At 47.3% G+C, this 115,343-nt stretch carries 92 protein-coding genes, 4 tRNA genes, 5 rRNA genes and 1 pseudogene (2 of these 102 running past the window's edge); 39 read left to right on the forward strand and 63 right to left on the reverse strand.

Annotation, left to right across the window (positions count from 1 at the left end):
- On the reverse strand, positions 1-2,108 hold the 5' portion of the coding sequence (locus tag EWA64_RS07290; RefSeq protein WP_061895822.1) for a bifunctional aspartate kinase/homoserine dehydrogenase II. The gene continues 304 nt to the left of window position 1, outside the view; 2,108 of the gene's 2,412 nt are visible here — the first part of the coding sequence; it begins with the start codon at positions 2,106-2,108; its stop codon lies off the left edge, out of view.
- A gap of 3 nt (positions 2,109-2,111) precedes the next feature.
- Positions 2,112-3,275 carry an O-succinylhomoserine (thiol)-lyase gene (locus EWA64_RS07295; RefSeq protein ID WP_061895821.1) on the reverse strand — a complete coding sequence of 388 codons (1,164 nt, stop codon included), beginning with the start codon at positions 3,273-3,275 and terminating at the stop codon, positions 2,112-2,114.
- 209 nt (positions 3,276-3,484) lie between these two features.
- Between EWA64_RS07295 and metJ the strand changes: the two genes are divergently transcribed.
- Positions 3,485-3,802, forward strand: coding sequence for a met regulon transcriptional regulator MetJ (gene metJ / locus EWA64_RS07300; RefSeq protein ID WP_039422980.1), 318 nt, complete (start codon positions 3,485-3,487; stop codon positions 3,800-3,802).
- Positions 3,803-3,928: 126 nt separating this feature from the next.
- Here metJ and EWA64_RS07305 read toward each other — a convergent pair whose 3' ends face one another.
- From EWA64_RS07305 to rpmE, 3 genes are all read right to left on the reverse strand, one after another.
- Positions 3,929-5,206, reverse strand: a complete 1,278-nt coding sequence (locus EWA64_RS07305; RefSeq protein ID WP_061895820.1) for a malic enzyme-like NAD(P)-binding protein — start codon at positions 5,204-5,206, stop codon at positions 3,929-3,931.
- Between the two features lie 275 nt (positions 5,207-5,481).
- The gene (locus tag EWA64_RS07310) at positions 5,482-8,817 is read right to left on the reverse strand and encodes a Calx-beta domain-containing protein (RefSeq protein ID WP_061895819.1); all 3,336 of its coding nucleotides are present in this window, start codon (positions 8,815-8,817) and stop codon (positions 5,482-5,484) included.
- A 262-nt stretch (positions 8,818-9,079) separates the two neighbouring features.
- Positions 9,080-9,301 carry a 50S ribosomal protein L31 gene (gene rpmE / locus EWA64_RS07315; protein ID WP_061895818.1) on the reverse strand — a complete coding sequence of 74 codons (222 nt, stop codon included), beginning with the start codon at positions 9,299-9,301 and terminating at the stop codon, positions 9,080-9,082.
- 261 nt (positions 9,302-9,562) lie between these two features.
- Here rpmE and priA point away from each other — a divergent pair, with 261 nt between their 5' ends.
- The 17 genes from priA (at position 9,563) to EWA64_RS07400 (ending at position 27,306) form a co-directional block, all read left to right on the forward strand.
- A complete protein-coding gene (priA, locus tag EWA64_RS07320) occupies positions 9,563-11,764 on the forward strand; it encodes a primosomal protein N' (RefSeq protein WP_061895817.1) in 2,202 nt (733 codons plus the stop codon).
- Between the two features lie 201 nt (positions 11,765-11,965).
- A complete protein-coding gene (gene cytR / locus EWA64_RS07325; RefSeq protein WP_061895816.1) occupies positions 11,966-12,973 on the forward strand; it encodes a DNA-binding transcriptional regulator CytR in 1,008 nt (335 codons plus the stop codon).
- A 388-nt stretch (positions 12,974-13,361) separates the two neighbouring features.
- Complete coding sequence (locus EWA64_RS07330) at positions 13,362-13,907, forward strand: SPOR domain-containing protein (RefSeq protein WP_139045733.1); 546 nt, start codon at positions 13,362-13,364, stop codon at positions 13,905-13,907.
- 433 nt (positions 13,908-14,340) lie between these two features.
- On the forward strand, positions 14,341-14,895 hold the full coding sequence (gene hslV, locus EWA64_RS07335; protein WP_061895814.1) for an ATP-dependent protease subunit HslV: 555 nt from the start codon (positions 14,341-14,343) through the stop codon (positions 14,893-14,895).
- Between the two features lie 25 nt (positions 14,896-14,920).
- Positions 14,921-16,252, forward strand: coding sequence for an ATP-dependent protease ATPase subunit HslU (gene hslU, locus EWA64_RS07340; protein ID WP_039422957.1), 1,332 nt, complete (start codon positions 14,921-14,923; stop codon positions 16,250-16,252).
- A gap of 575 nt (positions 16,253-16,827) precedes the next feature.
- Positions 16,828-17,745, forward strand: a complete 918-nt coding sequence (locus EWA64_RS07345) for a 1,4-dihydroxy-2-naphthoate polyprenyltransferase (RefSeq protein WP_039442047.1) — start codon at positions 16,828-16,830, stop codon at positions 17,743-17,745.
- Positions 17,746-17,820: 75 nt separating this feature from the next.
- Entirely contained in the window at positions 17,821-18,324 is a 504-nt protein-coding gene (gene rraA, locus EWA64_RS07350; RefSeq protein WP_061895812.1) for a ribonuclease E activity regulator RraA, read from the forward strand.
- Between the two features lie 226 nt (positions 18,325-18,550).
- Positions 18,551-18,793, forward strand: a complete 243-nt coding sequence (zapB, locus tag EWA64_RS07355) for a cell division protein ZapB (protein WP_061895811.1) — start codon at positions 18,551-18,553, stop codon at positions 18,791-18,793.
- Positions 18,794-19,235: 442 nt separating this feature from the next.
- Positions 19,236-20,243 carry a class II fructose-bisphosphatase gene (gene glpX, locus EWA64_RS07360; protein WP_061895810.1) on the forward strand — a complete coding sequence of 336 codons (1,008 nt, stop codon included), beginning with the start codon at positions 19,236-19,238 and terminating at the stop codon, positions 20,241-20,243.
- A 226-nt stretch (positions 20,244-20,469) separates the two neighbouring features.
- Positions 20,470-21,093 carry a helix-turn-helix transcriptional regulator gene (locus tag EWA64_RS07365; RefSeq protein WP_061895809.1) on the forward strand — a complete coding sequence of 208 codons (624 nt, stop codon included), beginning with the start codon at positions 20,470-20,472 and terminating at the stop codon, positions 21,091-21,093.
- Between the two features lie 147 nt (positions 21,094-21,240).
- Positions 21,241-22,212, forward strand: coding sequence for an LPP20 family lipoprotein (locus EWA64_RS07370; protein WP_039462215.1), 972 nt, complete (start codon positions 21,241-21,243; stop codon positions 22,210-22,212).
- Between the two features lie 41 nt (positions 22,213-22,253).
- On the forward strand, positions 22,254-23,267 hold the full coding sequence (locus EWA64_RS07375) for a hypothetical protein (RefSeq protein ID WP_039462213.1): 1,014 nt from the start codon (positions 22,254-22,256) through the stop codon (positions 23,265-23,267).
- Positions 23,268-23,867 carry an LPP20 family lipoprotein gene (locus EWA64_RS07380; protein ID WP_039462210.1) on the forward strand — a complete coding sequence of 200 codons (600 nt, stop codon included), beginning with the start codon at positions 23,268-23,270 and terminating at the stop codon, positions 23,865-23,867. It abuts the gene before it with no gap.
- 60 nt (positions 23,868-23,927) lie between these two features.
- The gene (locus EWA64_RS07385) at positions 23,928-25,577 is read left to right on the forward strand and encodes a transglycosylase SLT domain-containing protein (RefSeq protein WP_061895808.1); all 1,650 of its coding nucleotides are present in this window, start codon (positions 23,928-23,930) and stop codon (positions 25,575-25,577) included.
- A 100-nt stretch (positions 25,578-25,677) separates the two neighbouring features.
- A complete protein-coding gene (locus EWA64_RS07390; protein ID WP_170320364.1) occupies positions 25,678-25,848 on the forward strand; it encodes a hypothetical protein in 171 nt (56 codons plus the stop codon).
- Between the two features lies 1 nt (position 25,849).
- Positions 25,850-26,614 (forward strand): ETEC_3214 domain-containing protein, encoded by a 765-nt coding sequence (locus tag EWA64_RS07395; RefSeq protein WP_061895807.1) that lies wholly within the window; start codon positions 25,850-25,852, stop codon positions 26,612-26,614.
- A 353-nt stretch (positions 26,615-26,967) separates the two neighbouring features.
- Positions 26,968-27,306, forward strand: coding sequence for a DUF3135 domain-containing protein (locus EWA64_RS07400; protein ID WP_061895806.1), 339 nt, complete (start codon positions 26,968-26,970; stop codon positions 27,304-27,306).
- A gap of 102 nt (positions 27,307-27,408) precedes the next feature.
- Here EWA64_RS07400 and EWA64_RS07405 read toward each other — a convergent pair whose 3' ends face one another.
- On the reverse strand, positions 27,409-27,756 hold the full coding sequence (locus tag EWA64_RS07405; RefSeq protein WP_039422931.1) for a 5-carboxymethyl-2-hydroxymuconate Delta-isomerase: 348 nt from the start codon (positions 27,754-27,756) through the stop codon (positions 27,409-27,411).
- A 301-nt stretch (positions 27,757-28,057) separates the two neighbouring features.
- Between EWA64_RS07405 and tpiA the strand changes: the two genes are divergently transcribed.
- The gene (gene tpiA, locus EWA64_RS07410) at positions 28,058-28,828 is read left to right on the forward strand and encodes a triose-phosphate isomerase (protein WP_061895805.1); all 771 of its coding nucleotides are present in this window, start codon (positions 28,058-28,060) and stop codon (positions 28,826-28,828) included.
- Between the two features lie 103 nt (positions 28,829-28,931).
- Here tpiA and EWA64_RS07415 read toward each other — a convergent pair whose 3' ends face one another.
- Positions 28,932-30,098 (reverse strand): nucleotide sugar dehydrogenase, encoded by a 1,167-nt coding sequence (locus EWA64_RS07415; RefSeq protein WP_061895804.1) that lies wholly within the window; start codon positions 30,096-30,098, stop codon positions 28,932-28,934.
- A 241-nt stretch (positions 30,099-30,339) separates the two neighbouring features.
- On the opposite strand from EWA64_RS07415, the gene galE reads away from it, so the two are divergent.
- The 3 genes from galE (at position 30,340) to EWA64_RS07430 (ending at position 32,458) form a co-directional block, all read left to right on the forward strand.
- Entirely contained in the window at positions 30,340-31,350 is a 1,011-nt protein-coding gene (galE, locus tag EWA64_RS07420) for a UDP-glucose 4-epimerase GalE (RefSeq protein ID WP_061895803.1), read from the forward strand.
- Between the two features lie 374 nt (positions 31,351-31,724).
- On the forward strand, positions 31,725-32,147 hold the full coding sequence (locus EWA64_RS07425) for a nucleotidyltransferase substrate binding protein (RefSeq protein WP_061895802.1): 423 nt from the start codon (positions 31,725-31,727) through the stop codon (positions 32,145-32,147).
- A complete protein-coding gene (locus EWA64_RS07430; protein ID WP_065860347.1) occupies positions 32,135-32,458 on the forward strand; it encodes a nucleotidyltransferase family protein in 324 nt (107 codons plus the stop codon). Before EWA64_RS07425 ends, EWA64_RS07430 begins: the two co-directional genes overlap by 13 nt.
- A 138-nt stretch (positions 32,459-32,596) precedes the next feature.
- Here EWA64_RS07430 and EWA64_RS07435 read toward each other — a convergent pair whose 3' ends face one another.
- The 22 genes from EWA64_RS07435 to EWA64_RS07540 all read right to left on the reverse strand — a co-directional run bounded on the left by EWA64_RS07435 (position 32,597) and on the right by EWA64_RS07540 (position 56,808).
- Positions 32,597-32,920 carry a nucleotidyltransferase family protein gene (locus EWA64_RS07435; protein WP_061895801.1) on the reverse strand — a complete coding sequence of 108 codons (324 nt, stop codon included), beginning with the start codon at positions 32,918-32,920 and terminating at the stop codon, positions 32,597-32,599.
- Positions 32,913-33,335: an HI0074 family nucleotidyltransferase substrate-binding subunit gene (locus EWA64_RS07440; protein ID WP_061895800.1), complete on the reverse strand. Its 423-nt coding sequence runs from the start codon at positions 33,333-33,335 to the stop codon at positions 32,913-32,915. Before EWA64_RS07440 ends, EWA64_RS07435 begins: the two co-directional genes overlap by 8 nt.
- 297 nt (positions 33,336-33,632) lie before the next feature.
- A complete protein-coding gene (locus tag EWA64_RS07445) occupies positions 33,633-34,964 on the reverse strand; it encodes an MBL fold metallo-hydrolase (RefSeq protein WP_061895799.1) in 1,332 nt (443 codons plus the stop codon).
- A 340-nt stretch (positions 34,965-35,304) separates the two neighbouring features.
- Positions 35,305-36,126 (reverse strand): UTP--glucose-1-phosphate uridylyltransferase GalU, encoded by an 822-nt coding sequence (gene galU, locus EWA64_RS07450; protein ID WP_061895798.1) that lies wholly within the window; start codon positions 36,124-36,126, stop codon positions 35,305-35,307.
- 304 nt (positions 36,127-36,430) lie between these two features.
- Complete coding sequence (locus EWA64_RS07455) at positions 36,431-37,435, reverse strand: NAD-dependent epimerase (protein WP_061895797.1); 1,005 nt, start codon at positions 37,433-37,435, stop codon at positions 36,431-36,433.
- A 70-nt stretch (positions 37,436-37,505) separates the two neighbouring features.
- On the reverse strand, positions 37,506-38,672 hold the full coding sequence (locus EWA64_RS07460) for a nucleotide sugar dehydrogenase (protein WP_061895796.1): 1,167 nt from the start codon (positions 38,670-38,672) through the stop codon (positions 37,506-37,508).
- A gap of 257 nt (positions 38,673-38,929) precedes the next feature.
- Positions 38,930-40,882, reverse strand: a complete 1,953-nt coding sequence (locus EWA64_RS07465; protein ID WP_061895795.1) for a polysaccharide biosynthesis protein — start codon at positions 40,880-40,882, stop codon at positions 38,930-38,932.
- Between the two features lie 24 nt (positions 40,883-40,906).
- Positions 40,907-41,461: a sugar transferase gene (locus tag EWA64_RS07470; RefSeq protein ID WP_061895794.1), complete on the reverse strand. Its 555-nt coding sequence runs from the start codon at positions 41,459-41,461 to the stop codon at positions 40,907-40,909.
- Complete coding sequence (locus EWA64_RS07475) at positions 41,454-42,317, reverse strand: NAD-dependent epimerase/dehydratase family protein (protein WP_061895793.1); 864 nt, start codon at positions 42,315-42,317, stop codon at positions 41,454-41,456. Before EWA64_RS07475 ends, EWA64_RS07470 begins: the two co-directional genes overlap by 8 nt.
- Positions 42,314-43,420 carry a glycosyltransferase family 4 protein gene (locus EWA64_RS07480; RefSeq protein WP_061895792.1) on the reverse strand — a complete coding sequence of 369 codons (1,107 nt, stop codon included), beginning with the start codon at positions 43,418-43,420 and terminating at the stop codon, positions 42,314-42,316. Before EWA64_RS07480 ends, EWA64_RS07475 begins: the two co-directional genes overlap by 4 nt.
- Before the next feature lie 13 nt (positions 43,421-43,433).
- Positions 43,434-43,862, reverse strand: a complete 429-nt coding sequence (locus EWA64_RS07485; RefSeq protein ID WP_170320363.1) for an acyltransferase — start codon at positions 43,860-43,862, stop codon at positions 43,434-43,436.
- A gap of 147 nt (positions 43,863-44,009) precedes the next feature.
- Positions 44,010-45,098 carry a glycosyltransferase gene (locus EWA64_RS07490; protein ID WP_369435821.1) on the reverse strand — a complete coding sequence of 363 codons (1,089 nt, stop codon included), beginning with the start codon at positions 45,096-45,098 and terminating at the stop codon, positions 44,010-44,012.
- Positions 45,095-45,604 carry an acyltransferase gene (locus EWA64_RS07495; RefSeq protein ID WP_212590092.1) on the reverse strand — a complete coding sequence of 170 codons (510 nt, stop codon included), beginning with the start codon at positions 45,602-45,604 and terminating at the stop codon, positions 45,095-45,097. The genes EWA64_RS07490 and EWA64_RS07495 overlap by 4 nt, the downstream gene beginning before the upstream one ends.
- A 4-nt stretch (positions 45,605-45,608) precedes the next feature.
- Positions 45,609-46,787 carry a hypothetical protein gene (locus EWA64_RS07500; RefSeq protein ID WP_061895788.1) on the reverse strand — a complete coding sequence of 393 codons (1,179 nt, stop codon included), beginning with the start codon at positions 46,785-46,787 and terminating at the stop codon, positions 45,609-45,611.
- Between the two features lie 122 nt (positions 46,788-46,909).
- Positions 46,910-47,998 carry a glycosyltransferase family 4 protein gene (locus EWA64_RS07505; protein WP_061895787.1) on the reverse strand — a complete coding sequence of 363 codons (1,089 nt, stop codon included), beginning with the start codon at positions 47,996-47,998 and terminating at the stop codon, positions 46,910-46,912.
- Positions 47,995-49,251, reverse strand: coding sequence for an oligosaccharide flippase family protein (locus EWA64_RS07510; protein ID WP_061895786.1), 1,257 nt, complete (start codon positions 49,249-49,251; stop codon positions 47,995-47,997). Before EWA64_RS07510 ends, EWA64_RS07505 begins: the two co-directional genes overlap by 4 nt.
- 66 nt (positions 49,252-49,317) lie before the next feature.
- On the reverse strand, positions 49,318-50,343 hold the full coding sequence (locus EWA64_RS07515; RefSeq protein WP_061895785.1) for an NAD-dependent epimerase/dehydratase family protein: 1,026 nt from the start codon (positions 50,341-50,343) through the stop codon (positions 49,318-49,320).
- A 234-nt stretch (positions 50,344-50,577) separates the two neighbouring features.
- Entirely contained in the window at positions 50,578-51,858 is a 1,281-nt protein-coding gene (gene tviB / locus EWA64_RS07520; RefSeq protein ID WP_061895784.1) for a Vi polysaccharide biosynthesis UDP-N-acetylglucosamine C-6 dehydrogenase TviB, read from the reverse strand.
- A 58-nt stretch (positions 51,859-51,916) separates the two neighbouring features.
- Positions 51,917-54,088 (reverse strand): polysaccharide biosynthesis tyrosine autokinase, encoded by a 2,172-nt coding sequence (locus EWA64_RS07525; protein WP_170320362.1) that lies wholly within the window; start codon positions 54,086-54,088, stop codon positions 51,917-51,919.
- A gap of 295 nt (positions 54,089-54,383) precedes the next feature.
- A complete protein-coding gene (locus tag EWA64_RS07530) occupies positions 54,384-54,824 on the reverse strand; it encodes a low molecular weight protein-tyrosine-phosphatase (RefSeq protein ID WP_061895782.1) in 441 nt (146 codons plus the stop codon).
- A 230-nt stretch (positions 54,825-55,054) separates the two neighbouring features.
- Positions 55,055-55,480 carry a four helix bundle protein gene (locus EWA64_RS07535; protein ID WP_065860346.1) on the reverse strand — a complete coding sequence of 142 codons (426 nt, stop codon included), beginning with the start codon at positions 55,478-55,480 and terminating at the stop codon, positions 55,055-55,057.
- A 191-nt stretch (positions 55,481-55,671) separates the two neighbouring features.
- Positions 55,672-56,808: a polysaccharide export protein gene (locus EWA64_RS07540; protein WP_061895781.1), complete on the reverse strand. Its 1,137-nt coding sequence runs from the start codon at positions 56,806-56,808 to the stop codon at positions 55,672-55,674.
- Between the two features lie 1,269 nt (positions 56,809-58,077).
- Here EWA64_RS07540 and EWA64_RS07545 point away from each other — a divergent pair.
- Both EWA64_RS07545 and EWA64_RS07550 read left to right on the forward strand, forming a co-directional pair.
- On the forward strand, positions 58,078-59,019 hold the full coding sequence (locus EWA64_RS07545) for a hypothetical protein (RefSeq protein ID WP_061895779.1): 942 nt from the start codon (positions 58,078-58,080) through the stop codon (positions 59,017-59,019).
- An 84-nt stretch (positions 59,020-59,103) separates the two neighbouring features.
- Positions 59,104-61,176, forward strand: a complete 2,073-nt coding sequence (locus EWA64_RS07550; RefSeq protein WP_061895778.1) for a YjbH domain-containing protein — start codon at positions 59,104-59,106, stop codon at positions 61,174-61,176.
- Positions 61,177-61,655: 479 nt separating this feature from the next.
- Here the strand turns inward: EWA64_RS07550 and EWA64_RS07555 are convergent, their stop codons facing one another.
- The 3 genes from EWA64_RS07555 to EWA64_RS07565 form a co-directional block, all read right to left on the reverse strand.
- Complete coding sequence (locus tag EWA64_RS07555) at positions 61,656-64,229, reverse strand: S8 family serine peptidase (RefSeq protein ID WP_061895777.1); 2,574 nt, start codon at positions 64,227-64,229, stop codon at positions 61,656-61,658.
- 227 nt (positions 64,230-64,456) lie between these two features.
- Positions 64,457-66,526, reverse strand: coding sequence for a hypothetical protein (locus EWA64_RS07560; RefSeq protein ID WP_061895776.1), 2,070 nt, complete (start codon positions 66,524-66,526; stop codon positions 64,457-64,459).
- A gap of 17 nt (positions 66,527-66,543) precedes the next feature.
- Positions 66,544-69,792: a carboxypeptidase-like regulatory domain-containing protein gene (locus tag EWA64_RS07565; protein WP_061895775.1), complete on the reverse strand. Its 3,249-nt coding sequence runs from the start codon at positions 69,790-69,792 to the stop codon at positions 66,544-66,546.
- Positions 69,793-70,065: 273 nt separating this feature from the next.
- Between EWA64_RS07565 and rfaD the strand changes: the two genes are divergently transcribed.
- The 5 genes from rfaD (at position 70,066) to EWA64_RS07590 (ending at position 75,548) form a co-directional block, all read left to right on the forward strand.
- Entirely contained in the window at positions 70,066-71,007 is a 942-nt protein-coding gene (rfaD, locus tag EWA64_RS07570) for an ADP-glyceromanno-heptose 6-epimerase (protein ID WP_369435822.1), read from the forward strand.
- A gap of 203 nt (positions 71,008-71,210) precedes the next feature.
- The gene (gene lpxM, locus EWA64_RS07575; protein WP_061895774.1) at positions 71,211-72,203 is read left to right on the forward strand and encodes a lauroyl-Kdo(2)-lipid IV(A) myristoyltransferase; all 993 of its coding nucleotides are present in this window, start codon (positions 71,211-71,213) and stop codon (positions 72,201-72,203) included.
- The gene (gene waaF / locus EWA64_RS07580) at positions 72,197-73,255 is read left to right on the forward strand and encodes a lipopolysaccharide heptosyltransferase II (protein WP_061895773.1); all 1,059 of its coding nucleotides are present in this window, start codon (positions 72,197-72,199) and stop codon (positions 73,253-73,255) included. The genes lpxM and waaF overlap by 7 nt, the downstream gene beginning before the upstream one ends.
- On the forward strand, positions 73,249-74,538 hold the full coding sequence (gene waaA / locus EWA64_RS07585; protein WP_061895772.1) for a lipid IV(A) 3-deoxy-D-manno-octulosonic acid transferase: 1,290 nt from the start codon (positions 73,249-73,251) through the stop codon (positions 74,536-74,538). The genes waaF and waaA overlap by 7 nt, the downstream gene beginning before the upstream one ends.
- A complete protein-coding gene (locus EWA64_RS07590; protein ID WP_061895771.1) occupies positions 74,535-75,548 on the forward strand; it encodes a hypothetical protein in 1,014 nt (337 codons plus the stop codon). Before waaA ends, EWA64_RS07590 begins: the two co-directional genes overlap by 4 nt.
- Before the next feature lie 71 nt (positions 75,549-75,619).
- On the opposite strand, the gene pseI is transcribed toward EWA64_RS07590, so the two are convergent.
- From pseI to EWA64_RS07635, 9 genes are read right to left on the reverse strand one after another with little or no spacing between them, the layout of a single operon-like run.
- Positions 75,620-76,672, reverse strand: a complete 1,053-nt coding sequence (gene pseI, locus EWA64_RS07595; protein ID WP_061895770.1) for a pseudaminic acid synthase — start codon at positions 76,670-76,672, stop codon at positions 75,620-75,622.
- 7 nt (positions 76,673-76,679) lie between these two features.
- Positions 76,680-78,188: a UDP-2,4-diacetamido-2,4,6-trideoxy-beta-L-altropyranose hydrolase gene (pseG, locus tag EWA64_RS07600; RefSeq protein WP_061895769.1), complete on the reverse strand. Its 1,509-nt coding sequence runs from the start codon at positions 78,186-78,188 to the stop codon at positions 76,680-76,682.
- A gap of 8 nt (positions 78,189-78,196) precedes the next feature.
- Positions 78,197-78,898: a pseudaminic acid cytidylyltransferase gene (gene pseF / locus EWA64_RS07605; protein WP_061895768.1), complete on the reverse strand. Its 702-nt coding sequence runs from the start codon at positions 78,896-78,898 to the stop codon at positions 78,197-78,199.
- Between the two features lie 3 nt (positions 78,899-78,901).
- Positions 78,902-79,657: an imidazole glycerol phosphate synthase subunit HisF gene (gene hisF / locus EWA64_RS07610; RefSeq protein ID WP_061895767.1), complete on the reverse strand. Its 756-nt coding sequence runs from the start codon at positions 79,655-79,657 to the stop codon at positions 78,902-78,904.
- Positions 79,658-79,659: 2 nt separating this feature from the next.
- Positions 79,660-80,274 (reverse strand): imidazole glycerol phosphate synthase subunit HisH, encoded by a 615-nt coding sequence (gene hisH, locus EWA64_RS07615; protein ID WP_039546224.1) that lies wholly within the window; start codon positions 80,272-80,274, stop codon positions 79,660-79,662.
- A 7-nt stretch (positions 80,275-80,281) separates the two neighbouring features.
- Entirely contained in the window at positions 80,282-81,436 is a 1,155-nt protein-coding gene (locus EWA64_RS07620; RefSeq protein WP_080721529.1) for an N-acetyl sugar amidotransferase, read from the reverse strand.
- 14 nt (positions 81,437-81,450) lie between these two features.
- A complete protein-coding gene (pseC, locus tag EWA64_RS07625; protein WP_170320361.1) occupies positions 81,451-82,623 on the reverse strand; it encodes a UDP-4-amino-4,6-dideoxy-N-acetyl-beta-L-altrosamine transaminase in 1,173 nt (390 codons plus the stop codon).
- On the reverse strand, positions 82,620-83,633 hold the full coding sequence (gene pseB, locus EWA64_RS07630; RefSeq protein ID WP_061895766.1) for a UDP-N-acetylglucosamine 4,6-dehydratase (inverting): 1,014 nt from the start codon (positions 83,631-83,633) through the stop codon (positions 82,620-82,622). The genes pseC and pseB overlap by 4 nt, the downstream gene beginning before the upstream one ends.
- 32 nt (positions 83,634-83,665) lie before the next feature.
- Positions 83,666-85,171: a hypothetical protein gene (locus EWA64_RS07635; protein ID WP_061895765.1), complete on the reverse strand. Its 1,506-nt coding sequence runs from the start codon at positions 85,169-85,171 to the stop codon at positions 83,666-83,668.
- A gap of 599 nt (positions 85,172-85,770) precedes the next feature.
- On the opposite strand from EWA64_RS07635, the gene EWA64_RS07640 reads away from it, so the two are divergent.
- A complete protein-coding gene (locus tag EWA64_RS07640; RefSeq protein WP_369435823.1) occupies positions 85,771-85,956 on the forward strand; it encodes a hypothetical protein in 186 nt (61 codons plus the stop codon).
- 16 nt (positions 85,957-85,972) lie between these two features.
- Positions 85,973-86,230, forward strand: a complete 258-nt coding sequence (locus EWA64_RS07645; RefSeq protein WP_139045730.1) for a hypothetical protein — start codon at positions 85,973-85,975, stop codon at positions 86,228-86,230.
- A 112-nt stretch (positions 86,231-86,342) separates the two neighbouring features.
- On the opposite strand, the gene EWA64_RS07650 is transcribed toward EWA64_RS07645, so the two are convergent.
- The 3 genes from EWA64_RS07650 to EWA64_RS07660 are packed head-to-tail and all read right to left on the reverse strand — an operon-like array spanning position 86,343 to position 89,309.
- A complete protein-coding gene (locus EWA64_RS07650) occupies positions 86,343-88,178 on the reverse strand; it encodes a DUF3413 domain-containing protein (RefSeq protein ID WP_061895764.1) in 1,836 nt (611 codons plus the stop codon).
- A 28-nt stretch (positions 88,179-88,206) separates the two neighbouring features.
- On the reverse strand, positions 88,207-88,917 hold the full coding sequence (locus tag EWA64_RS07655; protein WP_061895763.1) for a 3-deoxy-D-manno-octulosonic acid kinase: 711 nt from the start codon (positions 88,915-88,917) through the stop codon (positions 88,207-88,209).
- Between the two features lie 2 nt (positions 88,918-88,919).
- Entirely contained in the window at positions 88,920-89,309 is a 390-nt protein-coding gene (locus EWA64_RS07660) for a diacylglycerol kinase (protein WP_061895762.1), read from the reverse strand.
- Between the two features lie 105 nt (positions 89,310-89,414).
- Between EWA64_RS07660 and EWA64_RS07665 the strand changes: the two genes are divergently transcribed.
- Positions 89,415-90,482, forward strand: coding sequence for a glycosyltransferase family 9 protein (locus EWA64_RS07665; protein WP_061895761.1), 1,068 nt, complete (start codon positions 89,415-89,417; stop codon positions 90,480-90,482).
- Complete coding sequence (locus EWA64_RS07670) at positions 90,475-91,278, forward strand: glycosyltransferase family 2 protein (RefSeq protein ID WP_061895760.1); 804 nt, start codon at positions 90,475-90,477, stop codon at positions 91,276-91,278. The genes EWA64_RS07665 and EWA64_RS07670 overlap by 8 nt, the downstream gene beginning before the upstream one ends.
- Here EWA64_RS07670 and EWA64_RS07675 read toward each other — a convergent pair.
- Positions 91,247-92,281, reverse strand: coding sequence for a glycosyltransferase family 9 protein (locus EWA64_RS07675; protein ID WP_061895759.1), 1,035 nt, complete (start codon positions 92,279-92,281; stop codon positions 91,247-91,249). The two genes, EWA64_RS07670 and EWA64_RS07675, sit on opposite strands and share 32 nt — an antisense overlap.
- A gap of 87 nt (positions 92,282-92,368) precedes the next feature.
- Here EWA64_RS07675 and coaD point away from each other — a divergent pair, with 87 nt between their 5' ends.
- Positions 92,369-92,863: a pantetheine-phosphate adenylyltransferase gene (gene coaD / locus EWA64_RS07680; protein WP_039462196.1), complete on the forward strand. Its 495-nt coding sequence runs from the start codon at positions 92,369-92,371 to the stop codon at positions 92,861-92,863.
- Between the two features lie 76 nt (positions 92,864-92,939).
- Here the strand turns inward: coaD and EWA64_RS07685 are convergent, their stop codons facing one another.
- The 7 genes from EWA64_RS07685 to EWA64_RS07715 all read right to left on the reverse strand — a co-directional run bounded on the left by EWA64_RS07685 (position 92,940) and on the right by EWA64_RS07715 (position 99,889).
- A complete protein-coding gene (locus EWA64_RS07685; protein ID WP_061895758.1) occupies positions 92,940-94,916 on the reverse strand; it encodes an LTA synthase family protein in 1,977 nt (658 codons plus the stop codon).
- Positions 94,917-95,027: 111 nt separating this feature from the next.
- A complete protein-coding gene (gene mutM, locus EWA64_RS07690) occupies positions 95,028-95,837 on the reverse strand; it encodes a bifunctional DNA-formamidopyrimidine glycosylase/DNA-(apurinic or apyrimidinic site) lyase (protein ID WP_061895757.1) in 810 nt (269 codons plus the stop codon).
- A 151-nt stretch (positions 95,838-95,988) separates the two neighbouring features.
- Entirely contained in the window at positions 95,989-96,468 is a 480-nt protein-coding gene (locus EWA64_RS07695) for a hypothetical protein (protein WP_061895756.1), read from the reverse strand.
- Between the two features lie 220 nt (positions 96,469-96,688).
- The gene (gene rpmG, locus EWA64_RS07700; protein WP_039422766.1) at positions 96,689-96,859 is read right to left on the reverse strand and encodes a 50S ribosomal protein L33; all 171 of its coding nucleotides are present in this window, start codon (positions 96,857-96,859) and stop codon (positions 96,689-96,691) included.
- A 13-nt stretch (positions 96,860-96,872) separates the two neighbouring features.
- Positions 96,873-97,109: a 50S ribosomal protein L28 gene (rpmB, locus tag EWA64_RS07705; protein ID WP_011078894.1), complete on the reverse strand. Its 237-nt coding sequence runs from the start codon at positions 97,107-97,109 to the stop codon at positions 96,873-96,875.
- A gap of 306 nt (positions 97,110-97,415) precedes the next feature.
- The gene (gene radC, locus EWA64_RS07710) at positions 97,416-98,096 is read right to left on the reverse strand and encodes a RadC family protein (protein ID WP_061895755.1); all 681 of its coding nucleotides are present in this window, start codon (positions 98,094-98,096) and stop codon (positions 97,416-97,418) included.
- A gap of 113 nt (positions 98,097-98,209) precedes the next feature.
- Positions 98,210-99,889, reverse strand: coding sequence for a methyl-accepting chemotaxis protein (locus tag EWA64_RS07715; RefSeq protein WP_061895848.1), 1,680 nt, complete (start codon positions 99,887-99,889; stop codon positions 98,210-98,212).
- Positions 99,890-100,126: 237 nt separating this feature from the next.
- On the opposite strand from EWA64_RS07715, the gene coaBC reads away from it, so the two are divergent.
- The 3 genes from coaBC (at position 100,127) to EWA64_RS07730 (ending at position 103,006) form a co-directional block, all read left to right on the forward strand.
- Positions 100,127-101,332: a bifunctional phosphopantothenoylcysteine decarboxylase/phosphopantothenate--cysteine ligase CoaBC gene (coaBC, locus tag EWA64_RS07720; RefSeq protein WP_061895754.1), complete on the forward strand. Its 1,206-nt coding sequence runs from the start codon at positions 100,127-100,129 to the stop codon at positions 101,330-101,332.
- 141 nt (positions 101,333-101,473) lie between these two features.
- Positions 101,474-102,064 carry a nucleoid occlusion factor SlmA gene (gene slmA / locus EWA64_RS07725; protein ID WP_039422755.1) on the forward strand — a complete coding sequence of 197 codons (591 nt, stop codon included), beginning with the start codon at positions 101,474-101,476 and terminating at the stop codon, positions 102,062-102,064.
- Between the two features lie 3 nt (positions 102,065-102,067).
- The gene (locus tag EWA64_RS07730; protein WP_061895753.1) at positions 102,068-103,006 is read left to right on the forward strand and encodes a Kdo(2)-lipid IV(A) acyltransferase; all 939 of its coding nucleotides are present in this window, start codon (positions 102,068-102,070) and stop codon (positions 103,004-103,006) included.
- 219 nt (positions 103,007-103,225) lie between these two features.
- Here EWA64_RS07730 and pyrE read toward each other — a convergent pair whose 3' ends face one another.
- Together pyrE and rph are read right to left on the reverse strand one after the other, a co-directional pair.
- Positions 103,226-103,867, reverse strand: coding sequence for an orotate phosphoribosyltransferase (gene pyrE / locus EWA64_RS07735; protein WP_039438988.1), 642 nt, complete (start codon positions 103,865-103,867; stop codon positions 103,226-103,228).
- Positions 103,868-104,240: 373 nt separating this feature from the next.
- On the reverse strand, positions 104,241-104,957 hold the full coding sequence (gene rph, locus EWA64_RS07740) for a ribonuclease PH (protein WP_039437964.1): 717 nt from the start codon (positions 104,955-104,957) through the stop codon (positions 104,241-104,243).
- Positions 104,958-105,138: 181 nt separating this feature from the next.
- Here rph and EWA64_RS07745 point away from each other — a divergent pair, with 181 nt between their 5' ends.
- Together EWA64_RS07745 and EWA64_RS07750 are read left to right on the forward strand one after the other, a co-directional pair.
- Positions 105,139-106,005: a YicC/YloC family endoribonuclease gene (locus tag EWA64_RS07745; RefSeq protein ID WP_061895752.1), complete on the forward strand. Its 867-nt coding sequence runs from the start codon at positions 105,139-105,141 to the stop codon at positions 106,003-106,005.
- A 293-nt stretch (positions 106,006-106,298) separates the two neighbouring features.
- Positions 106,299-107,323 (forward strand): annotated as a pseudogene (locus EWA64_RS07750) (IS630 family transposase).
- 235 nt (positions 107,324-107,558) lie between these two features.
- Here EWA64_RS07750 and EWA64_RS07755 read toward each other — a convergent pair.
- The 9 genes from EWA64_RS07755 to EWA64_RS07795 form a co-directional block, all read right to left on the reverse strand.
- Positions 107,559-107,635 (reverse strand) — tRNA-Trp (locus tag EWA64_RS07755).
- A 45-nt stretch (positions 107,636-107,680) separates the two neighbouring features.
- Positions 107,681-107,757 (reverse strand) — tRNA-Asp (locus EWA64_RS07760).
- Between the two features lie 58 nt (positions 107,758-107,815).
- Positions 107,816-107,931: ribosomal RNA gene (gene rrf, locus EWA64_RS07765) — 5S ribosomal RNA — on the reverse strand.
- 111 nt (positions 107,932-108,042) lie between these two features.
- Positions 108,043-110,929, reverse strand: a 23S ribosomal RNA gene (locus EWA64_RS07770).
- 300 nt (positions 110,930-111,229) lie between these two features.
- Positions 111,230-111,305 (reverse strand) — tRNA-Ala (locus EWA64_RS07775).
- 8 nt (positions 111,306-111,313) lie between these two features.
- Positions 111,314-111,390 (reverse strand) — tRNA-Ile (locus EWA64_RS07780).
- A 62-nt stretch (positions 111,391-111,452) separates the two neighbouring features.
- Positions 111,453-112,995: ribosomal RNA gene (locus EWA64_RS07785) — 16S ribosomal RNA — on the reverse strand.
- 330 nt (positions 112,996-113,325) lie between these two features.
- Positions 113,326-113,441: ribosomal RNA gene (gene rrf, locus EWA64_RS07790) — 5S ribosomal RNA — on the reverse strand.
- A 111-nt stretch (positions 113,442-113,552) separates the two neighbouring features.
- Positions 113,553-115,343 (reverse strand): 23S ribosomal RNA (locus EWA64_RS07795) (it continues 1,096 nt past the right edge of the window).
- The 16S, 23S and 5S rRNA genes sit together here with 4 tRNA genes alongside, the layout of an rRNA operon.

Here is a 115,343-nt window from a genome sequence, read left to right on the forward strand (position 1 = left end):
TCATCCAGCGTGAGATCGCTCAATTCTGCTGGCACCAAGGATTCCACTTTAACGTTCTCCGGTTCAATCTCCAGCCCCGATTCACGCGCTAAAATCACCAGCTTGCGCATCACATCCGAGCCATCGAGATCGCTGCGCGGATCGGGCTCGGTCAGCCCCTGCTGCCAAGCGAGATCGACCAGTTCCGCAAACGGCACGCTGCCGTCAAACTGCTGGAACAACCAAGAAAGTGTGCCGGAGAAGATCCCTGAGAGCGCAACAATTTCGTCACCGCTCTCACGCAAATCGCGCACGGTATGGTTGATTGGCAACCCAGCGCCCACCGTGGCGTTGTACAGCCAATGGCGACCAATTTTGGCAAACGCATCTTGCACTTGATAGTAATACTCGCTGCTGGCTGAGCCAGCGATCTTGTTGGCCGAAATCAGGTGTAGCCCTTGGTTAGCAATCTCAAGATATTTCGTCGCCAACTCCGCGCTGGCGGTCACATCCAGCACCACCGCTTCGTCATAACCTTGCAAAGCGCCCAAACGCAGTAACCAGCTATCGCCATCGTGCGCGATCGAGTCGTCATCAAAATGGGCGTGCACGCTTGCGGCATCCAAGCCTTGCTCATTGAACAGATACGTTTGGCTATCCACCACGGCTACCAGCTCAAAGTTCATGCCGTGGCGTTTTTCCAGCTCGCTCTTTTGCTGGGCAAACAGCGCTAGCCAACTCGAACCAATATTACCTTTGCCGCACAAGGCAATGGCCACCCGTTTTTGCGCTTGAAAAAGCTGGCTATGAATGCCTTTGACCAGCACAGGCAGATTAACCCGTCGCAGTACAGCCACCAGACTGAGGCCAGAATCCGCCTCGGAGACGAACTCCACTGGCGAGTGTTTCAATTGCTGATAGAAGCCAAAGCAGTGGCTGGCATTTTTCGCTACGCCCGCGCCCACCGCCGCCACCAGCGAAAAGCCTTCTTTAAGTTTAATTTCCGCTTCCACCGCTAACTCTTGCAGGTAGGCCAAAGCGCCACTGGCGATTTCGGCGGTATAGGCCAAACGCAGGCGATGTTGATCTTTTTGCCACTCAAAGGCCAACGGTTCCAGTTGCGCCCGCTTCAAAGCACGTAGCACCTCTTGCTGTACGCGGTCGTCGTCATGGCCTCGGGCAAAAGTGAGCTGCACCAGTAGCACCTCATCAAGCGAGGTGATGATTTTCGCCCCGCGCCCAGAGGCGAGCACGCGTTCAATGCGCGTCGAGCCCGATTCCGCATCGTAGCTACAACGTAAATCGAGCTCAGTGGCACTTTGCGCCACCGGTTGAAGGGTGCGGCTATGCAGCACCGGCGCGGCAAGACGAGCCAGCTCGCTCGCTTCATCCAAACGCAGCAGCGGCAGCAGGCACGCGTCCGACACGATGCGCGGGTCGGCGCTGTACACGCCCGCCACATCACTCCAAATCGTCACGCGTGACACTTCCGCCAACGCGCCAATGATGGTCGCCGAGTAGTCGGAACCATTGCGACCAAGCAGCACGGTATCGCCTGCGCCATTTTGCGCCATAAAACCGGTGATGATCACTCGGCGCTTGGCGTGCTGCGCCAGCACCTCTTTCAGTAGCGGATAGGAACGCGCGCGATCCACCTCCGGCTGAGTGCCGCTTTCGGCGCGCAAAAATGCACGCGCATCTTGTGCCACCGCTGGTAGATTGGTCTGGTTAAGCAGCGCAGCCAGCAAACGCGCTGACCACACTTCACCGTGGCCAAGTACCGCCGCTCTCTGCGTTTGAGAGAGCGGCGCCGCCAACTCCGCCAAGGTACTGAACTCATCATTCAGTTGGGCAAGTAGTTGGCCTTGCGCCTCGCCACTGAGCAGCGATTCAACCAAACCAAGCTGGTAGTGACGTAACGATTGCAGCGCGTCATGGGCCAAACGGCCATCCCGCTCCAACCCATCAAGAAACTCAATCAAGCGGTTAGTGGTTTTGCCCGCCGCAGAGACAACCACCAAATCATTCTCACTGGAATACTCTTTGAGAATATTGGCGACGCGGCGATAACATTCGGGGTCGGCGAGGCTGCTGCCACCAAACTTGTGCAACTGACGTACAACAGACATTTATTACGCTCCCTTCACTTGTTCAAAGGCTTGTTTGAGGTCGGCAATCAAATCGTGCGCATCTTCCAGTCCGACCGACAGACGCAGCAATTGCTGGGAGACCCCCGCCTCAGCCAGCGCCGCTTCGCCCATTGCTCGGTGCGTCATGGACGCGGGATGGCAGATCAAACTCTCCACCCCACCGAGCGACTCGGCCAAAGAGAACAGCTCCAGCGCTTGCACAAACTGCTTCAACTGTTCAAACGAGCCGGCAAATTCAAAACTGAGCATCGAGCCAAACCCCGATTGCTGCTTTTTAGCAATCTCATGCCCCGGATGTTGCGGCAGGCTCGGATGGTAAATCGTCCCCACCAGCGCTTCGCTTTGTAAAAAGGCTAAAATTTGCTGTGAGCTCTCTTCGTGCACGCGCATGCGCGCCCCTAGCGTGCGAATGCCGCGCAGCGTCATGTAGCTGTCAAACGGCGTACCAGTTGCGCCCAAACAGTTGCCCCACCACGCTAGCTCCTCGGCATGTTGCGCAGTTTTGGTCACCACCACACCGCCAATCACATCAGAATGGCCATTAATGTATTTGGTGGTGGAGTGAATCACGAAATCCGCGCCCAGCTCTAACGGCTTTTGATAAACCGGAGTAAGGAAGGTGTTGTCGACCGCCACCAGCGCGCCAACGCGATGCGCCTTTTCACACACGGCCGCAATGTCGACCACGCGCACCAACGGGTTGGAGGGGGTTTCAATCAGCAGCAGTTTGGGCTTGAGCGCCAAGGCTGCCTCCAGCGCCGCTGGGTCGGATTGATCCACAAAGCGCACCTTGAAATCACCTTTGTTAGCGCGGGTATTGAACAAGCGATACGTACCGCCGTAGCAGTCGTGCGGAGCGACAATCAGATCGTTTGGCGACAAAAACGCAGAGACCCACAAGTTAAGCGCCGACGTGCCACAGTTGGTCACCACCGCCCCTTGGCCCGACTCCAACTCATACAGCGCCTGCTCCAGCAAGCCACGGTTGGGGTTGCCCGAACGGGTATAGTCGTACTTAGGCACTTCGCCAAAGGCTGGAAAGCCGTAGTTGGTCGAAAGGTAAATGGGGGGAACGACAGCACGGAACTGACTGTCTGACTCAATACCAGTTCGAACGGCGATGGTAGCGGGCTTGCGAGTGCTCATAGTGTTTCCTTTCTCCAAAGATGCATTCTGATCAGGAATGGGCTACTGTTGTTTCAGCGTCATCCATTCCTTTTATCCGCCACTTTAACCAGCAAAATTTAAGACGTCAACACTTCTAGACGTCCATATGTCTTTGCTTATGGCGGTAAATCCAGCTACAATCTGCGCCTATTATTTTATTAACCAACAATAACGACTAAAGGTGCGCAATGGCCGACTGGAATGGCGACTACATAAGTCCATACGCAGAGCATGGGAAAAAGAGCGAACAGGTAAAAAAGATCACTGTATCTATCCCATTAAAAGTGCTGAAAGTGCTGACCGATGAACGAACTCGTCGTCAAATTAATAACCTGCGCCACGCAACCAATAGTGAACTGCTGTGCGAAGCCTTCCTGCATGCGTACACAGGCCAGCCATTGCCGACCGATGAAGATCTGCGTAAAGACCGACCAGATGACATTCCAACTGAAGCGAAAGCGCTGATGACGGCGATGGGCATCGAGTTCGAAGCCTACGACGACTAAGGATTGGCTGGTCAGTTCGGGGGAAGAGGCTGACTGCCAAGCCAAAAATAGAAATAAAAAGAATAGCAATAAAAACGGGACGCCTTGGCGTCCCGTTTTTCTGACTGGTTAAAAGTCACGTTTGGCTTATTGCGCCATGTAGTTCTCTGGCATCGCGATGCGCGCTACACCAGAATCGACCGCCGCTTGTGCGACTGCTTTCGCTACGCGCGGTAGCAGACGTGGGTCCATCGGTTTTGGAATGATGTAGTGCGGACCGAACTCTAAGCTGTCGACGCCCGCCGCTTTCAACACTTCCGCAGGAACCGGTTCTTTCGCCAATTGACGAATCGCATCCACCGCCGCCAGTTTCATCTCATCGTTGATTTCGCTGGCGCGAACATCCAATGCACCGCGGAAAATAAACGGGAAGCACAACACGTTGTTCACTTGGTTTGGATAGTCACTGCGGCCCGTTCCCATGATCAAATCGTCACGCACTTGGTGTGCCAGTTCTGGCTTGATCTCGGGGTCTGGGTTTGAACAAGCAAACACCACTGGCTTATCAGCCATCAGTTTCAGCGCTTCTGCAGGCATTAGGTTTGGACCTGACACCCCCAAGAAGAGATCCGCGCCAGAAATCACATCTTCCAGCGTGCGTTTGTCGGTGTTATTGGCAAACAGCTGCTTGTATTCGTTGAGATCATCACGACGGGTATGGATCACGCCTTTGCGATCCAGCATGTAGATCTTCTCACGCATCGCGCCGCATTTGATCAACAGTTCCATACACGCCACCGCCGCCGCGCCCGCGCCCAAACACACAATCACACATTCGTTGAGTTTTTTGCCTTGCAGCTCGATCGCATTGAGCATGCCCGCCGCCGTCACAATCGCGGTGCCGTGCTGGTCATCATGGAAAACCGGCACATCACAACGCTCAATCAGGCGTTTCTCGATCTCAAAACAGTCTGGCGCTTTGATGTCTTCAAGGTTGATGCCACCAAAGGTGTCGGCGATGTTGGCAACGGTATCGACAAACTCATCGATGGTGCGGTGTTTTACTTCGATATCGATCGAGTCTAATCCTGCAAAGCGTTTGAACAGTAACGCTTTCCCTTCCATGACTGGCTTAGACGCCAGCGGACCTAGGTTGCCCAGACCAAGAATTGCGGTGCCGTTAGAGATCACTGCCACCATGTTCCCTTTAGCCGTGTACTTGTAGACGTTTTCCGGGTTTTGCGCGATTTCACGCACTGGCTCAGCCACGCCTGGGCTGTAAGCAAGCGCCAAATCTTTGGCCGTTTCGGCTGATTTAGTCAGCGCAATGGCGATTTTTCCCGGAGTTGGGTAGGCATGGTAATCCAGCGCTTGCTGGCGGAGATCTTCTTCAGGAGTCAATGCTTGGCGATTGTCATCGGACATAGGTCGTTATTCTCTTTATATGTTTTGTGGGATAGGGGGAGTGTTCCAAAATGACCTAAAACTCTGCGTTTTTAGATAATTTGGAGATAAATTCTAAATGATATAAGTCAATCTTCCTAGCCAAGAATGCGAAGCATATCTACAAAATGACCAAGAAAGGTTAAGGTAAGACCAGCGAAGGTGCCCCAACCAAGCGCTCCTAATTTAACCACCATGACCAAGAGGCCATGGTGGCCTTTCTTAACCTCGCTCAATGGGCGAGAGTGTTGGTTTTATTAATCATTCTCGTCCCCGCTTCCCCCTGTGGCGCCAGTTGGATCGACTTGTGGGTAGCTAAAAGTAAAGTTCATTTGGGAGTTTGTCACAACAAACTGCACCCCTTGCTTCTTGAGCTTCTCACGACTCTCCTCACTGAGCTGCACGTTGAGCATAGCCTCCAACTCAACCGTACCTTGATTGAAACGCTGATCCAACTCAGCGCGCGTAACCGCCGCGAAATCGAGTGTTCCCTTGGCGACCTTTTGCCCTGCAGGCAAAGTGATTTGTTGTGGAATGGTCAGATAAGGCATGGTGGTTAAATCACTTGCCATGAGCTCCACATCAAACACGAGCTCAAAGTCGAGTGGATCGCTGATGCTAAACTCGATACCTTCTGCCCATTGCTGTGCAATAAAATCACCTTGGCTATTGGGGTCCATTTTGACATTCCTTTGCATCGGAATAGTGATGCTCATTAGATCATCATTGCCAATCACTAGCGTTTGGCTGAATGTATAACTTTTCCCGGGCTGGCAGGCTTGTGCGTCGTAACACCCCGGAAGATCGTAGCGAACCCGACTTCCTTGCGGCAGTTGCGTCGTAAAATCTAATGTGACCCATTCTGAAGACTCAACGCTGTCATCGGCAATCAGATCGAACTGAATCTCAGGGCGACTGCTGTTCGAAAAAACGAGACTAGCTGGCAGATCGAGGTTGAAATCTTCGGATAAGGTGGCGGTTGAGTTCGCCGATAGAGCGATCGCCGCAACAATATCATCGGCAGACTGAGCTTGGGTGTTATAGTAACCAAATCGCCAAAGCACATTGCCACTGCTGTCTTCAAACACTTGATCGGGCGATTGCTCGACATTCAATGAAATGTAGATGTCATCGTCGTCTCGAACTTCTATCTGGCGTGTAATAACAGGCAATTGAACGTCATTCGCTATCGTCAAGCCGATGCTTTGATGTGCTTCATGAGCGCGGTTGTCTGGGACAATCAATACCAGCAATTTTGATGCTTCGCCTGGCATAAATTGGATGTTCAGTGGCTCTGTATTGTCAATGCTCCCCAGCCTCAAACGAGCCATATTCTCACTGCTGATTGTCACATTAACCGCACGATCCGTTGCCGTATCGAGTCGCAGCCTACCTTGTAAAAAACGCCCCTCATTGACCGTATTCTGTGTCAAATAGAGCTCAACACGGCTAGGTTCAGCGACGGCGCTGTCATTATCAGCAATAGTGACGGAGGTCAGTACTTTCTCTTGTGCCGAGGTGACAAAACGAGTTTTGACCATTTCCAGCGTGAAGGTTTCTTGGTTTTCTACATCTAGATCATCAATGATAGGCACATCAAAGCGGAAAACTCTCTGTCCCGATGGAATGAGGACAGAAGTGATGCCTCCCAATGCATTGGGCTGCTGACTATAGCCGCTTTGTATTTGAGGATAGTCAATGAACGCACTCGCGGTATCTTCTGCGGTAGAATAGACGCGATAATACAAATAAACTTGGTTGCCAGACGCCATTTTCCTATCCAAGGTCACTTCAACGACCGCCTTCTGATCGGCTTCACTGGCAGAAAGTACCTGTAGATTTTCAACGACATAACTATCATCATCTCGAATGTAGTAAGTCTTCTCTTGCTTCTGTGTGCCGCTTTCAAAACTGGCACCCTCGGCAATTTCCATACTCAGTTGCAAAGCTTCGTAATACGTCTCGGGCTCTTCGTCACCAAGCACATCCACTTGAATAGTTGCCGTTGGATGCTCAGCACTTAGCGCCAGCACCTCTTGCTTGGCAACAAAATCCTCTCCGTCGGTTGCCCCATATCGGCTGGCAACTTGGTAGCTGAGCTGAACATCGTCCTCGCCAGGATTGATCAGCTCCGCTGTCAGCTCAATACGGCTAGGGGCATCTCCTTCGACCAAGTACTGATAGGCGCTGCTTGGCGATATACGCACGAAGGGCATAGGTTGGCCTTGATTGAACACGAGCGTCGAGCCTGATGCTTGGCATAAATTAACCCCCTTGAGTGTAAGCGGCAAAAGAGTTTGCCCCAGCTCGCTACCTGCATGCGCGGTGGTGGTCAAGGTATGGTTGAGGGTCACCTCTTTCTCTTGCGGGTTAAAGGTGATATCGGTTAATTCGTTGGGGACATCGGAATAGGTAATGCGGCCATCCTGCGCACCTAAATAGTGATCCTCGGCAAAAAAGCGCGCGCTTGAAAAAGAAAAATCGCCTTCTTGGCTCAGCGGTTGCTGACGCTCATTGCGCACCAGAAGATAGCCGCTACAAGTGTCACTGACCTCGGCAAAAGCGAGATTGAACTGAGTTAAATGTCTAGTGGTAAACGTCGCGCTAAGTTCACCGAACGCACCTTGCTCCAGTTCAATAAACTGTTCAAACACCCAGCGACTATCTTGTTCGGAAAGAGACCATACCGGAATTTTGTCGCCCACCTTGAGCGGCTGACCCGTTGTTGGGTTGAGCTGCTCGTTACTCAATGACAGTTGCACCGCCAAGGGTTGTCCAGCGACAATCTTGCTCAACGTCTCATTCTCTGCGGTGATCTTAATATCTATGACCGCTAAAGAACGAAAACGAACCTCACTGCCAACAGGTAACTGTGTCCCTGCTTGCGAATTATACTGCGCCAAATTCGCGGCCGATTCTTTAGCGCTCAGAGGCAATTTCGCACTGTCTGACGGGTAGGCAATTTGCTCAATCTGCACCGTTTCCGCATTCACCGCTTCTCCCTGCTGATTAACCCATTGAGTTTGTGGCGATATTTTGATCACCGTTTGCAACGGCGATTCTGGCTGCGCGTTCACTTCAATCAGGCCGGAGCTTGTAAGTGGCTGTGCCGCAAACTTCAAAGTGGAACTCTGATAAAAAACACCCGCTTGGCTCAGTTGCGGCGAAGTGAGCGAAAGCAACTCGATGCTTTGTTGATTAACACCAAAATCACTGACCACGACAGAAGCACGTTGGCTTAAATACCCCGGTGCGGCCACTTGAATAACGAGAGATAACGGATAGTCCAATAACCCATCGACATCACGATCATGGAACTTACTTTGATCAAGCTGAATGTGCTGTCCGTCAAGCTGTGTCACGAGCTGGCTGGGATCAGATAACACAGCAATCGTCGCGTTTGTTAACTCACCGCCTTGATCATCCAACACTTTAATCGCCAGCGAGGAGCGTTCAGGGTAATCAGGTGCCGTAGGCGGAACAACAACAGGTGCCGAAGGTTCATTCACAGGATTAGACGATGAGCTTCCACCGCCACAGCCAGCTAATAAAATAGTTGACGCTACCATTAACGCCAGCGTTGTCTTTTGCATGCCACTCTCCTAATCCTGAACAAGCCCAACCGCCGCTCTGTTAAAAATAAGTTAACAGGTATAACAGTAATAAATTATTGTTACAAGTTTCATATCGGAAAGGGGATTTATTGACCTCAATGAAAAAATAGTGAGGGTGAATCAAGCGAAAGGAAGGAATGGATCGATAGAAAGGAACACAAGGGGCAACGAGGTTTGCACTCGCCTAACAAGCAAAAAGGCCGCCGAAGCGACCTTTCTCAAACAGTGATCACAGATGTGATTATTTCTTACCGCTTGATAGCGCACCGAAACGCTTGTTGAAGCGATCAACACGGCCGCCTGTATCAACGATACGTTGCTTACCAGTGTAGAATGGGTGGCACTTGTCACATACGTCTAGGTGGATAGCGTCTTTACCTAGAGTAGAGCTAAAAACGAAAGAGTTGCCGCAAGAACAAGTTGCGTTTACTTCTTTGTATTCTGGGTGGATACCAGCTTTCATGGGATAACCTCAAATAGTAGGCCGTGTCGCTATACGAGCCTTTGCCGCACACCACACGTAGTTAAAAATGAACTCTTAGATACCGCGCTCGCTAGTGCGAAGCCATATCTTAAGGCGCGATATAGTAATGAATCGGCTCAAACGGATCAACCTATTTGCGCCTATTTGCGCTAGTTTTTTAATCAGCCATCGCGTCTCGAATTTGTCCGCCGCTTCCTTTAGACTGTCAGTCATTATTTTTCTGTTTACTCACGCCACCTTATGCGCCCATCCATTGCCCGTATTGCCCTCCCTGTCCCCCTCGATAAACAGTTTGATTATCTGGTGCCCAGTCATCTGTTTCCGATTATCGGCGGTCGGGTAAGCGTCCCGTTTGGTCGGCAGACATTGGTTGGCATTGTCACGGCGCTGGTGCAGGAATCAGATTTTCCGCGTGAGCAACTCAAATCGATCAAAGCAGTGCTCGATAGCCAACCGCTCTGGCCTGCGCCGGTTTACAGCCTGCTGCAATGGTGTAGCCAATATTATCAGCATCCACTGGGAGAAACGCTGCACAACGCCCTACCCGCCGCGCTGCGCAAAGGCAAAGCGGCCGATTTTGCCACGTTGCAGGAGTGGCAGTTAACCGAACAAGGCAAAAGCAAGTTGATGCAGGATTTTGGCCGTGCGGTCAAACAGGCGCGTGTGATGAAAATGCTCGCCGATGGCCCGGTTAGTCATCAGCGCTTTCTCGATGAAGAGATTACCTCCACAGTGCTCAAAGCCCTCGAAGAGAAAGGTTGGATCGAAAGCCAAGACAAAACGCCGCAAGTCCAAGCTTGGGGCGAGGCGATTGAAAATGAGAACGACAAGCCGAAACTCAATCAAGAGCAAGCGATCGCCATCGCCACCATTCAGTGCCAGACAAGCTTTGCCAGCTTCTTGCTTGAGGGGGTAACAGGTTCGGGTAAAACCGAAGTGTACTTAAACCTGATCAAACCGATTTTATCCCAAGGTCGCCAGGCGCTGGTACTGGTGCCGGAAATCGGCTTAACTCCACAAACCATTAACCGTTTTCGCCGCCGCTTTAATGTCCCCGTGGCGGTGATTCACTCGGGTCTGAACGACACTGAACGTCTCAACGCTTGGCTGAGCGCGCGCGACAAAGTGGCCGGCATTGTGATTGGCACTCGCTCGGCACTGTTCACGCCGTTTGCCGACTTGGGGATGATCATCGTCGATGAAGAGCACGATACCTCCTATAAGCAGCAAGATAGCCTACGTTACCACGCGCGCGATGTGGCGGTGATGCGCGCCGCCAAAGAAGATATTCCGATCATCCTCGGCTCGGCGACGCCAGCTCTGGAGTCGCTACACAATGCGCTCAGCGGCAAATACCACCATCTGACTTTAACCCAACGAGCCGGCGTTGCCGTACCAACACGCAATCAAGTGCTGGATGTCAAAGGGCTCTATCTGGAAAGCGGCTTGTCTGCCCCCTTGATTGTCGAAATGCGCCGCCATCTCAAAGCGGGCAATCAGGTGATGCTGTTTCTTAATCGGCGCGGTTTCTCCCCTGCACTGATGTGCCACCAATGCGGCTGGATTGCGGAATGTAAACGCTGCGATGCCTACTACACCTACCACCAATACAGCAACGAGATCCGCTGCCATCATTGCGGTTCGCAGCAGCCGGTGATTCACCAGTGCCAAGGCTGCGGCTCTAGCCAGTTAGTCACCGTTGGCGTCGGCACCGAGCAGCTAGAGAGCCAGTTGGAAAACCTCTTTCCCGAGTACAAAGCGATTCGTATTGACCGAGACAGCACGAGGCGCAAAGGCAGCTTGGAAGATGCATTGCAAGCGATCCGACGCGGCGAGTATCAAATCTTGATAGGCACACAGATGCTGGCCAAAGGGCACCATTTTCCTGATGTGACGCTGGTTGCCTTGCTTGATGTGGATGGCTCGCTCTACAGCAGTGATTTTCGCGCCTCCGAGCGATTGGCCCAGCTGTTTATTCAAGTAGCCGGACGTGCAGGTCGAGCCAGCAAACCCGGTGAAGTGCTGCTGCAAACCCATCATCCGGAACACCCGCTGCTGCAATCGTTACTGACCAAAGATTATCACTCGTTCGCCTTAAGTGCGTTAGAAGATAGGCGCATCGCCCAACTACCGCCCTACAGTTTCTTAACCCTGTTTCGCGCCGAGGCTAATCACAGCGAGCTCTGTGAGGCGTTCTTGCGCCAAGTTCGTCTCACTCTGGAATCACACCCGTTATTTGATGACACCTGCTTAGTGCTTGGCCCAACTCCGTCACCACTGGCCAAACGTGCGGGCAAATATCGCTGGCAACTGCTTTTGCAAACGCAAAGCCGCGTCTTGATGCAAAAATTGTTAATCAGCGCAAAACCAGCGATTGAAATGTTACCGAATGCAAAAAAAGTACGATGGATTGTAGACATTGAACCACAGGATTTGAGCTAGCAAACGATAAAATCTCCAAAGGAAAGTCGACACTTGCAAGGTATTACCTTTTAACGTGATGACAATCACATGAAGAATGTAAATTCTGTTAATTCCGCCGTAACTTTCGCTGAAGAAATGAATAGACTATCCGGGTTATCTCATATTTTGCATCAGAACAATAATTGAACGTCAATCATGGCGAAAAAGAGGGTTTAATTTATGGCGACAATGAAGGATGTTGCCCAGCTCGCTGGTGTCTCGACCGCCACGGTCTCAAGAGCACTAATGAATCCCGAAAAAGTGTCGGCCACCACCAGAAAACGGGTGGAAGACGCGGTTTTAGAGGCTGGATATTCACCAAACTCGCTTGCAAGAAATTTACGTCGGAATGAATCAAAAACCATAGTAACGATTGTCCCAGACATCTGCGACCCCTACTTTACCGAGATTATTCGCGGTATCGAAGACGCAGCGATGGAACAAGGCTACTTAGTTTTACTGGGCGACAGTGGTCAGCAAAAGCGGCGCGAAAGCTCGTTTGTCAACCTTGTTTTCACCAAGCAAGCTGATGGCATGTTGCTGCTTGGCACCGATCTGCCGTTTGATGTCAGCAAACCGGAGCAAAAAAACCTGCCACCGATGGTGATGGCATGTGAGTTCGCCCCCGAACTTGAACTGCCCACCGTACACATCGATAACCTGACTTCGGCCTTTGATGCCGTGAACTACTTAACGCAACTTGGACACAAACGCATCGCGCAAATCTCTGGCCCATCTTCTGCGGTGCTGTGCCAATTTCGACAGCAAGGTTACCAGCAAGCACTACGACGCGCTGGCATTACTATGAATCCGGATTATTGCGCGGAAGCTGAGTTTTCGTTCACCGGCGGTAAAGAGGCTATTCGCCAACTATTGGAGTTACCTGAGCCACCCACAGCGGTATTCTGCCACTGCGATACCATGGCGATTGGCGCTATTCAAGAAGCGAAAAAACTGGGTCTGCGCGTTCCGCAAGATCTCTCTGTGGTCGGTTTTGACGACATTCAATTTGCCCAATACTGCGATCCCCCTCTGACCACCATCTCTCAGCCGCGCTATGAAATTGGCCGTCAAGCGATGTTGATGATGCTTGAGGTGCTCAAAGGACATGAGATCCACAGTGGCTCTCGCCTGCTCGAAACGCAACTGGTGATCCGTGGCAGTGCCGCGCCACCGAGAGTACGTTAAGCGCTTAAACCAAGCCAAAGCGGCGCATTGTGTTGCGTCGCTTCCTTTTATTGCCCCGTGCCCTGTTCTGTTTTGTCATTCTGGATTACCATGTCCGGCTGAATAAATCATAGTTAGGGTCTATTGACCTTTTGAGATGATTTTTGCAGCAGTTTGTGGGTTCTTTGTGCAAGGCAGAGGCTTTGAATTGTAGTGGCCTACATGATAAGCCGATAACGCAGCAAAAAGGAGCCACAAACGCTGCCCGAAGGGTTCAGCTAAAAGCGTTTTACTCTTTGTTGAGAGGTGTTTTGCTTAGAATGACTAGGCTACAAACCTCTCGTCGCGATTAAAACGCTTTTATCTCGAACAAAATTTAACCGCAAAAGGTCAACAGACCCTAGTAATTATCGTGGCTAAAGATTATGTAAGGCGTGGTCGTAGCCCCAAAAAACCGGCTACAAAAAAGACCGCCACAGCGAACAGAAAACCTTGGCGCGCAGGCTTACTGGCAATTTTGCTGGTTGGCGCGTTTGGCTATGGCCTGTATATCCTCAATAACGACCCAGAGCCACCCGTGCCGGTCGTGCAACAAAGCAAACCAACTCCTAAGCCCGCGGCGAAAAAAGAGCTGCCTCCTCCGCCAGAAGAAAAATGGCAATACGTGGAGTCTCTGCCTAAACGCGAAATCGAAGTGGTGGCCAAAGAGCAGGAAATCTCAGCCATTCCTTACATCATGCAGTGTGGTGCTTACAAAACGCTGGCTCAAGCTGAAGCGCGCAAGCTAGACATCGCCTTTCAAGGCATCACTAGTAAGATCCGCAAAAAAGAGGGCAGCGACTGGTATCGCGTGGTGCTGGGCCCGTATACCACTAAAAGAGACGCTGAACGTGACAGGCACAAACTGCAACGCGCCAGAATTGAGCCTTGCGCAATCTGGAAAGAAGCGCAGTAAATAGCGAGCTCTACTAGGGTCTGTTGACCTTTTGAGATGATTTTTGCAGCAGTTTGTGGGTTCTTTGTGCAAGGCAGAGGCTTTGAATTGTAGGGGCCTACATGATAAGCCGATAACGCAGCAAAAAGGAGCCACAAACGCTGCCCGAAGGGTTCGAGCTAGGCGCCCCCGCAAAAAGCGTTTTACTCTTTGTTGAGAGGTGTTTTGCTCAGAATCACTAGGCTACAAACCTCTCGCCGCGATTAAAACGCTTTTATCTCGAACAAAATTTAACCGCAAAAGGTCAACAGGCCCTAGGCACAAGTACATCACTTGTGCCTTTTTATTTTCCTCGGCTGGCCCCTTTCTCCGCCCTCGATTCACTCTTGAATTCTCTGTTGCCACCCCCATATATCAAACAACTCCATCGTGAAAAGTATCAAGAGGTCTGCTCGTGACTACCATAGTATCTGTACGTCGTAACAACACAGTCGTCATCGCCGGAGACGGACAAGTGTCTTTGGGCAACACCGTCATGAAAGGCAATGCGCGCAAAGTTCGCCGTCTTTACAACAACAAAGTGCTGGCTGGCTTTGCAGGTGGCACAGCCGACGCTTTTACCCTATTTGAACGCTTCGAAAGCAAATTGCAGATGCACCAAGGTCATCTGACCAAAGCCGCGGTTGAACTGGCCAAAGATTGGCGCAGCGATCGCGCTCTGCGCAAACTCGAAGCGCTGCTCGCTGTGGCCGACGAAACGGCGTCGCTGATCATCACCGGCAACGGCGACGTGGTGCAGCCAGAAAACGACCTGATCGCAATTGGCTCAGGCGGCGCTTACGCTCAAGCGGCTGCCACCGCGCTGTTGGAAAACACCGACCTAGACGCACGCGAGATCGCCGTCAAAGCGCTCAACATCGCCGGTGACATTTGTGTGTTTACCAACCACAATCACACCATTGAAGAGCTCACGGCCACGCCAGAGTTGCCAAGCGCAACCCACGCGTAACTTACACAGAATTTGAGGAAGCAAGATGTCTGAAATGACTCCCCGCGAAATTGTGCACGAACTGAACCGTCACATCATTGGTCAGGAAAAAGCAAAACGCTCGGTGGCGATTGCCCTACGTAACCGCTGGCGCCGCATGCAGCTTGAAGAAGGGCTGCGCGCCGAAGTCACCCCGAAAAATATCCTAATGATCGGCCCAACTGGGGTAGGTAAAACCGAAATTGCTCGCCGTTTGGCTAAACTGGCCAACGCACCGTTTATCAAAGTCGAAGCGACCAAGTTCACCGAAGTCGGTTATGTGGGTAAAGAGGTGGAAACTATTATCCGCGATCTGACCGACGTGGCGGTGAAAATGACCCACCAGCAAGCGATGGAAAAAGTGCAGTTCCGCGCCGAAGAGCTAGCGGAAGAGCGCGTGCTTGATGCCCTACTACCGCCAGCACGCGATGCATGGGGACAAAGTGAACAGAGCGACGACAACTCCAATACGCGACAAATTTTCCGCAAGAAATTGCGAGAAGGTAAGCTCGACGACAAAGAGATCGAGGTCAATGTTGCTGCGCCGCAAATGGGCGTGGAAATCATGGCGCCTCCGGGCATGGAGGAGATGACCAATCAGCTACAAGGCATGTTCCAAAGCCTTGCGGGCAACACCAGCAAAAAACGCAAGCTGAAGATCAAAGATGCGATGAAAGCACTGACCGAAGAGGAAGCGGCGAAGCTGGTCAACCAAGAAGAGCTGAAAGATCAGGCGATTTACAACGTTGAGAACAACGGCATCGTCTTTATCGATGAGATCGATAAAATCTGTAAACGCGGCGAAAGCTCGGGCCCAGATGTCTCTCGTGAAGGGGTGCAGCGCGACCTCTTGCCGCTGATTGAAGGCAGCACCGTATCGACCAAACATGGCATGGTACGCACTGATCACATTCTGTTTATCACCTCCGGCGCGTTCCAAGTGGCCAAACCGTCTGATTTGATCCCCGAGCTGCAAGGGCGTCTGCCGATCCGCGTCGAGCTCGAAGCGCTGACCAGCCACGATTTCAAACGCATCCTGACTGAACCTAAAGCGTCTTTGACCGAGCAATACATCGCTCTGATGAAAACCGAGCAGGTTGATATCGAGTTCACCGAAGATGGCATCAGCCAAATAGCCGAAGCGGCATGGACCGTCAACGAAACCACGGAAAACATCGGCGCACGCCGTCTGCACACCGTGATGGAACGTTTGATGGATGAAATCTCCTTCGACGCGACAGAAAAATCCGGCGCCAAGTTTGTCATCGACGCGCAATACGTCAAACAGCGCCTCGGCGAGTTTGTCGCCGACGAAGATCTGAGCCGCTTTATTCTTTAAGGGAAAACAAGGACCTAGGTCCTAGGGACTAGGGACTAGGAACTAGGGACTAGGGACTAGGGACTAGGGACTAGGAACTAGGGACTAGGGAAGAGCAGGGACTAGGAAAGGCAAGAGCGGAAGAGCTGAAGAGAAGGTCCTGGGGGGCTGGGCCCTTGGTCCTGGGGAAGAGCAAGAGCGGAAGAGAAGAGGCGAGTTTTCTAGGGACTAGATTGCTAGGAAGGGCGGAAAAGAAGGGACGAGATTAATAGGGACTAGATTGCTAGGAAAAGCGGAAGAGAAGGTCCTGGGTCCTGGGAAATCCTAGTCCCTAGCAACCTGCTTTTCCCCGCTCTTCAGCTTTCTCGCCCAGGAACCAGGGCCGCTCTTGCCCTTCCCAGGACCGCTTTTCGAGGGCCATAGGACCGCTCTTAACCGCTTTTTCGCTCTTCCTAGTACCTAGAAACCTTCTTTTCCCTAGAAACCTAGCACCTAGAAACCTGCTCTTCCTAGCCCCTAGCAACCTTCTCTTCTCCCTTTCTTCCTTACGTGTTTCTTCGTATACTGGCCATCGGTTTTACTCGCACGAAACACACATGAATCAATCTCTGAGAATCTGGCTTGATGCCGCGCGCCCGAAAACATTGCCTCTGGCTTTGGTCTCCATTTTAACTGGCAGTGTGCTGGCATACTCCTCGGGGCAATTCTCATTGGTGGTCGCTCTGCTGGCGTTTGTTACCGCCACTTTGCTGCAAATTTTGTCTAACTTAGCCAACGACTATGGCGATGCCGTCAAAGGCACCGACAACGATAAGCGCCTTGGCCCACTACGAGCAATGCAATCTGGCGCGGTCAGCGCCAAAGAGATGCAACGCGCCATCGTATTTAATATTTTGCTGACCATCGCCTCGGGTTTGGCGCTGGTGTTTTATGCCTTAAACAGTCTGCAAAGCATCCTCGCGTTTATCGCTTTAGGTATTTTGGCCATCCTCGCCGCCATCGCTTACACCATGGGCAATAAACCGTATGGCTATGTGGGTCTGGGCGATCTCTCGGTATTCATATTCTTCGGTTTGCTCGGCGTTTCCGGCACCTATTTCCTCCATACCGGCGTGTTGGATTCAGCGCTGTTTTTGCCAGCCTTGGGCTGCGGCTTATTAGCGGTTGCGGTACTCAATATCAACAACATGCGCGACATCGAAAACGACGCTGCGTGCGGAAAACGTACGGTTGCAGTGCGCCTTGGTCAGCGCAAAGCCAAGCAATATCATTTCGTATTACTCGGCGGTGCAGTGCTGGCGTTTGCCATTTACTTGCTGTTGCAAGGCAAACCAATGTGGATCAGCTTTCCTTTTCTTTTCAGCTTGTTACTGGTCATTAATCACGGAAAAGCAGTGTGGCTGACGCATCAACCTGCTCAAATTGCCCCTATGATGCCCGTGGTGGTGAAGTGCTCATTAGTTACCAATATTTTGTTTGCAACAGTTGTGATAGCTCAAACTCTTGTTAGTTAATCACTAATTGTCATTGCATTGACTTAATGCACAGATATACTCAAGAGAAAATTCATTTACCGAAGAAGGTATGCTATGGAATACAACACCTCTGCCCTATGTGATATCTATCTGGATCAAGTGGATGTGGTCGAGCCGATGTTCAGCAACTTCGGTGGGCGTGCCTCATTTGCCGGACAAATCACCACTGTAAAATGCTTCGAAGATAACTCGCTGATTCGTGAGACGCTGGAACAAGATGGTGTTGGACGTGTGCTGCTGGTCGATGGCGGTGGCTCATTACGCCGCGCACTCGTCGATGCAGAAATTGCCACCATAGCAGAAGAAAACGAGTGGGAAGGCATTGTTGTCTACGGCAGCGTGCGGGAAATTGACGAGCTGGAAGATATGAATATCGGCATTCAAGCGCTAGCCTCAATTCCGGTCGGCGCGTCTGCGCAAGGCATTGGCGAAGTTGATATTCCCGTCAACTTCGGTGGCGTCACCTTCTTACCGGAAGATTACCTCTACGCCGACAGCACTGGCATCATCCTTTCGCAAGAGCCACTTAGCGCCGATTTTGAAGAGCCTGAGCTCTAATTACGACACTCTAGGCGAGAGAAAAGTGCGGGAAAGCACGTTTCACGCGCTTAAAATTTGAGAAAAAGTCAGCGCATTGCCTCAATGCGCTGTTTTTTTAGGCAAATGATGCAAATTTTCCAACATAGCAGGTGTTTCTATGCCTTGTGCTGAGTAGAATGAGGCTAATAGAGAGAGCCGCAGCATGGGCTGCGCTCATTGAACCGAATAAAATAGGTAGGCCAAAATGTCTTTTGAAGTATTAGAAAAACTGGAAGCAAAAATTCAGACCGCTGTTGATACCATCGCACTTTTGCAAATGGAAGTCGAAGAGCTAAAAGAAGATAAAGCGAAACTGGCTAACGAAGCCGACCAACTGCGCGCTCAACAAGCAGAGCTTGAACAAAAATCTCAACAAGCTCAACAAGAGCACGCTCAGTGGCAAGAACGCATCCGCGCTCTACTGGGTAAAATGGAAGATGTAGAATAAAGCGGATTGAAAAGGACTAGGTTCTAGGAAAGGCAAGAGCGGAAAAAGAAGGGACGAGTTTTCTAGGGACTAGATTGCTAGGAAAAGAAAAAGCGGAAGAGAAGGTCCTGGGTCCTGGGAAATCCTAGTCCCTAGCACCTGCTTTTCCTAGCAACCTGCTTTTCTCCGCCCTTCGCCTTTCTCGCCCAGGAACCAGGGCCGCTCTTGCCATTCCTAGGACCGCTTTTCGAGGACCACAGGACCGCTCTTCCCTGCTCTTCCTGCTCTTCCTGCTCTTCCTGCTCTTCCTAGCACCTTCTTTTCCTAGTCCCTAGCAACCTGCTTTTCCTAGCAACCTCGTAACTTCCCCTCTTTTTTGATCCCCGCAAACGTTTTCCCTGTTTTTTATGCTAGAATCGCCGCCAATTTTTCTCTTCCTTCGATTATGACTTTTGGAGACAACATGAAACGCGATTTAGCAATGGCATTTTCCCGCGTGACAGAAGGCGCCGCTCTGGCGGGGTATAAATGGCTTGGCCGTGGTGACAAAAATGCCGCCGATGGCGCCGCAGTTGAAGTGATGCGCACTTTGCTAAACAAAACCGAAATCAGTGGCGAAATCGTGATTGGCGAAGGCGAAATCGACGACGCACCTATGCTCTACATTGGCGAAAACGTTGGCTTAGGCGGCGATGAAGTCGATATTGCCGTCGACCCGATCGAAGGTACACGCATGACCGCCATGGGACAGTCGAATGCTTTGGCGGTTTTAGCGGCAGGTGAGAAAGGTAGCTTCCTTAAAGCGCCCGACATGTATATGGAAAAGCTGGTGGTCGGCCCTGACGCCAAAGGCGTGATCGACCTCAACAAGCCAGTAAAAGAAAACTTAGAAAACATCGCCAAAGCGCTAGGCAAAACCCTCGACACCTTAGTGGTCATTACACTCGCCAAACCACGCCATGATGCCGTTATCGCGGAAATGCAGCAAATGGGCGTGCGCGTGTTTGCCGTGCCCGATGGTGATGTCGCCGCGTCTATCTTAACTTGCATGCCAGATAGCGAAGTGGATGTGATGTACTGCATCGGCGGAGCGCCAGAGGGCGTCGTGTCTGCTGCGGTGATTCGCGCGCTGGATGGCGATATGCAGGGCCGCCTATTGGCACGAAATATCGTAAAAGGCGATACTGAAGAAAACCGCCGCTTTGCCGCTTTCGAACTGGAGCGCTGCGCCGAAATGGGCGTCGAAGCGAATAAAGTGTTGAAGTTGGATGACATGGCGCGCAGCGACAACGTCATTTTCTCCGCCACGGGCATCACCAAAGGCGATCTGCTTGAAGGCATCAGCCGCAAAGGCAATATTGCCACCACGGAAACCTTATTGATTCGTGGCCGCTGCCGCACCATCCGCCGGATCAAATCGACCCACTACCTAGAGCGCAAAGACGACGAGATCAAGCAGATTATTCTTTAAAGGAAGAGCAGGGGCGAGGAAGAGCAGGTACTAGGTACTAGGAAGAGCAAAACCTAGAAACCTAGCACCTAGCAACCTAGTAATCTAGAAACCTCGTAACCTGCTTTCCCTAGAACCGCTCTTACTCTTACCCACTGCTCTTTATCAACCCTTTTATTTACTAAACCTATGACGCATAATATTTGTACTTAAGCACCATTCAGGATACGAGCGTCTGTAGGCCAAGATGAAAACGATAGACAGGATACTCCAGTCGATTAAGCGAGATGGCTCGGTGACCGCCAAGCAACTGGCAGAAGAGTTTGGCATGACCACCATGGGGGCCAGGCAACATTTGCAAGGGTTGGAAGAGGCGGGCATCGTCAGCTTTCACGATGTCAAAGTCAAAGTAGGCCGCCCGACTCGGCACTGGTCTCTCACACTCAAAGGACACGAGCAGTTTGCCGATCGCCACAGTGAACTGACCATTCAGATGATCGACGTGGTCGAGAGCTTGTTTGGCTCTGACGGTTTAGCCAAAGTCGCCGCTGAGCGAGAGCATCGCACTTTTATCCAGTATCAAAAAGCCTTGGCCGCTTGCGGCGATCTGCACAGCAAGCTGCAAAAGCTCACGGAAATACGCGAAGAAGAAGGCTATATGGCCGAGCTTGAGCAAACCGATGAAGGCTTTCTTTTGAGCGAAAATCATTGCCCCATCTGCCGAGCCGCCACCCGCTGCCCAGCCCTATGCCAATCTGAATTCAACGTTTTTCAAAAACTGCTCGGTGAACACTGCCATATTGAGCGCACAGAACACATTATCGAAGGCCAGCGCCGCTGCGCATATCGGATAGTAAGCAGGGACACTTAATAGATTAGAGCTAAGAATCTACACTCTTTCTTACATAATGTGACATAAGCAGCGAAAATAGACACTGTGCGGCCAATTGCATTTGCTCAATGCATCATTAATTATATTATTTATAGCAATCCGTATAGTTGGCTATAAAAAATCATAATGAATCACATGTATCATAAGGCGATACTGCTGGTCACTTTTGCCTTAGCAGCTTGCCAAAACACTACTCCCCCGTCATGGTATCAACAACCTGAGACCAACCAACATGATGCTTTAGTTGGCTTAGGAGAAGGACGGACTTTAGAACAAGCAAAGCAGGTTGCTCTAAATCAAATCAACGCCCAACTTTGGACGCAAATTGAGGCTTCTTTTTCCTCACATGAGGTCGCGCAGACTAGACAACAACAATCTTCCAGCAGTTCACTGATCGACAATAAAATCAACAGCAAGACAGCTAATGTCACCTTTACTGGCATCGACTATCAAAAAATAGAGAAAAACGATGTTGCTTACTTTGTAGAAGCTCAGATCAGTAAGGATAACGTAATAGCTCAGCTAAATGCCGATATTCGGCAACGTGAACAACGTGCAAAAGAGCGTTTAGAACAACTCCAGTATCAAGATCCTTTACTATGGTGGTTGGCACATCATTTAGCAGTAAAAGAAGCTGATGAAGTTACCATACGCCAGGCGATGTTGCGCTCTCTCACGCAACAACCAGCGCCACCATCCCCTAATGTTAGCCTATTCGTCAGTCAATTATCTGGGGTTCAATCTTCTTTGGTGATTCACGTAGATGCAAATAAACGTGAACAAAAAATGGCTCAAATGATTGCTACAGAGCTTTCTGCGCAACGCATAAAAACCAGCCAATCGGCCTCTTCTTTGGTGACCCATGTACTAAAACTGCAATCAGATCTGAAACAAAGCAAGGTCGATGATGCGTATATTTCCACGCGTTTCACAACACTAAAGTTGCTTAACCGTCAAGGGAATGTAATTGCCAGTAACGAAATTATTTCGAGTGGAAACTCACTCTCTGGTTACTCTCTTTCAAATCAAGGGGCCGAACGGCATTTCGCCAACCTGATGGCAAAACAAGGGATATGGGCTTTTCTCGGATTTAAATAACCGATAAATCAATCATTATAAACAATATGGAGTTGTCTAAAATGCTAAATAAAACGTCAGTGGCCTTGGCTGTTTCACTATTACTTTCTGGTTGTATATCCACAGGTCCTACACCTATATGCACACCAGATACATCGGTTCCAATTGCCAATGCGGAAGTTCCGACAAAAAATAGTGACGATAGAAAAGTCATTATCCTTCCCGTTGAAATGGAGTTTAAAGATGTCGCGAATGATAAAATTCGTTCAATTGTGCGAAGCTCTCTCGAAAGTCAAGTAATTGCAACGGGTACAGAGTTAGTGGACAGAAAACTAGCCAATAAATTAAAAAAAGAAATTACGCTTGCAGAGCAAAGTGGCCGCTATAACAGCAAAGGCGTTCCAATCGCAGACTATGCCGTGCTGACTGAAGTAACCAGTGTCGACTTTAAAAAGTCATTTAGCGAAGAGAGCACCTATAAAAATAAAAAGGGTGAATTAATCTACATACCAGCAAGTTGTCATTTCTCTGTTGACGTATCCGCTGTTGCTAAAGTCGTATCACTGCCTGACATGGCATTGGTAGAGCGTATCGAGCTGAAAGGAGATGATTCCGTCTCAACTGAGACTCGCAACTCAAGTTGTCCAATTAGCGATGCCGGCTATCAGGGTATTGCGAGCAAGGCAGCTGCAGAGGCCGTAGAATACAGTCGCTCCTTAAAGACTTTACTTGCAGCCAAAGCACAAGTGCTCGAATTGCGCCAATGCGAAAGCGGTTCCATGGTTAAAATTGGTATTGGCGCCGATCGCAACGTTAAAGCAAATGATTCCGTAGCCTTTTCTAAAATAATCAAAAACAGTGAAGGTGAACTTGAAACATTCTCTGTTGGCGAAGGTGAGGTAATTGATAATCCGCAGCACGGTATCAAAGCCAAGTACTCTTGGGTAACAATCGAAGAAGAAACGGCTCTGAAAATTCGCAAAGGTGACGCAGCGCAGATTGTTCCAAAAGCGTGTAAAAGCTTATTGGACTTAGAGTGTCAGGGACAAGAATTGATGAATAAGGCGGGTCTGTAAATGTTGAAGAAAGGGCTAATTTTTGCGGCAGTGGCATTCGCATTGTCGGGATGTAATAGCACGCAAACCATCGAGGATACACAACAATTTGCACAGTGTACTTTCCCTGATGCTCCCAAAGAAGAAGCGCCAGCATGGATCTGCGATGTCATGCCAAAAGATCTCGCTGCAGGTGCCATGGGATATGCGAAAAAAAGCAGCGCGGGTATGAATGTTATGCGTACAGCAGCTATAAACCAAGCGCGTGTACAACTAGCCGCGCAATTCCAAACCGATGTCAACAACATGTTTAAACAAGCCGTCCAAAGCTCGGTTGCAACCAATGAAACTGGTGCAATCGAATCGGTAATGGAAACCTTTGAAAGCGTAACTAAAAACGTGGTTACACGTCGTTTATCAAATAGCAAGCTCATTGTTAGTCAAGTTAGTCCATCGGGTGGCTTGTATGTCCTAGTCGGTATGGATCAAGCAACATTTCAAGCCAATTTAGAACAAGTGGTTGATGCTGCAACACAAGAGTCTAAATTGTGGGAGAAGTTTAATAGCGAAAAAGCAGCAGAAGATCTCACTAACGCGCTGAACTCTCTAAAAGCGATGTAACTAAGGCAGAGCAAGACGACACAAATCAAGTGGCGTCTTGCTTTACTTGAGGATAAGTACATGCACACCTTGAACAAAACCGCTTTGGCATTATGGTTCTCAACATTGCCAACTTTTGTTGCTGCTGAATCATCTGACCCATTTGATCAACTCGATCAAGCCACCACCAATACCAATCGTCCTAAAGAAGAGATTTATCAAGAGTTCCGCAACTATGTTGATCGCTACCTTGATGAATATGAAACATGGCGAGCAAACTATACACGTGAGCTGGATGCACAACGGAAAAACTTGATTGATAAGTGGGGCAGCGCTGAACTTTCAGACAGCACGATTGAAGTTGAGTATCAAACTGAGCAGCCAATACGAACGGTCAGAAACTACGAAGAGAATAGTACCACCGTATCTATCTTACTTGATGGTTCAATTAATGAAGCACAAGCCAAAAAGTTGCTTATAGAGCAGATCCACGCCGCGGGGGCTCAGGTAAATGAAGAGAAAATAACGGTACGCACAGTCGACTATTCTAGCGAACAAGAACAACGTGAGAAAGCCTTTGTTCTTGAGCAAACGTATGCACAAATGAATGAATATGACATTCAAGCAGAACAACTAATCAGTGCTAGGATTGGTGTACCTGACGACTTTATTTATCAGCGCGCGTACCGGAAAAAAATGGCCTTAATTGAAGAGGCTAAGCAGCGTATGGCAGCGATTGGCGCTCAATACCAACAGCAACGAACCTCGTTGAGAACCGCATTATTAGTCAGTGCGGAAAGCGAGACAACTAAAACACCATCGGCTTCACTTGAACCAGAGGTGGAGCTAAAGACATCACAAGACGCCAGTGTCTTAAGTGTAACGGGCAAGAGTGATTCCAAACCACAGACTATTGCTAAAAATCAACCGGATGAGTTGCCTGTAGAGCTATCTGAAACGATGAGCAAGACGCAAGATGACGGGGCATTAGAAACAACAAGCAAGAGTGAGTCAAACCTAGAGGCTATTGCTAAAAATCAACCGGATAGTGTACCTGCGAAGCCATCTGCAGCGATAAGCCAAACGCAAAATGACAACACTGTAGATGCAACAGGTAAAAACGAACAAAAAGCGATTCCCACCGCAAAAAAAGTTATTAGTTACAAACTTCGGCTACCAAACAATGCTCTAACTCAGCGCGCTAGCGAGTTTCAACCAATGGTGTTGAGCGAAAGCGAAAAGTGGTCTGTTGATCCCGCTCTCGTGATGGCGATTATGCACAGTGAATCTGCTTTTCGTCCAAAAGCCAAATCACATGTACCTGCCTATGGCTTAATGCAGATTGTACCTACAACAGCTGGCCATGACATTAACAGGCGAGTTCGAGAAATTGATGCTCCCATGAAAGAGGATGAACTCTATCAACCTCCAGTCAATATAGAAACTGGCACGGCCTACCTCCACTTACTAGATAGCACCTACTTAAAAAGTATCCGCGATCCGAAAAGTCGTATGTACTGCACAATTGCAGCTTACAATACGGGAGCAGGTAATGTTGCCCGAGCGTTTAATCGTGATCGCTCAACCAATATTCGCAAAGCGAGTACCGTGATTAATCAGCTCGAACCACAAGAAGTATATGATCATCTTATGCAAAACTTACCTTATGATGAAACCAAAAATTACCTAAAAAAAGTCTCTTCTAGGATTGCTCTTTATCAGACCAATTAATCGTTCGCTTTAAAAGCAGGCAGAGCACTCACCCCGACTCCGCCTGGCTTTCATATCGAAAGACTCTTACTTTACTTTGTATAAACGACTAAGGAAAACTATGTTTCGTTTGATCGCTTTAGCGCTGGTCGCTTTAGGTATTTTTATTGGCGTGAGTTATCACGAGGAGATCAATCAACTGATTACAAATGGTAGATTCGAACAGTTGAAAGAAGCCTCCACTGAAGGAATTGAACTGATAAATGATAAGATTGAAGAGTTGAGAAAGTAATATGACTGAACCAAGCAACCTTTCGTCATCCGAAGGCGCTCGCTCGACTTCGACTCTAAAGGAACAATGGGGAAAACTGCTCGCACTAGCGTCACTAGTGGCGATAGCACTGGGCAGTTTCAATGACAGTATGGATGCGTTAGAGAAAATCTATGACTTTTCATTATCGCAATTTACCGACATACCTTCGCAAAATAAACTAGATAGTGTGTATGTTCGCGCCTCCGCTGCCGTTTTGGATGAACAACTCGGAGCCCCTATCTATCTCAAACACTCAAGCCATGGTGAAACGATTAAATATTATCAAGACGGTCGTTTTATTCTTTCTGCTGTCGTGAAAGAGGATGCAATTGCCGCTTATTTGGTTTTCCCACTCGATGGGTTTATACCGGACACCAGTAAGTCAGCCAAAGGGAGCCTTCTACTTCAACACCCCTTCAATACAGACGAAGAGATAACCGACTTTAGAGTCTCTTATTCTCGAGCTGTAACATACTATTTGGAAGAAAGTGCTGAAGGGGCATTTAGTAATTTATATAGCTCGGTCAGTGGCTACTCGGAGTTTGATGTTGAACCAACTCAAACACAGCGCGAGGCCCTAGCAGCTTTGGCTAATGCAATGGTCTTAGGGGATGATGTGGTTCCACTGGCTGAAACCTTGCGTGCACAGTTAAAACCCAATTTCTATGGTTATAGCATGCTAGGTTTACAGGCACTGGAGGAGGCTATCCTGACTCGTTCTGAGTATCAGTTGATCCGACCATAAGAAATAGAAAGCAGGCTCGAGGAAGAGCAAGAACCTAGTACCTAGAAACCTTCTCTTCCTTAGAAACCTAGCACCTAGTATCTCTTCCCTAGCGACCCAGTGCTCTAGCCGCCTGCTTTTGCCTTTCTCGCCTAGGAACCAGGGCCGCTCTTGCCTTTCCTAGGACCGCTCTTCCTATCAACCTAGCAATCTTCTCTTCCCTAGCACCTAGAAACCTAGTACCTAGCAACCTGCCCTTCCTCGTCTCACTTCTAAGACATCACCACATCCCTGCACCACTTTCTCATTTCTGATTTATGCTTATTTTATGGCTACTGTTTAAATTATCACCAATCGTTACAGGGAGAGTCGCCATGGGATATCCACAACTGGACCAGAGCTTACCGTCATTCGATGAGATGATGACTCTTGCCGCCGAAAACCCGACCGCTTTCAATCAGTTTAAGCAGGCAATGTGCAAAGAGATGATTCTCTCCGCCTCTGAAGCGATGCGCGAGCGCTTGGAGGCACAGCAGAGCCATATTGATCGCGTGATCAGCCGCTGCAAAAACCCCGATCACACCAACGTGGTGTTAATGAATGAACTGACGAAACAGATGGTGAAATTCCGCGCTGCACTGGAAAGCGACGGTAAAGAGCCACCGCGCAGTGAAGCGCAAATTATTCCCTTTACTGCGAAAAACTTCTATTGAACTGAGGCCCTGAAACGCAAACAGGGCCTTTCACTTTTTATAAAACTCGAAACTGATATCGCGTGCAGGCTGTTGTCAGTCGCGGTCAGTAGCGGCGGCCGCTTAGTTCACCACTTTCTGGAAACACGCTTTGTCCATATCTCGGATATTGACCGTTAAGCTGCGCACATGGCTGGCTTGCTCTTGCAACACGGCCATGAGTTGGCGGGAAAGTTCGCGTTTTTGCTCTTCACTGCGCCCAGAAAGCAGATCAAAACTGACATGAATAAAATCCACGCTATCACCCTCCTCCCCCACCAGCCAATGATGGCAGCGCAGCGTGCGCGATTTCACTGAAGGTTTGTCAAACAAGCCGCAATCCAGCGCGACTTGGTGCAGATCTTCCAGCAATCCGGGCACATTGATGCGCTCTTCCACCGAATTGGAATATTCTAAAACTAAATGAGGCATGACCTTTCCTTTTATCATTGAGACATGGTTGGCATTTGCCTTCATAAATAGCAACCAGAAAGGAAAATGCCGAGTGATTGACTATCATTATGCCAGACAGATCACCAATCGATTGCTTTTAACCATTTTATCAGTGGATAAAGCAGCACCGACCAGGCGAGAGAAAGCCACAACTAATGACACGAGTCATGATCTGTCCACATTATTCTGTTATATTCCTACGTAGATTTTTTACATAAATGCGCTTCACCTCGGCATAGAGGTGAAACCTTGAACCAATAAAAGATATGGAGATATTCCTATGCGTCGTCCTGTAGTGATGGGTAACTGGAAACTTAACGGCAGCAAAGCAATGGTAACTGAGCTGCTAACTGGTCTTAACGCTGAGCTAGAAGGCGTTGAAGGTGTTGACGTTGCGGTTGCTCCACCAGCACTTTACTTGGATATGGCTGAGCGTCTGATCGCGCAAGGCGGCAACAAGATCATTCTTGGCGCACAGAACACTGACATCCACAACAGCGGCGCATTCACTGGCGACATGTCTCCAGCGATGCTGAAAGATTTCGGTGCAACGCACATCATCATCGGCCACTCTGAGCGTCGTGAATACCACAACGAATCAGACGAATTCGTCGCTAAGAAATTTGCCTTCCTGAAAGAGAACGGCCTGAAGCCAGTGTTCTGTATCGGTGAAACTGAAGCGCAAAACGAAGCGGGCGAAACTGAAGCGGTTTGTGCACGTCAAATCAACGCAGTGATCGACGCGTACGGTGTTGAAGCTCTAAACGGCGCGATCATCGCTTACGAACCAATCTGGGCTATCGGCACAGGTAAAGCAGCAACTGCTGATGACGCACAGCGCATCCACGCCTCTATCCGCGCCCTGATCGCAGAGAAAGACGCAGCAGTCGCTGAGCAAGTGATCATCCAGTACGGCGGCTCTGTAAAACCAGAAAACGCAGAAGCGTACTTTGCACAGCCAGACATCGATGGTGCTCTTGTTGGTGGCGCATCTCTAGATGCGAAGAGCTTCGCAGCGATCGCAAAAGCAGCAGCGAAAATGAAAGCGTAATTTCAAACGCGCTCAGTTCAATCCTAGATTGAACACGCAGATGAAAAACCGACGTCACGCACGTCGGTTTTTTTGTTGTCAATCATCGAAAAGAGCACTGAGGCTAATCTTGGCCAAACAGATCACGTGTATAAACTTTGTGCGCCACATCGCTGAGCTCTTCCACCATCCGATTCGAGACAATAACCTCCGCCTTCGCTTTGAACTGCGCTAAGTCACGCATTACGGGCGAGTTAAAAAAACGCTCTTCCTCCAGCACAGGCTCATACACTACCACCTCTATGCCGCGCGCTTTGAGTCGCTTCATGATCCCCTGCACCGAAGAAAAACGGAAATTGTCGGAGTTGGCTTTCATGATCAAGCGGTAAATGCCCACCACTTGCGGATTACGCTTTAAAATCGACTCGGCGATAAAGTCTTTACGGGTTCGATTAGCCGAAACAATCGCTTTGATCAGGCAGTTGGGGACATCACGATAGTTGGCCAACAACTGCTTAGTATCCTTGGGGAGACAATAGCCACCATAGCCAAAGGAAGGGTTGTTATAGTGATCACCAATGCGTGGATCAAGCCCCACACCTTGGATGATTTGCCGGCTATCCAAACCATGTACTTCGGCGTAAGAATCCAGCTCATTGAAGTAAGCCACCCGCATGGCTAGGTAGGTGTTGGAAAAGAGCTTGACCGCCTCGGCCTCGGTGGCGTTGATCAGCAGTACTGGAACATCGTTTTTTTCCGCCGCTTGCGCAAACAGCTCTCCGACCCATCTTGCTCTCTCACTTTGCTCGCCAACAATAATGCGCGATGGGTAAAGGTTATCGTACAAAGCGCGCCCTTCTCGTAAAAACTCCGGGGCAAACAGAACGTTTTTGCCCGATTCACCACAACGCACACGCTCGGTAAACCCGACCGGCACAGTTGAGCGCACCACCACCAGCGCTTGTGGCCGATAGCGATGCACCTCATCGATCACCGACTCTACCGAAGAGGTGTCAAAGCCATTAGTACGCGGATCGTAATCGGTCGGCGTGGCGACAATCACCAGTTCGGCGTTTTGATAGGCACTTGGCGCATCCACCGTCGCGGTAAGGTTGAGTAAGCCAGAAGCCATAAAACGTTGAATGTCTTGATCAACAATCGGACATTGTCGCGCGTTAATTTGCGCTACCCGCTGCGAATTTAAGTCCAACACAGTGACATGGTGGTACTGCGCTAACAGCGCGGCATTGGCCAGCCCAACATAGCCAGCCCCAACGACGGTGATCTGCATACGACACTCCGCTTTGCCTGAATGAGGTTTTATCCAAGCTCGTTTTTACCCAAGCTTGGCTTATCTCAACAAGTGAATGTGACACAGGGAAGACGAAGGCATGATCGATTCAAGACGATGTCGTCAGCGGTAGGGAGATCGCTTTTTGTGGCAAGTTTGCGTAAACTAACGCCGTCATTTTGGCTAAAAATTTTTGCAAATAATACTTCAGATTTTGCAGATAATACTTCAAAGGAACAGCATGAATATTCTTGTCACCGGAGGCAGTGGCTATATCGGCAGTCACACCTGTATTCAGATGATCGAAGCAGGCATGACACCGATTATTCTCGACAATTTGTACAACAGTAAACTTTTGGTGCTGGATCGTATTCAGCAAGTCACGGGCGTGCGGCCGACCTTTTATCAAGGCGATATCCGCGATAGCGCTATCTTACAAACCATCTTTACTGAACATCATATTGATGGCGTGATCCACTTTGCGGGCCTGAAAGCCGTTGGCGAACCGGTGGAAAAACCGCTGATGTATTATGATAACAACGTTTCTGGTACCTTGAATCTCGTGCGCGAAATGGACAAAGCGGGGGTAAGAAGCCTGATCTTTAGTTCATCGGCCACGGTGTACGGTGACCCTGCCTCAGTGCCTATTCGCGAAGATTTCCCGACCTCGGCCACCAACCCTTACGGGCGCAGTAAGCTGATGGTAGAAGAGTGCTTGCGCGACTTTCACCACGCCAACCCAGAGTGGAGCATCACCTTGCTGCGCTACTTTAACCCTGTTGGCGCGCATCAATCTGGCTTGCTTGGCGAAGATCCGCAAGGCATTCCCAACAACCTGTTGCCTTTTGTCGCCCAAGTGGCGGTTGGCCGACGTGAAAAATTGGGCGTATTTTGCAACGATTACCCAACACCCGACGGCACTGGCGTGCGCGATTACATCCACGTGGTTGACTTAGCCGATGGTCACCTTGCGGCGCTGAATAAAGTGGGCCAACAAGCGGGTTTGCACATTTTTAACTTAGGCACAGGCCAAGGCAACAGCGTATTGGAAATGGTCGCCGCCTTTGAAAAAGCCGCCGAGCGTCCAATCGCCTATGAAGTCAAACCACGCCGCGCTGGCGACATCGCAGAGTGCTGGGCAGACCCATCCTACGCCGCCGAAGTGCTCGGCTGGAAAGCAACGCGCTCGTTGGAGACCATGGTCGCCGATACGTGGCGCTGGCAGTCCAACAACCCGAATGGGTATGAGTGAGGAAGAACAAGAGCGGTACTGGGGAAGAGCAGGTCCTAGGACCTAGGGAAGAGCAGGCCCTTGGTCCTGGGAAAAGCAAAAGCAGTTAAAGCAGGTAAAGCAGGGGCGAGTTTGCTAGGGAAAGGCAGGGACGAGTTAGCTAGGGGCTAGATTGCTAGGAAAAGAAGGTTCTGGGTCCTGGAGCCCTTGGTCCTGGGAAAAGCAGGAGCGGAAGAAAAAGCGCTCTTTCCTAGAACCCAGCAACCTAGGAACCAGGGCCGCTTTTCCTAGTCCCTAGAAACCTAGCACCTAGTACCTAGAAACCTAGCAAACTGCTCTTCCCCGCCCTTCCCCGATTTCCCTGCTCTTAATGCTGAGCCATCAAGGAGTAATTCATGATCCAGTTTGATAAATTTGAACGCTCACTGCATCTGCTGCAAGAGCAAAATGATCGATTGAATAAACTGCAGATTCAGGCGACTGAACTTTGGATTATTGAAGCTGTCAAGGAGTCAACAATTCAACGCTTTGAAACCTGTTGGGATAGCCTTTGGAAAATCACCAAACGTTATCTTTCGGAAGACATCGGTTTACCTGAGGTGCCAAATGGGCCCAATCCTGTTTTACGCCTTGCTCATGAAAACATGCTGCTACCCAGTAGCATCGAACAGTGGATGCATTACGCAAAAGCCCGAGTTGCCACGTCGCATGATTACAGTGGGGAAAAGGCCGATGAAGCCTTGGCATTAATGAATGACTTTGTTACCGATGCCATTTTGTTGTACCAAACGTTAAGCGGTCAAGCATGGAAAAAGTAACGCAACCTAAACTTGCTATCACGGAAGATCAAGCGAAGGAAGTCGCTCAACTGTTAGCACTGTACTTACCGAAAACTTTGGTGTGGGCGTTTGGATCAAGAGTCAAAGGCACGGCGAATACGCGCTCAGATTTAGATTTAGTGGCCTTTGCCGACAAACCACAAGATTTAGCTGTCTATCAATTGCAACAAGCCTTTGAAGAAAGCAGCCTGCCCTTTCGCGTCGATTTACTGGTCTGGGATAATCTCACTCCAGCCATGCAGAACAATATCCGAGAGCGCTATGTGGTTGTGCAGGGGAAAAGGGACTAGGAAAGGCAGGGACGAGTTAGCTAGGAACTAGATTACGAGCAAGAGCAAGAGCGAAAGAAAGACCGCTCTTCCTAGTCTCTAGAAAACTAGTACCTAGCAACCTGCTTTTCCTAGTCCCTAGAAACCTGCCCTTCCCCCCTACTTCAACTGGATCCCGTGGGTTTCAATATGGGTGAGCAGTTCTTTGGATGTAATTTTATGTTTGATCAACAAATCCACCTTAAATGGCAATGAAGACAGCTCTAGGCGCTCCTGCAATTGTGCGATGACATGCAGCGAAAGCGCATCGCCTTCTAGGACAAGATCAATATCGGAGTTATCTCTATAGGTCCCTAACGCTCTGGAGCCAAACAACCAAGCATGGATGACACAAGCGTGGTTAAGAACGATCTCTTCAATCAATCGGTACTGATGTGCCTTAAGGCCGAGCAAGACGGGGTTGACGACGCAAAAATTAGCCACGCTGGTCCTCTAAGTTCTTGAGCTTTAATGAATGCGTAATCTGTTCAATCACAGGAGAAAACGATTCTAGGATTAGCGATTGGGCTTCGAGAGCATTGCTCTCATCATAAGTATGAGCAAGCAAATTGCGTTTTATCAGCGCTTCTAACATGATTTCACACTGTTCTGAGGACAAGTGCTTAGCCTCGAGAGCGGTGCGAAAAACACTTCGCGGTGAGGCGACATCAAACCCTTCAAATTCAAGTAAATCTTTCAACGTTTTCCACGTCAGTTCAAAAGAAAGCTCGAAGGTTTGCACTAAGCCCGCCAACTCTAACTCGCTGTAGCTTTCTTGCGCACAGGCTCTTTTAAGCCTTTGTTGAGCTTTGATTAAGTTTTGTAGCCGCTGCTTCCAACGGTCTGGATTTGCGTTCATATTCGTCGCCTAGTAAGAGAGTGAGCGTTGTACTTAACAATGAATGTTAAACTACCTAATCAGAAGCAAAATGTCATGTCGAAAGGGGAGGGAGGAAAAGCAGGAGCAAGATTGCTAGGGACTAGATTACGAGGAAGAGCAAGGGCGGAAGAGAGGGGACTAGGAAAGGCAGGTCCTAGGTCCTAGGGAAAGCAAAAGCGGAAAAGCAGGACCGCTCTTCCCCGCTTTTCCTAGAACCTAGAAGTCTAGTACCTAGCGACCTTTTTTCCCTAGAAACCTTCTCTTCCCTGCCCTTCCCTACAACCTCACATCCCCAGCGTAACCCATGGCGTTCAGTACTTGAGCAAAGGCTTGCTTGCTGCTTGGCTCACCGTGGATGAGATGAATTTCTTGCGGTGCTTGGCCAATGCCATGGATAAACGCCAGCAACTCAGATTGATCCGCATGGGCAGAGTAGCCCGACATCACGTGGATATTGGCTTTTACTTCGACTTCCTCGCCATCGATACAGAGGTTTTGTTCACCTTGAGCGATGCTACGCCCGAGCGTTCCCTCGGCCTGATAGCCAGCCAAAATGACATCGGTGCGTTCATCGCTCAGCAGCGCTTTCAAATAGTCGACAATTCGTCCGCCCTGACACATTCCCGAAGCGGCCACCACAATCGCCGCGTCCCCGGTTGACACCAAACGGTTGACTAATGCTTGATGAGTGCGGTAATCGCTAATCTGAATACATTGATCAAACGCCAGTGGATGGCGATGCATCTCCAAACGCTGCTTGGCTTCCTCACCCCATAAGGTTTTAAAGCGCCGATAAGATTGCGTCACTTGCTGGGCCATCGGCGAGTCTAGAATAATGGGCAAATCAGCGGCAATTTTATGCTCATAAATCAGGCGCTCAAGGTCAAACAGCAGCTCTTGAGTACGGCCAACACTAAAAGCCGGGATTAAAATGGTGCCACCATCGGCTAAAGAGCGTTGAATGATTTTGCGCAGCGTTTCCGCTCGGCCTGCGACATCATCATGATTACGGTTGCCATAGGTGCTTTCAATCAATAAATAATCGGCCCGCTCTGGCGGTTGCGGATCGGGCAACAGCGGCGTATTACTCGGGCCTAAGTCGCCAGAAAATACCACCACTTCACCACTGGCTAAGCGAATTTCAACGTAGGCCGAACCTAAAATATGCCCAGCGGGTTGAAGGCGCAGCTCAAGCGAAGCCTCCGTGTTGCTCTGAGCAGAGAGTGTGAGCCATTTACCATAACCCAATGGACGCAAACGCTGTTTAACGGCGTGTAAAATTTGCTGTATTTGTTGGCGATTTAGGCCCAACTGTAACTTGAGGCCATCTTCTAACATCAGTGGGATAAGCTCTACACTGGCTGGGGTAGCGTAGATTGGCCCGCGAAAGCCAGCGGCAAGCAGCCAAGGAATGCGGCCGATATGATCGATATGCGCATGAGTGACAATCAGCGCATCAATATGCTCAACGGAGAAATTTAATTCTGCCTGCGCCGACTCTTTGCCCTGAAAAAGACCACAATCGATTAATAGTGCCATACCATCTGCGCGCAGCTCATGACAAGAGCCAGTAACGGTATCTTTACCACCATGATGAAGTATTTGCATTTCCTTTGCCTTAGTCGCCAATAAGATAGGAAAACGCTAGCATATTCGCTTTTACTTGAGCGCAAATTGTTGGAAATTTTCGAGGAAGGGCAGAAAAGCAGGAGCGAGTTTGCTAGGGAAGAGCAGGGACGAGGAAGAGCAAAGGCGAAAGAGAGGGTCCTAGGTTCTGGGCCCGGAAAGCAGTAGCGAGATTGATAGGGACTAGATTGCTAGGAAGAGCAGGAGCAAACCTAGAAAACTAGCGCCCTGCTCTTCAGGACCATAGGGCCATAGGACCGCTCTTAACCGCTCTTCCTGCTCTTCCCTAGAACCTAGTACCTAGCCCCTAGCAACCTTTTTCCTACCTATACAAATTCTCGTAACAGTAGTTGGTGGCTTCGATGTAGCCTTCTACGCTGCCGCAATCGAAACGTTGGCCTTTGAATCTATAGGCTAGCACGCAGCCGTTTTGCGCTTGTTTGAGTAGCGCATCGGTGATTTGGATTTCACCGCCTTTGCCGGGCTCGGTTTGCTCGATGAGCTCAAAAATATCGGGGGTGAGAATATAGCGGCCAATAATAGCGAGATTGCTTGGCGCGGTGCCGGGTTCTGGTTTTTCAACCATGTTGTCGACACGGAAAATGTCATCTTTGATCATTTCACCGGAAATAACGCCATACTTATGGGTTTCATCTTCTGGTACTTCTTGCACCGCCACAATCGAGCAGCGGAACTGGTTAAACAGCGCCACCATTTGCGAAAGCACGCCTTGCTGTTGGTTTACGCACAGGTCGTCTGCCAGTACAACCGCAAATGGGTTATCTCCCACTAGCTCTCGCCCGGTTAAAATCGCATGGCCCAAGCCTTTCATCTCGCTTTGGCGGATATAAGTGTAACTGGCTGAGTCAATCAGCTTACGGATATCCCCCAGCAGCGCCTCTTTGCTGGTGCCACTGATTTGGTGCTCCAGCTCGTAGCTTTTATCAAAGTGGTCCATCAGCGCATGTTTACCACGGCCAGTGACAATACACATGGAATCCATACCTGCTTCAATCGCTTCCTCGACGCCATACTCGATCAACGGTTTGTTGACCACTGGCATCATCTCTTTAGGCATCGATTTTGTGGCTGGGAGAAAACGGGTGCCGTAGCCTGCGGCGGGGAATAAACATTTTTTAATCATTATTACTACTAACCAATTGTGTTGAAAAAAGGGGCGAAAAGCAGGAATGAGACTACTAGGAACGAGATTGCTAGGAAGAGCAATGGCGGAAAAAATGGTCCTGGGTTCTGGGCCCTTGGTCCTGGGAAAAGCAGGAGCGAAAGAAAAAGCGCTCTTTCCTAGAACCCAGCAACCTAGGAACTAGGACCACTTTTCCCGCTCTTCTCCGCTCTTCAGGACCATAGAACCGCTCTTATCCGCTTTTCCTAGAACCCAGCACCTAAGAACCAGGACCGCTCTTGCCCTTCCTAGTGCCACTTTTCCTTTATTTATTATAAAAGTCACGATACCAAGCTACGAACTCTGCAACGCCTTGCTTCACAGTTACTTGAGGCTTATAACCCGTAGCGGCAAAAAGGTCGGCGGTATCCGCGTAAGTTTGATAGACATCACCAGGTTGCATCTCACGGAAATTCTTCTTCGCCTCAATGCCGAGCTCATCTTCTATCGCCTTAACGAAATCCATCAAGCTGATAGGAGAGCCGTGGCCAATGTTGTAAACCGCATAGGGCGCTGAGCTGCTAGCTGGAGTACCAGCTTCGACAGTCCATGCCTCGTTTCTTAAAGGAAGAACATCCGCGATACGCACCACCCCTTCGACAATATCGTCGACATGGGTAAAGTCACGCCACATTTCCCCGTTATTATTAATATCGATTGTTTCGCCATCGAGGATCTTTTTAGTGAAGATAAACGGAGCCATATCAGGTCGGCCCCAAGCTCCATACACGGTGAAAAAGCGCAACCCTGTCGTCGGTATGTTATAAAGGTGCGAGTAGCTATGTGCCATCAACTCATTGGCTTTTTTAGTCGCCGCATAGAGAGAAACAGGATGATCGACAGAATCCGAGGTGGCAAAAGGCACTTTGGCATTTAAGCCATAGACGGAACTAGACGATGCATAAACTAAATGCTGTACATTGGTTTGACGGCACCCTTCAAGAATGTTCAGGTGCCCCACCAAATTAGAATCTGCATACGCATGCGGGTTTTCGAGTGAATAACGCACTCCAGCTTGTGCCGCAAGATGGATCACTCGATCAAACTTCTCTTGTTCAAACAACGTCGCTACGGCATCGCGATCGGCAATATCCAAGTGGACAAAACGGAACTGCGAGTGCTCAACACGTGCTAATCTTGCGTGTTTTAAGTTAATGTCGTAATAATCGTTAATATTATCGATGCCAACCACTTCGTGGCCTTGTGCTGTTAATTTTTCAACGGTTGCACTGCCAATAAAACCCGCAACACCAGTGATTAGATATTTCATATTTAAGTCTCGAAAAAATTCATGGGGAGATTATCGGTTTCAGATCCTAGGTACTAGGTCCTGCCTTTCCCTAATCACTACCAAACAAATCACGGGTGTAAACTTTCTCTGCGACATCAGCGAGCTCTTCCACCATGCGGTTGGAGACGATGACATCGACGGTTTGTTTAAATTCGTTGAGATCTTTGATCACGCGAGAATGGAAAAACTCGTCGTCTTTCAACACAGGTTCATACACGACCACTTCAATGCCTTTGGCTTTGATGCGTTTCATAATTCCTTGAATACTGGAGGCACGGAAATTGTCTGACCCTGCCTTCATGATCAGACGGTAAATACCAACCACTTTAGGCTGGCGTCTGATAATTGAATCTGCGACAAAATCTTTACGTGTACGGTTGGCATCCACAATCGCACTGATGATGTTATTCGGTACATCTTTATAGTTAGCTAACAACTGCTTGGTATCTTTTGGTAAACAGTAACCGCCATAGCCGAAAGATGGGTTGTTGTAGTGATTGCCAATACGGGGATCGAGCCCCACGCCTTCAATAATTTGACGTGCATCGAGGCCGTGCGCTTCGGCATACGAATCCAGCTCGTTGAAATAAGCCACACGCATCGCAAGGTAGGTATTAGAGAACAGTTTCACCGCTTCTGCTTCCGTGGAATCGGTAAACAGAATTGGCACATCTTTCTTTTCTGCGCCTTCAAGTAGCAGATTGGCAAAGACTTCGGCACGCTCGCTGCGCTCGCCGACAATAATACGTGACGGGTAAAGGTTATCGTATAGCGCTTTACCTTCGCGCAGGAACTCAGGTGAGAATAAAATATTCTCACAACCCAGCTCTTGCTTAATTCGCGCGGTGTAACCGACAGGAATAGTCGATTTGATCACCATCACCGCATTCGGGTTAATGGCCATCACATCACGAATGACCGCTTCTACCGATGAGGTATTAAAGTAGTTGCTTTGCGGATCGTAATCCGTCGGGGTGGCAATAATAACAAACTCTGCGTCTTGATACGCTTGCTGCTTATCGAGCGTAGCCACGAAATTTAGTGCTTTGTGCGTTAAAAAATGTTCAATTTCTTTATCAACAATCGGTGACCGCTTGTTGTTCAGCATTTGCACCTTTTCTTCGATAATATCCACCGCGACTACTTGATGATTCTGCGCCAAAAGCATGGCGTTAGATAAGCCGACGTAGCCCGTACCTGCAACTGCGATTTTCATTTCCATATACCATAATTAAAATTTGTCAAAGAGTAGCAAAAAAGATTCATAGGGGGTAGAAGAAAAGAAGGGGGGAAAGCAGGGACGAGATTACGAGGAAGAGCAAAAGCGAAAGAAAGACCGCTCTTTCCTAGAACCTAGCAACCTGCTTTTCCTAGTACCTAGAATACTAGCACCCTGCTCTTCAGGACCATAGGACCGCTCTTCCCAGCCCTTCCCTAGAACCTAGAAACCTAGTCCCTAGCAACCTTTTCCCACTACGCCATTACCTTCATTTCAACAACTTTAGCCTGAGACGCTTTGAGCTTGTTCTTTGCGTTCCAGACGAGATCGCCAATGCCATCGGTTGGGTTAAAGCCTGTTGGCGTTTCGAGCAGGATTTGGCGAATCGCCTCATGGTCAAAATGGTGGCATGCTAAGTCCAGATTGTCGAGAATGTGATTAAACTGCTCCAATGGCAAGAACTGCTCGTTAGCCGTCATAATGCGTTCATGCTCTGTGCCTTCAACGTTATCGCCAATCAATAGCTCTTCATACAGCTTTTCACCCGGGCGAAGACCCGTGAATTTAATCTCAATATCACCATTCGGGTTTGAGGCCGATTTGACTTCAAGCCCAGAGAGTCGAATCAAGTTTTTCGCCAGATCGACGATTTTCACTGGTTGGCCCATATCCAAGACAAAGACATCGCCACCTTTACCCATTGCGCCAGCCTGAATCACCAACTGAGCTGCTTCTGGTATGGTCATAAAGTAGCGAATGATATCTGGATGCGTCACAGTGATCGCTTTGCCCTCTTCAATCTGACGTTTAAAGAGAGGAATCACAGAGCCGGATGAGCCAAGCACATTACCAAAGCGCACCATGCAAAAACGCGTGCCATTGGTTTTGCTGTTCTCTTGTTGCGCCAGGGCTTGCAAACCCAGCTCAGCCATTCGTTTTGAGGTGCCCATAACATTGGTTGGGCGCACGGCTTTATCGGTTGAGATAAGCACAAAGGACTCTACCCCCGCCTCAATAGCTGCTTTGGCGGTGTAATAGGTACCAAATACGTTGTTACGCACCCCTTCGACCACATTGTATTCCACTAGTGGCACGTGTTTATAGGCGGCCGCGTGGTACACCGTTTGCACCCCAAAGGCACGCATGGTGGTACTGACACGGTTAATGCGTTGCACTGAACCCAACAGCGGGATGATCTCGACGTTAAGCTTTTCTGCTTCAACGAGATTGGAAAGCTCTTTATCAATTTGATAAAGGCCAAATTCAGACAGCTCAAAAAGAACCAGTGATTTCGGTTTTTGCCTTACGATTTGCCGACAAAGCTCTGAGCCGATAGAACCACCCGCACCAGTAACCATAACCACTTTACCTTGGATGTTGGCTTTCATCAGTTCTGGGTTGGGTGCGACCGGATCGCGACCAAGCAGATCTTCAATCGCGACATCTTTCAGTTCATCGACTGTGGCATTGCCGTTTACGATATCGTTGAAATCGGGCACGGTGAGCACTTCAACTGGAAGATGCAACAAAGAATCGATAATGGCTTTACGTTCAGAGCGAGAAGCGCGCGGCGTAGCAAGCAAAATCTTTTCAATCCCCTGCCTTTCGACCAGTTGATCAACACTGCTTGGCGAGTAAACGTTAATCCCTTGAATGATGGTGTTTTCCAATGATGGATCATTATCAATAAAGCCTTGTACTTGATACGATTCCGCATTTCTTAACGCAATGGCAAGCTGACGCCCTGTACTACCCGCGCCAAAAATTAGCACCCGTTCAGAGCCTTTACGGCTAGCCTGCACAATGAGAGAGCGCACCAACATACGCGCCCCACCACAAAGAATCGCCAGGAATGTCATATAGATGACAGGCACCGTACGCGGCACCGTAGCATCAAAATAGTAGGCAAAGGTGGTGATAGAAAGCGCAGAGATCACCGCACCAATCACGACGACCGTTAACGCATGGAAAGTCAAGTAACGCAATACAGCGCGATACAAACCCAGTTTGGTAAAAGCGACTAGCGTTACGACTAAGGTACCAAGCAGCGTTAACCAAGTTGACCCTGAAACCGTAAAAGAGACCTCTCCCGTTCGCGCCGCTAAGGCGAGAAAGAAAGAGAAGGTGATCAATAGAGTATCAATAGCCAAACTGATCAGACGCTTATGCATCCGAGGCAGAGACCAAATATAAGCCAACTTGTCCATAATTATTTCACTTAATATGTAATTCTAAGATTTTTTAACAGCGTCTCCAGAGCCACTGCCTGTCGCTGTCATGATTATATACCGAAAGTAGCTTTTTAGCGTCAAGGTGTCGATCATTTGACGGTCCGTCTGTGCCAACAGCTTTGGCGTCGACATATCAATATTTTGCACTTGCGCCAAGCCAGTAATGCCCGGCAGTACATTGTAAACGCCTAGTGCCTCACGCTCTTGGATCAGTTCTGTTTGGTTAAATAGGTTCGGGCGCGGACCAACCAGGCTCATTTCGCCTTTCAATACATTAATCAGTTGTGGTAATTCATCAATTTTTGTTTTGCGCAAAAAGGCACCAAGTTTAGTGATTGAACTTGTACTTGCCAGATGAGATGCAACTGATTGAGTATTAACGGACATAGTGCGAAATTTAATAAGATTGAATGGCTTTTTATTTCGCCCAACACGTTCTTGTACAAAGATGGGCGATCCTGTGTCGAAATAACCAATGATTAAAACAAAACATAGAATTGGAAATAAAAAAAATGACAAAGACAAAGATATTAATAAATCGAATATTCTAGTCATCTAAATAGCTATCCTTTTTTAGTGTTTCAATTAGAGTATATTTTGGTTGCCAATCGAAATTATCAAATATCATGTCAAAGTCACCATAAGAATCTTCGATCAAATTTTCTATTAAAGATTGTTTACCAAAAATCTTACCGATAAAATAGAATAATCCTTTAGGAACAGGGACATGAACAACTTTTTTATTAAAAAAATGACCTACCTGACTGACAAAATCTTTTGTAGAAATATGGCAATTATCAGAGAGATTCACGACACACTTATTACCAAAGTTGATATGTAAACTATAAATTATAAAATCAATCAAATTATATATTGACAGAAATCTCTTTTTATTATTTACAAAACCGAAAGGTGAAACGGCAAAAACCCGAATAAAATCGAAAAGATATTTCAAATTTCCTGGTGGTTTCTTTGAATAAACAAGAGCTGGTCTTATTATCAAAACTTCGATGTTCTCACTACTGTCAAGTAACATTTTTTCATTTCTAATCTTAATTTTCATATTATCCGGAACATTCAGGCTAACAGAATCTAGATATGGAATAACACCTGCTGAACTAACATAAACAAATCTTTTAACTCGATATTTAACTGCTTGTTCGAAAATATGCTGAGTAATATTATCAGCCAATAAATCAAAACCTTTTCTGGTGTGCGCCTTTTCTGCTAAGTGAATAATGCAATCCACATCTTTTAGTAACAAAGACCAATCGTATTCTTTAAAACACTTGATTGAAATTTGGTTAGAGAATCCACTATCTCTGTTTCTACTAATCGCCACCAAACCTGGATAGCCCTTGGGAAAATGGCTTCCTATATATCCATCAGCACCTGTTAAAACTATATTCACGATAAGAGGTCCATATACATTTTAATAACTATTCTTTCATCAAAATTATTTTCAATATGCTTCCTAGAATATAAGGACATCTTTCGCTTATCATCATTTGATAATAATATGTAATTAGTCATAGCGTCAACTAAGCTTTCCTTGGATTTTTTATCAACTAGATATCCATTCTCACCATCAACAACTGTATCACGACAGCCAACATTATCTGTTGTAATGATTGCAAGTCCTGAAGATGCAGCTTCCAGTAAAGACTTTGGAACACCCTCGGGATAATAGGAAGGTAATACAATACAGTCATGCTCCCTTAAGATAGGTGCAACATCATCAGTTTTACCTAAGAAGTCAATTTCACCGCTACGAATCCAACCAGTTAATTCATCTGAAGAAATCGCATCCTTAGAGAATTCATCAATGAAACCTAGAAGACTAAAATTAACATTTTCACCAAAAACATTTTTCAAAATTTTTGCTGATTCTACATATAACTTCGCCCCTTTTGAATAAAGAAGTCTGCCACAAAATAAGAATCGTGTCGGTCCGCCATCAAAACTGCGTTCTGTATAATGAAATCTATTAAGATCAACTCCTGAACCAGGGATTCTTAATGTCTTTTCTTCAGCTACAATTCTATTTTCAATAAACAATCTACGATCTTGCTCATTCTGGAAAAATATTTTCTTGCTGAACTTTTGAGAAAAATAATAAAGAAAGAATGTAATGTAGTAGACAAAGTTTTTTTTAGTAAAAGCAGATCCTAGCCCAGATATATTGTTAAATATATTTTCCGTAAAAAAATGACCTGAAATCGTACTATATATATTACATTTAGGTGTAAAGTTAAAAATAAAATCAGGCTTTATTTTCCTGTAAATACTATAATATTTGCAAATTGTTTTAAGATCATTAAGAGGATTAACACCACCTCGATCTAGAGATATGTTAATATGCTTTACACCTAATCTAACCAAGCGTTCTACATACTCATCTTCTGGTGATACTAAAAAAACGTTATAGCCTGATTCCAACATTTCAAGGACAGTGTTTTTCCTGAAGTTGAAGATATACCATGCGGTTGAACTTGAGAAAACTATATTCTTCATGACAATAATAAAATCAATCCCGATTTATGAATTTTATATTTCTGATTATATCCTGCCTGTAAATGCAGTCTGATTCTATATTTTTTGAAACTACTGATCCAGCTCCAACAACAACATTATTCCCTATACTGACACCTTTTAAAATTATTGTGTTAGACCCTATCCATACATTATTACCTATTTTTACTTCGTCACAAAAGAAACCCTGTTTAGAGAAAGGAATGTCAAGCTTTTTAAAATTATGATCATGGTCATAGATTAAAACATTTTCACCAAACATACAGTCATTTCCGATGCTAACATTCTTTCTTACATTAATAGAACAATTCCGATTAAAAAAAACGTTATCACCGATTGAAAGAACACCAGATGTCACATTAAAATTTAATCCAGACCTAGCTCTAAAATAATCACCAACAGATACGCGCGCAGACCCAATCACAATGTTTCCATTAAGTCTTGACTTTATAATATTTATATTAAGACTTTTTATATATATTAGTTTAAATATTAACGTTAGAATAACGGAGAAAAATGAATGTAGAATTTTCACAAGCATAATACAAAGACTCAGCCTTATTTATTTCTATTAAATAGTAAAGTTATTATTAAATACATTTGAACAAAACTTTGAAATATCAATTTCTTTTGAGTAATCCATATAAACACTAGAATTATCAGACTTTGTAGTAATAGATTCAATTAAGCCTTCTTCAATGTCCATGACACTAGATGAGTTTAGAACTTTGACTTCAGGTAATGAATTTAACTCATCAGCACAAGGTGACACAATGATATTTTTAGTACCACTACACATCATTTCTAAGATAACGTTTGGAAAGCCTTCCCTTTCAGAAACTAAAATACCGATATCCGCGTTGCTCATGAACGAATATGGATTACTTGTTTGTCCCCAAAAATTAACAAACTCACTAACATTCAAATCGTCTACTAAGTTGACTAATTCCCCATATAACGGTCCTTCTCCTACTATATTAAGAAATGCATTGTGTCCACGAGATATTACGTTGGAGAATGCAATAATTAAATTATCAACCTGTTTGACTTTGACTAATCTTCCGACAAAAAGTATATTAACCTTATCCTTAGGAAAGGAGACATCTTGTGAATGACAAGAATTTAAAATATGCATAACATGGAGAGGATTCCTTATTTTTCTTACATTGTATTTATTAAATTTCTGCACATTGCTTAGTAGAGAATCTTTCATTTCCTGAGATTGACATATGATGAGGTCTATATTGTAATAAATAAAATAGAATAGCCTAAAAGTCAGGAGTTTCAAACCAGAGAACCTCTTAAAAACAACAGTAGACTCTCTTGATATGTGTTTTGAAGATTTAATTATTCGAAATCTACGGCACAACGAAACGAAAGCATTAATGTGGGTATGAGATGTAAATACAAAATCAAATTTTTTCGACTGAAAATACCAAAAAAACATTAAGACCCCATATATCTCACTTTTTCCATTCAAATAATTGAGATTAACATTTTCAGGAAAACAATAAGGTGACCAATCGTTTCTTGTTCCTTTAGAGAAGAAGTAGATATCTATATTATTTCTATTGTTTTCACCCAAATATTTAACAATATTTAGTATTACTCTTTCTGCACCACCTAAAGTGGGGGATGGCAATAAAAAAAGGTATTTCATAATTGTTTCAACACCCAGTCTTTATAAGATTCATTTCTGCTTCTGTGACTATTTCTATTAGATGAGCTAGTCACACTATCAGAAAAACTATCAAAGCTCTTAATAAATCTCGCGGGATTTCCTGCATACACTGTGTTACTAGGAACCGACTTAGTCACTACAGAACATGTACCTATTACTACATTATCACCGATAGTTACACCAGGGAGAATTGTTGAGTTTGCACCAACAAAGACATTATTACCAATAGTTATCCTACCGAATTTATAGTATCTTCTGTTCTCTTCGCTAACTAATGAGTACGAACCATCGTGAGTTAAGAATGTAACATTTGAAGAGATAGTAACATTATTACCTATTTCTACAAGAAAAGGTTCTGACCCAAAATATCTTGTATAGATTCTGCTAACATTACCAACTGTTACGCCTAAGTATCTGGCGTTTTTTACCCCGCCAAACACTTTAAATATTACAATTGAAATTAGATATCTCATTGCTTTCTTCATTAACTTATCTCCATCTTGAGAAATACATTAACTTCCTAATTATGAATGAAATTACATATATAATTAAAAGTGTCAATACAATTCTTTTAAGAATACCAACTAATAGAAAAAGATCTTTTCGATTAGAGTAAAAGCAAATATAAACTAGAGCTACAGATATGGAGCTCTTCGCCAAGATAGAGTAAACATTTCTATATAAATGATAGATACATATCAAACAAATCAAAAAAATCACTGACAATGTAAATAATGAAAAATATCCACCTAAACTAAAAAACTCAGCCCAAATATTACTTCCTACACCATAGTCAACCTCTGGAAAAAGATCTCTTTGAATTAGATAATTATATTTACATGATTCAAGATCTATATATTCGTTCATGGCAGGAAGAATCAAAACTGGTATAAATGCAATATTTGAACACTCAACTATATAGCTATCAGAAATTACACGATTGAATATTCCTTGAGTCGTAAAAGGTTCTGAATATGTAAAAGCTGTGACAAAAAAATCATCACTTGCTAATTTCTCAGCTACAAGTTGAAAGTCGTTCATTTTTACTGCTATATATATGAACTTATAGATAAAGAAAAAAAATGAAACAGCTATAACTAAAAGTATTTTCTTTTTGTTATTCCGTACTACTAGATCTAGTCTTTGGTCTATAAAAAATATAATACACACACCTAAAAATGCTATTGCCGCGTTTGAACGATGGCCGATATATATATTAAAAGCAAGACTTATAAAAGTAAAAAAAAGCAATAAATTGTAATGTTTGGTTTTTATGCTTTCTTTTTTTAATAGAGATAAAAAACATAGAGCGATCATTGAGGCTGTAGTATTAAGAGTTGTCCACCTACTTTTAGCCTCTAGAACCATACTTTTATCAGCAGATAATAACGCAGGCCCACTCACAACATACTGCAATATAAAACTGATCAATATTAGAATAATTAATGAAAGTGTTTGAGTTTCTAATATTACATTATTTCTTGCTATATCATTATTTCCACTATTAAAAATATTTATTTTTCTAGGAAGTAGTTTAGTATAAATAAAATCAGATAACGGACATAGGAAAAAAATAAATGATGCAATCAAATAAAATTCAGGCACTATATCAACTTGTTCTACATATCTACCCGATGGCTCATTAACAACGCCAAAAAAAAGAGGCATAAAGTAAATGCTTATACATATAAAAAAGAAGAATGATATAGATAATCTATTCTTCATTATAAAATACGCCATAATACTTATATAAACTGTATAAAATATTATTTGATTCAAGCTAAAACCTATTATTTAAGAAAAATATTCTTTGCCCTAGATATATATGCAGATTCTGAAAACTCAAGGTCGGCATGCCTAAAACAAGATATTTGAATATCTTTTTTACCCTTTTGTTTAATTAGATTTTCTAACTCTCTATATTTAATCAAAAGATCATCTAAATTATTCTCTGTGAATATATATCCTGTTACACCAGGTTTTATGTATGACGAAGTCCCACAAGTATCTGCACATATAACAGGAACTCCAGAGGCCATTGCTTCCAACACTGATATTGATGCCGGCTCTTTCTCCGCTGGCAAAATAAAAACATCAAATTCTGAGTATATATTTAACACGTCAGCATGTGACATATTTGAAATAAATTCAACTCTTTCTGAAACTCCAAGACTATCAGATAATAATTCTAGTTCCTTTTTAATTCTCGTGTGCTCTTCTGAACTTTCCTCTCCAATTATAGTTAATTCAGCAAGAGGAAATGTTATCAGCATTTGCAAAAGTAAATCTAACCGCTTTCTTTTCACGTATTTACCAATAGATAAAATCCTAACACTATCAGATATGTTGTCTCTTTCTATCATTTCTTTTTTGTTAGATGAAACTACAAATGGTAAATATTTTTTAACTTCCGTATCAACACCACCAATAGGTGTTATCCATTCTGCATCAAAAATTGACTTTATTAATTTTTGTTGCCAGGACTTAAACCAACTTGTACTTTCCGATTTAGTAGTATCTTGAGTGTAAAAAACAATTTTAATATTTAGCGACTTCGCAGCTAGTGCAGCTATTACTGAGAAGTATCTTTTAGGATCTCTTATTATTATCACATCAATTTTACTTGCCTTGAGATTCAAGTAGTATTTAATAAAACTTGGGAAAGCGTAGTATAAGTTTGATTTATTAGACGGAAAAAACTTATTGACAACCTTAGAAAAAAATGAAACTTCAATTATATTTGGCGATATGATTCTGTAATTTTCACTTTCGCCTCTTTTTAATACATCAAATCTAACTTCACAACCAAAATCAATTAATGTTTTCACAATGCCGCATTGATTCGTATGGTATCTAGGAGCGACGAATAGCACTTTCATTCACGTTTCCTTTCTTTATTATAAACAAAATATAATACAAACATCATAAGAGAAATATTAAAAACCATACCTACAATTGAAAATGATATAATTGAGTAATCAATATCTTTATAAATGAATGAAAAGAAAATCAGCGATGCAGTTCTGAATAGGAAAAGTGAAATTTCATAAATCAAAAACTCTTTTTGCAAACCCAAGGCAGGAATCGCCGATGTTACAGGTTTATTAACCAAAGCGGCTAGTAACCACAACCCTAAATAGCCAGAGTATTTTCCTGATTGTGACCATTGTTCACCAAGAATAAAAGTTAATATTTCTTGACCAAATAGATAAATAGAAATAAATACTGGTAAAGACAATATAAACAATATGAGTGATGTACGAAGTAATGTACTAAAGATCTTTATATTAGAATTCACAGAGTATGCAATTTCAGAAAAGAACACTCTAGACAATACTCTACCCATAAGAAGTGAAGGTATACCTACGAGTTTTCTTGCCATAGCATACTGTCCAGAGACATACGCACCAAATACGTTACCAAAAATTATAACTGGCAGATTTTGACTTGTATTTGAAAGTAGATTTTGAGGGAACTTATAGATAGCAAAGTCTATATTTTTCTTGAATTCTCTAAGAATTAAACATGCATTGTACTTAACCTTAAAAATCCTTACATTATTTATTCTGAGTGCTAATGTAAAACCTAATACCTGAAAAGCATAAAGAATGAAGTTTCCTATTATCAACCCATATTCATTATCAAAATAAAAACTTGCAAAGAAAGAACTCGAAACGCTTATTAATGTACTAACAACCATAACAACTGAAGCGTATTTAAATAGCATCTTCCTGCTAATAAGGCTATATAAAACATCCTGAAAGCAGGCTAATATACACATCCCAGGAATTATATATACATATTTACCATCAAAATCTATTAACAATAATTTATAGTTAATTAAAAGAAGCAATATTTGTAGTAACCCAAAAAATCCCGAAAGAAATATAATCCCTCGAGCAATAAGTCGAGCTTGGAAATCTCTTTTTGATGTGATTATTGCACCGCTATATGACAAGGTGCAAACTATACTCAGCACTCCTAATGTGGCCAAGTATATAGAGAATTGCCCCCATGCCTCTGGAGAATAATACCTTGTCAATACAGGCAGAGTTGCCAAATTAATTATTTGAGTTCCAATAGAAGACGTAAACATATACTTTATGTTTTTTAAAATTCTAGCTTGATTCACCCAATCCCTCTGACTTTATAGTGACACATATTAGTTTGGTCAATCTACGCCTTCAGACATAGTATTTTACTTGCCAAGCTTAATCATATACCAATTTACAGTTTTAATTAGCCCCTCTGTTATTCTAAATGATGGCTTATAGCTAAAGTTAATTTTGGCTTTCTCTATACTAGCTTGTGAATGCCTTACATCTCCAGAACGAAACTCTTTATATATAGGACCATTTTCAACACTGATATTATTCTCATATAATATATTTCTAATCGTATCATAAAGCTCATTCAACGTAGTTCGATCACCAACAGCAACGTTATACACCTCGTTTTTTGTTTCTTCATTTGAAGTTGCAGAGAGAATATTAAGTTGTACTACATTATCGACGTAGCAAAAATCTCGGCTTGTCTCGCCATCGCCATTAATATATATAGTCTCACCTTTAATCATAGCAGCGATCCATTTAGGAATGACTGCGGCATAAGCACCGTTAGGATCTTGCCTGCGGCCAAACACATTGAAATAACGCAAGCCAATGGTTTTAAAGCCGTAAGTGCGGGCATATACACCAGCATAAAGTTCGTTTACGTACTTAGTGACGGCATATGGCGAAAGGGGATTACCGATATTTTCTTCTACTTTAGGCAGTGCGGGGTGATCGCCATAGGTCGAGCTGGATGCCGCATAGGTAAAGCTTTTCACTTGAGCCTCTTTAGACGCTTGCAGCATATTGAGAAAACCGGTGATATTGGCGGCATTAGTGGTAAGTGGGTCGGCAATCGAGCGTGGCACCGAGCCGAGTGCGGCTTGATGTAAAACATAATCGACCCCTTTTACCGCTTTTTCACAGCTTGGATAGTCACGTATATCGCCTTCAATAAAGCGAAAACGTTCCCACTGCTCTGCCGTAACCAGTGATTGCACCTCATCTAAGTTGTGTTGGTGACCCGTAGCAAAGTTATCTAACCCCACGACTATTTGATCAAGCTTAAGTAGTTTTTCAAGTAGGTTTGAGCCAATAAAGCCCGCCACACCAGTAACAAGCCAAGTTTTAGGTGATTTCACTAGCTCTTGTTGGATTTGTTCGTATTTGGTCATGATTGTTCCGTTGTTCTAGGTTCTAGGTTCTAGGTTCTAGGTTCTAGGTTCTAGGTTCTAGGTTCTAGGTTCTAGGTTCTAGGTTCTAGGTTCTAGGTTCTAGGTTCTAGGTTCTAGGTTCTAGGTTCTAGGTTCTAGGTTCTAGGTTCTAGGTTCTAGGTTCTAGGTTCTAGGTTCTAGGTTCTAGGAGGAAAGTTTATTGAATTCCTCCCAGAGCCACTACATTTCTTTGCTTTAGAGGCGCATATCGACGTTTTGTTTATCCAAAATGTACTTGAGATCGTACAAAACGTGTTCATTTTTTCCTAGTGCGCGAATTGCCTCTGCGCCCATGTCACGGAATTCATTGTGAGCCACTGCCATAATGATCGCATCATAGTGGTTGGTCTTTGGTTGCTCACATAGGCTTAAGCCATATTCATGCTGCGCTTCGGCGTTTGAACACCAAGGATCCACGATATCAACATTGATGTTGTACTCTTTGAGTTCAGCGACAATATCGATCACTTTGGTGTTACGTAAGTCGGGGCAATTCTCTTTAAAGGTCAGGCCCATTACGAGTACATTGGCACCCTCAACGTGAATACGCTTTTTGAGCATTTTCTTCACGAGTTGAGAAACCACATACTGGCCCATGCCATCGTTGAGGCGACGACCTGCTAAAATCATCTCTGGGTGATAACCAACGCTTTGCGCTTTGTGCGTCAGGTAATATGGGTCAACACCAATACAGTGGCCGCCTACAAGGCCAGGGCGAAATGGGAGGAAGTTCCACTTAGTACCCGCCGCTTCTAGCACTTCTAAGGTATCAATGCCAAGCTTGTTAAAGATGATAGATAGTTCGTTAATTAGGGCAATGTTCACATCACGCTGGGTGTTTTCAATCACTTTTGCCGCTTCGGCTACTTTGATGCAAGAGGCTTTGTGAGTGCCAGCCACTATTATGGATTTATAAAGTTGATCGACAAATTCTGCCGCTTCAGGAGTCGAGCCACTGGTGACTTTTAAAATATTGGTTACGCGGTGTTCTTTATCACCCGGGTTAATGCGTTCTGGCGAGTAACCTGCGAAGAAGTCTTGGTTAAACTTAAGGCCTGATACACGCTCCACCACTGGAATGCAATCTTCTTCGGTCGCACCAGGGTAAACGGTCGATTCATAGATAATCACATCACCCTGTTTAATCACTTTACCGAGCGTTTCAGAAGCTTTAATCAGTGGAGTTAGATCTGGCTGTTTATGCTCATCAATCGGTGTAGGGACGGTAACAATAAACACATTGCAAGTTTTTAGCTCTTCCAGAGAAGTGGTGTAAAGCAGGTGCGTCGCTTCGGCTAATTCGCTGTCTGAACACTCAAGTGTGCTGTCACGGCCAGCACTGAGCTCATTGATTCGTGCTTGATTTATATCAAAGCCAATAGTGCTGCGTTTTTTACCAAACTCAACCGCGAGCGGTAAACCCACATAGCCCAAACCAACAATGCCAACTTTGGCGTTCTCTAATGAAAAGTCCATGGAACTTCCTTTAATACATAAAAAATAGGTTCTAGGTTTTAGGTTCTAGCAAGAATGATTACGCCTTCTTACTCTCACCATAGCTGTAGTTGTAATAACCATAGCCGTAGTAACTTGAGGCACGTTTTTCGGTGGCGTTAAGAATTACGCCTTTCACCTCAATCCCTGCTTGCTCAAAGCGGTTACGTGCCACTTCAATCTCTTTCACTGTATTTTGCCCAAAGCGTGCCACCATCAGTGTGGTGCCAGCGAGTGAGCCAACAATGCTTGGGTCGGTCACCGCCAGTACTGGCGGGGTATCGATAATCACCAGGTCATAGTTTTCACTCGCCCACTCTACCAACTGTTTAAAGCGCGGGTGCATTAAAAGCTCAGATGGGTTGGGTGGCACTTGGCCGCGGGTGATAATATCGAGGTTATCCACTTTAGCGTGTTGCACGGCGGTGGCGGTGTCGATTTTGCCCGCTAGGTAATCAGAGAGGCCGTTTTCCCACTTAAGGCCAAAACATTGCTGCAAATAGCCTTTGCGCATATCGGCATCTATCAACAGGACTTTTTGCCCCGTTTTGGCTGCCACGGCTGCAAAGTTAGTGGAGATAAAGGATTTACCAATACCTGGCGCTGGGCCAGAGATCATCACCACATTGTTTTTCGCCTCCAGCATGGCGAAGTGCAAGCTGGTGCGCAGGCCGCGTAGCGCTTCGATGGAAAGGTCCGCTGGGTTACTCTCTGAAAGCAGCGCCAAATCTTTGTTGTGCTTTCCTTTGCGCTTAAGTTTCTCGGCTAAAGCTAATTGCAGGGTTGATTTAGGCACACTAGCGTACACAGAAAGACCAATCTGCTCGATTTGATCGGGCGTTTCTACTCCGCGATGCAGCGCAGCTTTTACCAGCACAATCGCCACACTGAGCATGCCGCCCAGCAAGGTAGCCAGCACTGCAATCAGTGGTTTTTTCGGTTTGATTGGTTTGGCAAAGGTTTGCGCTTCATCCAAAATGCGCACATTACCAACCGTGCCCGCTTTGATGATGCTCAGCTCTTGCACTTTATTGAGTAGCTGAATGTAGATCTGCTGGTTCACTTCCACATCACGCGTCATGCGCAGCACTTCACGCTGGGTTTTCGGCAGCTTTTGTACTTGCTGGTTTAAACGCTCACGCTCTTTCAGTAGTGTTTCGCGCTTATCGAGCAGCGCAATATAAGCGGGGTGATCTTTGGTAAAGCGCTGGCTAATTTCACTCTCTTTAAAGGTCAGCTCGTTAAGCTGCGCTTCGAGTTTCACCATCACATCCAAGGTCGATTTGGCCTCTAGGCCGAGGTCGATAGAATCGTTTTCTTGGCGAAAACGGTTTAAGCTGTCTTCGGCGGCGGTGAGGCTGTCTTTAATATCCGGTAGGTGGCCTTTTAAAAAGGTCAGGCTTTTTTCCGCTTCCGCAGAATTGCGCTCAACGTTTTGTAAAAAATAGGTTTGGCTAATGTGGTTGAGGATCTCACTAATTTGCTTACGGTTTTCACCTTCAAAGCTCAGTTGTAAAATCCCAGTTTGCTTGCCGCGCTCAGAGATGGCAAGATTTTGCTTTAACCATTCAATCGCCTCTAAACGGCTACGCTGGCCAATGGCAAACTCTTGACCAATGTGAGAACGCAGCTCGGTGACAAACAGCTCATAACCGTCGTTTTTCGCCAGCTCGCCCGCTTTGCCTTGCAGTACCACGCGCTCATCTTCACGCACCAGTTGGTAGCTTTGCTGCGCTTCATCGGTAACTACTAGGGTATGCTTCATCCCCTGCGCGTAATCGGGCACTTGGTAGCGGCTCACCTCAATCTGGTTTACCTTGCCTGCCATGCGCGCTAGGCCCTTGCCGACCAACGGGAAATATTTCGCCTCAGTCACCGTGGTGAGGTTAAATTTATCTACCGTGTCGCCCAAAATCATGCGCGATTTGATAATTTCAATTTCTGTGGTGGCGGAAGATTCCTGCGAGAACAGCTCGCCCATATCGCCCACTAAAGAGCTAATGCCACCCGAGCTTTTTTGCTCAATTTGCAGCAAGGCATCGGCTTTATAGATCGGCGTAGAAAGCAGCGCCACCGCCACCCCACCTACCGCGAAGATAAAGGTAATGGCGAAGATGAACCATTTGGCATCCAATAAAATACCAAGCAGCTTGCCCAAATCGATTTCGTCAGAAGCGTTATCAACAGAAGGTCGAGTTTGTGGTGTTGTCATTGTCTCGTAAATTTCCGGGTTGGTGGATTTTTGAATAAGGTTCTAGGGAGAGCAGTTTTCTAGATTGCTAGGTAAAGAAGGTTGCTAGGGAAGAGAAGATTTCTAGATTGCTAGGAAAGAGAAGGTTGCTAGGGAAGAGCTGTTTTCTAGGCTTTTGCTCTTCCTAGGCCCTAGTAATCTCGTCCCTGCTCTTCCGCCCTTCCTAGTCCCTAGTAACCTCGTCCCTGCTCTTTCTAGATTTCTAGGCTTTTGCTCTTCCTAGTCCCTAGCAAACTTGGGACTCATTCCTGTTTTGCTACAACTTCTTCGCCCAGGCTTGGGCGGCTTCATCAATTAACTTGTAAGCGTAGTCAAAGGCTTCTTTACTTTGTCTGTATGGGTCGGGGATGTCTTTTTGCCCGATCCATTGGCCGAATAACATGGTTTTGCCACGTGCTTCTGGCGCTATTTGCGTCAGTGCTTCCATATGGCCCTTTTCCATCACTAAGATTAGATCATACTGGCTGCATAACTGCGGTGTTAACTGTTGAGAGTGATGATTTTCCACATCCACCCCGTGCTCGGCCGCGACTTCGATCGCCATGGCATCGGCTGGCTTACCGACTAAACGGCTTTTTTCCGCCGCAATGCCCGCAGAAGCAATGGTTTTATGCGGCAGTAACTTTTGCAACACGCGCTCCCCAGTAGGAGAACGACAGATGTTACCGACACAAACGACTAGAATTTTGTTAAACATGCCTTACAGCCTATCGATATAAAGTTTTGGGTCCTGGGTCCTAGGTTCTAGGTCCTAGGTTCTAGGTTCTAGGTCCTAGGTTCTAGGTTCTAGGTACTGGGTTCTGGGTTCTAGGTTCTAGGTCCTGGGTTCTAGGTACTAGGTCCTGGGTTCTAGGCTCTAGGTTCTAGGTCCTGGGTTTTGCTTTCCCTAGAACCTGCTCTTCCTAGGGCCTAGGGCCCGCTGTTCCTCTAGAACCTGCTCTTCCTAGGGCCTAGGGCCCGCTGTCCCTCTAAATCCTGCTCAATTAGGTATGTACCTCGATTGTCTTTAACAACACCGGCACGATATTTAATTAAGCTCGCTATCATTCGACTTACTCTGGTTGCTAATGCTATCAGCTCTGAAGCTTCAGAATCGTCAAAATAACCAAACTCTTTAGCTAGAAGAAGTTGAGTCACTAACTCACCACAAGATCCTTTAGCGATATAGAGAAAGCGAACAGACTCCTTCGTTGTTTCTCTCTCTTCACCCTCTGCAATATTAGAGGGCACAGAAATAGCGGAGCGTCTTATCTGATCGCGAAAAACAAAATCCTTGTTATTCTTAAAAATTCTATGAACACGAATCGCTAACTCAAAACTTTCCTGCCAGGCTTTCAGTTCTTGGTATTTCATGAGTACTCATCCGTGAGAACCGTTGTTCATTCGTTTTAACAACAAAAACTGGCAACTTAGCTAAATAGGCATTGAGTCCTAGAGCCCACAAAAAACTGCTCTTCTCCGCTTTTTGCCTAGGACCTATTGCCCAGGGCCCAGGGTCCGCTCTTGCCTTTTATAAGGCCGCTTTTAACCGTTTTTAACCTTTCTTACGGCCAATTTCTTACCCTTAACGCGCCTTCGGTTAGGTTGTTAAAGCCATTGATGGTTGGCAGTAGCTGGCCGATCAAACGGTTCCAGCGGGTGATTGGCGCGGCGGTGACGTAAACAATATCATACGGCTTGAGGTCAAACTCTGTGCCGATAACTAAAGCAGAGGCGTCTTTGATATTGAGTTGGTAGATGTCGGCCATGCGCTCGGATTTGTTGTCTGAGGTGCGGATAACAAACACGCCGGTTGCATCGGCAGAGAGCTCGTTAATACCGCCGACACTGCTGAGGGCTTCGGTCAGGCTCATGCCGGAGCGATCCATCTTCAGCAGTTTGGGATCTTTCACTTCACCCATGACAAACACTTTTTGCGTGTCATTGCGCGGTACGTGGACGATGTCGCCTGGTTGCAATAAGCGGTTTTGCGTGAGATCGCCACGCTGCATCAGTGAATATAGGGAGATTTGTTGCTCTTCACCGTTGCGCGTTAGGGTCACATTGCGCCAATCGGCGTCTTGCGCTAGGCCACCAGCGCGGTTAACCGCATCTAGCAGAGTAAGAGGGATATTGGTGATAGGTTGTTGACCAGGGTTGGAAACTTCACCTGTGATGTAGGCTTTTTTCGAGCGAAACGCGGCAACGTTAACATCCACCTGCGGGCTTTCGATAAATTTCGCTAAGCGCTTGGCGATATCGGCGCGGACTTCACGCACGGTTTTGCCCGCCACTTCAACAGTGCCAATATAAGGGTAGAAAATGGTGCCATCGGCGTGAACCCAGTTACCTGCCTCTTCGGCGCTACGGTAAGAGCCAGCAGGAATGGTCAGTTCGGGGTGATCCCAAATGGTGACGTTGAGAATATCGCCCGGGCCAATTTGGTATTCGTAACGCGCAAGCTGGCTATCAAGCTCAGGGTTAGCACGAGAAACCGAAGGCGACGTAGTGAGGTATGTCGAGATGGTTTGGGTTGTTAACGGGTAGAGGTTAACCACTTGCGAGAGATCGGTCTCTGCTTGATTTTGGTTAGTTTCAACACGCGTTTTGTTGTCGGTAGGAAGGTGAGAGCCAGGAACAGTACATCCGGCAAGCAAGACAGGTAGCAAGGTTGCTAACAGCAGTTTTCTTTTTAGTTCCATGTAAGCCAAATCATCATAATGCCAGAGTGATTAACTGCACTCTTGGGTGAATACAAAGTGGGTTTGATCGCCGGAGTGGCTAGCATCTGCTAGGCTCAGGTATTCAACATAGTTAAACACGCTTCCATGATCGCACTTAACTATACTTTATAGCCCGCCATTCCTTTTTTCTCTGTGATTTTCGCTGCCGAATCGCGTTTGGCAACCTTGATTGTGTGCAAACCCCAAGTGAATTTTTGCTAAAAACTTAAAATTAATCTTTTTAAAATATAAAAAAATTAAATCTGCATTTCGCAATTCGGGCACGCTACCGCCCGTTGGTGTATACGCACAACCACACAGCGCATGATGAATCCATCGACGGGTATCAACCTATCGACAAATTACTGACGTTTCATGACAGAGATTCAGATTCTGTCATGATTAATAATATTTATGGCGGCTTATTATCCATATTGTGGCGTACAGCACAAATTGTTTTTTGGGGGAAGGGGGAAGAAGAGAAGGGGCGAGTTTGCTAGGGACTAGATTTCTAGGAAGGGCAAGAGCGGAAGAGAAGGTCCTGGGTTCTGGGCCCTTGGTCCTGGGAAAGCAAGAGCGGAAGAAAGAAGCGAGATTACTAGGGACTAGATTACTAGGCGGAGCAGGAGCGAAAACCTAAAAAACTAACGCCCTGCTCTTCAGGACCATAGGGCCATAGGACCGCTCTTCCCCGCTTTTCTCCCAGGAACTAGGGCCGCTCTCGCCCTTCCCAGGACCGCTTTTTCAGGACCATAGGGCCTCAGAACCGCTCTTAACCACTCCTTCCCGCTTTTCGCCCAAGAACCAGGGCCGCTCTCGCCCTTCCCAGGACCGCTTTTCAGGACCATAGGACCACAGAACCGCTCTTAACCGCTTTTCCTGCTCTTCCTAGAACCTAGCGACCAAGGAACCAGGGCCGCTCTCGCCCTTCCCAGGACCGCTTTTCAGGACCATAGGACCATAGGACCGCTCTTAACCGCTTTTCCTGCTCTTCCTAGAACCTAGCGACCAAGGAACCAGGGCCGCTCTCGCCCTTCCCAGGACCGCTCTTCAGGACTATAGGACCACAGAACCGCTCTTAACCGCTCTTCCTGCTCTTCCTAGCACCTAGAACCTCGTACCTTTCCTTCCCCCCCCCTTTCTATGAATTTTTCTTGACGTAGATTTTGCTCAGTATTTACACATTGTTAATATAACGCTATGCTTGAGGTTGCGTTTGGATCCAATTAAAACAACCGGAGCTTAATTTTGAAAACTAAACTACTAACAGCGTGTGTGGCTGCAGCTTTGCTTGCAGGTTGCGGCAGTGATGGCAAAGATCCTGTTAAGCAAGTTCAAGCTTACGATGGTGCTATCTGGGGGATTCCAGGCACTTATTCTTGTGCAGATGGTACTTCTGGCCCTATTCCACGTACAAGCTACGATGGCTTTGCCAACATTCCAGGTGCCGTTGATTCCCAAGTGATCAGCGACCCAGCTCAATGTTCTTTCTCTTTCGGCTTAACTGACGCGCAGAAAGCAGACCCTAGTTTCGTTGTAACAGACACGTCTAACGGTAAAAACATGAAAAATGTTTCTTACTCGGTACCACGTGGCTTTGCGACTGCTGGCACTAAAGTAACTGCTTCTCCGCTGACAACCTTTATTGCTCTAGAACTGGGCGACGAACCTTACACTCCAGAGAAAGCAAAAGCATCGCTAGCGAAACTCGGTATCGATACTGATGCTCTAACAAATGACACAGGTGTCACCTTAGAGCAGCTTCTTTCAGATACTTCTACTGCTATCGAAACATTGAAAGCAAACCCAACGGTTGCTGCCACGTACTCTAAAATTGTGGCAACAACTCACGTACTTTCTGACACTCTAGTGGCAAAAGAGTCTGCAACTAAAGAAATTACTGCCGACTCTCTAGCGGCTTCAGTAAGCAAAACGGTAACAGCGGTAACTTCTGAGTTCCCTGACTATCCAAAGTCTAAAGATGGCACTAAAGAAGTTGTTATAAACCTCGTTGATGACATCAAAACCAGCATCGACAATACTGGCGATGACGGCATTGTTCCTGACGTAACTGTCGATGAAACCAAAGTGGATGATGCAGTTGTTCCACCAAAACCAGTTGACCCAACCCAGCCACCAACAGGTACTGGCACAGGTACTGGTGGTAACGGCGGCAGCACTGGCGATTAATTTCGGCTGAAATACGCTTGCTAAAGGCACTCTCTGTGAGTGCCTTTTTGTTATCAAATGGACTCTTTTTTCTTAGGATACCCGATGAAGCTTAATCCTATTCGCTTGGCGATGCTGCTCGGCGGTTTACCTTTAAGCAGCGCCGCTCTAAGTGCGCCTTTATCTGTCACTTCAGCTAATCAGGCGTTTTCTGGCCTGGTTTTAACCCCGAACGCGCAAGTGATGCAAAGCGGGGACTTTAGTTATACCTTCGCCCAAGGCGTTCCCTTTCGTGGCGAGATTGCTGAGCTGGATGTGCTGAAGTTTTCCTTGGGTCTCTTCCAAGGGCTAGAAGCTCATGGGCGTATTGTGACGAAAACTTACAATACCAATCTGTATGAGAACCCCAGAACGGGTGGGATTCGCGACCTCTCTGCATCGTTTAAATATCAGATCCCCAATTTCTATCATCATGACAATCTCAAGCTGGCCTTTGGTATGCAAGATTGGGGCGGCGCGGCCAACAATTTTGAAACAAAATACGCAGTCGCGGACTACACCTTTGATGCGTTGCCCGTACGTGCCAGCCTTGGTTATGGCTCTTCCACCTTAAACCCGCAAGTGATGAACGGCGCGTTTGGCGGCGTGGAATACCAACCGTTTGATTTTGTACAGCTTATCGGCGAGTACGACAGCGTAGCTTACAATGCGATGGTCAAAGTGATGACGCCCAAGGATTTCCTCCCTTACGGCGTGAAAGCCTCACTCGGTTATCAGCTTTACACCAGTCATGAAAAGAGTGAACAGCCCCTATGGCAAACCCAAGTGAGCGTGCCGCTGGCAGGTAGATTTATCACCGAACCCACCCAAGTCAGCGACCGCCTCACCCTGCAAGACAAACTGACCGTCGCGCAGCAGAATGCACAAAGCGCTTCGCTACAAGCACTAAAACAAGCGCTGCTGGACGAGGGCTTTTTGAATGTGCGCCTCGGCCGTCACGATGGGCAGTTGATTGTCACACTGGAAAACCGCCGTTATAACCAAAACCAAGTCGATGGCCTTGGTGTGGCATTGGGGATAGTGTCTAGCTACTACGGGCAAAGCGCCGCAGCAGAGCTCGAGCTGACTAACGATAAGGTCCAAGTGATCGCCCTAACCAATGGCATTGCGACTAGCAAAGTCAGCACTTCTGCGCAGTGTTACCGCGATTTTCTGCGCGACAACATCGCCTGTAGCGATCTCGCTTTTGACACCAGTAACCCAGGTGAAGTGCTCGACGCCGCCGATTGGCAGGGCGAGCAACAAGCGTCCGGTTTTGGCCGCGTGCAACTTAGCCTTGCACCAACACTGCGCTATGGCGTGGCGACAGAGTACGGGGTGTGGGATTACAGTTTAGCTTTAGCCAGCAATGTTTACGCTCCCTTATGGAAAGGCGCGGCACTGGATATTCGCCATGTAACCCCGGTGGCCAACAGTGATGATTACGAAGAGGGTGGCTACTGGCAAAATTCGGCCTTTGAAAACGGGGTAGACCGCGTAGTGGCGCACCAAGCTTTCTCCCTACCTTACGGCTTTGGTTATCAATTGTCTCTTGGCCGCATTCGTACAGATTATGAAGGCTACACCCATGATCTCGCTTGGCACTCTCCGCAAGGTCACCATTCACTTTCTTACCAGTACAGCGATTATGAGCACCGCGATATCAAAGGTCAGGAAAAGTCGGTTAGCTTAGCGGGTTACCACTACTCACGCCCAGAGTGGGATTGGCAATTGGATATTGTCGGCGGCGAGTTTTGGAACAGCGACAAAGGCTATGAGATCACCACCAACCACTGGTTTGGCGATTTCAACGTTTTCGCTCGTTACCTCTATAGCCAGTTTGAAGGCAAAGACAAAGAGCAATTTTTAACGCTGGGCGTCGCCTTCCCGATTGATGTATGGCGCGGCATGAAACCGGGTTACCTTCAAGTTCGCGGCATCGACCAGTTTGATTTCTCACTACAAACCCGCATTCATGAGAAACACAACTACATCAATAGCGGCCTTGGCGGCAAAGTCAACTTCCAACACAGTTTGGAACGTCAATATCACAACCGTAGTCGCTATGGCGCGGGTTACTTCGAAAACCAACAGGTACGTTTAAGAAATGCGTATTTAAGGTATTTGGATAGGGATTAAGAGCGGAAAAGAGGGAAAAGAAGGTCCTAGGAAAAGCAGGAACGAGTTTGCTAGGGACTAGATTTCTAGGAAGAGCAAGAGCGGAAAAATGGTTCTAGGCCCTGGGTCCTAGGAAAAGCAGGAGCGAGTTTGCTAGGGGCAAAGAATAGCCAGGCACGAGCTTACTAGGGACTAGATTTCTAGGAAAAGCAGGAGCGGAAAAATGGTTCTAGGCCCTAGGCCCTAGGCAAGCAAAAGCGGAAGGAAAACTGCTCTTTCCTAGAACCTAGCAACCTAGACCGCTTTTCCTGCTCTTCCCGCTTTTCCTAGTCCCTAGCAACCTTCTTTTCCCTTCTTTTACCCGCTCTCCCAGAACCTAGCGACCTAGGAACCAGGGCCGCTCTTTACCGCTTTTCCCGCTTTTCCTGCTCTTCCTAGTCCCTAGAACCTAGCACCTAGGAACCTTCTTTTACCTTCTCTCCCCTGCTCTTTCCTTTCTTTCACCCCAACACCCACCTCATTGCTGCTTTAAACCAAGGGTGCTCTTCTGCCCAGACGACTAGGCGCGGGGACCAGTGATAATACTGCGCCACTAGCCAGTCGCCTCCAGGGAGATTGAGTAATACCTCGTCGCGAAAATGACGGTAATAAGCCAGCGTTTGTGGTTGGTCGGCAAACAGAGATGTGGCGAGAAAGCAGCGGCTGTCGCTGCGTTTCTCTCCGGCGACCGCGAGAGGGCTGACACTCATTTCGAGCAGGATTTGAAAGCTATCGCTTTGCTCTGCCGCGCTTTGCGCATTGGCGATGGCACCCGCGCTGATGGCGAGACTTTGCCCGCGATTGGTTAAAATAACTTCTCTCTCTCCACTGCTACTGAGCAGTTTGGCTTGGGTAAACTGATAGTTTGCTTGCTCAGGGCGGAGCAAAATTCCACCTTCCGCCGCGAGCCATTGGCCTGAGAGTAATATGCGTCCATCGGTGATTTGCTGTGCACCAGAAAGTTGTGCGGAGGTCAAATCCAGCAATAGCGGCTGACCTGAGAGCGAAACGCCCCAGTTTTCCCCTTCTGCTATGCTGATCAACGCCATTTGCCGCGCTTCGGTGAGGTTATTTTTTACTGTGATTTGCCCAGTTCGCGCTACATCGGTTGCAAGACGAACTCGGTTGCCCACCACCGCTTGCACTAGATTTTGCGCATCTTCGACGATGGCTAAGTCCACGCTCGTTTCGCCGACAAAAAAGCTCACCCACGCCTCTTGCTCTACTGGCACAGGGCCCACTTGGATGACCTCGCTGACGGAATCTGATGAGCTTTCACTCAGCGGAGAAGTTAGTTCAAACTCACTGCCACCCACCTCGATGTGATACACCAAGCGCACCTGATAGCTGGCGTCACTGCTGCCTTCGCTATCGAGATACTGATTGTTCACGCCGCTGACGCTAGCAATCTTCTGTTTGTAGCTGTTGTTACTGGTACGATAGATCTGGTACTCGCTGGCATAATCGCTGCCTTGCCAAGTCAGCAGCTCGCCACGTTCAATACTTTGTTGGTAGAGGTTGATGGGCGTAGGAACGTCAGGCAGATACTCAAGCTGCTGCCACTCTCCGCCCGCGCTTTGCCACTCCAGCCAGCCAGCTGGCATATCCCAATCACTAAAAGAGATCAAGCTATCACTGGATTGCAACGGTGTGAGTGTTCGCTCACGTTCTGCCAAAGTACTGTTTTTCGAAGCGCTGCGGTAACGCCACGCGCTGACTTCGTCTAAGCGATGCCCGGCGAGACGAAACTCACCAGAAACTCGCTCAATCGACAGCACTTGCGGGTCAACTGCTGTGATATCAGCAAAATTGGCCACACTGAGGCTACGCCCTTGTCTTACTCGGCTGACCAGTGACGCGCTGGTTTGACTCTGCTGCACTAAGGCGCTGACAACCGCCCCGGCAGACCAATTGGGGTTTTGCTGCCAAAGCATAGCGCTGGCCGCTGAGACAAATGGTACCGCCATCGACGTGCCGCTTTCTGTTCTTGTCGCGTTATTCGGCGCTAAGCTAAGAATCTGGGTGCCCGGCGCGGCTAAATCAGCCTTGGCCCAGTTGAAATTACTGGTGCTGTTTAGGCGCTGGTTGGCGTTGTCCCAGTTAGCAATGGCTAACATCATCGGCAGTTTGGCGGCAAACTCCGCAGGATAGACATCAAAGTCATCGCGTTCTAGATCGAGGCCCGAGTTACCTGCGGCGACAATTTGAATGATACCGAGTTGGTCGGCTTCTTTCATAACATCCCACAGCGCTTGCGAGTATTGGGTCACCGTCCAAGAGTGGTTGATGATGTTGGCCTGATGGTCTATCGCCCAGCGAATGCCCGTCACTGCATCGGCGATTTTCCCGCCGCCTGTACTGCCTAAAAAGCGGATTGGCATCACTTGCGCACTGCTACATGCGCCTTGAGCGCTGCTGCTTTCACTCGCCTTGGCAGCGAGAATCCCCGTCACATGCGTGCCGTGGCCAAACGGATCGCTCATATTGGCGCTTGGGTTGAGCACATCAAAGGGCGCAGAGAAAAGTACATGGCTGAGCGCTGCATGGCTGGTATCGACACCGGAATCCAGCACCGCGACACGCATGGCATCGCACTGTCGCTCGCTTGCGCTGAGCTGCGAAAAACCCGCAATCGCTAAGCCATCTTGCGCTTCGGTGGCAGCCTGAGCGGCGCGCAAAAGGCCGCTCTTTTGCTGCCGCTCGCTTAATGGCTGCGGTTCGCTTGGTTGCACTGGGTCTTCTAATTGTACAGGTTCTTCCAATTGCACTGGCTCTTCCAATTGCAATAGCGCATCGGGCTCGATATAGCGCACTTGGCTATCGGCGAAAAAAGGCAGGAGGTCAGCTTGCTTGACACTGAGCAGGCGGTCTTGATCAGCAAAAGTATACAGCGGCGTTAGGTGCGAAAAACGTTCGCTATACCCCGAGTCACTGATGCGGATTAACCAGCTCTGCGCCAACGCAGGATGGCTAGCCAGCAAAGCCGGGCCAAGCAGAGTAAAAGCAATAACAAAACGGCGAAGAAAGTACGGCATCCGTGCAATTCCTGTAGTGAAGATATCCTTTCTATTTATACTCAATTTTTATCTACTTGATGGATAAAAGCCAAGCGCTATAAGGTAATCCGTTTAATAAAAGCCAATGTGAGTAAGCATTTATCTATTCGGTAGCTATCTGTGCTGTAAAGATCTGCGCTACAAAAAACATCACACCATGCTACGTCGCAGCATGGTGTGATAACACGATTAACTCTATATTGGCCTTATTCGACGATCACGCCGCCATCGGTGCCGTAATCAATCGCCAGTTCAGAGGCTTCAAGCGTAAACGGCTGAACACACATGGTTGCCGTGGTGGTGGTGGTGTTAGCCATCACTTCGGTCACAGCTTCGGACAAACCTTCACAGTTTAGCGAGTAGGTATCGATCTGCTGCTCTGAATCCCACTGTTTATTGATGTTGCAGTAACCCGATGAATATCCATCTGCGTAGAACACTCCCTCTTCAAACAGCTCTGGCGTACCATCTCCATTAAGATCAACATCCGCATTGAACTCAGCTTCCAGAGTATTAAGATCATCAATGGCCGCAAGCTCTAAGGTATTTCTATTTTGCAGATTGGTAATCGAATCTCTCAGCCATTGAACATCCGCCTCGCTAGCACCATTAGCCAAAGCGGTGTCAATTTCTGCTTGATAGTTGCTGATATTCAGATTGTTCATATCAATCTGGTTTTGATGTCCATTACGATAGCTATTGAAGGTTGGATAAAGATTACTGTAAGCGTTTAGCAACAGCTCGTTGGTTGTCCCCGCTACCCAGCGGCTGGTTTCGTCGTCCCAGCGATACTGATTACTGAAGCTTACGTCTTCATTGGTCAGCTCGGTACAGGTTTCACTCGCAGAGGCAACCAAGCCCTCTTGCACGGCAATTTCATTGAGCGCAGCATCGAGATATTTGGCTGGCATGGCGCTGCCATCTGTTTCAACCCCTTTCTCTAACACTTCGATAAAGAAACCATTGATGGTATTGCCGCCAACAAACGTGTTAGCACTACCTTCCAAGGTATCTAAGAAGGCTTTGGCGTAGTTGTTCTCTTCCTGCCAAGTACTCACATCCAGCACTTTAATGCCCGTATCCACGCTCTGACCGGTATTTGGATCCCAGTAAGTAATGTTGCGCATGTACCAACTGTTACGCTCTACTTCTTGATCCTCGTCGGCACTCACATGCGCGACACCCATCAAGACAGAGGCATTCCAGAACATACGGCTCGGTCTATCTTGCTCTTCATCACTCCAGTCAGAAGAGAAAATTTCAATCTCTTTGGTACCGAGTTCAATAAAAGCACTGTTTTCGCCAGCCTCATACTGCTGATATAGCCCTGCAATGGTATCGTGACGATACAGATGCTCGACCACTTTTCCTGGCTCAGCCATATTGCCAGTGTCGTGGTCATCTTGGTTGGCTTGAGGGTGTAGATCAGTCTCACCAGTGCCATCTTGAATTCGCCACACAGGTACCAGCAGCGCCGCAGAGGCTTTGGCGTTAGTCATGTTGCCCGTTAAGACACCAATTTCACCATTGTCCAACTCCAGCCCGTCGCCTAAAGGGCCAGAATAGCCAAACAGACTTGGTAAATGCAGGCCTAGGATATTCCCAGTCAGCCCCAGTGCTTCGGCTGGCGTCTGCACGCCGTCGGTTTCAGGATCCCAATCTTTCTCATGTTCTTGGTTGAGAAGTGAGAGGGCGATAGGCGTTTGTGCATTCCAAGTCGCAGAGACCCCTTTGAGCGCGACTTGGTGCTCACCTTCAGTGAAGGTGACGTAGCTGACACTGGTTTCACGCAAACCACCTTGCGCATCATAAAACTGCGCTTCAACTCGGTATTTACCGGGCATGAGATTCACCGATGCCGTTGGCGAGCTGGCACTGAGCGAAGCGGCCACTGCAAAACGCTCTTTCATGCCGTTGTTTGGCAACTCATAGCATTCCAACTCTTCGTCGCCAACCATCACTGTTTGGTTTTGGTTTTCCGATTTATAGTTTTCCTCTTGGCAAAAACGGTAGGCATCGAGCATATCTTCTGCTTCCGATAAGCTGCCCACATACTGGTTGCGATAAAAATCGACCTCGATTTCACTCGCGCTACCAATCCAAGAGGCACCCGCTTCAGGTGCAGGAAACTTGGCTGCTAGTTTTACCGAAGCAGTTTTCTGATCTTGCGTCGCATCGGGGGACGATGCTACTTGGCTCTCGCCGTTACAGCCTGACAAGCCGATTGCAGCAGCGACAACCACTGCCAATGGTTTAAGTGTGAATAGAGTTTTCATAGTTCTGTCCCTGCCAATTATTCGACAATAATTCCGATGTTTCCTGAAAATTCGAGTACCGAGAAGGCGAGATTTTGCGTTGTCGCCTGACCTTGGTTATCCGTGACCGTGACGCTGGCTTGATATTCGCCAACCGCTAAGCTTTCGGCTGCAATGCTGGCAGTGTTGCCATTGACCGTGGCCGATACGCCCGTGCTAAACGTCCACACGACTGTTGGAGCGTCGTCGTTATCGTCACTCACGCTGACACTGAAGTTAATCGCATCCGGGTTGCTGCCCGACTCATTCGCTTGCTGAATTCTTGGCGTTGCTGTCAACGAAAGAATTTGCGGCGCTTTGTCTTCGACCACACTCACGGCCAACTGCGATTCGCTGCTCAAACCAACCGCATCGGTCGCTTTTAGCGTGATCACATAGTTGCCTGCACTCAAGCTGTTCGCCGCGATCGTTGCTTGCCGCTTGTCTGCGGACAACGCCAGTGCGCTGCTCATATCTTGAGCGTCTTTCGCCATAGTCCAATCCAGCGTTAGGCCTGAGTCGCCATCGTCATCCGACACGGTCGCCGTCACAATCACCGCCTCACTGTTCATCTGGCCTTGCAAAACCGTGATCTTGGTGGCGCTACTGCTGAGCGCAACTGACGGCGGCTGATTGGCCAGCACAGTAAATGCTACCGATTTGCTGCTCACGTTTGGCGTAGCTGCCGTATCGGTGACGGTTAACGTCGCCTGATAACTGCCAACGGGGATGGTATCGGCCGCCAAACGAATGGTTTGCCCTGGCGCATCGCCCAGTAGAGAGGTGACATCTTGCTCGTCGCTGTTGACTAGGCTCCAGCTCAGTTGCAGTTGATCACGCGCGGTAAAGTCATCACTCACTAACGCTGCCAGCGTAATCAGTGCCACGTTGTTCTGCCCGTTACTGCCGACAGAGCTTGGGTTAGCACTGAGTACTTCAATCACTGGCGCTTGATCTGCCACCACATTGAACTGGATGTTGGCCGAGCTCGAGAGTGGCGTGTTGTGATCGTCAGTGACAGTCAGTGTCGCGGTATGTTCGCCAACTGCGACCGCAGCGAGATCGCACTGCGTCGTCGTGCCACTGCATTCACCACTCCATTGATAGCTGAGCGTGTCACCGTTACCATCACGCGCAATGGCGGTGATAATGCCTTGATTACCTTGCTGGACTTTAATCGTTTCTCCAGCAGAGTAGCGGGTATTGCCGTAATCAAAACCGATGATTTGCGGCGCGATGTTGTCGCTATCACGCACGGTAATGGGGAAGCGGCGTTCTGGATTAACGCTGCCAGTAGTACGGGTTTGTCCATCATCCGCACTAATCACTAGCGTTTTCTCACCAATCGAACTGAAGGTAATGGTCGCTCGCGTACCACTGCGCTCAATGGTGCAATTGTCATCGCCTTCACACTCGATGTTGACCGTCACAGCATCACCATCAGGATCGGAAACCGACCAACGTAGATCCGCGCTTTCATCGATTTTCATTTGCGAAGGCGTGCGCAGTAGCGCCCCAAGTAGCGGTGGCTGGTTGGCTTTGGTAAAATCCAACGTCGCTTTTTCTTCTGCGCTCGTTACCGTCGCGGTTTTGTTCTGCCCAAGGGCGCTGACCGCAAGTTCACTGTCACACAATACGCTTTGGCTGTAAGCACCGTTGGCATCGGTGTAGGCATAGTCCTGACCACGCGCGTGACTGATGCGTACGTATTGATTGGCCACTGGCGTGCTACCATTGGATTCAAGCGTACGCCCCTCTAACGTACATGCATAAGGGTTGACCAAGACCAGTTCGGGTAAGTCATTACAGCCACCACCGGCCGTGAGAGTGGCTGGCATCTGCACATATTCTGTCTGCCAAGTTTTCTGGTTGTAGACTGGCAGGGACCACAAGGCCCCATTGGTCAGATCGGCAGAGGTACCTGATACCAAAGTGTTAATTTGGTACGCGCCATCTTCGATATAGTGCCATTCCGTTCCCCCATCAGGTAGGCGCACGCTGATCTGGCCGAAGAATTTTTCACCGTTCTGGTAGCTGACTTTACCTTGCAGACAGATATTGGTATTGACGCCCGTTTTGATCGGCCAGTCCAAGTTGATCCACTGAATCCACTGATTGGCTTGGCTGATCTCCACTTTAACGTACAGTTGCAATGCTTCTTGGCCCGTTAGGCTAATGACGCCCTGATCGTCAATCGGAACGTCCGTGCTACTGGTCACCACATTGCCTGCCGCATCATTGACCAACACCCCATTACCGACGTATTGCCAACCTTGCCCACTGCGATAGACGTAAATCGGGATCTGAATACCGTCTGTGGTTAAATCAAAATCGCGCTGAATGGTTGGATAAGAGCCTTTCGGCACCATCATCACTATTGATGGGCTTTCACCTGCCGACGGTTGAACATTGGTCAGTGGTAATGGCTGCTGGTTTTCATCGGTCAAGCGAATTTGGCTAAAGGTGCTGGAGATCAATCGATAGCTTTCATCGCTGTCTTGGTTATCAAAATTGACCCCTTGCCCTTGATTGTCCGTAGTCCCTTGCCCTTCAAACTCGCCTGGGAAGCTTTGGATATCATTAGCATTACTCGAATCGAAGTAAGCGACTTCACTGTTAATGACATCAACATTCGGGTCGATATTGGCCACTGGAAGATTAAGCGCAAGCTGCACATCTTCATCGGCGGCAGGAGAAACCTCGCCGACCACGACCCGCTGCTGTCCTTGGCTATTTTTCACCAGAGAAAAACGCAAACTCGGCACGCCATTGGCCGACACCACGACAGAACTAAGATCAGAGCGTTTGACCGTGTTGACCTGAGCGGTAGCCAAGAGCACATTGACCGAGATTCGATTAGATTGATCGTTAACGTCGATACTTTTTTCGTTTTCAACAAACCCTGATTTCGCCACTGAAACAACCAAGCGACTGGCTTTATGGGCGTCCGCTTTGATTTCAGGAACGGAGATAGAATAGAAACCACTGTCATCACTTTCGGTACTCAGTTCCACCAATGACTGACCATCACTGCTTTGGAACTGAACCGTAACGCTCGATTTGGCGACGGGTTGTCCGCTGCTTGATGTCACTTGACCGGAAACGATTTGAGTACTGATGGCACGCACTTGGGTAACTGGGTCGACTGGGTCTGGGCTGGAGCTACTGCCGCCGCCATCCCCGCCGCCACAGGCTGAAAGTGCCGCCGCGATAAGAGTGCTTATTACGGTGCGACTGAAGGTTGTCATATTAATCCTACCAATGACTGTATTGATGATTTTGCAACTAGAATGAATGTAGACGATATATTTGTCATATGGATTAATTATTAGACAGAAAGACTATTTCATGAATATTGCGTAAAAAAATGTGAGATTGGGATAAGTTTGCTTGCAGTTATCGAAAGTAAGTCTCAATTCACCTGAGTAGGAACCACGTTTCATCGTGGATTTGCCCTGTTTCCTCGCCTACGCTTTTTCTGCTAAACTCGGAGCGCATTTTTAACCTATGGCGGAAGATTTATGATCATCGTAACTGGTGGCGCTGGCATGATTGGCAGCAATATTGTTAAGGCCCTCAACGAGATTGGCATCAATGATATTTTGGTGGTAGACAATCTAAAAAATGGTAGAAAGTTCAAAAACCTGGTTGACCTCGACATCACCGATTACATGGATCGTGATGATTTTCTTACCCAAATTATGGCGGGCGACAATTTCGGCCCGATCGAAGCGGTGTTCCACCAAGGTGCTTGTTCGGCAACCACCGAGTGGGACGGCAAGTATATGATGCTCAACAACTACGAGTATTCAAAAGAGTTGCTGCACTACTGTTTGGATCGCGAGATCCCATTTCTATACGCCTCTTCTGCGGCGACCTACGGCGAAACCTCGGTATTTAAAGAGGAGCAGGAGTACGAAGGCGCACTGAATGTCTACGGTTACTCAAAACAGCAGTTTGATAACTATGTGCGTCGCCTATGGAAAGATGCGGAAGAACACGGTGAAAGCTTATCGCAAATTACCGGTTTCCGTTACTTCAATGTTTATGGCCCTCGTGAGCAGCATAAAGGCAGCATGGCCTCGGTGGCTTTCCACCTGAACAATCAAATTCTTGCCGGTGAAAATCCCAAGCTATTTACGGGAAGTGAGCTGTTCAAACGCGATTTCATCTACGTTGGTGATGTGTGCAAGGTGAACTTGTGGTTTATGCAAAACGGTGTCTCTGGCATCTTTAACTGCGGCACTGGCAATGCAGAATCATTCGAAGAAGTGGCCAAAGCGGTGATCAAACATCATGGCAAAGGGGAAATCGAAACCATCCCATTCCCTGAGCATCTTAAAGGCGCTTACCAAGAATTTACCCAGGCCGATCTCACCAAATTGCGCGCTGCTGGCTGTGATGTCGAGTTTAAGACCGTCGCCGAAGGGGTCGCGGAGTATATGGCGATTGTGAATGGTTAGGAGCTAGGTTGCGAGGGACTAGGTTGATAGATTTCTAGGCTCTAGGCTCTAGGCTCTAGGCTCTAGACTCTAGGCTCTAGGCTCTAGGTTCTAGGTTCTAGGTTCTAGAGTTCTAGGTTGATAGGTTTTGCTCTTCCTAGGGCCTAGGTCCTGCTCTTCCTAGAAACCTGCTTTTCCTAGCACCTGCTCTTAAAAAAATTAGTATGACAACTGAACGAAACGACTTTGACCCTAAAGCGCACAACCCCACCTTTCAGTGGGGTTTTCTTGCGCCTAAATATTGGGGAATATGGCTTGGCCTTATTGTAGGCTTGCCGATTGCTTTGCTGCCCATCCGTTTGCAATATTGGATTGCCAGTAAAATCGCTAAAACGCTTGCCAGTAACCCACCGCGTACTGTGCACAACATCTGGGCCAACTTAACCTTATGTTTTCCGGACAAAAGCGATAGTGAGAAAGAAGCCATCTTGTTGGAGTGCCTAACTACAGCAGGGGTCTTTCTACTCAACTTTCCGCTCATCACCCTCTTTGGCAAACGCTATTTAGAAAAGAGCTGTTCAATAAAAGGTCTAGAGCATTTACAAACGGTTCGAGAACAGGGCCACAACGTTATTTTACTCACGCCACATACTTGGGCGATTGATGTTTTGCCAGTACTGCTCGCCTCAAAAGGCAGCCCCGTGGTAGCCATGGTCAAAGAGCAAAAAAACCCGGTTGGTGATTGGCTGATGCACAGGCAACGGATGCAATTTGGTGGACGCATTTACGAGCGCAGCGCCGGAATAAAACCTTACATGAAATCGGTGCGCGAGGGGTATATCGGCTATTATCTTCCTGACCAAGATCATGGCCGTGAACAGAGCCTGTTCGTCGACTTTTTTGCTACGCAAAAAGCCACCTTACCGGGTTTAGGCAAACTGGCTAAAGTGAGTAAAGCCAAGGTACTGGCTGCCTTTACTCGCCTCAATACCGAAACTGGCAAATATGAAATCACGATTTCTCCGGTGTGGGAGAACTTCCCAAGTGGCGATGAACACGCAGATGCCAGAGCCATGAACGTCTTTATCGAACAGCAAGTCTCTCGTTATCCAGAACAGTACATGTGGACGTTCCAACTTCTGCGTACGCGCCCCGATGCCAACGAGCCAAGCCCTTACTACAATGAAGATTTAAAGAAACCGGCGGTAAAATCATGAAGATCTTAGTTATTGGCCCTTCATGGGTGGGCGATATGGTGATGTCGCAGTCACTTTACACCACACTTAAGCAGCAACACCCTGATGCGCTGATTGATGTGATGGCGCCAGGCTGGTGTAAACCCATCTTAGAACGCATGCCTGAAGTGAACCGTGCAATTGAAATGCCGCTTGGCCACGGGGAGTTTAACTTGCTGGGCCGTCGTGAAATCGGTAAGTCGCTACGCGAGTTTAAGTACGATCACGCCTACGTTTTGCCTAACTCGGCCAAATCGGCGCTCATTCCTTGGTTTGCCAATATTCCTCTGCGCACAGGCTGGCGCGGTGAGCTGCGTTATGGCCTGCTCAATGATTTACGCCCTAATAAAAAAGCCTTCCAGTATATGGTCGAGCGCTACGTGGCGCTGGCTCATCCACGAGCGCAAATGGTTGATTCCGCCTCGCTCGGCGGCCTGGAAACGCTGCCTCGTCCTAAGCTTTCCATCGATGTCGAAGCGCAGCAACAAACGCTGGCGAAGTTCGCGCTCTCGACACAAAGCAAAGCCATTGGCCTTTGCCCTGGCGCTGAGTTTGGCCCGGCAAAAAAATGGCCAGAAAATCATTATGCCGAAGTCGCCCATGCCATGTGCCAGCAAGGCCATCAAGTATGGCTGTTTGGCTCGCAAAAAGATCTCGACACCTGCAACGGCATTAAACAGCGCGTGCCGAGCGCGTATCATGCTCAAATCCAAGTGTTAGCCGGGCAAACCAGCCTTATCGAAGCGGTGGATCTGCTGGCAGCTTGTCACACGGTGGTGAGTAACGATTCAGGCCTGATGCATGTCGCCGCGGCGGTTGGTTGTAATGTAGTGGCGGTGTATGGCTCGACCTCGCCGAAATACACTCCACCGCTGGCCGAAAAGGTCGAGATTGTGCATACCGATATTGAATGTCGCCCCTGCTTTAAACGTGAGTGCCAGTACCAGCATCTCAAATGTTTGTCGGAACTGACACCAAAGCAAGTGTTAGACAGCATTCGTAAACTCGATGCCATTGCGGTGAGCGCATGTTAGTGCGACTGGTCTATACGCTGATTCTGGCCCTTGCCGCGCCTTTGCTACTGTTCGGCTTGTATCGCAGCAAAGCGAGTAAGCCAAAGTTTGGGGATCGCTGGAAAGAGCATTTCGGCATCACGCCCAAACTTGATGGACAAACGAGACCACTGTGGATCCATGCCGTCTCTGTCGGTGAAAGCATCGCGGCGATTCCACTCATCAAAGCCATCAAAGCGCAAACCCCAGAGCAACGGATTGTCGTGACCACCACGACGAGTACCGGCGCAGAACAAATCGCAAAATTGGGGAATTTAGTCGAACATCGCTATATGCCGATCGATTTTGCTTTTGCCGTCCGTGGTTTTCTTAAAGCGATCAACCCCACCAAGATGCTGATCATCGAAACCGAACTGTGGCCCAACACCTTAGCCACCGTGCACAAAGCCAATATCCCGATTATCGTGGTCAATGCTCGTTTATCAGAAAAATCTCAGCAAAACTACGCCAAAGTGCAGCCGCTATTTAACCTGATCCACCCTTGCTTGGGTAAAGTTCTTTGCCAATCCCAAGCAGACGCGGATCGTTTCGCCAAACTTGGCGTCGCAACAGAGAAACTCTGCGTCACAGGTTCAATAAAATTCGATATCCATATCTCTGATGAGATCAAACGCAAAGGCGCTGAATTGCGCGCTCAGCTTGGCCAAGACAGACCTATCTGGATAGCCGCGAGTACCCACAAAGGCGAAGATGAACAGGTGTTGGCCGCACATCGACAAGTACTTGAATCGCACTCCAATGCGCTGTTAATTTTAGTTCCCCGCCACCCAGAGCGTTTCGATTCAGTCTTCCAACTGTGCCAAGCACAAGGGTTTGAAACGATAAGGCGCACGCAACAGCAAGACGTTACCGACTCAACTCAAGTTTACCTGGGCGACACCATGGGAGAGATGTTGGTCTTGTTAGGCTCAGCTGATGTCTGTTTTATGGGCGGAAGCCTGATTGGAGACAAAGTAGGCGGGCATAATGTGTTAGAACCAGCAGCGTTGGGAGTCCCAATCATTACCGGGCCGAGTTTCTTTAATTTTAAAGAAATCACCGTAGAATTACAGCAAGCCAATGGCATCATTGTTAGTGAAGGCACTAACATCGCTCTCCATATAGCTCGCCTCCTACATAACAACTCATTGTGTTGTAAACTCGCGAAATCAGCATATGGAGTGGTACATAATAATCAAGGTTCACTTGCTCGTACTTTGTCTGTGAGTATGAAACTGTCAGTCACTACGGATTCAACAATATGAACGTGTTCTTAGTCACATCACCATTTCAGTATATTTGTGCTTGTGAAGCCAAGGCCCACTATAAAACCAAAGAAAACATTCTAATACTAGTAAACCAAGAGTCAGAACCTGGTATTACCCAACAAAATAAACTCGTTAATTTTTCTGAATGGGATTGCGTGATAACAATCGGTCGAACTTCTCGCAGCAAACAGGTACCATCGGTTATACGAAAAATCAGGAAAATGGCACATGGTCGTGTCATTGATCACTTTTTCCATGCAGAATATAATGCTTGGCGTACAAAGCTAATTTTACGAAACTTAGACATTGTTAAAGAAGTCTATTTTGATGATGGAACATTAACAATTAATGAGTATGAAGAAGTTATTAGACCCAAAACTTGCTATTACCGACCACGTCTAATGCCTGACCTTATGACTCGACTTAGAGGTTGCCAACCAGTTGGTAAAATGCCTCAATCTACTAACCTTGAATTATTTACGATTTTTGATATTCCATCACCTATACATCACATTGAACGAAACACCTTTGAACACTTAAAAAGTCAATATAACCTAGAATCACTATATGATCCAAATGCTCCAATAGGATTTATTGGACAAGGGGCTATTGGCCATAAACGTAGAAAAACAATAGCAAGCTATATAAAGGAAGTATCGTATTTTCAGAAGAAACTAAACAAACCTATATTATATTTTCCACATAGAACAGAATCAGAAGAAGTTAGAAAGAAAATATTAGCACTAGATAATGTTACTTATCATCATAGTGAGCTACCACTCGAGATAGAACTTATTGACAAGCGAATTCATTTATCAGCTCTTGTTGGTATACTTTCAACGGTACAATACACATCGTTAATATTGTACCCAAATATGCCAATATTTAATCTAGAAAACAACAACTTAAACCAAGACTACAATCTAGATGAGCATGTGAAGCAGAGGGAGAGTCGCATTGCGAATCTATTCACAAGATGCGGTATTGAAAACATAACCATTGAATAAAATAAGGCTGCATATTCAATGCAGCCTTATTTTTATCCAGAAAAAGAGAAATATAGAGCTATGATTCTGAACTACTCTTCAATCAAATCAAATCGTAGTGCTGTTCCTCTAGCGATGTTTGTTTTCGCTTTTTTCCCCAAAACTTCATCATAATACTTAGGCGCTAAGCCAAAGCCAGGCCGAATACTGCGCACATGCTCTTCGGTTAATATATCCCCAGCTGCAATATCTTTTACCACATACAGCGAACGGCGGAATTTTACATTCCCTTTTTCCGCCTCTGTGCGTTCGTAACTCACTTTACCTAACGCTGACCAAGCGGTCTTTGTATCTCGGCACAATGCTTGAAGCTCATGCGGCTCTAATGAAAAGCTATCGTCGGCACCACCACCATTTCGATCCATCGTCACATGTTTTTCTATCAAACAAGCCCCAAGCGCCACTGATGTCACCGCCGTCGCATTGTCTATTGTGTGATCCGAAAGCCCTGCAAGAACATTAAAACGCTCAGCAATATCTGCAATTGTTCTGAGATTATATTGATCGGCAGGCGCTGGGTAACCACTCACACAGTGAAGTACCACGAGTTCCTGGCAACCATTCTCTTTCGCTGTCTTGATAGCCTCTGCAATCTCCACTTCGTTTGCCATGCCTGTTGACATGATCATTGGCTTACCCGTCTGTGCTACTCGCTTAATCAAGGGCAAGTCTATCAACTCGAAAGAAGCGATTTTATACGCTGGCGCATCCAGTTCTTCTAAAAGGTCAACCGCTGTGAAATCAAACGGAGAGCTAAATATGGTTATGCCTAGCTGTTTGGCTTTATCAAAGAGCGGCTTATGCCACTCCCAAGGCATATGCGCTCCCTTATAAAGTTCGTACAGGGTCTGACCATCCCATAAGCCTCCATGAATTTGGAACTCCTCAGAGTCACAATCCATAGTGATTGTTTCATGGGTATAAGTTTGTAATTTGATCGCATCAGCCCCCGCTTTTTTTGCTTCTTCCATAATTTGGAAAGCACGGTTGATATCGCCATTATGATTAGCGGAAAGTTCTGCAATAATATAGGGAGGATAATCCGGACCGATTTTGCGGCCGTCAATGGTTATAAATGGCGTCATTTTTGCCTCAATCAATGGGTTGACGGATATAAGTTTCTTCATCGACTTGTTGGTAGTCGGCTTTTTGGAACAGTCGTTGTGATGCAATGTTGGCTTTCAAAACAGTGGCATGAAGTGTCACATCGGGATGGATTGCATCAATTGCTCGTAGCGCTTTGTACGCTATTCCTTTCCCATAATTCTGCGGATCAACAAAAATGGAGACAAGATAATGTCCTGGACGCATTCTATCTAAACGAACGGCACCCACTTTTTGGCCTTCATTAGCTCGCTCGACAACCATATAGTAGTAGTCTGTAACTGAGCGTAATTTTCTCGACATCCAGGCATGATGTTCATCCCACGTTGGTATATTTGGCGTTAATGCATGTTTTCTGGTCTCTGGATGGCACTGCCATTCATAAATCAATGCAATATCTTCTGGTAACGCCCGCACCAAACTGATCCCTTCTTTCTCTTCTCCTAGTAACTGTTCGATTTCAAACACGACTCGACGAGCGCCCCGTCCATCACAAAGCGCTAAATTGGTGTTTTTGATCTGTGACCATTGCTTTAGCAGCTTTTGGTACTCATCGGCTAAACGCTGAGGGATAACATCGATATCGACTTGCAAGGCCGCATGGCGCTTGACGAGCTGCTGGCAGATTAGCTGTTGATTTTCAGCTAAGGGAATAATAATGCTGGGTAAGCCAAGACAAGCACGCTCCCAACTGGTGGTGCCTGGTGCACCAATCGCCACATCATGAGCCAACATTAAGCTGGCCATATCTTCGACAAATTCTTGATGCGTGACCTGCGAGTGCAAAGCACACCACACTTTCACTTTATGAAAGTGAGGTGCTCGCGGGGATAAGAGCACAGTAATTTCAGCGTCTATTTGTGGATGACACAATGACTCAAGCACTTTTAAGGTGGCATTGGGGGCGTCAATTCCGCCCATCGAAACCAGTACTTTAGGACGGCTTTCTGACAACGCTCGGCCGAGTGCGGCTTCTCGCTGACTCGAGAAACCTCGCTGCAACAAGGCATACTCACTACCAACCAGCACGCGTGTTTTTGACTCGGCATAAGCGGCTTGCTCACGTCCCAACGTTTGATCCAATATCAGATCCGCTCGATGGTGCCTTGCTAAATCGTCAATGGCAAGCAAGCGACAACCGAGCGATGCTTTGACCCGTTTCTGCCAAGGTTCTCCAATCGCATAGTGATCGGTAATGACCAGATCTGCCGCGGACACGGCCCTTAAGAAATCATCCGCATCGGCATCCACGCTCTTTTGCAGCCACGCCTCATAGTCGGCATCATGCGCGGGCTTCATCACTTCTCGAGGCTCGGGAAGAGCCAAAACGTCAAATCCTCGCTCCAGGATAAACGAACGCATATCTCCGGTGAGTGGCGTGCAAGCGAACAGAATTTCATGCCCTTTGCGGCGTAACTCATTAGCAAGTACCAGGCAACGCATCACATGCCCACTGCCGATCAATAAAGACGCATCGACTCGGAAAACAACCTTCATGACTTACCCTAACTTTGTGACTTAACGAGTTTCAAGGCAGTAAATAAGGATTCGGCGAACTCCCAGTCCTCAAGTGTATCGATGTCTTGAACACGCTTTCTAGGAAGAAGCACGATTCGAGAGTGAGGTGAAAAAACAGAACGTTTTTCCACAAAGGCATCGGTCTGCCCCCAATAAAACTGCCCTGCATCATGATAGGCTTCCTCAAGATCTTGTGATCTTACTTGCTCATTTTCTGGTGCAAACATCGAAACGCCACCGTCTTGACCCAGTTTGATTGCACGCTGAATGGGGAATGGGAACGATGTTGCACTAAAGACAAATTGCACTCCTGTCTCTTGCAATAGAGCATAGCCTTGCTGCAAATCTTCAGGTCGCACGAACGGCGCCGTTGCGTATAAACAGCAGACCGCTTCAATATCCCAACCTTCCTTTTGACACCAATGAATCGCATGAGCCATAACGTCCATCGTCGTCGCATAGTCGTCAGAAATGTCTGTCGGCCGTAAAAAAGGCACCTCTGCCCCATGGGCCTGAGCGACCTGGGCAATTTCAGCGTCATCGGTTGAAACAAGAACTTTATCAAAACAGCCAGAGGCCAAGGCGGCTTCAATGGAATAAGCGATCATCGGCTTACCATGAAATGCTTTTATATTTTTTCTAGGTATACGTTTACTCCCGCCTCGTGCGGGAATGATTGCAATTTTCACAGCTTAGATTCTCACCTTTATACCATGTGCCTTCAAATAGGCTTTAGCTTCATTTGGTGTTTGTTCAGTAAAGTGGTACATCGCGGCAGAAGCCAATGCATCAACTCCAGACTTTTCGAAAGCAAGCTTCATATCGTTATAATCTTTTGCCCCGCCAGCACCAATAACAGGTATATCAACCAAATTAACCGCATACTCGAGCAAATCATGATCATAGCCACCTAACGTACCATCTCGCTCGATACTCGTAACAAGTAACTCACCGGCACCATTAGCTTGAGCTAGCTTTGCTGCATCGGCTAAAGTAATCCCTGCCTGCTTTTTACCAGAGTGAATAAAAACTTCATACTCACCATCAATTTTCTTCACATCAAGAGAAACAATGATGCATTGATTACCAAAGACCTGAGAAGCCTCTTGAATTAGCGACGGATTTTCAATTGCTACAGTGTTCAAAACAACTTTATCGGCTCCAGCTAAAAGCACTTTGCGGATCTGTTCAACAGACTTTATACCACCTCCCACAGAGAAAGGCATAAAACACTCGTCTGCAATATCGTGAATTAGCTGATAGTCTGGCTCACGGCCTTCTTCTGTAGCCTTAATATCGAAGAAAACCAGTTCATCAACATTTCGCATATTGTATATCTTGACAGTTTGAATCACAGAACCTGTTCGACGCCAAGAGTTGAATGCCTCTCCTTTTACCAGTCCGAAATCAGAGTAAAGCATGGTTGGAATAATGCGACGTTTTAACATAGTCAAAGCTCCAAAAAATTTTTCAATAATCGAAGGCCTGCTTGCTGACTCTTTTCTGGATGAAACTGAGTGCCAAACACGTTATTCTTTCCAACAACGCAGTTAAAGTTTTCTCCGTGTGAAGAGGTGGCAATGACATTTTCTGAATCCACGCTACTAAAATGATAACTATGAACAAAGTAGAAATCCGTTCCTGATGGAATTCCATCAAAAAGCACCGAACTACCATCATGCTCTACACTATTCCAACCGACATGAGGAATACGAATGTTCCGCTCTAAAGACTTCATGCGTATTATTTCACCAGGAATAAGGTTTAGCCCTTTTGATTCACCATGCTCATAACCAAGTGTCGACAAAATTTGCATGCCCAAACAAATGCCGAGAATTGGTATTTCGTCTTCAATAGCAGAATCAACTATAGCTTGCTCCAATCCTCTATTTCTTATTTCCTGCATTGCTTTAGCAAAAGATCCAACACCTGGTAACAAGATTTTATCAGCGATCATAATGTCATCTGCTTTTGTAGCGATGACAGGTTCATATCCACAAGCTGAAATGGCCCGAGCTACCGAGCCAATATTTCCCATACCATAATCAACAATTGCAATTGTCATAAGCGCCCTAGTTATCGTAGTTAAGCTTGATTAGGTTACCTTGTACATCTCGAACCAAGTTGCCTTTTCTATCGGTTTTAAACAGTTTCTTATTCGTGAATCTGTCACAGATCTCATCAAACTCTTCTTTTGATAAGTCAATCTCTTTCAACACGCTCTCTAGCGATCTATTTAGATACACAGAAGGATACGCACCATCGTTGTGCTTTAGAAAATCAACGATATCTTTGCGCGCCAGTCGGCCACGACGGATATGGTTATTGGCTTGATCTGTAGCACGGCCAAAACCATATTTAATATACTTAAAATAGTCGTGTATACGGTGATAATAATTATCTAAGTTTTCGTAGTTAACTAAACTACCTTCCGTAGGGGTTGGATAACTCTCAAAACCATATGCTTGAGCTAGCAAAGTATTGTTATAGCCATCCCAAGGGAAATAATAGCCAAGGAAAATACCAGTGACACCGACTCGTTTAAGATCTTCGTCTGAAGGATAAAAATATGGAATTAGATCTTTTCTGGTAATGCCATCTTGACCAATAAGGTCTGATACACGCATACCAAGCATCCCCCCAAACTCTTCCAGCCAACGACGATCTAATACGTTGTTTTCAGCAGCTGCCGCAGGGCCACCGTATTCATGCTGCGAGTTTTCACCCCATACGATCAAAGGGATGTTTTTTTCAACAGCAACCTGAATTGGGATCGTGAAGATAGTAACGTGTTCAGCCCATTGAATATCACCAACTTCTCTTAGTGCCAAGCGAGATAGTTTTCTTCTTACCTTTGGATTTGGAGTGACATTTACATGATCAACACCAAGACGTTTTAAGTTTTCTAAATTTCTTCGACCAAGCTCGGAAAGAGAATCTGTTTCTGCGGTAACACAAAGCGGATTTAGCCCAGCTTGCAATACTTTAATTACTTGATAAGTACTGTCCTTGCCACCGCTAACTGGAATAATACAATCATAGTTTGAACCATCGATAGATTTGTAACGCTCAGTGATCTGCAAGAATTCTTGTTTACGTTCAACCCAATCAATTTCTGTTCTATTTTCGAAATTGATGCAAGCGCTACATTTGCCTTCTTCATTAAACCACAAATCTGGTTTAGTTTCGGGATACATACATGAAGTACAATACTTAATTTTTTTCATAATAACTTATTACATTAGCTGTTTAGAATGTTAGTAAGAGCCAAAACGACTTCATCCTGCTGCTTTTCAGTCATAGCATGAAACATCGGTAAAGAAATCGCTTCTCTGTAATATTGTTCAGACTCAGGAAAATCTCCCTCTCTGAAACCAATTTTTTCATAATAAGGTTGAGTGTGAACAGGAATGTAGTGCAAATTCACCCCAATCCCCCTATCTCTCAAAGCGTCAAACACTTCTTTATGTGTCAAAGATAGCTTATCTAACTGCAACCGGATCACATAAAGATGAAGACCAGAGTAAGTATTTTCCAATTGATACGGCAATACCACAGGTAACGCCTTCAATAACTCATTATAACGCTCTGCAAGGAGGTGACGTGCGTTAACAAAGTTCTCCAAGCGGTTCATCTGAGAAACACCCAGCGCCGCTTGAAGCTCTGTCATACGATAGTTAAAGCCCAAATCGATCTGCTGATAGTACCAACCGCCGTGGCTCTCACCGTCCATTTGATCAGGATCTCGGGTAATACCATGACTACGCAGCAAAGTCATCTTATCAGATAGGGCTTTCTGGTTAGTCATGACAGCACCACCTTCTGCAGTGGTCACAATTTTCACTGGATGGAAACTGAACACCGTGATGTCTGAGTATTCACAGCTCCCTATCGGTAAGCCTTGATATTTGCCACCTATAGCATGCGAAGCATCTTCAATGACTTTGAAGTTGTACTGTTTGGCTAATTTTGCAATCGCTACCATATCGCATGGCTGGCCGCATAAATGCACCGGCACAACGACTTTTGGCAGTTTACCTTCAGCTTTCGCTTTGATTAGCTTTTCCTCAAGGCGCCTTGGACACATATTGTAAGTGATAGGATCAATATCAACGAAATCGACCTTTGCACCACAATACAAACCACAGTTTGCTGACGCTACAAAGGTGATAGGAGAAGTCCAAAGCCAGTCCCCCTCACCTAACCCTAGTGCAAGGCAGGCAATATGTAGGGCCGACGTAGCGCTGTTCACCGCCAAAGCATAACTGGCACCTGTATGCTCGATAAGTGCTTGCTCGAATGCCGGCACTTGAGGCCCTTGGGTCAGAAAATCCGACTTCAAGACATCAACAACGCTGTCAATGTCTTGTTGATTAATATCTTGCTTACCGTAAGGAATCACAACTGTTCTCACACTGTAAAGTTTGGATCAACGTGCTCTTTAATTAGCTCGCGTAGGCTTTCAATACTTTCCCACTCTGTGTTAGTACCTGAGTTGTATTTAAAACCAAACGGTACTTTTTCAGCTTTGTGGTGATCTAGATACTCTTGTTCCGTATAGGTGAACGATACAGAGGGCAGAATTGCGTAGTATTTACCAAGATCGATCGTGTTGAGAGAGTCTGTATCTGTAATCATTTCTTCATGCAGTTTCTCACCTGGACGAATACCAACTACTTTAGTTTCACACTCGGGGGCGATAGCTTCAGCAATATCTAAGATTTTGTAAGATGGGATTTTGGGTACGAAAATTTCACCGCCTAAGTGATTTTCCAAAGCATACATAACCATATTCACGCCATCTTGCAGTGAGATGTTAAAACGCGTCATCTCTTCATGAGTGATTGGTAATACACCTTCTGAACGTTTGTTCAAAAAGAACGGGATCACTGAACCTCTAGAGCCCATTACATTACCATAACGTACAACGCTAAAACGGATATCTTTCGACCCCTTAATATTGTTTGCTGCTGTAAACAATTTATCTGATGCGAGTTTCGTTGCACCATAAAGGTTAATTGGCGCACACGCCTTGTCTGTAGACAGAGCTACTACATCTTTAACACCGCAAGTCAGCGCCGCGCTAATAACGTTTTCAGCACCATCTACATTCGTTCGAATACACTCTGTTGGGTTGTACTCTGCTGTATCAACTTGTTTAATTGCAGCAGCATGGATGATCACATCAACACCCTCGCAAGCTTGGATCATACGATTACGATCGCGAACGTCACCGATAAAAAAGCGTAATTGTGGATAATCTTTCATTGGATACTGTTGCTTAAGTTCAAACTGCTTAAGCTCATCGCGAGAAAAAATGATTATCTTCTTGACATCCGGATAGCTGTTTAAAATTGTTTTAATAAATTGCTTTCCAAACGAACCTGTGCCGCCTGTAATTAGTACGGTTTTGTGATTTAACATACATACTCCACTTCAAAAATCAGTCAGAAAGGTCAAACTATGGCAAGCTTTTTCAGATCACTTAGTATAGTATCAACGTATTGCTTCGCCATAACCTTATCATCAAACATTGACGCATATTTGGCATCGTGAAACTTCTGTCGGAAGTACTCTTCGCTTGATGGATTAACACAACCAGGTATTGCTTTATTATCGATCCAAGCTAATAATGAATCCAGCACTTCTTCACGACAGAAGCTTGGCATTTGTACCAATTCATCAAATGACGATAGAGTTTGGAATTTGTGTACATTAGGCGTTTCCGAAAACCAAGTATCTCCCATTAAGATCGACTTCTTCTCGAAACACGCAGCTTCGATACATGCAGTTCCTGTTTGACTAGCCGTTAGCAACGCATTACGAACCAAGATTTCTGACTTGATTGATGGGTCCACCATATGAACATTTGGAATATCACTTAATACTTTGTAAAGATAAGGACTTTTTCCTCTATAGCCGGGTAACATTCTCGTAAATTGGGAATAGTGCTCTTTGACATAAATGGGGATGTGTGATGGAACAAAGTTTCTTAAAGCTATAATCGCATCATAAGGTTGATAAAACAGCCCTCCATCTGGATTTGATGTTCTCTCCGGCTCATAATGAAGAGGATAATAAACATAATCGACATCTAGAGGTAATGGCTTAACCAAACTTAGATATGCTTGCTCTAATCGAGAATGAATTTTATGAACAATCAGCTGAGAAAGAATAGTTCTCTTGTTATTTTCATAGAAAAAGTAATTATTAATTGCATAACTATTGGTTTGTTTTATTTTCTTAGAGTATTTAATTCCTTTTCCAAGCAGTTCAATATATTTTATTAGTCCCAATTTCTCTTTCTTGATATCATATTTTTTTTGATTAATCATATAAAGAGGCTCTTCAGGCGTATTGGAAAATGACAATACATAATCAGAATAAACCTCTTTAAATATATCAACAGATTTATTATTTACCCTTTTGACATTCAAGGTAGTACCATAAAAATCTGTACATACATGCATAAGAGGTGCAACACCCGACTCCATCAGATGATAGCGAGGGATATTAAGCATCTCACAGATTCCATAAAGAACCATACCGACTGGAGAATGGGGAGCCTCAGAAGCAATAAAAGCCTTAATCTCACTAGAAAGGATAAGATCATAATAATAACTAAACCAAAGATAAAATACAGCTTCTCTCTCAAGCCTAGGATATCGTCTCAAGTCATCTTGTCTATCCATGATTTTATATACTTTATCTTTCAATATAAAAAATCGTTTATCTTGTAATACTTCTTTTCCAGGTATATATTTAAAATTCCTTTTATTTAATACCCCTTTATTAACTTGGAAAAAGTTTTCGACATGAACATCAGGAAATATTTTAATCGCATCTTTGTCTAGCTTTGGATCACCTAGCCAGACTTTAATATTCAACTCATTTTTCTTCAATTCATCGGCAACATCAAGCCAAACGCTCCTTCCCGCCGGGACATAGATCACATTAACCATAAAAAAATCTCAAATTGATGTTGTTTCTATATAATTCACTAATATAATAAATATATTATATCACGCATTGTATTTAATGTCATCATGAACATTTTTTTAGTAACTTCTCCATTTCAACTAATAAATGCAATTGAAGCTAAGAAAAAATTTAATTGCAAAGACAACATTCTTATTTTACGGGATGAAAAATCAAATTTAGGAAAATCACAAATTGATTACATCCTAAGTCTAGATAGTTGGGACTATGTTATAAAACTAGGTCGAATAAATAAATTAATCTCACTAGTTTTTACCATAAAAAATGCAAATCAATAATAAAAAGAAGAGAAATAAATAATTTTTCTTCGCTGACTATTCCGCATGGAGAACAAATGTTTTATTAGAAAACTTACCAGAAAAAATGAAATAATGATTGACGATGGTTTATTAACTGTTAGAGAATACAACTCAAAAATAAAGAAAAATAAATGTATAGAATCGGTAAAAATACAATCCACTTTTAAGATTATTTAATTTAAAACCACCAAGGAATATCTACCAATCAAATAACCTTAAAATATTTACCTTGTTTGAAATTTCAGACAATAGAGTAATTAAAAATGAACTATCGTCATTATCTAGAAAAAAACCATCCAATAGAAAATAAAGATTTTATTGTTTTTATAGGTCAAGCAAGAACAAATGAAGCTGGAATGTATATAGATGACTATACTAATCTAATTTCTAAAGTCACCAAGAATAGAAAACCTACTACTTCCCACACAGAAATGAAAGTGCTAGCCTAGAAAAAATATATCAATATTGAAAAATGTAATATATTGCCATAATAGCCTTCCCATAGAAGCCGAGTTAATTACAAAAAAAATCACCCCACAAGAAATATATGGTATTGGTTCTGCAGCTTTAGTAACACTTTCTCATACATTCCCAAAATCAAAAATATACAATATTAATGTAGAAATATCTCTTTATATTAACAAAGCTTACGGAAATACTTTTAAAGAAGTTAATCATTCAATTCCACTAAAAACTTTAAATTATCCAAAGGATTTAAAATAAACCATTTCGTATAATATTACTATATGTGCGTTAAATATACTTATCGCGATCGCAGAGAAAAATAAAAATGACTTGCCCTTACAATAAAATATAAGAACAAGTCTCTTTTAAACTACTTACTAAATCGACTGATCTGCTCTAAGGCTTGCTGCAGATAGGTAAAATTCGGTTGTTGATCTTTCAACTGGCGATTGCTTTTGTCCATAAATTGGTACTGGCCACCGCCATTTACTTCTAGGATATTGTCTTCGGTAATAATGGCATAACCGCTGTAGTTAGAGGAAATGATCCAATCACGTTTTACTGCATCACCGAGTAAATCTTCGCCAACCGAGTAATCTTTCACATCATTGGTCACGCCGAGATAGTGCTTCATCAACGTCGGCACAACATCTTGGTGACTGGTGAGCGCTTCGGTGCTCCACTGCATTTTCGCCACATCAACGCCAGGGCCAAAGATGGCAAACGGCACGTTGACCTGCGCATCGGTAAAGTTGCTGTTGTGCCCCCAGAAGTTCAGTTTGTTGTCGTTCATCTCTTGCCCGTGATCACCGGTAATGATCACCAAGGTGTTCTCCAGATCGCCACTCTCTTTGAGTTTATCGAGCACTTTAGCTGCCATTGAATCGACATAACGCACGCTGGTTTTGTAGCGATTGAAAAATGGCGTTGGATCCGTGTCGTTGTTCAGCTTGAGATAATTCACCTCTTTGAGCATCGGTTCGTATTTCGGCTCAAAATCTGCAGGGAAATCGTAGCCATGTGGCGCATCGTAAAACAAGAAAGAGAACGTTGGCTTCGACTTATCACGTTGATCGTACCAAGCTAACCAATCTTGAGTGAGGTCAGCATCGAGCTCAGAGGGCCAATTGCCTTTTGAGCCAATGCGTAGGTTTTCCACTTTGGTGAAAACCGTTTGGTTGAACTCCGGTTTACGCAACTGAGCGGCAGTAAAGATACCTAATTGGTAATCCAGAGCCTGTAAGCGATCGATCAGTACTGGGCTTTGTTGGTTTGCTAAGAAGCCATGCCAGTAGGTGCCCGGAATGCCGTAGAAAAGACCAAAGATACCTGTACGGGTCGCGTTGCCTGTCGCGATATGGTTATTGAAAACCACACCCGATTGAGCATATTTCCACATATTGGGGGTATTTTCTGCATTAAAAGTGTCTGCACGCCATGAATCGACCACCAGCAGCATGATGTTAACTGGCTTTTCGACTGGCAGGGTTTGCAGCGGCGCTAAAGGATAGTTGAGATCGTTTTTACGCTTAAAAGCCAATGCCTTCTGTCTTTCCAACGCTTCTTCATCCACCCAACCGCGTTTACGCATAAATTTATCCGCCGTGGCAGGATAGAACAGCGGCAGATAGCGTTTGACGGTCGTCACAGGCTGATAGGCATGCGCAGCCGCCCAAATATGAATGGCGTTGGTCGCCAGTAATGCCACGAAGGTCAAAAGCGCGAACTTACGCCCTAACTTCAGCTTGCGCACTGGCGCGCCAGCTTCTAGCCAGCGAATTACCCCCCACTGCGCCGCCAGCAGAATTGCGACACCACCTACCACCATTAACCAAGTGATCAACGGGAAGCTAACAATTTGTCCCGACATCACCAGTTCAAGCACCACGGCATTGATATGGAATCGATATTGCGCAAAGACGATGGTATCAATAAACAGCGTCGCGACGCCGAGTGAGGCTATCAAAGCTTGTGTACCGTTACGCAACGATTGAGGTAGCAGCAGCGCTGGAATGGCAAGCAGACCAATCAGCGCAGCGAGCAAGGTCATTTGCCCCCAAGTGCCCGCGAGAATAAAGGTGATACCTAACGGATCGCTCGGAAACTCAGGTAAAAACGCGAAAAAACGGCTGGCGATGAGCATGAGCACTAGGGCGTTAATCAGAATAAACCAGCCGTGAGCATGCAGCTTTTGTTTGAAGGACATTGACTATTTCCTGAAACGTAATAATAAGTTATCGGACGCTTTGGTAACCTTGCAGCAAGGCTTGAAAGTCATCGCGCTGCCAGTGAATGTTTCGTTTCACTAACTCTTTGTTAAATGAGCGTAGTAAGCGGGCTAAGTTCGCTTGTTTCCACGCTTCTCCTGGCTGTGCAAAGCACTTATCAAAATCGATAATCCATACCTTTTGCTGCTCATCCAACAGAATATTATGGATGTTCAGATCGGTATGATTGACGCCCACTTGGTGCATCTTGGCAATTTCGACCCCAATTTTATGATAAAGCTCCGCACTCAAGTGGGACGCTTGTAAAAGAGCGACTAAGTCTTGCGCGTTAGCAATTCGTTCACTAAGCAAATCCGCTTGATAAAACGGCCCTTTTTTTACCGCTCGAGCGGCAATCGGCCGAGGGACATTGACGCCCGCCGTGCGCAGTTGGCTCAGAAGCTTAAACTCGGCCACACTGCGAGTCTTATCCCAGCCAGTGAACCAATAGCGATCTTTAACCAACTTACCAAATAGGCCACCACGGCGGTAATGGCGCAGCGCGGCCTGTCTATCATCTAGCTGCACAAACCACGTAGTGCCGCGACCAAGAGCACTCCCCAGAACAAGGTTGTGTTGCTGCCAATAGTCGGCATCGAATAGCGCTAAGGTCGGGGCGGCGACGATCTCTGCGTCATAGCAGAGATAGGTATCACCAATTTGCTTGCGTTGTATCATGTTCACCACCAGTGGTAACTGCCGATGATGTACAACCAAGTGAATCCGGCAAATGTCAATGCAACCAAAACGGCCGCCGAGCCGATATCTTTCGCCCGGCCACTGAGTTCATGATGTTCCACACCTATGCGGTCAACGACAGCTTCAACAGCGGAATTCAGCAGCTCGACTATCAGTACAAGGACCACCACTGCCAGCATAGTAATGCGCTCAAGCACGGTCACATCCAGCCAGCAAACCAACACAATTGCCGCCAGTAGCAAGGCCGATTCTTGACGTACCGCCGCTTCGTGTTTAAACGCGGCTTTCAATCCTTGAATCGAATAGCCTGTCGCTTTAATAATCCGTTTGACACCGGTATTCCCCGGTTTGCCTAGATTTTCCTGAGTCATAAAAGGTACTGCCTTGTAATGTCTGCGCGGTTTTTAAAGAGGCTCATTTTACATTTATCTCGGGTATCTGCATAATTTAGCCAGATTTTTTTGTGAGCTCTAATTATGCCGCTGTTTAGCCAAGCCCCACACTCCGTTTGTTTTCTGCGTTTATCCGCTATCGGCGATGTTTGTCACGCGGTGGCAGCCGTACAAGCCTTGCAGCGTTACTGGCCAGAAACCAAAGTGACTTGGATTATCGGCAAAGTCGAAGCGCAGCTTTTACAAGGGCTTGAAGACGTTGAGCTGATTGTGTTTGACAAAAAGCAAGGTCTTAAAGGAATGCAGGCGGTGTGGGCGCAATTGCAAGGACGCCGTTTCGATGCGCTGGTCCATATGCAGCTCGCCTTGCGCGCGAGCCTGTTAACCTTAGGCATTAAGGCGCGCTATAAAGTGGGATTTCACTGGAAACGGGCTAAAGAAGGCCAGTGGCTGTTTACGAATCGTAAGATTGCCGACACCGATTCCGCCCACGTATTGGACAGCTTCTACTCGTTTATTGAGTACTTGGGCGTTCCGCGCTCACTTCCTCAGTGGAATCTGCCGATTAGCGCCGCGGATCGTCAGTTTGCCAGCGACGCGCTGGGCGATAAACCGACCTTGGTTATCTCGCCAGCCGCGAGTAAAGATGAGCGCAACTGGTTGAGTGAACGATACGCCGCTCTCGCCGACTACGCCTATACGCGCGGTTATCAAGTGGCGATTTGTGGCTCTCCAGCAGAACGTGAAAAACGCCTCGCAGATGAGATTATTCGTCAAATGTCGCACCCTGCACTCAATTTGGTTGGTCAAACCAACTTAAAACAGCTCACCGCGCTGTTAGCCAAAGCAAGCTTGGTGGTGGCCCCCGATTCCGGGCCAGCGCATATCGCCACTACTCAAGGCACGCCAGTGATTGGCCTTTATGGTCACAGTAACCCAAAGCGCACTGGCCCTTACAACAATTTAGCGCAGGTGGTCAGCGTGTATGAATCTTTCGCCGAGCAACAATACGGCAAACCTGCGGCGCAACTGGCGTGGAGTACGCGCGTGAAAGGTAAGCACATAATGCAAGAAATCACCTTGGATGCCGTGAAAACCGCATTCGATAGGCTCATTCAAGATAACAGTCCCAAAGGTAGGCAAGATGTCTGATTTTCCGGCCAAGGCCACAAGCAAACCGACGTTGGCCGTTGCGCTGATCGTCAAAAACGAAGCGTCTAATCTGGATGCCTGCTTAAAAACCGTCGAAGGTTGGGTGGATGAGATTGTCATTCTCGATTCAGGCAGCAGCGACGAAACCGAAGTGATTGCGAGAAAGTACACCGACAAATTCTTCGTCAACACAGCGTGGCCAGGTTTTGGTCCACAACGTCGCTTAGCGCAGCAACATATCGAATCCGATTATGTCTTGTGGCTGGATGCCGATGAGCGCGTCACGCCAGAACTCAAAGACAGCATTTTGCAAGCGGTACAGCGCAATGAATCTAATACTCTCTATAGCATGTGTCGATTGAGTTGGGTGTTTGGGCGCTATATACGTCACTGCGGCTGGTATCCGGATCGTGTGGTTCGTCTTTACCCCACGAAGTTGACTCAATACGACGACGCGCTGGTGCACGAGAAGGTTGAGATCTCCGGCTCTATGCAAGTAAAAGAGCTACAAGGCGACGCGATTCACTACACGTACAACGATTTGCACCACTATTTGGTTAAATCTGCTGGATACGCAAAAGCATGGGCCGAGCAGCGAGAAAAACGTGGCAAGAAAAGCAGCATTAGTGAAGGTGTGGTGCATGCCATCGCTTGCTTTGTCAAAATGTACATTGTCAAAGCGGGTTTTTTAGATGGCAAACAAGGATTTTTACTGTCGCTACTCTCAGCGCACTCCACCTTGGTGAAGTACGCTGATTTATGGATTAGGACAAGTACTGAGCAACCCAAGGATTAAGGGATTGTAGTGCCGCGTTGATATCGACGCGGCTCATATCGGCCTCCGCAGCCTCACCGCCTCCTTTTGGCGGAGAAAACGCCAAGTGACGCCCTGAAGAATTGAGCGGCTGCCAACGTAAAGGGGTCGACGAACGTTTACTCGGGAAGAAACCGATGGTCGGCACATCTAAGGTTGCCGCTATATGCAACGGCCCGGTTGACCCCGCGATAAACAAATCAGCGCAAGCGATGGAACGGGTAAAGTCCACCAGCCCTTCATTCTCATCATACACCACGCCATGTCCACCGAGCGCGCTATACTCTTCGAGCAAATCCCGTGCTTTTTGCTCTTCTCCAGGCCCTGCCGTCACAATCAACTGAAAGTCAGCATCAATGCCTTTCAACAACTGCGCGTATTGTGTCAGGGTGAGATTGTTGGCCGAGCCCCCTGTGCCAGCGTGCACCATCACCCACGGTTTATGCGCTTCAATGCCCAGTTGCTCCGCTAATTTGATCTTTTGTATCGCCAGTTCGCTGTCATCAAACTGCAAGAACGGCGCCTGCGGCTCGACCGGAGTAATGCCTTGTTCTGCTAAAAAAGCACGGATCAGATCGAGATTGTACTGATACTCAGGCTTGGCCGAGCGCGAACGTTTTTGTTTGATACGGCGATTGTAAAAAATCTGCGCGATTTTGGTTGCTGGTGCTAGACGATAGCGAATGCCCGCTTTCCACACCAACAGGGCATTATATGTGGTTGAAAAGAGGTTGATCGAAGCGTCAAACTGACGCGCTTTGATGTCTGCAACCAACTGTTTCTGCGCCGCTTTGCTACCCTTTTCCGTGGGATCGATCATCACCTCATCAATCCACGGACAGAGTCGAGCCAACTCTTGTGTATAACGAGGCACCAACGCAGTAATGTGGGATTCGGGCATCGATTGCTTGAGCATCGCAAAGCTTGGCCAAGCCAACATAAAATCGCCAATTTTATCGTTTCGGATCACCAGTAATTTTTTCATTTATCTGTTCGCATTCGATTTTTTCTGTCGTCATGATACATGCATATTGATAGCATGTAGACATTTTGAGCTGAAGAGTATTTCAACGTGTCAAAAAAAGTAATTTCAAGAGTGGTTTACCCTGGCACCTTCGACCCTATCACCAATGGCCATTTGGATCTGGTGGAACGAGCGGCAAAAATGTTTGACGAAGTGATCATCGCGGTGGCCGCTAGCCCAAGCAAAAACACCATGTTTACCTTAGACGAGCGAGTGGACTTTGCCCGTCAGGTCACAAGCCATCTCGACAATGTCACCGCACAGGGATTTACTGGTCTCATGGTCGACTTTGCTCGTGACGTCGACGCCAACGTGCTCATCCGCGGTTTGCGCACTACGGTTGATTTCGAGTATGAATTTGGCCTGACCAATATGTACCGCCGCTTGCTGCCCGGCCTAGAAAGCGTGTTTCTCACCCCTTCGGAAGAACACGCCTTTATCTCCTCGACTATCGTGCGTGAAGTGGCAATCCATGGCGGCGATGTGACTCAGTTCGTGCCTGAGATTGTTGCAAAAGCACTGCATCAGAAAAAGAAAGTCTGAACAACTCCAGCACAACCCGCCCCAAACATTGGCCCATCACCGATAGTGATGGGCCAATGTGCCGTTAGGCATGCCACTACTTTTGCGTCACCTGATAGCGCAAATACGCATTCATCAACTTGCGATACTCTTGGGCCCATTCTGGGTCTGGGTTAACCCGGGTTTCTGTCTGCGACAGCAAACCATCCGCCCACGGATACAACACATCTGGCTGACCAGTGCTGTACGCACCTTGCAAAGTGATCACTCGCGATGCGTTAAAGCCAATGTTACTCACCTCATGACTGGAGAGCAGATTCTCTCCTCCCAAAGAAATATAGCTCTGCCCAGAAAGGCTTAAGCTATAAAGCGTTGGGAAAATATCACGGTGTGAACCAATTCGACTCGGATCGTAGTGGAAATCAACCTGAGTTAAGATCGATTGCGGAGCATAGAGATAAAACGGCACGCCAAAGGTTAAGCCAAACTCATCTTCACGCTCTATCGACAAATAGCGCACTCGATGATCACCCGATGCGGCGATGATGGTCTTATCAGCAAGGGAAGAGGCTTTGATCCCTTGGACAAACTGCCCTAATGAATCATTGGCATATTGGTATGCCTGTAGCAGCTTTTCACCTTGATCCGCCATTGGGCCAAGCAGCGCAGCTAACCGTTCACTAACGTGAACTGGTTTAGGCTGGTAATAGTCGGGCGCACGAAACGGCGAATGATTGGTTACCGTCATGATGTAAATCAGCGTCGGCCGCGTCGCTTCATCTAAGAGCTTACGGGCGAACTTAAAAGTGAATTCATCCGGCACACCCCACGTATCGGCGTATTGGCCTGCCTCTGGAAAGACGTTTTTGATGCTGTTCTCATCGTAAACTTGATCAAACCCTTGCACTGGCAAGTAATTAGATAAGTTGCGCCACATGCTGTTGCCGCCATAGATAAACACCACACGATAACCTGCATGTTTGTAAGGCAGCACCGCCGAAGAGGGCAAAGCCACTTTTTGCGCACTGGAGTGGCTGATGGTCGGCACATCGCTGTGCAGCAACATCATCACTATGCTGTCAATGGTCGCCGATGTCCCCGCCATAAAACGCTTGAAGACAAAATCTTGCTCAAAACCTTCACGCAATGCACCAAGCAAGTCGTTGTTTTGCGCATCATCTTCAATCAGCACGTTGTTGCCCATGCCTTCCATCAAAGCCATCACCACATGCGGCGGATTTTCTGCTAAATAACGCTTCTCTGGAGTGCGGTACTCTGGGGTCGGTTGACCGAGCACTTTTAACATTTGCGCTTGCAAGGCATCGGCACTGACAGGCTCAAACTTCGATTGCTCCTTATAATCCCCTTTCGCCCAGTCGAGCGCCATAAAAGCGTTCGGCGTGATGATATTGAGCACCTTATATTCCGATACATTGGCGTGATAGCGCTTTAGCGGCAGTGTGCCGACGGAGCCACGCGCCACAATCACGTAAACCACAATGGTCGCCACAACGGAAAAAGTCGTCAGGCTCCAATGCCGAGCTGGGCCACACCACTGTTTGGCGCGCTCCACTAACCAAGCCGCGCCCTGATAAGCCAACCATGCCAGCACCACTGAGATAAAGAAAGAGCGTAAAATCGGATAATCTTGCCAAGCGTTCACCAATACGGCGTGTGTGTCATCATCGAACAAGCCAAAGGCAAATACATCAATGTAGTTGCCGTAAGTAACATAGTAGTAATAGTTACCTATCGAAAAGGCGGTGAGGAGGAAGAAAATGAGCCCAACATAACTTGGCAAAAGCTTACGCCACCAGCAGAAGAGGCGAGATGATGCCGCCATTACGAGCCCAGACAAAAGCAGTGGAGCGAACGCTAAAGCGATCACCTTGGCATCAAAACGTAAGCCAATATAAAAAGCGCGCCACACATCTTGGCTGAGATCGGCGACTCGGGTGAAGTCTGCCGCGAGCAAGAAAAACCAGCCACGCGAGATGCTCATTAGCATTAACGCAGCCAAAAACACTATCAGTAAAATTCGCAGTAGCTGTCGAAACTGCTGTTGAAAGCCCATATTCCAAGAGATCCGCTGATGATAAAAACTGCGCGGAATGATAGCACGATGCGCTAAACTCCGATCGAAAAAATCCTTATCCCCCTATCGAGCAGTGATGACCATCGCAGGCTATTGTTGACACTGATTGCAGAAGAAAGTGTTGCGCTGGCCGATTTTCTGTTCTTGAATCGCTTCCCCGCACACTGGACATGCTTCCCCCGCTTTGCCATACACTTGCAACTCTTGGGCGAAGTAACCCGGTTTACCATCGGCTTGGGCAAAATCTTTGAGTGTTGTGCCACCTTGGCCAATCGCTGTGGTTAAGGTCTGCTTAATATGAGCGACCAAGCGTTGCCACTCATCTGCGGAGAGCGACATCGCCGCCCGCGTTGGCAGGATCCGTGAATGAAACAGCGATTCACTGGCGTAGATGTTCCCCACGCCCACCACGATTTTATTGTCCATAATAAACTGCTTCACCGCCACACGCTTACCTAGCGCCTTTTGCTGCATATACTCGGCGTGAAAATCATCGGTGAGCGGTTCTGGCCCCAACTTGTCTAAAACCTCATGCGACTGACCCGGCTCGACATACAGCCAAGCGCCGAAGCGCCGCGGATCGTTGTAGCGCAGCACTTTGCCATTTGTCAGTAGCAGATCGACGTGATCGTGTTTGCCCGCGGGAAGTTCGGCGTCCAAAACGCGCAGTGAACCCGACATGCCCAAGTGGACAATCGCGCTGCCTGCTGCGGTTTCAATCAGCAGGTATTTGGCACGGCGCTTTATGGCGTCAATCACTTGTCCTTCCAGCCGCTTTAATTCTAGTGGAATGTCCCAACGCAATTTGGCGGTACGAAAAGTGAAACGGCGAATGGTTTGCTGATTTAAATGCGGGGTAATCCCCATTCTGCTGACTTCAACTTCCGGTAGTTCAGGCATGGTGGCTCCAAGATAAGGGCGGTTGCTAGGTGCTAGGTTAAAGGAAAAGCGGAGAGAAGGTAAAGGCAAAAACGAGGCACGGGGTTACTAGCTAAAGAAATAAACCTAAAGAAAGAGCCAGCTTGTAACTGGCTCTTCAACCCAATGTTATCTAAGGTAACAGATACTCAGGAGAGACAGAGATGGCGATCCATTGATCCTGCCAGTTTTTAAATAGCCAGAAATCGCTTAAACGGTAGAAGGTGATGCGCTGCGGCTCTTCTTGGTCTTTGTACCATACTTCGACGGTTTCAGGGCTGCGTAGCTGGGCAGTAAGTTTATCTACCGTCGCGTCATCAAGACGTGTGCCTTTTAAATCGCGCCAGCGATTGACCAGTGTTGCGGGGTCGACGGTTAAAGTTTGATTCGACTGCCAATCGTCCCCTTGTCGCTCTAAAGCCCAATCAGAGAGATAGAAGGCGACCAAGGTTTCATTTGGATTGAGCAAGCTCGGGTATTGACTCTGGGCCACAGGATCATCCAGCAGATAGGTTTTGATCAACGTGGGCGCATTAATGATCACAATGAAAAAGGTGATCCCTGCGATGAGGATATTATTCCAGCGGCGACGGCGTGAAGGGGATACGCGCATGATTTGAGTCCTGAGTGATAACTGAGCAAAGTATACCAACCAAGGGAAAAGCAAGGTACTGATTTTGAGGGTACTAGGTGCTAGGTGCTAGGTGCTAGGTGCTAGGTGCTAGGTGCTAGGTGCTAGGTGCTAGACTATAGATTCTGGGTTCTAAAAAATACCAATAAAAAACCCAGCTAAAAAGCTGGGTTTTCTACAATCTTCAAAGAGATAAAACCAATTACTTGATTTTCGCTTCTTTGTATACAACGTGCTTGCGAACTACTGGATCAAATTTTTTGATCTCGAATTTGCCTGGCATGTTGCGCTTGTTTTTGTCAGTTGTGTAGAAGTGACCAGTATCAGCAGTTGATACTAGACGAATTTTCTCACGAATGCCTTTCTTAGCCATTGTCTATTTCCTCTTAAACGTTCTCGCCACGTGCACGCATATCAGCTAGAACAACATCGATACCTTTTTTGTCGATGATGCGCATGCCTTTAGCAGTCAGGCGTAGTTTAACAAAACGTTTTTCGCTCTCTACCCAGAAACGATGAGTTTGTAGGTTCGGCAGAAAACGACGCTTAGTAGCATTTCGTGCGTGTGAGCGGTTGTTACCAACTGCAGGACGCTTACCAGTTACTTGGCATACTCGGGACATGAATGTCTTCTCCAAATCGTTTCAGCTCGATATCAACCTTGGTGGCCGAACCTCATCAATTAGAGGTTAAAAACCGTTATGGCATATCCATACAAGGCTATCAAAGGTCGCGCATTATACTAACTTGACATGCATTGCTCAAGACCCGAACAGATCCTTTTTACAGGTTTTCGTGATCTTTTTTTAGACAGCACGTTTTCAAGTAGTCCAAGCTGAATGTAAGTTAAAATTTTTGAGTGGCGGGGATTGTAGCAGAAACTCACTTATGAACAACAAAAAAGTTTGCCTGTCAATACGGAATAAAATTCACACGGATAGCCACCCTCGTTCGGCAAATGAAACCACCTCGCCATCCCCCACCACAAAGTGATCCAACACACGAATATCCACTAGCGCCAAGGCATCACTCAGGCGCTGGGTTATCCGCCTGTCCGCTTGGCTCGGCTCGGCCACACCAGATGGGTGATTGTGCGCCAAAATCACCGCCGCCGCATTGTAATAAAGGGCCCGTTTGACCACTTCTCGCGGATAGACAGACGCCGAATCAATGGTGCCTTCAAACATCACTTCGTCTTTAATCACCCGGTGTTGGTTATCGAGAAACAGCAAGTAAAAAGCTTCGCGCTGTCGGTCACGCAATATCGAGGAAAGATAGAGTTTGGTGTGATGTGGGCTAGTCAGCGCTTCGCCGCGTTGCAAGGTTTCAGCTAAGTAGCGCTGCGTCATCTCAATCACCGCTTGTAGCTGCACATACTTGGCTTCCCCCAGCCCTTTGTGGCGACAAAACTCTTGCTGGTTCGCCGAAAAGAGCTTGCGCAGCGAACCAAAATCACGCAGCAGAACATCGGCCAGTTCAATCACGTTCATCCCTTGCGTGCCGGTACGCAGGAAGATCGCCAACAGCTCGGCATCAGACAGGGATTGCGGGCCACGGGAGAGCAATTTCTCCCGTGGCATGGATTCACTCGGTAGGTTTTTCAGGCTCATCAAGGCGCTCGTTTGCGAAAGATAAGCCAATTGACCTGAGAGCGCGACGTCTGTCTAGATGCTTGATAGCGCTTTTCTATCCGTTCAAGAACTTTATGTAACTGAGCGGTTTATCAGAGCTTAAAGTGCCCGACCAGAGCATGCATCTCGCGCCCGGAGGTACTGAGCTGGGTACTGATCGTCTCCGACTCTTGCAAGTTGCGATTGAGATCGTTGACGATTTGCGCAATCGCTACCAGATTTTGATTGATCTCTTCTGCAACCGCGCTTTGCTGCTCGGCCGCTGAGGCGGTTTGGATACCCATATCGCGGATCGTCCCCACCGCAGTTTGGATGCCCGCCAGCGAATTTTTGATTTGCACCGATTCAAGCGCCGTCTGCTCACCTCGTTCTTGGCTGACCGACATGGTGCTTACCGCACGGGCCACGCCACTTTGCAGCTGTTTCAGCATGTCGCCAATTTCCAGCGTGCTGTTTTGCGTGCGACTGGCCAGCGAGCGAACCTCATCCGCCACCACAGCAAAGCCACGTCCTTGCTCTCCAGCGCGCGCCGCTTCAATCGCCGCGTTCAGCGCCAGCAGGTTAGTCTGCTCGGCAATCTCGCCAATCACTTGCAGCACTTTGGTGATCTGCTCGGTCTGTTGGCTCAATTGAGAAATGGCCTCCGAGGTGGTGTTCACCTCATCCACCAGTTTGCCAATCCCCTCAATGGCTTGGCTAACTTCCAACTGCGCCTCAGATATTTGCACGTTGGCTGAATCAATCGCCTGCGCCGTTGCATGCGTGTTGCTCGCCACTTCTTTGGCGGTGGCGCTCATTTCAGTCACCGCAGTCACCACCTTGTCGGTTTCGCTGCAGTGACTTTGCATCTGTGAACTCGCCGTTGCCGTGTGTTCATCCAAACCACTGGCGGCTTCCTGCACCACTTGAGCGCTGGCACGGATCTCGACCATCATCGGATGCAGCTTATCCATAAACTGATTAAACGCATGCGCCACTTCGCCGACTTCATCTTGGCTCTCGACTTGCAAACGCGCGGTGAGATCGCCGCCACCAGCGGCCACCGCTTTTAAGGATTGGCTAATGTGCAACAAAGGTTGAATGCCACGTGTCACCATCACGCTGATTGCCACACAGGCGAGCAATAAACCAATCAGAGAGAAACCGACCGCCGACAGCGTATGCGTCTTGAGCTTGGCAATGCTCTGCTCGCGGTATTGATTCACTTGTCGATCAATATCATCGATATAGATCCCGGTGCCCAACACCCAATCCCATTTCGGCAGATACTCCGCATAACCGAGTTTGGGCGCCTGGGCGTTAATGGTCGGTTTGTGCCAAGAGAAATAGAGAAAACCATCGCCTTTTTTTGCAGCGTCAATCAGGCCAGCAATCACCGCCACGCCATTTTGATCTTTCATGCCGTAGAGATTTTTCCCCTCCAGATCCGGTTTGATCGCATGTAAGGTATTCACCCCTTTGGAGTCGTAAGCAAAGAAGTAGCCATCGCTGTCAAAGCGCATCGCTTTAAGGATCTGTTTTGCCTGCTGTTGATGGTTACCATCCACATCACTGTCATACAGCGGCTTGATGGCCGTCACCCCCATCATCAAATAGGCTTTTAACTCGCTTTTTCGCGTCTCAATCAGCTCGTTTCGGTAGTTTTTCAGCTCAAGTTCGAGGCTCTGTTGGCTGTTGATATAAAAGACGGCAGTGATCATGGCCGAGATGAGTACCAAAGGTATTAAGGTAAGCAATAGCAGTTTATTGCGGCTTTTCATAGCTAGCGACATAAGTATCCCAATGATTGTTATGGTTTTTATTTTCGCCATATCTTGCAGAGAAAAAATGCCTTGTCTGTGAGCTGCGCATGAATTTGCATAATCCATCCTCATTATTGATGGACCTTTTGATGTAGCTTCACTTCTGTGATTGCCCACGCGCCCCCTCGGCGCAAACTCAGCTCATCCAGTAACGAGCCGCGGCAAGTTGTGTTACTATCGGCGGCAGAATTTTTGGAGAACAACAAGATGCAAACATTGGCAGGAAAAAAAATACTACTGGGCATCAGTGGTGGAATTGCCGCCTATAAATGCGCGGATTTAACACGTCGCCTCAAAGAGCGCGGCGCTGAAGTACAGGTGGTGATGACCAAAGCGGCCAAAGAGTTTATCACGCCGCTCACCATGCAAGCCGTCTCTGGTCGCCCGGTCTCTGACAGCTTACTCGACCCGGCGGCAGAAGCATCCATGGGCCATATCGAACTGGCAAAATGGGCCGATCTGGTGCTGCTTGCGCCCGCCACTGCTGATTTGATCGCCCGCATAGCCGCTGGCATGGGTAACGACCTACTCACCACGCTGGTGCTAGCCACCGACGCACCGGTGGCGGTTTCTCCCGCCATGAACCAGCAGATGTATCGTAACGTCGCCACCCAAGAGAACATCGCAACGCTGCTGCGCCGTGGCATGCACATTTGGGGCCCGGCGGCAGGCGAACAAGCCTGTGGCGATGTAGGTCCTGGCCGTATGCTAGAGCCGCTGCAACTGGTGGAGCTTTGCGAGCAGTTTTTCCAGCCTAAACCTTTGCAAGACACGTCGATTTTGATCACCGCAGGCCCAACTCGCGAAGCGATTGACCCGGTGCGCTATATCACCAACCACAGCTCGGGAAAAATGGGCTTTGCTTTGGCGCAAGCAGCCATGCAACTGGGGGCGAACGTGACCCTCGTCAGCGGGCCGGTTTCGCTCCCCACGCCAGTCAACGTCAACCGTATCAATGTCGACAGTGCGCAAGAGATGTATGACGTGGTAATGGCTCAAGCGGCGAGCCATGACATTTTTATTAGCTGCGCGGCGGTGGCCGACTATCGCCCAGCCAGCGTGGCTGAGCAGAAGCTGAAAAAAACCGACGACAGCGACGAAATGACCATTACCATGGTGAAAAACCCCGACATCGTTGCCTCCGTCTCGGCGATGGTGGAAAACCGCCCCTTCACCGTGGGCTTTGCGGCAGAGACTCACGATGTGGAGACCTATGCGCGACGTAAGCTGGAAAAGAAAAAGCTCGATATGTTGTGTGCCAATGACGTTTCGGTAGAAGGTCAAGGTTTCAACAGCAGCAACAACGCCATCACACTCTACTGGCCTGAGGGCGAGAAAGCCTTGCCACTGAGCAGTAAAGCGTCGCTGAGCGTCGAGATCCTCGAGCAAATCCGTCGACTAATGGATAAATAGCCTATCACAGTGGTTGAGCAGGCGCGCGTGTACAGCTTTTTGCTTTTTGGCCTCACAAAACCTGCTCAATAACTACTGTCTTGTACTTGGCATGCTGATATACTCGCTGACGAAAAAGTCTATTCAAAAGGAAGTTAATCAATGGCTGGCAGTAAAAAATCAAACCGCCGCGAAGAGATCCTACAGGCGCTGGCTCAGATGCTGGAGTCCACGGAGGGCGCTTCACGCATTACCACAGCGAAACTGGCTCAACAGGTGGGTGTGTCGGAAGCCGCGCTTTATCGCCATTTCCCAAGTAAAGCCCGCATGTTCGAAGGTTTGATCGAGTTCATTGAAGAGGCGCTGATGTCACGCATCAACCGAATTTTGGATGAAGAAAAAGACACGCTGGAGCGCATTCGCTTGGTGATTCATCTCATCTTGGCTTTTTCTGAGCGTAATCCAGGATTGACTCGCATTCTCTCCGGCCATGCACTGATGTTTGAAAACGAGCGCTTACGCGATCGCATCAACCAACTGTTTGAACGTATCGAAACCCAACTGCGTCAGATTCTACGTGAGCGTAAATTGCGCGAAGGCAAATCCTTCCCGGTTGAAGAAAAAATCTTGGCGGCGCAATTGCTGGGCCAGGTGGAAGGCAGTTTGAACCGCTTTGTTCGCTCGGACTTTCGCTATCAACCCACTGAAAATTTTGAAGAATACTGGGCACTGCTCAGTGCACAAATACAATAAGTTATGGCACTACAAACCCCTCCAACCTTCTCGCTTTCACTGCTGCACCCCAAATATTGGCCGGTGTGGTTTGGCTGCGCTGTACTGGCGCTCGTCGTCACCCTTCTTCCTTACAAAGTGCAACTGCGCTTAGGGCGAGCGCTCGGGCACTTTGCTATGCGCTTTGCCAAAAGCCGCGTGCATGTGGCCAAGCGCAATCTCGAACTCGCTTTCCCGCAGATGGACGCTCAGCAAAGAGAGCAGATCGTGGTTGAGAACTTTAAGAACTCAGGTTTGGCGTTGTTTGAAACCGGCATCGCTTGGTTTTGGCCCAATTGGCGTATCAAACGTCACATTGCCTTTCGCAACATTGAGCAATTACTCGCACTCGAGGAGCAAAAAAAAGGCGTGCTGCTGGTCTGCACGCACGCGCTCAACCTTGAGATCACCGCACGTGCCTTTGCTTTGTTCGCGCCGGGCTATGGTGTTTATCGTCCTCATGACAATCCCGCCTATGACTTTATACAGACTTGGGGACGCACACGTTTTGGCAACCAGATGGTCGACAGAAAAGACGTGAAGGGGATGCTGAAAATTCTGCGTGCTGGTGGCCGCTTGTGGTATTTGCCCGATCACGATTATGGCAACAACAATGCGGTGTTTGTGCCCTTTTTCGCCGTGCCAGATGCTTGTACCACGGCCGGAACAGGTGTGTTGGTGGATGCGAGTAAATGCGCCGTGATCACCGCTTCTAGCTTTCGACAAGGGAAAACCTACACGTTAGAAGTAGATGAAGACATCAGTGGTCAGTTCCCGCGCAAAGACGCCGTTGGCGCTGCTACCGTGATGAATCAGGCGATTGAAAAAGTGATCTTACGTGGATTAGATCAATGGATGTGGCTACACAAACGCTATAAAAGCATGGCTGACCCAAGCCAGCCACGCGGCATTCGTTATAAATAGATAGTTAGGGGTTAGGTTCTAGGTTACTAGGCTCTAGGTTGCGAGGTTCTGGGTTCTAGGTTCTAGGTTCTAGGTTCTAGGTTCTAGGGGCTAGGTTCTAGGGGGCTAGGCTCTAGGTTACTAGGCTTTGCTTTTCCTAGAATCTGCCCTTCCTAGTTCCTAGTTCCTAGTCCCTGCCCTTCCTCGTACCTAGCTCCTGCTCTTCCCTAGTCCCTTCTCTTAAACACCAAACTGCTCACGGTACGCTTTAACCGCGGCGAGGTGCTCAGTCGCATCACCTTTCTCTTCTAGGTAAGTGATCAAATCCGACAGACTGACGATCGAGATCACCGCGCAGCCAAAATCACGTTCGACTTCTTGAATCGCAGACAGCTCACCTTTGCCCTTTTCCTGACGGTCAATCGCCACCAATACGCCAGCCAGATCGGCGCCGTTGGCTTGGATGATTTCCATCGATTCGCGAATCGCTGTGCCCGCGGTGATCACGTCGTCCACCAACATAATGCGCCCTTCTAGCGCCGAGCCGACTAAGTTACCGCCTTCGCCGTGATCTTTGGCTTCTTTGCGGTTAAAGCAGTAAGGCGTGTCGATATCGTGGTGATCCGCCAAGGCCACTGCGGTCGTAGTAGCGATAGGAATACCTTTGTAAGCAGGGCCAAACAGAACATCAAACTCAATAGCAGAATCTGCCAGTGCAGCGGCATAAAAACGGCCTAGTCGCGCCAAATCACGGCCAGTATTGAAAAGACCAGCGTTAAAAAAGTAAGGACTTTTACGACCTGATTTTAAGGTAAACTCACCAAATTTCAGGACCTGTTTCTCTAAGGCAAATTCAATAAACTCACGCTGGTATGCTTTCATGAATACTCTCTCAATGTTTAATAGGGAGGTTAATAGGTTCTAGGTTTCTAGGTTACTAGGTCCTAGGTTCTAGGTCCTAGGTTCTAGGTCCTAGGTTCTAGGTTCTAGGTTCTAGGTTCTAGGTTCTAGGTTCTAGGTTACTAGGTCCTAGGTTCTAGGTTACTAGGTTACTAGGTTCTAGGTTCTAGGTTCTAGGTTCTAGGTTCTAGGTTCTAGGTTCTAGGTTCTAGGTTCTAGGTTCTAGGTTCTAGGTTCTAGGTTCTAGGTTCTGGGTTCTTGCTCTTGCTTTTCCTAGGGCCTAGGACCCGCTCTTCCTAGTCCCTGCTTTTCCCAGATAAAAAAATAGCCCCCTTAATGGGAGCTACTGACTAAATCATTCCGCTAATGCGGCTTTCTGCGCGGCGACGATCTCACTGATACCTTTTTTGGCCGACTCCAGTAGCGCTAGCAACTGCTCATGGCTAAACGGTTCGCCTTCTGCTGTGCCTTGGATTTCGATCATCTTGCCTTCTTCGGTCATCACTACATTCATATCCGTGTCGGCGGCTGAGTCTTCGACATATTCGAGATCGCAAAGCACATCGTCACCGAGAATACCGACTGAAACCGCTGCCACATGGCCTTTCATCGGGTTCTTTTTCAGCTTGCCACTGTCCAGCAGATGTTGAAACGCATCAGCCAGTGCTACGCTCGCGCCAGAAATCGACGCCGTGCGCGTGCCGCCATCGGCCTGAATCACATCACAGTCAACCGTGATCATAAACTCACCCATCGCTTCCAGATCCACCACCGCACGTAAGCTGCGAGCGATCAAACGCTGAATTTCCATGGTACGGCCGCCTTGCTTGCCGTTGGTCGCTTCACGGCGAGTACGTGAATGGGTCGCACGTGGCAACATGCCATATTCCGCGGTCACCCAACCTTTACCTTGGCCCTTTAGCCAACGAGGCACCGATTCTTCCACGGTCGCATTGCACAATACCTTGGTATTACCAAACTCAACCAGCACAGAACCTTCTGCATAGGCGGTGTATTGACGAGTGATTTTAATTGGGCGCACCTGGTCTGCCGCGCGATCATTTGGACGCATGGATGAATCCTTTTCTGGGGGATGAGTAAGATTGGGGCAAGATTATAGCGGAAAGCCAGCCAAGATCCTAGCGAGAACGCCGAGATCTCGCTCGCCACTCGCTATCGTAAGCCCCGAGCCAGGCGATTGTGTGTTACTATTGCAGAGCGTTATTTTCACAGATAAAGAACAGGAAAATTCGATGATTTACAGTATGACAGGCTATGCCCGCAAAGAGGTCAAAAGCGACTGGGGCACTGCCGTGTGGGAAATCCGTAGCGTCAACCAACGCTATCTGGAAACCTATTTCCGCCTCCCGGAGCAATTTCGTGGTTTAGAACCGCTGCTGCGCGATCGCTTCCGTCAGCGCTTAGCGCGCGGAAAAGTAGAATGTAATTTGCGCTTTGAGGCCAATCCCGCGGCCAAAAGCGAGCTCAAGATCAATGAAGCACTGGCAAAGCAAGTGATCAAAGCCGCTGAACAAGTGATGCACATGACCGGTGAATTAAGCCGCATCAATCCTTTCCAAGTGATGCAATGGCCCGGTGTGATGGAGACCCCAGAGCAAGATATGGACACCATCAACAAAGCGTTACTCGCGGCTTTTGATGAGGCGCTGGCGGAGTTTATTGAATCACGCGGACGTGAAGGCGACAACATGAAAGCGCTGATTGAGCAACGTTTGGAAGCGATCAGTGCAGAAGTGGTTAAGGTGCGCGCGCGCATGCCAGAGATTTTGCAATGGCAACGCGAGCGCCTGCTGGGCAAATTCGAAGAAGCGAAGATCGAGCTGGACGCGACCCGTGTTGAGCAAGAGCTAATCCTCCTCGCACAGAAATCGGATGTGGCGGAAGAGCTGGATCGCCTCGATTCCCACGTCAAAGAAGCACGCAATGTGCTGAAAAAGGGCGGAGCGTGCGGCCGCAAACTCGATTTCATGATGCAAGAGTTTAACCGCGAATCGAACACGCTGGCATCAAAATCGATCGCCACTGACATCACCGCTTCAGGTGTTGAGCTTAAAGTGCTGATTGAACAAATGCGTGAGCAGATCCAAAACATCGAATAAGGTTTTTTGAGTCTCTTTGAGCTGACTTAGTCTTACCAAGCCCCTGTAAATTGGGGCTTTTTGTTTTCAGGAGATTTCAGGCCTTTGCCTGTATTTTCAACCAACTGGTGAGTTTAGTGGTGAGTAGGATTGATCTAGTACGCCCTCAAATGGTGAGTAACTTTCCATGATAAGGAGAACACTATGGGCAAGCTCAACGCACACAAAGTCGCCGCTTTGGCCAATTTTGGCTAATACCAATCTAAGAAAAACATGGTCTACTTGAAGCCATTCAACGATAAAACGCATTCGCTATGGACAGTCTCAATAATATCGACTTTAAAAAGCTCGCAAGCCAGCAGAAATCTATTCAGATGAAAATGAGACTGCTCACCCTCGCTCATTTCAAATGATGGACACTCTCGCACCCAAATCGCCAAGTTTCTTAGGGTGAGCCGAACCAGTGTTAATAAGTGGGTTCACACTTTTCTTGAAGAAGGATTAGAAGGGCTGAAGGAAAAGCTAAGAACGGGACGACCACCCTTCTTAACTTCAGAGCAAAGAGCGCAATTGAGCCAATACATAAAAGATAAAGCCAATGATACACAAGGCGGACGACTGACAGGAGCCGACATCCACGCTTATATCGTGAAAGAATTTGGCCAGCACTACCACCCTGATTCTATCGATTACCTGCTCGACCACATGGGCTTCTCTTGGATAACTTCCCGCTCAAAACACCCCAAGCAATCTCAAGAAGCACAAGACGATTTTAAAAAAATTCAAAATTGAAACGATCCTGAAGATCCCAGGACATATCGCTTTAGAGCATGTGGATGTCTGGTTTCAAGATGAAGCCAGATTTGGGCAACTAAGCACAACAACACGGTTATGGGCAGAGAAAGGAACACGTCCCAGAGCCGTGAAGCAACAATAATTTGAATATGCGTATCTGTTTGGTTCTATCTGTCCCGCGAGAGGGATTGGCGAAGCGATGATCGTTCCTTGGGTTAAGAAAGACATCATGACCGAGCATTTAAAGCAAATATCGGCCAACACTGAAAAAGGACGTCATGCCGTCATCATTATGGATGGCGCGGGTTGACATACCAATGACATTGCTGAGCCGTTTAGCCATGTCAGCATCATCAAGCTCCCGCAGCTCAACCCGATAGAGCAAGTGTGGAGCTGGCTCAGACAACACTGTCTTGCCAATCAGAGTTTTACCGATGATGACGATATCGTGGAGAAAGTGTGCAAGGCTTGGAATCGATTCTTGGACAGTACAGATAGGGTTAGCAAGATGTGCACAAGAGACTGGATTAACCTGACCAGTTAATTTTACAGATTGGTATTAGCAAGACCGGATATGGACCATACCGCTGTCGAATTTCTATGAAGCTGGAAGTTCAGGATATGTACCGGAAGTGTTTTGGAGAGGTTTCATTAACGTTTCTGATGAGCTTTTGATGGGGTTGATAGGTAGGAGATCTAAAAATCTCTATTTTTCATAAAGCTAGATAGCAAAAAGCCTCAACCGAAGTTGAGGCTTTTCATATCCCGTAAGGGAAATATGGCAGGGGTGGAGAGATTCGAACTCCCAACACGCGGATTTGGAATCCGCTGCTCTGCCAATTGGAGCTACACCCCTGCAGATTTGACAAAACCTTGCACGCTAGCAAGGTCTCTTAATAAGTGGCGGAGCGGACGGGACTCGAACCCGCGACCCCCGGCGTGACAGGCCGGTATTCTAACCAACTGAACTACCGCTCCACACGGTGTCTATTTTAAGTCTTACCTTTTCAGCGCTTCAAATAAACGGATGTTCAAAGCCTGGCGATGTTCTACTCTCACATGGGGAAGCCCCACACTACCATCGACGCTGTTTCGTTTCACTTCTGAGTTCGGGATGGAATCAGGTGGGTCCAAAACGCTATGGTCGCCAAGCAAATTCTTTCTCTCTATTTCTAGAGAATAATCTGGAAAGCTGTTTCAGTTCTTTTTAACACATTCAAATTTGTTCTTGCTTTGAGTCCACCAAAACCCTTTGGGTGTTGTATGGTTAAGCCTCACGGGCAATTAGTACAGGTTAGCTCAACGCCTCACAGCGCTTACACACCCTGCCTATCAACGTTCTAGTCTCGAACAACCCTTTAGGACAGTTAAACTGTCAGGGAAGACTCATCTCAGGGCTCGCTTCCCGCTTAGATGCTTTCAGCGGTTATCGATTCCGAACTTAGCTACCGGGCAATGCGTCTGGCGACACAACCCGAACACCAGAGGTTCGTCCACTCCGGTCCTCTCGTACTAGGAGCAGCCCCCTTCAATCTTCCAACGCCCACGGCAGATAGGGACCGAACTGTCTCACGACGTTCTAAACCCAGCTCGCGTACCACTTTAAATGGCGAACAGCCATACCCTTGGGACCGACTTCAGCCCCAGGATGTGATGAGCCGACATCGAGGTGCCAAACACCGCCGTCGATATGAACTCTTGGGCGGTATCAGCCTGTTATCCCCGGAGTACCTTTTATCCGTTGAGCGATGGCCCTTCCATTCAGAACCACCGGATCACTATGACCTGCTTTCGCACCTGCTCGAACCGTCATTCTCGCAGTTAAGCGGGCTTATGCCATTGCACTAACCTCACGATGTCCAACCGTGATTAGCCCACCTTCGTGCTCCTCCGTTACTCTTTGGGAGGAGACCGCCCCAGTCAAACTACCCACCAGGCACTGTCCGCGACCCCGATAAGGGGCCAACGTTAGAACATCAAACATACAAGGGTGGTATTTCAAGGACGGCTCCAACGCAACTGGCGTCACGTCTTCAAAGCCTCCCACCTATCCTACACATGTAGGTTCAATGTTCAGTGCCAAGCTGTAGTAAAGGTTCACGGGGTCTTTCCGTCTAGCCGCGGGTACACTGCATCTTCACAGCGATTTCAATTTCACTGAGTCTCGGGTGGAGACAGCGTGGCCATCATTACGCCATTCGTGCAGGTCGGAACTTACCCGACAAGGAATTTCGCTACCTTAGGACCGTTATAGTTACGGCCGCCGTTTACCGGGGCTTCGATCAAGAGCTTCGCTTACGCTAACCCCATCAATTAACCTTCCGGCACCGGGCAGGCGTCACACCGTATACGTCATCTTGCGATTTTGCACAGTGCTGTGTTTTTAATAAACAGTTGCAGCCACCTGGTATCTGCGACTCTCGTCAGCTCCATCCGCGAGGGACTTCACCATCAAGAGCGTACCTTCTCCCGAAGTTACGGTACCATTTTGCCTAGTTCCTTCACCCGAGTTCTCTCAAGCGCCTTGGTATTCTCTACCCGACCACCTGTGTCGGTTTGGGGTACGATTCCATCAAATCTGAAGCTTAGAGGCTTTTCCTGGAAGCATGGCATCAATGACTTCACTACCGTAGTAGCTCGACGTCGTGTCTCAGCCTATAGAGTATCCGGATTTACCTAAACACTCAGCCTACGCACTTGAACCTGGACAACCGTCGCCAGGCCCACCTAGCCTTCTCCGTCCCCCCATCGCAATTTGATCGAGTACGGGAATATTAACCCGTTTCCCATCGACTACGCCTTTCGGCCTCGCCTTAGGGGTCGACTCACCCTGCCCCGATTAACGTTGGACAGGAACCCTTGGTCTTCCGGCGGGGAGGTTTTTCACCCCCCTTGTCGTTACTCATGTCAGCATTCGCACTTCTGATACCTCCAGCATGCTTTACAACACACCTTCAACGGCTTACAGAACGCTCCCCTACCCAATGTTCATAGAACATTGCCGCAGCTTCGGTTTACAACTTAGCCCCGTTACATCTTCCGCGCAGGCCGACTCGACTAGTGAGCTATTACGCTTTCTTTAAATGATGGCTGCTTCTAAGCCAACATCCTAGCTGTCTAAGCCTTCCCACATCGTTTCCCACTTAGCTGTAATTTGGGACCTTAGCTGGCGGTCTGGGTTGTTTCCCTCTCCACGACGGACGTTAGCACCCGCCGTGTGTCTCCCGGATAGTACTTACTGGTATTCGGAGTTTGCAAAGGGTTGGTAAGTCGGGATGACCCCCTAGCCTTAACAGTGCTCTACCCCCAGTAGTATTCGTCCGAGGCGCTACCTAAATAGCTTTCGGGGAGAACCAGCTATCTCCGAGTTTGATTGGCCTTTCACCCCTAGCCACAAGTCATCCGCTAATTTTTCAACATTAGTCGGTTCGGTCCTCCAGTTGATGTTACTCAACCTTCAACCTGCCCATGGCTAGATCACTCGGTTTCGGGTCTAATGCTAGCAACTATACGCCCAGTTAAGACTCGGTTTCCCTACGGCTCCCCTAGATGGTTAACCTTGCTACTAACATTAAGTCGCTGACCCATTATACAAAAGGTACGCAGTCACACCACGAAGGTGCTCCTACTGCTTGTACGTACACGGTTTCAGGTTCTATTTCACTCCCCTCACAGGGGTTCTTTTCGCCTTTCCCTCACGGTACTGGTTCACTATCGGTCAGTCAGGAGTATTTAGCCTTGGAGGATGGTCCCCCCATATTCAGACAGGATAACACGTGTCCCGCCCTACTCGATTTCACTGAACATGCGCCTATAACTACGGGACTATCACCCGGTATCGTTGGCCTTTCCAGACCATTCGTCTAACGCATGTAAAGCTTAAGGGCTAATCCAATTTCGCTCGCCGCTACTTTCGGAATCTCGGTTGATTTCTTTTCCTCGGGGTACTTAGATGTTTCAGTTCTCCCGGTTCGCTTCGCTGCACTATGTATTCATGCAGCGATACTGGCTTATGCCAGTGGGTTTCCCCATTCGGAAATCGGTGACTCAAGTGGCTCTTACTGCCTCATCACCGCTTATCGCAAGTTAGTACGTCCTTCATCGCCTCTGACTGCCAAGGCATCCACCGTGTACGCTTAGTCACTTAACCATACAACCCGAAAGGGTCTTTACGTTAAACAACCAAGGTTGCTATCTCATTATTTGAATGAGCGAGATAGCTTTGATTTGCCGGACTCAATTTTGAATCGTCACTTAAAAGTGACATTCCCAAGAACACTTGAATGTGTTTTGTTGGTGTTTGTCATAAAGACAAACATTGAGAACTTTACAAGCAATCTATCCATAAAGATAAATTACTTTGTCAGCTTTCCAAATTGTTAAAGAGCAAGATTTAACTTTCTATTGAAAGAAACCATGTTTAAAAGCACTCATTGAATGCGCTTAAAGATGGTGGAGCTATGCGGGATCGAACCGCAGACCTCCTGCGTGCAAGGCAGGCGCTCTCCCAGCTGAGCTATAGCCCCATCAATAGTGGTGGGTCTGAGTGGACTCGAACCACCGACCTTACGCTTATCAGGCGTACGCTCTAACCACCTGAGCTACAGACCCACTAGATGCTCTAATCTAAACCGTATCAATCTGTGTGAACACTCATCGCAATAATCATCGTATAAGGAGGTGATCCAGCGCCAGGTTCCCCTAGCGCTACCTTGTTACGACTTCACCCCAGTCATGAACCACAAAGTGGTGAGCGTCCTCCCGAAGGTTAAACTACCCACTTCTTTTGCAGCCCACTCCCATGGTGTGACGGGCGGTGTGTACAAGGCCCGGGAACGTATTCACCGTGGCATTCTGATCCACGATTACTAGCGATTCCGACTTCATGGAGTCGAGTTGCAGACTCCAATCCGGACTACGACGCACTTTTTGGGATTCGCTCACTTTCGCAAGTTGGCCGCCCTCTGTATGCGCCATTGTAGCACGTGTGTAGCCCTACTCGTAAGGGCCATGATGACTTGACGTCGTCCCCACCTTCCTCCGGTTTATCACCGGCAGTCTCCCTGGAGTTCCCGACATTACTCGCTGGCAAACAAGGATAAGGGTTGCGCTCGTTGCGGGACTTAACCCAACATTTCACAACACGAGCTGACGACAGCCATGCAGCACCTGTCTCAGAGCTCCCGAAGGCACTCCAGCGTCTCCGCCAGATTCTCTGGATGTCAAGAGTAGGTAAGGTTCTTCGCGTTGCATCGAATTAAACCACATGCTCCACCGCTTGTGCGGGCCCCCGTCAATTCATTTGAGTTTTAATCTTGCGACCGTACTCCCCAGGCGGTCTACTTAACGCGTTAGCTCCGAAAGCCACGGCTCAAGGCCACAACCTCCAAGTAGACATCGTTTACGGCGTGGACTACCAGGGTATCTAATCCTGTTTGCTCCCCACGCTTTCGCATCTGAGTGTCAGTATCTGTCCAGGGGGCCGCCTTCGCCACCGGTATTCCTTCAGATCTCTACGCATTTCACCGCTACACCTGAAATTCTACCCCCCTCTACAGTACTCTAGTCTGCCAGTTTCAAATGCAATTCCCAGGTTGAGCCCGGGGCTTTCACATCTGACTTAACAAACCACCTGCATGCGCTTTACGCCCAGTAATTCCGATTAACGCTCGCACCCTCCGTATTACCGCGGCTGCTGGCACGGAGTTAGCCGGTGCTTCTTCTGTAGGTAACGTCAAATGATAGCGCTATTAACACTACCACCTTCCTCCCTACTGAAAGTGCTTTACAACCCGAAGGCCTTCTTCACACACGCGGCATGGCTGCATCAGGCTTGCGCCCATTGTGCAATATTCCCCACTGCTGCCTCCCGTAGGAGTCTGGACCGTGTCTCAGTTCCAGTGTGGCTGATCATCCTCTCAGACCAGCTAGGGATCGTCGCCTTGGTGAGCCCTTACCTCACCAACTAGCTAATCCCACCTGGGCATATCCTGACGCGAGAGGCCCGAAGGTCCCCCTCTTTGGCCCGTAGGCATCATGCGGTATTAGCCATCGTTTCCAATGGTTATCCCCCACATCAGGGCAATTTCCCAGGCATTACTCACCCGTCCGCCGCTCGCCACCCGAGAAACAAGTTTCTCTGTGCTGCCGCTCGACTTGCATGTGTTAGGCCTGCCGCCAGCGTTCAATCTGAGCCATGATCAAACTCTTCAATTAAAAGTTTTTTGAAGCTTACGCTTCGGCTCAATGAATACTGATAAGTTTCTAGTCCCTAGAAGCTAGTTCCTAGAAAACTTGAATTGACTGTGCTCGATACCGAAGTATCAAATTGGTCACTCAGTTCATTGATAAATCTTTTGCGATTATCATCAACGAGTGCCCACACAGATTGATAGGTTTATATTGTTAAAGAGCTTTGCTTTCAGTGCGTTAGCACGTAGGCAGGACGCGTATATTACGCCTCACACCGTGAAAGTCAACATAAAACTCTAAGTTTTTTAGAGCCCTATGGTGACTTGCTTAAAAGTTAAGCAAGTGCAAATTAAAGCCTGGCGATGTTCTACTCTCACATGGGGAAGCCCCACACTACCATCGACGCTGTTTCGTTTCACTTCTGAGTTCGGGATGGAGTCAGGTGGGTCCAAAACGCTATGGTCGCCAAGCAAATTCTTTCTCTCTATTTCTAGAGAATAATTCGGAAAGCTGTTTCAGTTCTTTTTAACACATTCAAATTTGTTCTTGCTTTGAGTCCACCAAAACCCTTTGGGTGTTGTATGGTTAAGCCTCACGGGCAATTAGTACAGGTTAGCTCAACGCCTCACAGCGCTTACACACCCTGCCTATCAACGTTCTAGTCTCGAACAACCCTTTAGGACAGTTAAACTGTCAGGGAAGACTCATCTCAGGGCTCGCTTCCCGCTTAGATGCTTTCAGCGGTTATCGATTCCGAACTTAGCTACCGGGCAATGCGTCTGGCGACACAACCCGAACACCAGAGGTTCGTCCACTCCGGTCCTCTCGTACTAGGAGCAGCCCCCTTCAATCTTCCAACGCCCACGGCAGATAGGGACCGAACTGTCTCACGACGTTCTAAACCCAGCTCGCGTACCACTTTAAATGGCGAACAGCCATACCCTTGGGACCGACTTCAGCCCCAGGATGTGATGAGCCGACATCGAGGTGCCAAACACCGCCGTCGATATGAACTCTTGGGCGGTATCAGCCTGTTATCCCCGGAGTACCTTTTATCCGTTGAGCGATGGCCCTTCCATTCAGAACCACCGGATCACTATGACCTGCTTTCGCACCTGCTCGAACCGTCATTCTCGCAGTTAAGCGGGCTTATGCCATTGCACTAACCTCACGATGTCCAACCGTGATTAGCCCACCTTCGTGCTCCTCCGTTACTCTTTGGGAGGAGACCGCCCCAGTCAAACTACCCACCAGGCACTGTCCGCGACCCCGATAAGGGGCCAACGTTAGAACATCAAACATACAAGGGTGGTATTTCAAGGACGGCTCCAACGCAACTGGCGTCACGTCTTCAAAGCCTCCCACCTATCCTACACATGTAGGTTCAATGTTCAGTGCCAAGCTGTAGTAAAGGTTCACGGGGTCTTTCCGTCTAGCCGCGGGTACACTGCATCTTCACAGCGATTTCAATTTCACTGAGTCTCGGGTGGAGACAGCGTGGCCATCATTACGCCATTCGTGCAGGTCGGAACTTACCCGACAAGGAATTTCGCTACCTTAGGACCGTTATAGTTACGGCCGCCGTTTACCGGGGCTTCGATCAAGAGCTTCGCTTACGCTAACCCCATCAATTAACCTTCCGGCACCGGGCAGGCGTCACACCGTATACGTCATCTTGCGATTTTGCACAGTGCTGTGTTTTTAATAAACAGTTGCAGCCACCTGGTATCTGCGACTCTCGTCAGCTCCATCCGCGAGGGACTTCACCATCAAGAGCGTACCTTCTCCCGAAGTTACGGTACCATTTTGCCTAGTTCCTTCACCCGAGTTCTCTCAAGCGCCTTGGTATTCTCTACCCGACCACCTGTGTCGGTTTGGGGTACGATTCCATCAAATCTGAAGCTTAGAGGCTTTTCCTGGAAGCATGGCATCAATGACTTCACTGCCGTAGCAGCTCGACGTCGTGTCTCAGCCTATCGAGTGTCCGGATTTACCTAAACACTCAGCCTACGCACTTGAACCTGGACAACCGTCGCCAGGCCCACCTAGCCTTCTCCGTCCCCCCATCGCAATTTGATCGAGTACGGGAATATTAACCCGTTTCCCATCGACTACGCCTTTCGGCCTCGCCTTAGGGGTCGACTCACCCTGCCCCGATTAACGTTGGACAGGAACCCTTGGTCTTCCGGCGGGGAGGTTTTTCACCCCCCTTGTCGTTACTCATGTCAGCATTCGCACTTCTGATACCTCCAGCATGCTTTACAACACACCTTCAACGGCTTACAGAACGCTCCCCTACCCAATGTTCATAGAACATTGCCGCAGCTTCGGTTTACAACTTAGCCCCGTTACATCTTCCGCGCAGGCCGACT

This window comes from Vibrio cidicii (assembly GCF_009665415.1).
Classification (GTDB): Bacteria; Pseudomonadota; Gammaproteobacteria; order Enterobacterales; family Vibrionaceae; genus Vibrio; species Vibrio cidicii.

Coding starts and splice junctions, on each gene's coding strand:
- EWA64_RS07365 (WP_061895809.1), top strand. CDS start 20,470: ATGAAAACGATAGACAGGATACTCCAGTCGATTAAGCGAGATGGCTCG.
- EWA64_RS07745 (WP_061895752.1), top strand. CDS start 105,139: ATGATTTACAGTATGACAGGCTATGCCCGCAAAGAGGTCAAAAGCGAC.
- pseB (WP_061895766.1), bottom strand. CDS start 83,633: ATGTTAAATCACAAAACCGTACTAATTACAGGCGGCACAGGTTCGTTT.
- EWA64_RS07505 (WP_061895787.1), bottom strand. CDS start 47,998: ATGAAAGTGCTATTCGTCGCTCCTAGATACCATACGAATCAATGCGGC.
- slmA (WP_039422755.1), top strand. CDS start 101,474: ATGGCTGGCAGTAAAAAATCAAACCGCCGCGAAGAGATCCTACAGGCG.
- EWA64_RS07695 (WP_061895756.1), bottom strand. CDS start 96,468: ATGCGCGTATCCCCTTCACGCCGTCGCCGCTGGAATAATATCCTCATC.
- EWA64_RS07395 (WP_061895807.1), top strand. CDS start 25,850: ATGACTGAACCAAGCAACCTTTCGTCATCCGAAGGCGCTCGCTCGACT.
- tpiA (WP_061895805.1), top strand. CDS start 28,058: ATGCGTCGTCCTGTAGTGATGGGTAACTGGAAACTTAACGGCAGCAAA.
- hslU (WP_039422957.1), top strand. CDS start 14,921: ATGTCTGAAATGACTCCCCGCGAAATTGTGCACGAACTGAACCGTCAC.
- pseG (WP_061895769.1), bottom strand. CDS start 78,188: ATGAAGGTTGTTTTCCGAGTCGATGCGTCTTTATTGATCGGCAGTGGG.
- EWA64_RS07565 (WP_061895775.1), bottom strand. CDS start 69,792: ATGACAACCTTCAGTCGCACCGTAATAAGCACTCTTATCGCGGCGGCA.
- EWA64_RS07490 (WP_369435821.1), bottom strand. CDS start 45,098: ATGAAATACCTTTTTTTATTGCCATCCCCCACTTTAGGTGGTGCAGAA.
- EWA64_RS07390 (WP_170320364.1), top strand. CDS start 25,678: ATGTTTCGTTTGATCGCTTTAGCGCTGGTCGCTTTAGGTATTTTTATT.
- zapB (WP_061895811.1), top strand. CDS start 18,551: ATGTCTTTTGAAGTATTAGAAAAACTGGAAGCAAAAATTCAGACCGCT.
- EWA64_RS07370 (WP_039462215.1), top strand. CDS start 21,241: ATGAATCACATGTATCATAAGGCGATACTGCTGGTCACTTTTGCCTTA.
- EWA64_RS07465 (WP_061895795.1), bottom strand. CDS start 40,882: ATGGACAAGTTGGCTTATATTTGGTCTCTGCCTCGGATGCATAAGCGT.
- EWA64_RS07405 (WP_039422931.1), bottom strand. CDS start 27,756: ATGCCTCATTTAGTTTTAGAATATTCCAATTCGGTGGAAGAGCGCATC.
- mutM (WP_061895757.1), bottom strand. CDS start 95,837: ATGCCTGAACTACCGGAAGTTGAAGTCAGCAGAATGGGGATTACCCCG.
- EWA64_RS07345 (WP_039442047.1), top strand. CDS start 16,828: ATGAATCAATCTCTGAGAATCTGGCTTGATGCCGCGCGCCCGAAAACA.
- EWA64_RS07460 (WP_061895796.1), bottom strand. CDS start 38,672: ATGAAAATCGCAGTTGCAGGTACGGGCTACGTCGGCTTATCTAACGCC.
- EWA64_RS07670 (WP_061895760.1), top strand. CDS start 90,475: ATGTCTGATTTTCCGGCCAAGGCCACAAGCAAACCGACGTTGGCCGTT.
- rpmB (WP_011078894.1), bottom strand. CDS start 97,109: ATGTCCCGAGTATGCCAAGTAACTGGTAAGCGTCCTGCAGTTGGTAAC.
- EWA64_RS07555 (WP_061895777.1), bottom strand. CDS start 64,229: ATGCCGTACTTTCTTCGCCGTTTTGTTATTGCTTTTACTCTGCTTGGC.
- hisF (WP_061895767.1), bottom strand. CDS start 79,657: ATGTTAAAACGTCGCATTATTCCAACCATGCTTTACTCTGATTTCGGA.
- metJ (WP_039422980.1), top strand. CDS start 3,485: ATGGCCGACTGGAATGGCGACTACATAAGTCCATACGCAGAGCATGGG.
- EWA64_RS07660 (WP_061895762.1), bottom strand. CDS start 89,309: ATGACTCAGGAAAATCTAGGCAAACCGGGGAATACCGGTGTCAAACGG.
- EWA64_RS07535 (WP_065860346.1), bottom strand. CDS start 55,480: ATGAAATACCAAGAACTGAAAGCCTGGCAGGAAAGTTTTGAGTTAGCG.
- EWA64_RS07295 (WP_061895821.1), bottom strand. CDS start 3,275: ATGAGCACTCGCAAGCCCGCTACCATCGCCGTTCGAACTGGTATTGAG.
- EWA64_RS07400 (WP_061895806.1), top strand. CDS start 26,968: ATGGGATATCCACAACTGGACCAGAGCTTACCGTCATTCGATGAGATG.
- EWA64_RS07635 (WP_061895765.1), bottom strand. CDS start 85,171: ATGGTTAATGTGATCTATGTCCCGGCGGGAAGGAGCGTTTGGCTTGAT.
- EWA64_RS07470 (WP_061895794.1), bottom strand. CDS start 41,461: ATGACTAGAATATTCGATTTATTAATATCTTTGTCTTTGTCATTTTTT.
- EWA64_RS07430 (WP_065860347.1), top strand. CDS start 32,135: ATGGAAAAAGTAACGCAACCTAAACTTGCTATCACGGAAGATCAAGCG.
- EWA64_RS07415 (WP_061895804.1), bottom strand. CDS start 30,098: ATGCAGATCACCGTCGTTGGGGCTGGCTATGTTGGGCTGGCCAATGCC.
- EWA64_RS07730 (WP_061895753.1), top strand. CDS start 102,068: ATGGCACTACAAACCCCTCCAACCTTCTCGCTTTCACTGCTGCACCCC.
- EWA64_RS07540 (WP_061895781.1), bottom strand. CDS start 56,808: ATGGAACTAAAAAGAAAACTGCTGTTAGCAACCTTGCTACCTGTCTTG.
- rpmG (WP_039422766.1), bottom strand. CDS start 96,859: ATGGCTAAGAAAGGCATTCGTGAGAAAATTCGTCTAGTATCAACTGCT.
- waaA (WP_061895772.1), top strand. CDS start 73,249: ATGTTAGTGCGACTGGTCTATACGCTGATTCTGGCCCTTGCCGCGCCT.
- galE (WP_061895803.1), top strand. CDS start 30,340: ATGAATATTCTTGTCACCGGAGGCAGTGGCTATATCGGCAGTCACACC.
- coaBC (WP_061895754.1), top strand. CDS start 100,127: ATGCAAACATTGGCAGGAAAAAAAATACTACTGGGCATCAGTGGTGGA.
- EWA64_RS07640 (WP_369435823.1), top strand. CDS start 85,771: ATGAACTATCGTCATTATCTAGAAAAAAACCATCCAATAGAAAATAAA.
- EWA64_RS07550 (WP_061895778.1), top strand. CDS start 59,104: ATGAAGCTTAATCCTATTCGCTTGGCGATGCTGCTCGGCGGTTTACCT.
- hisH (WP_039546224.1), bottom strand. CDS start 80,274: ATGACAATTGCAATTGTTGATTATGGTATGGGAAATATTGGCTCGGTA.
- rpmE (WP_061895818.1), bottom strand. CDS start 9,301: ATGAAAGCTGGTATCCACCCAGAATACAAAGAAGTAAACGCAACTTGT.
- EWA64_RS07440 (WP_061895800.1), bottom strand. CDS start 33,335: ATGAACGCAAATCCAGACCGTTGGAAGCAGCGGCTACAAAACTTAATC.
- rraA (WP_061895812.1), top strand. CDS start 17,821: ATGGAATACAACACCTCTGCCCTATGTGATATCTATCTGGATCAAGTG.
- priA (WP_061895817.1), top strand. CDS start 9,563: ATGCGCCCATCCATTGCCCGTATTGCCCTCCCTGTCCCCCTCGATAAA.
- lpxM (WP_061895774.1), top strand. CDS start 71,211: ATGACAACTGAACGAAACGACTTTGACCCTAAAGCGCACAACCCCACC.
- EWA64_RS07425 (WP_061895802.1), top strand. CDS start 31,725: ATGATCCAGTTTGATAAATTTGAACGCTCACTGCATCTGCTGCAAGAG.
- EWA64_RS07655 (WP_061895763.1), bottom strand. CDS start 88,917: ATGATACAACGCAAGCAAATTGGTGATACCTATCTCTGCTATGACGCA.
- EWA64_RS07495 (WP_212590092.1), bottom strand. CDS start 45,604: ATGAAGAAAGCAATGAGATATCTAATTTCAATTGTAATATTTAAAGTG.
- EWA64_RS07715 (WP_061895848.1), bottom strand. CDS start 99,889: ATGTCGCTAGCTATGAAAAGCCGCAATAAACTGCTATTGCTTACCTTA.
- glpX (WP_061895810.1), top strand. CDS start 19,236: ATGAAACGCGATTTAGCAATGGCATTTTCCCGCGTGACAGAAGGCGCC.
- radC (WP_061895755.1), bottom strand. CDS start 98,096: ATGAGCCTGAAAAACCTACCGAGTGAATCCATGCCACGGGAGAAATTG.
- EWA64_RS07515 (WP_061895785.1), bottom strand. CDS start 50,343: ATGACCAAATACGAACAAATCCAACAAGAGCTAGTGAAATCACCTAAA.
- EWA64_RS07560 (WP_061895776.1), bottom strand. CDS start 66,526: ATGAAAACTCTATTCACACTTAAACCATTGGCAGTGGTTGTCGCTGCT.
- EWA64_RS07305 (WP_061895820.1), bottom strand. CDS start 5,206: ATGTCCGATGACAATCGCCAAGCATTGACTCCTGAAGAAGATCTCCGC.
- EWA64_RS07590 (WP_061895771.1), top strand. CDS start 74,535: ATGAACGTGTTCTTAGTCACATCACCATTTCAGTATATTTGTGCTTGT.
- galU (WP_061895798.1), bottom strand. CDS start 36,126: ATGATTAAAAAATGTTTATTCCCCGCCGCAGGCTACGGCACCCGTTTT.
- EWA64_RS07665 (WP_061895761.1), top strand. CDS start 89,415: ATGCCGCTGTTTAGCCAAGCCCCACACTCCGTTTGTTTTCTGCGTTTA.
- EWA64_RS07675 (WP_061895759.1), bottom strand. CDS start 92,281: ATGAAAAAATTACTGGTGATCCGAAACGATAAAATTGGCGATTTTATG.
- EWA64_RS07530 (WP_061895782.1), bottom strand. CDS start 54,824: ATGTTTAACAAAATTCTAGTCGTTTGTGTCGGTAACATCTGTCGTTCT.
- EWA64_RS07455 (WP_061895797.1), bottom strand. CDS start 37,435: ATGAAATATCTAATCACTGGTGTTGCGGGTTTTATTGGCAGTGCAACC.
- EWA64_RS07500 (WP_061895788.1), bottom strand. CDS start 46,787: ATGCCTCTTTTTTTTGGCGTTGTTAATGAGCCATCGGGTAGATATGTA.
- EWA64_RS07525 (WP_170320362.1), bottom strand. CDS start 54,088: ATGACAACACCACAAACTCGACCTTCTGTTGATAACGCTTCTGACGAA.
- EWA64_RS07380 (WP_039462210.1), top strand. CDS start 23,268: ATGTTGAAGAAAGGGCTAATTTTTGCGGCAGTGGCATTCGCATTGTCG.
- EWA64_RS07620 (WP_080721529.1), bottom strand. CDS start 81,436: ATGAAAAAAATTAAGTATTGTACTTCATGTATGTATCCCGAAACTAAA.
- EWA64_RS07650 (WP_061895764.1), bottom strand. CDS start 88,178: ATGTCCTTCAAACAAAAGCTGCATGCTCACGGCTGGTTTATTCTGATT.
- pyrE (WP_039438988.1), bottom strand. CDS start 103,867: ATGAAAGCATACCAGCGTGAGTTTATTGAATTTGCCTTAGAGAAACAG.
- rfaD (WP_369435822.1), top strand. CDS start 70,066: ATGATCATCGTAACTGGTGGCGCTGGCATGATTGGCAGCAATATTGTT.
- pseI (WP_061895770.1), bottom strand. CDS start 76,672: ATGACGCCATTTATAACCATTGACGGCCGCAAAATCGGTCCGGATTAT.
- EWA64_RS07385 (WP_061895808.1), top strand. CDS start 23,928: ATGCACACCTTGAACAAAACCGCTTTGGCATTATGGTTCTCAACATTG.
- EWA64_RS07480 (WP_061895792.1), bottom strand. CDS start 43,420: ATGAAGAATATAGTTTTCTCAAGTTCAACCGCATGGTATATCTTCAAC.
- tviB (WP_061895784.1), bottom strand. CDS start 51,858: ATGGACTTTTCATTAGAGAACGCCAAAGTTGGCATTGTTGGTTTGGGC.
- rph (WP_039437964.1), bottom strand. CDS start 104,957: ATGCGTCCAAATGATCGCGCGGCAGACCAGGTGCGCCCAATTAAAATC.
- EWA64_RS07310 (WP_061895819.1), bottom strand. CDS start 8,817: ATGCAAAAGACAACGCTGGCGTTAATGGTAGCGTCAACTATTTTATTA.
- cytR (WP_061895816.1), top strand. CDS start 11,966: ATGGCGACAATGAAGGATGTTGCCCAGCTCGCTGGTGTCTCGACCGCC.
- EWA64_RS07445 (WP_061895799.1), bottom strand. CDS start 34,964: ATGCAAATACTTCATCATGGTGGTAAAGATACCGTTACTGGCTCTTGT.
- EWA64_RS07685 (WP_061895758.1), bottom strand. CDS start 94,916: ATGGGCTTTCAACAGCAGTTTCGACAGCTACTGCGAATTTTACTGATA.
- EWA64_RS07375 (WP_039462213.1), top strand. CDS start 22,254: ATGCTAAATAAAACGTCAGTGGCCTTGGCTGTTTCACTATTACTTTCT.